This is a genomic window from Pseudomonas sp. Je.1.5.c (assembly GCF_051129895.1).
Lineage (GTDB): Bacteria > Pseudomonadota > Gammaproteobacteria > Pseudomonadales > Pseudomonadaceae > Aquipseudomonas > Aquipseudomonas urmiensis.
The window spans coordinates 224,578-338,642 of record NZ_JBCPSP010000002.1 but is presented as its reverse complement, the minus strand read 5'-3'; the positions used below and the strand labels follow the sequence as shown (position 1 = coordinate 338,642).

General features: G+C 63.3%; 96 protein-coding genes and 1 riboswitch (1 of these 97 running past the window's edge). Of the genes, 55 read left to right on the top strand and 41 right to left on the bottom strand.

What is annotated here, in order from left to right; all coding sequences use genetic code 11:
- Positions 1-143 precede the first annotated feature (143 nt).
- Both AAZU54_RS03445 and AAZU54_RS03440 read left to right on the top strand, forming a co-directional pair.
- Positions 144-611 carry a (2Fe-2S)-binding protein gene (locus AAZU54_RS03445; RefSeq protein ID WP_428624259.1) on the top strand — a complete coding sequence of 156 codons (468 nt, stop codon included), beginning with the start codon at positions 144-146 and terminating at the stop codon, positions 609-611.
- Positions 612-626: 15 nt separating this feature from the next.
- On the top strand, positions 627-4,184 hold the full coding sequence (locus AAZU54_RS03440) for a molybdopterin cofactor-binding domain-containing protein (protein WP_434726535.1): 3,558 nt from the start codon (positions 627-629) through the stop codon (positions 4,182-4,184).
- Between the two features lie 3 nt (positions 4,185-4,187).
- On the opposite strand, the gene AAZU54_RS03435 is transcribed toward AAZU54_RS03440, so the two are convergent.
- The gene (locus AAZU54_RS03435; RefSeq protein ID WP_186553602.1) at positions 4,188-4,826 is read right to left on the bottom strand and encodes a TetR family transcriptional regulator; all 639 of its coding nucleotides are present in this window, start codon (positions 4,824-4,826) and stop codon (positions 4,188-4,190) included.
- A 108-nt stretch (positions 4,827-4,934) separates the two neighbouring features.
- On the opposite strand from AAZU54_RS03435, the gene AAZU54_RS03430 reads away from it, so the two are divergent.
- Both AAZU54_RS03430 and AAZU54_RS03425 read left to right on the top strand, forming a co-directional pair.
- Positions 4,935-5,897: an XdhC family protein gene (locus AAZU54_RS03430; RefSeq protein WP_186553601.1), complete on the top strand. Its 963-nt coding sequence runs from the start codon at positions 4,935-4,937 to the stop codon at positions 5,895-5,897.
- A gap of 316 nt (positions 5,898-6,213) precedes the next feature.
- Positions 6,214-6,495 (top strand): DUF3077 domain-containing protein, encoded by a 282-nt coding sequence (locus AAZU54_RS03425; protein ID WP_186553600.1) that lies wholly within the window; start codon positions 6,214-6,216, stop codon positions 6,493-6,495.
- A gap of 131 nt (positions 6,496-6,626) precedes the next feature.
- Here AAZU54_RS03425 and AAZU54_RS03420 read toward each other — a convergent pair whose 3' ends face one another.
- Complete coding sequence (locus AAZU54_RS03420; protein ID WP_405128991.1) at positions 6,627-7,535, bottom strand: hypothetical protein; 909 nt, start codon at positions 7,533-7,535, stop codon at positions 6,627-6,629.
- A gap of 471 nt (positions 7,536-8,006) precedes the next feature.
- Here AAZU54_RS03420 and codB point away from each other — a divergent pair, with 471 nt between their 5' ends.
- From codB to AAZU54_RS03400, 4 genes are all read left to right on the top strand, one after another.
- Positions 8,007-9,266, top strand: a complete 1,260-nt coding sequence (codB, locus tag AAZU54_RS03415; protein WP_186553598.1) for a cytosine permease — start codon at positions 8,007-8,009, stop codon at positions 9,264-9,266.
- Positions 9,263-10,480, top strand: coding sequence for a PucR family transcriptional regulator (locus tag AAZU54_RS03410; RefSeq protein ID WP_434726534.1), 1,218 nt, complete (start codon positions 9,263-9,265; stop codon positions 10,478-10,480). Before codB ends, AAZU54_RS03410 begins: the two co-directional genes overlap by 4 nt.
- Before the next feature lie 4 nt (positions 10,481-10,484).
- Positions 10,485-11,726: a cytosine deaminase gene (gene codA, locus AAZU54_RS03405; protein WP_186553596.1), complete on the top strand. Its 1,242-nt coding sequence runs from the start codon at positions 10,485-10,487 to the stop codon at positions 11,724-11,726.
- 152 nt (positions 11,727-11,878) lie between these two features.
- Positions 11,879-12,616 carry a hypothetical protein gene (locus AAZU54_RS03400; RefSeq protein WP_434726533.1) on the top strand — a complete coding sequence of 246 codons (738 nt, stop codon included), beginning with the start codon at positions 11,879-11,881 and terminating at the stop codon, positions 12,614-12,616.
- 1 nt (position 12,617) lies between these two features.
- On the opposite strand, the gene AAZU54_RS03395 is transcribed toward AAZU54_RS03400, so the two are convergent.
- The 4 genes from AAZU54_RS03395 to AAZU54_RS03380 all read right to left on the bottom strand — a co-directional run bounded on the left by AAZU54_RS03395 (position 12,618) and on the right by AAZU54_RS03380 (position 16,038).
- Positions 12,618-13,157 carry a WYL domain-containing protein gene (locus AAZU54_RS03395; RefSeq protein WP_186553594.1) on the bottom strand — a complete coding sequence of 180 codons (540 nt, stop codon included), beginning with the start codon at positions 13,155-13,157 and terminating at the stop codon, positions 12,618-12,620.
- A gap of 93 nt (positions 13,158-13,250) precedes the next feature.
- A complete protein-coding gene (locus AAZU54_RS03390) occupies positions 13,251-13,694 on the bottom strand; it encodes a PaaI family thioesterase (protein WP_434726532.1) in 444 nt (147 codons plus the stop codon).
- 94 nt (positions 13,695-13,788) lie between these two features.
- A complete protein-coding gene (locus AAZU54_RS03385) occupies positions 13,789-14,790 on the bottom strand; it encodes a zinc-binding dehydrogenase (protein ID WP_434726531.1) in 1,002 nt (333 codons plus the stop codon).
- Positions 14,791-14,931: 141 nt separating this feature from the next.
- Positions 14,932-16,038: an alkene reductase gene (locus AAZU54_RS03380; protein ID WP_434726530.1), complete on the bottom strand. Its 1,107-nt coding sequence runs from the start codon at positions 16,036-16,038 to the stop codon at positions 14,932-14,934.
- A gap of 237 nt (positions 16,039-16,275) precedes the next feature.
- Here AAZU54_RS03380 and AAZU54_RS03375 point away from each other — a divergent pair, with 237 nt between their 5' ends.
- From AAZU54_RS03375 to AAZU54_RS03360, 4 genes are read left to right on the top strand one after another with little or no spacing between them, the layout of a single operon-like run.
- Positions 16,276-16,413, top strand: a complete 138-nt coding sequence (locus AAZU54_RS03375) for a hypothetical protein (RefSeq protein ID WP_434726529.1) — start codon at positions 16,276-16,278, stop codon at positions 16,411-16,413.
- 26 nt (positions 16,414-16,439) lie between these two features.
- Positions 16,440-17,600, top strand: coding sequence for an efflux RND transporter periplasmic adaptor subunit (locus AAZU54_RS03370; RefSeq protein ID WP_434726528.1), 1,161 nt, complete (start codon positions 16,440-16,442; stop codon positions 17,598-17,600).
- Positions 17,597-20,770: an efflux RND transporter permease subunit gene (locus tag AAZU54_RS03365; protein WP_434726527.1), complete on the top strand. Its 3,174-nt coding sequence runs from the start codon at positions 17,597-17,599 to the stop codon at positions 20,768-20,770. The genes AAZU54_RS03370 and AAZU54_RS03365 overlap by 4 nt, the downstream gene beginning before the upstream one ends.
- On the top strand, positions 20,767-22,149 hold the full coding sequence (locus AAZU54_RS03360) for an efflux transporter outer membrane subunit (protein ID WP_434726526.1): 1,383 nt from the start codon (positions 20,767-20,769) through the stop codon (positions 22,147-22,149). The genes AAZU54_RS03365 and AAZU54_RS03360 overlap by 4 nt, the downstream gene beginning before the upstream one ends.
- Positions 22,150-22,324: 175 nt before the next feature.
- Here AAZU54_RS03360 and AAZU54_RS03355 read toward each other — a convergent pair whose 3' ends face one another.
- From AAZU54_RS03355 to AAZU54_RS03330, 6 genes are all read right to left on the bottom strand, one after another.
- Complete coding sequence (locus AAZU54_RS03355) at positions 22,325-23,632, bottom strand: MFS transporter (protein WP_434726525.1); 1,308 nt, start codon at positions 23,630-23,632, stop codon at positions 22,325-22,327.
- Between the two features lie 64 nt (positions 23,633-23,696).
- Complete coding sequence (locus tag AAZU54_RS03350) at positions 23,697-24,677, bottom strand: transketolase family protein (RefSeq protein WP_404689613.1); 981 nt, start codon at positions 24,675-24,677, stop codon at positions 23,697-23,699.
- A 3-nt stretch (positions 24,678-24,680) separates the two neighbouring features.
- The gene (locus tag AAZU54_RS03345; protein WP_404689614.1) at positions 24,681-25,568 is read right to left on the bottom strand and encodes a transketolase; all 888 of its coding nucleotides are present in this window, start codon (positions 25,566-25,568) and stop codon (positions 24,681-24,683) included.
- Positions 25,569-25,616: 48 nt separating this feature from the next.
- The gene (locus tag AAZU54_RS03340) at positions 25,617-26,708 is read right to left on the bottom strand and encodes a glycerol dehydrogenase (protein ID WP_434726524.1); all 1,092 of its coding nucleotides are present in this window, start codon (positions 26,706-26,708) and stop codon (positions 25,617-25,619) included.
- A 143-nt stretch (positions 26,709-26,851) separates the two neighbouring features.
- Complete coding sequence (locus tag AAZU54_RS03335; RefSeq protein ID WP_404689616.1) at positions 26,852-27,544, bottom strand: SDR family NAD(P)-dependent oxidoreductase; 693 nt, start codon at positions 27,542-27,544, stop codon at positions 26,852-26,854.
- A 59-nt stretch (positions 27,545-27,603) separates the two neighbouring features.
- Positions 27,604-28,395 carry a shikimate dehydrogenase family protein gene (locus AAZU54_RS03330; RefSeq protein ID WP_434726523.1) on the bottom strand — a complete coding sequence of 264 codons (792 nt, stop codon included), beginning with the start codon at positions 28,393-28,395 and terminating at the stop codon, positions 27,604-27,606.
- 278 nt (positions 28,396-28,673) lie between these two features.
- Here AAZU54_RS03330 and AAZU54_RS03325 point away from each other — a divergent pair, with 278 nt between their 5' ends.
- The 8 genes from AAZU54_RS03325 (at position 28,674) to AAZU54_RS03290 (ending at position 38,705) form a co-directional block, all read left to right on the top strand.
- Positions 28,674-29,867 carry a glycerol dehydrogenase gene (locus AAZU54_RS03325; RefSeq protein ID WP_434726522.1) on the top strand — a complete coding sequence of 398 codons (1,194 nt, stop codon included), beginning with the start codon at positions 28,674-28,676 and terminating at the stop codon, positions 29,865-29,867.
- Positions 29,868-31,040 (top strand): iron-containing alcohol dehydrogenase, encoded by a 1,173-nt coding sequence (locus AAZU54_RS03320; RefSeq protein ID WP_434726521.1) that lies wholly within the window; start codon positions 29,868-29,870, stop codon positions 31,038-31,040.
- Positions 31,041-31,176: 136 nt separating this feature from the next.
- Positions 31,177-32,451 carry a carbohydrate porin gene (locus tag AAZU54_RS03315; protein WP_434726520.1) on the top strand — a complete coding sequence of 425 codons (1,275 nt, stop codon included), beginning with the start codon at positions 31,177-31,179 and terminating at the stop codon, positions 32,449-32,451.
- Positions 32,452-32,517: 66 nt separating this feature from the next.
- Positions 32,518-34,026: an aldehyde dehydrogenase gene (locus tag AAZU54_RS03310; RefSeq protein WP_434726519.1), complete on the top strand. Its 1,509-nt coding sequence runs from the start codon at positions 32,518-32,520 to the stop codon at positions 34,024-34,026.
- 32 nt (positions 34,027-34,058) lie between these two features.
- Complete coding sequence (locus AAZU54_RS03305) at positions 34,059-35,300, top strand: sugar ABC transporter substrate-binding protein (protein WP_404689622.1); 1,242 nt, start codon at positions 34,059-34,061, stop codon at positions 35,298-35,300.
- A 55-nt stretch (positions 35,301-35,355) separates the two neighbouring features.
- Positions 35,356-36,867 carry a sugar ABC transporter ATP-binding protein gene (locus AAZU54_RS03300; protein WP_434726518.1) on the top strand — a complete coding sequence of 504 codons (1,512 nt, stop codon included), beginning with the start codon at positions 35,356-35,358 and terminating at the stop codon, positions 36,865-36,867.
- Positions 36,860-37,906 (top strand): ABC transporter permease, encoded by a 1,047-nt coding sequence (locus AAZU54_RS03295; protein WP_404689624.1) that lies wholly within the window; start codon positions 36,860-36,862, stop codon positions 37,904-37,906. Before AAZU54_RS03300 ends, AAZU54_RS03295 begins: the two co-directional genes overlap by 8 nt.
- A gap of 121 nt (positions 37,907-38,027) precedes the next feature.
- Positions 38,028-38,705, top strand: coding sequence for a GntR family transcriptional regulator (locus tag AAZU54_RS03290; RefSeq protein ID WP_404689625.1), 678 nt, complete (start codon positions 38,028-38,030; stop codon positions 38,703-38,705).
- Between the two features lie 87 nt (positions 38,706-38,792).
- Here the strand turns inward: AAZU54_RS03290 and AAZU54_RS03285 are convergent, their stop codons facing one another.
- A complete protein-coding gene (locus tag AAZU54_RS03285) occupies positions 38,793-39,734 on the bottom strand; it encodes a TIGR03571 family LLM class oxidoreductase (RefSeq protein WP_434726517.1) in 942 nt (313 codons plus the stop codon).
- Positions 39,731-40,948, bottom strand: coding sequence for an MFS transporter (locus tag AAZU54_RS03280; RefSeq protein ID WP_434726516.1), 1,218 nt, complete (start codon positions 40,946-40,948; stop codon positions 39,731-39,733). The genes AAZU54_RS03285 and AAZU54_RS03280 overlap by 4 nt, the downstream gene beginning before the upstream one ends.
- Positions 40,949-41,051: 103 nt before the next feature.
- On the opposite strand from AAZU54_RS03280, the gene AAZU54_RS03275 reads away from it, so the two are divergent.
- From AAZU54_RS03275 to tenA, 3 genes are all read left to right on the top strand, one after another.
- Positions 41,052-41,969 (top strand): LysR family transcriptional regulator, encoded by a 918-nt coding sequence (locus AAZU54_RS03275; protein WP_428624261.1) that lies wholly within the window; start codon positions 41,052-41,054, stop codon positions 41,967-41,969.
- Between the two features lie 56 nt (positions 41,970-42,025).
- Positions 42,026-42,140: riboswitch (TPP riboswitch) on the top strand.
- Between the two features lie 78 nt (positions 42,141-42,218).
- A complete protein-coding gene (locus AAZU54_RS03270; protein WP_434726515.1) occupies positions 42,219-42,866 on the top strand; it encodes a TenA family protein in 648 nt (215 codons plus the stop codon).
- Between the two features lie 2 nt (positions 42,867-42,868).
- Positions 42,869-43,528 (top strand): thiaminase II, encoded by a 660-nt coding sequence (gene tenA / locus AAZU54_RS03265; protein WP_434726514.1) that lies wholly within the window; start codon positions 42,869-42,871, stop codon positions 43,526-43,528.
- A gap of 48 nt (positions 43,529-43,576) precedes the next feature.
- Here tenA and AAZU54_RS03260 read toward each other — a convergent pair whose 3' ends face one another.
- Positions 43,577-44,491 carry a LysR family transcriptional regulator gene (locus tag AAZU54_RS03260; RefSeq protein ID WP_186553590.1) on the bottom strand — a complete coding sequence of 305 codons (915 nt, stop codon included), beginning with the start codon at positions 44,489-44,491 and terminating at the stop codon, positions 43,577-43,579.
- A 251-nt stretch (positions 44,492-44,742) separates the two neighbouring features.
- On the opposite strand from AAZU54_RS03260, the gene AAZU54_RS03255 reads away from it, so the two are divergent.
- Genes AAZU54_RS03255 through AAZU54_RS03245 form a run of 3 tightly spaced genes read left to right on the top strand, consistent with a single transcriptional unit; the run spans position 44,743 to position 48,342 of the window.
- Positions 44,743-46,047, top strand: coding sequence for an MFS transporter (locus AAZU54_RS03255; protein WP_434726513.1), 1,305 nt, complete (start codon positions 44,743-44,745; stop codon positions 46,045-46,047).
- Between the two features lie 31 nt (positions 46,048-46,078).
- On the top strand, positions 46,079-47,320 hold the full coding sequence (locus AAZU54_RS03250; protein ID WP_312153967.1) for a Zn-dependent hydrolase: 1,242 nt from the start codon (positions 46,079-46,081) through the stop codon (positions 47,318-47,320).
- The gene (locus AAZU54_RS03245; RefSeq protein ID WP_434726512.1) at positions 47,320-48,342 is read left to right on the top strand and encodes a histone deacetylase family protein; all 1,023 of its coding nucleotides are present in this window, start codon (positions 47,320-47,322) and stop codon (positions 48,340-48,342) included. Before AAZU54_RS03250 ends, AAZU54_RS03245 begins: the two co-directional genes overlap by 1 nt.
- 122 nt (positions 48,343-48,464) lie before the next feature.
- On the opposite strand, the gene AAZU54_RS03240 is transcribed toward AAZU54_RS03245, so the two are convergent.
- A complete protein-coding gene (locus AAZU54_RS03240) occupies positions 48,465-49,889 on the bottom strand; it encodes a PLP-dependent aminotransferase family protein (RefSeq protein WP_434726511.1) in 1,425 nt (474 codons plus the stop codon).
- 473 nt (positions 49,890-50,362) lie between these two features.
- Here AAZU54_RS03240 and AAZU54_RS03235 point away from each other — a divergent pair, with 473 nt between their 5' ends.
- The gene (locus tag AAZU54_RS03235; protein WP_405128982.1) at positions 50,363-51,775 is read left to right on the top strand and encodes an amino acid permease; all 1,413 of its coding nucleotides are present in this window, start codon (positions 50,363-50,365) and stop codon (positions 51,773-51,775) included.
- 62 nt (positions 51,776-51,837) lie between these two features.
- Here AAZU54_RS03235 and AAZU54_RS03230 read toward each other — a convergent pair whose 3' ends face one another.
- Positions 51,838-52,308, bottom strand: a complete 471-nt coding sequence (locus tag AAZU54_RS03230) for a FecR domain-containing protein (RefSeq protein ID WP_186553582.1) — start codon at positions 52,306-52,308, stop codon at positions 51,838-51,840.
- Between the two features lie 182 nt (positions 52,309-52,490).
- Between AAZU54_RS03230 and tam the strand changes: the two genes are divergently transcribed.
- The gene (gene tam, locus AAZU54_RS03225; protein ID WP_312155118.1) at positions 52,491-53,267 is read left to right on the top strand and encodes a trans-aconitate 2-methyltransferase; all 777 of its coding nucleotides are present in this window, start codon (positions 52,491-52,493) and stop codon (positions 53,265-53,267) included.
- On the opposite strand, the gene AAZU54_RS03220 is transcribed toward tam, so the two are convergent.
- Positions 53,264-53,626, bottom strand: a complete 363-nt coding sequence (locus AAZU54_RS03220) for a DUF2784 domain-containing protein (RefSeq protein ID WP_186553580.1) — start codon at positions 53,624-53,626, stop codon at positions 53,264-53,266. The two genes, tam and AAZU54_RS03220, sit on opposite strands and share 4 nt — an antisense overlap.
- 261 nt (positions 53,627-53,887) lie before the next feature.
- Entirely contained in the window at positions 53,888-54,757 is an 870-nt protein-coding gene (locus AAZU54_RS03215; RefSeq protein ID WP_186553579.1) for a LysR substrate-binding domain-containing protein, read from the bottom strand.
- Between the two features lie 260 nt (positions 54,758-55,017).
- Between AAZU54_RS03215 and AAZU54_RS03210 the strand changes: the two genes are divergently transcribed.
- From AAZU54_RS03210 to AAZU54_RS03190, 5 genes are all read left to right on the top strand, one after another.
- On the top strand, positions 55,018-56,334 hold the full coding sequence (locus AAZU54_RS03210; protein WP_186553578.1) for an MFS transporter: 1,317 nt from the start codon (positions 55,018-55,020) through the stop codon (positions 56,332-56,334).
- Positions 56,335-56,348: 14 nt separating this feature from the next.
- Positions 56,349-57,740 (top strand): FAD-dependent oxidoreductase, encoded by a 1,392-nt coding sequence (locus AAZU54_RS03205; protein ID WP_434726510.1) that lies wholly within the window; start codon positions 56,349-56,351, stop codon positions 57,738-57,740.
- A 110-nt stretch (positions 57,741-57,850) separates the two neighbouring features.
- A complete protein-coding gene (locus AAZU54_RS03200; RefSeq protein WP_186553576.1) occupies positions 57,851-58,564 on the top strand; it encodes a YebC/PmpR family DNA-binding transcriptional regulator in 714 nt (237 codons plus the stop codon).
- Positions 58,565-58,674: 110 nt separating this feature from the next.
- Positions 58,675-59,619 (top strand): LysR family transcriptional regulator, encoded by a 945-nt coding sequence (locus AAZU54_RS03195; protein WP_186553575.1) that lies wholly within the window; start codon positions 58,675-58,677, stop codon positions 59,617-59,619.
- Between the two features lie 190 nt (positions 59,620-59,809).
- On the top strand, positions 59,810-61,222 hold the full coding sequence (locus tag AAZU54_RS03190) for a DOPA decarboxylase (RefSeq protein ID WP_186553574.1): 1,413 nt from the start codon (positions 59,810-59,812) through the stop codon (positions 61,220-61,222).
- Positions 61,223-61,257: 35 nt separating this feature from the next.
- Here the strand turns inward: AAZU54_RS03190 and AAZU54_RS03185 are convergent, their stop codons facing one another.
- Positions 61,258-62,631, bottom strand: a complete 1,374-nt coding sequence (locus AAZU54_RS03185; RefSeq protein ID WP_186553573.1) for an MFS transporter — start codon at positions 62,629-62,631, stop codon at positions 61,258-61,260.
- Between the two features lie 505 nt (positions 62,632-63,136).
- On the opposite strand from AAZU54_RS03185, the gene quiC reads away from it, so the two are divergent.
- Positions 63,137-65,044, top strand: a complete 1,908-nt coding sequence (gene quiC, locus AAZU54_RS03180; protein ID WP_186553572.1) for a 3-dehydroshikimate dehydratase QuiC — start codon at positions 63,137-63,139, stop codon at positions 65,042-65,044.
- A gap of 222 nt (positions 65,045-65,266) precedes the next feature.
- Positions 65,267-65,938: a TetR/AcrR family transcriptional regulator gene (locus AAZU54_RS03175; protein WP_186553571.1), complete on the top strand. Its 672-nt coding sequence runs from the start codon at positions 65,267-65,269 to the stop codon at positions 65,936-65,938.
- Positions 65,939-65,944: 6 nt separating this feature from the next.
- On the opposite strand, the gene AAZU54_RS03170 is transcribed toward AAZU54_RS03175, so the two are convergent.
- Positions 65,945-66,952, bottom strand: coding sequence for a GlxA family transcriptional regulator (locus tag AAZU54_RS03170; protein ID WP_186553570.1), 1,008 nt, complete (start codon positions 66,950-66,952; stop codon positions 65,945-65,947).
- Positions 66,953-67,214: 262 nt separating this feature from the next.
- Here AAZU54_RS03170 and AAZU54_RS03165 point away from each other — a divergent pair, with 262 nt between their 5' ends.
- Entirely contained in the window at positions 67,215-67,685 is a 471-nt protein-coding gene (locus tag AAZU54_RS03165) for an FAD/FMN-containing dehydrogenase (RefSeq protein ID WP_434726509.1), read from the top strand.
- A 12-nt stretch (positions 67,686-67,697) separates the two neighbouring features.
- Here the strand turns inward: AAZU54_RS03165 and AAZU54_RS03160 are convergent, their stop codons facing one another.
- The gene (locus AAZU54_RS03160; RefSeq protein WP_186553568.1) at positions 67,698-68,447 is read right to left on the bottom strand and encodes an SIR2 family NAD-dependent protein deacylase; all 750 of its coding nucleotides are present in this window, start codon (positions 68,445-68,447) and stop codon (positions 67,698-67,700) included.
- Between the two features lie 129 nt (positions 68,448-68,576).
- Here AAZU54_RS03160 and AAZU54_RS03155 point away from each other — a divergent pair, with 129 nt between their 5' ends.
- From AAZU54_RS03155 to AAZU54_RS03145, 3 genes are all read left to right on the top strand, one after another.
- Complete coding sequence (locus AAZU54_RS03155; protein WP_186553567.1) at positions 68,577-68,789, top strand: PLDc N-terminal domain-containing protein; 213 nt, start codon at positions 68,577-68,579, stop codon at positions 68,787-68,789.
- A gap of 69 nt (positions 68,790-68,858) precedes the next feature.
- On the top strand, positions 68,859-69,263 hold the full coding sequence (locus AAZU54_RS03150) for a RidA family protein (RefSeq protein WP_405128979.1): 405 nt from the start codon (positions 68,859-68,861) through the stop codon (positions 69,261-69,263).
- A 454-nt stretch (positions 69,264-69,717) separates the two neighbouring features.
- Positions 69,718-71,814, top strand: coding sequence for a sensor domain-containing protein (locus AAZU54_RS03145; protein WP_186553565.1), 2,097 nt, complete (start codon positions 69,718-69,720; stop codon positions 71,812-71,814).
- A gap of 45 nt (positions 71,815-71,859) precedes the next feature.
- On the opposite strand, the gene AAZU54_RS03140 is transcribed toward AAZU54_RS03145, so the two are convergent.
- Positions 71,860-72,684, bottom strand: coding sequence for an aldo/keto reductase (locus tag AAZU54_RS03140; RefSeq protein WP_186553564.1), 825 nt, complete (start codon positions 72,682-72,684; stop codon positions 71,860-71,862).
- 245 nt (positions 72,685-72,929) lie between these two features.
- Between AAZU54_RS03140 and AAZU54_RS03135 the strand changes: the two genes are divergently transcribed.
- A complete protein-coding gene (locus tag AAZU54_RS03135) occupies positions 72,930-73,814 on the top strand; it encodes a DMT family transporter (RefSeq protein ID WP_186553563.1) in 885 nt (294 codons plus the stop codon).
- Positions 73,815-73,831: 17 nt separating this feature from the next.
- On the opposite strand, the gene AAZU54_RS03130 is transcribed toward AAZU54_RS03135, so the two are convergent.
- Positions 73,832-74,740, bottom strand: coding sequence for a LysR family transcriptional regulator (locus AAZU54_RS03130; RefSeq protein WP_186553562.1), 909 nt, complete (start codon positions 74,738-74,740; stop codon positions 73,832-73,834).
- A 354-nt stretch (positions 74,741-75,094) separates the two neighbouring features.
- Here AAZU54_RS03130 and katG point away from each other — a divergent pair, with 354 nt between their 5' ends.
- Both katG and pssA read left to right on the top strand, forming a co-directional pair.
- On the top strand, positions 75,095-77,356 hold the full coding sequence (gene katG, locus AAZU54_RS03125; RefSeq protein ID WP_186553561.1) for a catalase/peroxidase HPI: 2,262 nt from the start codon (positions 75,095-75,097) through the stop codon (positions 77,354-77,356).
- A 352-nt stretch (positions 77,357-77,708) separates the two neighbouring features.
- Entirely contained in the window at positions 77,709-79,046 is a 1,338-nt protein-coding gene (gene pssA, locus AAZU54_RS03120) for a CDP-diacylglycerol--serine O-phosphatidyltransferase (protein WP_434726508.1), read from the top strand.
- Positions 79,047-79,081: 35 nt separating this feature from the next.
- Here pssA and AAZU54_RS03115 read toward each other — a convergent pair whose 3' ends face one another.
- From AAZU54_RS03115 to AAZU54_RS03105, 3 genes are all read right to left on the bottom strand, one after another.
- A complete protein-coding gene (locus AAZU54_RS03115) occupies positions 79,082-79,588 on the bottom strand; it encodes an HvfX family Cu-binding RiPP maturation protein (RefSeq protein WP_186553559.1) in 507 nt (168 codons plus the stop codon).
- A 120-nt stretch (positions 79,589-79,708) separates the two neighbouring features.
- Entirely contained in the window at positions 79,709-80,995 is a 1,287-nt protein-coding gene (locus AAZU54_RS03110) for a sensor histidine kinase (RefSeq protein WP_186553558.1), read from the bottom strand.
- Positions 80,992-81,732: a response regulator gene (locus tag AAZU54_RS03105; protein ID WP_186553557.1), complete on the bottom strand. Its 741-nt coding sequence runs from the start codon at positions 81,730-81,732 to the stop codon at positions 80,992-80,994. Before AAZU54_RS03105 ends, AAZU54_RS03110 begins: the two co-directional genes overlap by 4 nt.
- A gap of 221 nt (positions 81,733-81,953) precedes the next feature.
- Here AAZU54_RS03105 and AAZU54_RS03100 point away from each other — a divergent pair, with 221 nt between their 5' ends.
- Positions 81,954-82,229 (top strand): DUF2790 domain-containing protein, encoded by a 276-nt coding sequence (locus AAZU54_RS03100; RefSeq protein WP_186553556.1) that lies wholly within the window; start codon positions 81,954-81,956, stop codon positions 82,227-82,229.
- 10 nt (positions 82,230-82,239) lie between these two features.
- A complete protein-coding gene (locus AAZU54_RS03095) occupies positions 82,240-82,755 on the top strand; it encodes a thioredoxin family protein (RefSeq protein ID WP_434726536.1) in 516 nt (171 codons plus the stop codon).
- 80 nt (positions 82,756-82,835) lie between these two features.
- Here AAZU54_RS03095 and AAZU54_RS03090 read toward each other — a convergent pair whose 3' ends face one another.
- A complete protein-coding gene (locus AAZU54_RS03090) occupies positions 82,836-83,684 on the bottom strand; it encodes a shikimate dehydrogenase (RefSeq protein ID WP_186553554.1) in 849 nt (282 codons plus the stop codon).
- Positions 83,681-84,130: a type II 3-dehydroquinate dehydratase gene (aroQ, locus tag AAZU54_RS03085; RefSeq protein ID WP_186553553.1), complete on the bottom strand. Its 450-nt coding sequence runs from the start codon at positions 84,128-84,130 to the stop codon at positions 83,681-83,683. Before aroQ ends, AAZU54_RS03090 begins: the two co-directional genes overlap by 4 nt.
- A 298-nt stretch (positions 84,131-84,428) precedes the next feature.
- Here aroQ and AAZU54_RS03080 point away from each other — a divergent pair, with 298 nt between their 5' ends.
- On the top strand, positions 84,429-84,788 hold the full coding sequence (locus AAZU54_RS03080; RefSeq protein ID WP_312153274.1) for a glucose starvation-inducible protein B: 360 nt from the start codon (positions 84,429-84,431) through the stop codon (positions 84,786-84,788).
- A 168-nt stretch (positions 84,789-84,956) separates the two neighbouring features.
- Here AAZU54_RS03080 and AAZU54_RS03075 read toward each other — a convergent pair whose 3' ends face one another.
- Entirely contained in the window at positions 84,957-85,688 is a 732-nt protein-coding gene (locus AAZU54_RS03075) for a Crp/Fnr family transcriptional regulator (protein WP_186553552.1), read from the bottom strand.
- A gap of 66 nt (positions 85,689-85,754) precedes the next feature.
- Entirely contained in the window at positions 85,755-94,364 is an 8,610-nt protein-coding gene (locus AAZU54_RS03070) for a GH36-type glycosyl hydrolase domain-containing protein (protein ID WP_434726507.1), read from the bottom strand.
- A 148-nt stretch (positions 94,365-94,512) separates the two neighbouring features.
- Between AAZU54_RS03070 and AAZU54_RS03065 the strand changes: the two genes are divergently transcribed.
- Complete coding sequence (locus AAZU54_RS03065) at positions 94,513-95,277, top strand: sensor histidine kinase (protein WP_434726506.1); 765 nt, start codon at positions 94,513-94,515, stop codon at positions 95,275-95,277.
- A 251-nt stretch (positions 95,278-95,528) separates the two neighbouring features.
- On the opposite strand, the gene AAZU54_RS03060 is transcribed toward AAZU54_RS03065, so the two are convergent.
- Complete coding sequence (locus AAZU54_RS03060; protein ID WP_405128973.1) at positions 95,529-95,825, bottom strand: hypothetical protein; 297 nt, start codon at positions 95,823-95,825, stop codon at positions 95,529-95,531.
- A gap of 66 nt (positions 95,826-95,891) precedes the next feature.
- A complete protein-coding gene (locus AAZU54_RS03055) occupies positions 95,892-97,373 on the bottom strand; it encodes a toxin-antitoxin system YwqK family antitoxin (protein WP_434726505.1) in 1,482 nt (493 codons plus the stop codon).
- Between the two features lie 305 nt (positions 97,374-97,678).
- On the opposite strand from AAZU54_RS03055, the gene AAZU54_RS03050 reads away from it, so the two are divergent.
- The 3 genes from AAZU54_RS03050 (at position 97,679) to AAZU54_RS03040 (ending at position 101,914) form a co-directional block, all read left to right on the top strand.
- On the top strand, positions 97,679-98,344 hold the full coding sequence (locus AAZU54_RS03050) for an ABC transporter ATP-binding protein (RefSeq protein WP_434726504.1): 666 nt from the start codon (positions 97,679-97,681) through the stop codon (positions 98,342-98,344).
- Positions 98,344-100,797 carry an FtsX-like permease family protein gene (locus tag AAZU54_RS03045; RefSeq protein ID WP_434726503.1) on the top strand — a complete coding sequence of 818 codons (2,454 nt, stop codon included), beginning with the start codon at positions 98,344-98,346 and terminating at the stop codon, positions 100,795-100,797. The genes AAZU54_RS03050 and AAZU54_RS03045 overlap by 1 nt, the downstream gene beginning before the upstream one ends.
- A gap of 70 nt (positions 100,798-100,867) precedes the next feature.
- The gene (locus AAZU54_RS03040; RefSeq protein ID WP_434726502.1) at positions 100,868-101,914 is read left to right on the top strand and encodes a lipocalin-like domain-containing protein; all 1,047 of its coding nucleotides are present in this window, start codon (positions 100,868-100,870) and stop codon (positions 101,912-101,914) included.
- A 47-nt stretch (positions 101,915-101,961) separates the two neighbouring features.
- Here AAZU54_RS03040 and AAZU54_RS03035 read toward each other — a convergent pair whose 3' ends face one another.
- A complete protein-coding gene (locus AAZU54_RS03035; protein WP_405128999.1) occupies positions 101,962-103,572 on the bottom strand; it encodes a methyl-accepting chemotaxis protein in 1,611 nt (536 codons plus the stop codon).
- A gap of 246 nt (positions 103,573-103,818) precedes the next feature.
- Entirely contained in the window at positions 103,819-105,021 is a 1,203-nt protein-coding gene (locus tag AAZU54_RS03030; protein ID WP_434726501.1) for an NAD(P)/FAD-dependent oxidoreductase, read from the bottom strand.
- 278 nt (positions 105,022-105,299) lie between these two features.
- On the opposite strand from AAZU54_RS03030, the gene AAZU54_RS03025 reads away from it, so the two are divergent.
- Positions 105,300-105,842: an RrF2 family transcriptional regulator gene (locus AAZU54_RS03025; RefSeq protein ID WP_186553543.1), complete on the top strand. Its 543-nt coding sequence runs from the start codon at positions 105,300-105,302 to the stop codon at positions 105,840-105,842.
- A gap of 98 nt (positions 105,843-105,940) precedes the next feature.
- Here the strand turns inward: AAZU54_RS03025 and AAZU54_RS03020 are convergent, their stop codons facing one another.
- Positions 105,941-106,627: a GNAT family N-acetyltransferase gene (locus tag AAZU54_RS03020; protein ID WP_434726500.1), complete on the bottom strand. Its 687-nt coding sequence runs from the start codon at positions 106,625-106,627 to the stop codon at positions 105,941-105,943.
- 61 nt (positions 106,628-106,688) lie between these two features.
- A complete protein-coding gene (gene argC, locus AAZU54_RS03015) occupies positions 106,689-107,648 on the bottom strand; it encodes an N-acetyl-gamma-glutamyl-phosphate reductase (protein ID WP_434726499.1) in 960 nt (319 codons plus the stop codon).
- Between the two features lie 106 nt (positions 107,649-107,754).
- On the opposite strand from argC, the gene AAZU54_RS03010 reads away from it, so the two are divergent.
- Positions 107,755-108,636 (top strand): LysR family transcriptional regulator, encoded by an 882-nt coding sequence (locus AAZU54_RS03010; protein WP_434726498.1) that lies wholly within the window; start codon positions 107,755-107,757, stop codon positions 108,634-108,636.
- 29 nt (positions 108,637-108,665) lie between these two features.
- On the opposite strand, the gene AAZU54_RS03005 is transcribed toward AAZU54_RS03010, so the two are convergent.
- A complete protein-coding gene (locus tag AAZU54_RS03005) occupies positions 108,666-108,872 on the bottom strand; it encodes a 2-hydroxymuconate tautomerase family protein (protein ID WP_186553539.1) in 207 nt (68 codons plus the stop codon).
- 23 nt (positions 108,873-108,895) lie between these two features.
- The gene (locus tag AAZU54_RS03000; protein ID WP_186553538.1) at positions 108,896-109,630 is read right to left on the bottom strand and encodes an SDR family NAD(P)-dependent oxidoreductase; all 735 of its coding nucleotides are present in this window, start codon (positions 109,628-109,630) and stop codon (positions 108,896-108,898) included.
- A 124-nt stretch (positions 109,631-109,754) separates the two neighbouring features.
- Here AAZU54_RS03000 and AAZU54_RS02995 point away from each other — a divergent pair, with 124 nt between their 5' ends.
- The 4 genes from AAZU54_RS02995 (at position 109,755) to AAZU54_RS02980 (ending at position 112,902) form a co-directional block, all read left to right on the top strand.
- Positions 109,755-110,666 (top strand): LysR family transcriptional regulator, encoded by a 912-nt coding sequence (locus AAZU54_RS02995; protein ID WP_186553537.1) that lies wholly within the window; start codon positions 109,755-109,757, stop codon positions 110,664-110,666.
- 141 nt (positions 110,667-110,807) lie between these two features.
- Entirely contained in the window at positions 110,808-111,077 is a 270-nt protein-coding gene (locus tag AAZU54_RS02990; RefSeq protein WP_186553536.1) for a hypothetical protein, read from the top strand.
- A gap of 89 nt (positions 111,078-111,166) precedes the next feature.
- Positions 111,167-111,865 (top strand): MOSC domain-containing protein, encoded by a 699-nt coding sequence (locus tag AAZU54_RS02985; protein ID WP_434726497.1) that lies wholly within the window; start codon positions 111,167-111,169, stop codon positions 111,863-111,865.
- Between the two features lie 35 nt (positions 111,866-111,900).
- Positions 111,901-112,902, top strand: a complete 1,002-nt coding sequence (locus AAZU54_RS02980; RefSeq protein ID WP_186553534.1) for a 5'-nucleotidase — start codon at positions 111,901-111,903, stop codon at positions 112,900-112,902.
- Here AAZU54_RS02980 and AAZU54_RS02975 read toward each other — a convergent pair.
- On the bottom strand, positions 112,840-113,490 hold the full coding sequence (locus AAZU54_RS02975; protein ID WP_434726496.1) for a TIGR04211 family SH3 domain-containing protein: 651 nt from the start codon (positions 113,488-113,490) through the stop codon (positions 112,840-112,842). The genes AAZU54_RS02980 and AAZU54_RS02975 overlap by 63 nt on opposite strands.
- Before the next feature lie 218 nt (positions 113,491-113,708).
- On the bottom strand, positions 113,709-114,065 hold the 3' end of the coding sequence (ppnN, locus tag AAZU54_RS02970) for a nucleotide 5'-monophosphate nucleosidase PpnN (protein WP_186553532.1). The gene runs 1,017 nt beyond the window's last position; 357 of the gene's 1,374 nt are visible here — the last part of the coding sequence; the start codon falls outside the window, past its right edge — the gene reads right to left on this strand; its stop codon occupies positions 113,709-113,711.

Below are 114,065 nucleotides of genomic sequence, written 5' to 3'. Positions count from 1 at the left end.
CCCCCAGAATCATCCCTGGCCTGCTTCTTGCCTGATCATTTCATGTAGTGAGTACTTACCTAAACAAGCGCACCATTTGAGTTGTTTGGTAGCGCCCAGGTACTCGCCCTGAACGGCATGCAACCACCAGAGATGAGCCAACAATGCAAACAACCATCTCCCTGCGAATCAACGGTCAGCCCGTCGAAGTCAGCGCCATGGCCGACACCCCCTTGCTGCTGATCCTGCGCAACGACCTGTGCCTGAACGGCCCCAAGTACGGCTGCGGCCTAGGCGAATGCGGAGCCTGCACGGTGATCATCGACGGCGTCGCCGCACGCTCCTGCGTGATCCCGCTGTCCGGCGCCGCCAACCGCGACATCACCACCCTCGAAGGGCTGGGCAGCAAGGCCGCGCCGCATCCGGTACAGCAGGCGTTCATCGATGAGCAGGCGGCCCAATGCGGCTACTGCATGAACGGCATGATCATGACCGCCAAGGCCCTGCTTGACCGCATCCCCGATGCCAGCGACGAGCAGATCCGCAACGAGCTGTCCGGCAACCTCTGCCGTTGCGGCACCCACGTCGAAATCCTGCGCGCCGTGCGCCGCGCTGCCGGCCGCCTGGCCTGAGATCCGGAGCTGAACATGAACCACTCACAACACGTTCCCAGCCGCGAGCAACTGCTGGGCAAAAGCAACGTATTGCTGATCGTCGACCAGATCACGCCGCCCTCCGGGCCGGTGGCCAAGGGCGTGACGCCCACGCTCAAGGCGCGCGAGCTGGCGCTGTTTCTTGCGGTCAGTGACGACGGCATGGTCTACGCCTTCAACGGCCACGTCGACCTGGGCACTGGCATTCGCACCTCGCTGGCGCAAATCGTTGCCGAAGAGCTCGACCTGCGCATGGATCAGGTGCACATGGTACTGGGCGACACCGAGCGCGCTCCCAACCAGGGCGCGACCATCGCCAGCGCCACCTTGCAGATTTCCGCCGTGCCGCTGCGCAAGGCCGCGGCCACGGCGCGGCGCTTCCTCCTGCAACAGGCTGCCCAGCGCTTGGGCTGTGCGCCAGATGCGCTGCGCATGGAGGAGGGCGCAGTGATCAGCAGCGACGGCCGTAGCCTGCGTTTTGCCGAGCTGGTTCAGGGCGACAACCAGCAACTACCGATTGCCGAGGATGCGCCGCTCAAGGCGGTCGACGACTATCGCCTGGTCGGTCGCAGTGCGGCGCGGGTAGACATCCCTGGCAAAGCCACTGGCGAGCTGACCTACGTCCACGACATGCGCCTGCCCGACATGCTCCATGGCCGGGTGGTCCGCCCACCCTACGCCGGCCACGACAGCGGCGACTTTGTCGGCAACAGCTTGCTGGCGGTGGACCATGACTCCATCGCCCATCTCCCCGGAGTGATCGCGGTGGTGGTGATCCGCGACTTCGTCGGTGTCGTCGCCGAGCGTGAGGAGCAGGCGATTCGCGCCGCCCAAGCGCTGAAGATCAGCTGGAAACCGCACACTGGCAAGCTGCCGGATCTGAGCGATATCGCCCAGGCGATCCGCGACAACCCCCGCGTGCAGCGTACCGTGCTGGATCAGGGCGATGTCGACGGCGGCATCGCCAATGCCAGTCAGCGCCTGAGCCGCAGTTATCTGTGGCCCTATCAGCTGCATGGCTCGATTGGCCCGTCGTGCGCCTTGGCCGATTTTACCGAGGGGCAGATCCGCGTCTGGTCCGGCACGCAGAACCCGCACCTGCTGCGCGCAGACCTGGCTTGGTTGTTGGCGTGCGACGAACAGCGCATCGAGATCATCCGCATGGAAGCCGCTGGCTGCTATGGCCGCAACTGCGCTGACGATGTCTGCGCTGACGCGGTGCTGTTGTCCCGTGCGGTCGGCCGCCCGGTGCGGGTGCAGCTGACCCGTGAGCAGGAGCATGCCTGGGAGCCCAAGGGCACCGCACAGTTGATGGAAATCGACGGCGGCCTGAATGCCGATGGCACAGTGGCCGCCTACGATTTCCAGACCAGCTATCCCTCCAACGGCGCACCCACCTTGGCCTTGCTGCTGACCGGCGCGGTAGAACCGGTGCCGGCGCTGTTCGAGATGGGCGACCGGACCTCGATCCCGCCGTATGACTATGAGCACATGCGCGTGACCATCAACGACATGACGCCGCTGGTGCGCGCGTCGTGGATGCGCGGTGTGTCGGCGATGCCCAACAGCTTCGCCCACGAGTCATACATCGACGAGCTGGCTTTTGCCGCAGGCGTCGATCCGGTCGAGTACCGCCTCAAGCATCTGTCCGATCCGCGCGCCATCGACTTGGTCAAAGCCACCGCCGAACGGGCCGACTGGCAGCCGCGCAGCGAACCCATGCAAACCCCGGCCGAAGGTGATGTGTTGCGTGGTCGGGGCTTCGCTTACGCGCGCTACATCCACAGCAAGTTCCCAGGTTTTGGTGCTGCGTGGGCTGCTTGGGTGGCCGATGTTGCGGTTGACCGGCGCACCGGCGAGGTGGCCGTGACCCGCGTGGTGATCGGTCATGACGCCGGGATGATGGTCAACCCCGAAGGGGTGCGGCATCAGATTCACGGGAATGTGATCCAGTCGACCAGCCGCGTGCTCAAGGAACAGGTGAGCTTCGAGGAGTCCACAGTGGCGAGCAAGGAGTGGGGTGGCTACCCAATCCTGACCTTCCCCGAGGTGCCGGCGATCGATGTGATGATGCTGCCGCGCCAACATGAACCACCGATGGGCAGCGGTGAGTCGGCTTCGGTGCCGAGCGCGGCGGCCATCGCCAACGCGATCTTCGATGCCACGGGTATCCGCTTTCGCGAACTGCCGATCACCGCCGAACGGGTGCGCGCGGCGCTGAACGCTGAAAACCAGGCCCCTGAGCCGCCAGCGCAGCCCGCGAGCAAACGCTCGAAATGGTGGTTCGGCTCGCTCGCCGGGGTAATCGGCGCGGCGTTGGGCATGGCGGCCACGGCGTTGCCCTGGCGCGCCGAGATCGCCCCGGTAACGCCACCGGCCGCTGGTAGCTGGTCGGCCTCGATGCTCGAACGTGGGCGCCAAGTGGCGGCGGCCGGTGATTGTGCGGTGTGTCATACGGTCAGCGGTGGCAAGGTCAATGTCGGCGGCCTGGCGATGGATACGCCGTTCGGCACGCTGTACAGCACCAACATCACCCCCGACCCGGAAACCGGCATTGGTCGCTGGTCATTCGCCGCGTTCGAACGGGCCATGCGCGAGGGCATCAGCCGCGATGGCCGCCACCTGTATCCGGCGTTTCCCTACACCTCGTTTCGCACTATCACCGACGCAGACATGCAGGCGCTGTACGCCTACCTGATGTCGCAGACCCCGGTCCGCCAGGAGGCGCCGGCCAACCAGATGCGTTTCCCGTTCAACCAGCGCCCGCTGATGGCGGGTTGGAACGCGCTGTTTCTCAAGCGCGGCGAATACCAGCCCGACCCGCAGCGCAGCGCACAGTGGAATCGTGGTGCCTATCTGGTCGATGGTCTGGGGCACTGCACTGCCTGTCATTCGCCGCGCAACCTGATGGGCGCGGAAAAGGGCGGTTCCAGCTATTTGGCCGGCGGTATGGTCGATGGCTGGGAAGCGCCAGCGCTGAACGCGCTAGGCAAGTCTGCGACGCCGTGGAGCGAGAGTGAGTTGTTCACGTATCTGAGCACTGGCTTTTCCGATACGCACGGCGTTGCCGCAGGCCCCATGGGGCCGGTGGTCAGCGAGCTGGCCAGCTTGCCGCAGAGCGATGTGCGGGCGATCGCCCATTACCTGACATCCCTCGACGGCACACCGCAGCAGGTTGCAGCCAAGCCCGCGCCACAAGTCGATTCGCAGGTTTCGTTGAGTAACGGTGAGCGCCTATTCAAGGGCGCCTGCCTGGCCTGTCACAGCGATGGGCTTGGGCCGAAACTGTTCGGCGTCAGCCCGTCGATGGCAGTCAATAGCAACGTCCATAGCGCGCTGCCAGACAACCTGCTGCGCGTGGTGCTACATGGCATTGCCCATCCAGCAACCCCCGACCTGGGCTACATGCCAGGGTTCAAGGACAGCTTGTCGGACCGCCAGGTAGCCGACCTTGCCGCTTACCTGCGCCAGCGTTTTGCTGGCAGCCAGCCGGCCTGGGAGGGGCTGCAGGCCAAGAGTGCTCAGGTGCGTGCCAATCCTGGCAGCCACTGAAGCTCAGCGGCGCAGGCCGCGCAGGGCCAGGTCGCTGATGAACGCCAGCCAGTCGGACTTGGCCTGCTTGTCGGCCAGGTCCACGGCAAGGAAGGAGCTGAGGGTGTAGCGGTTGGAGTTATAGAAGTAGCACAGCGAGGCGATCATCAAGTAGGTGTGCTTGATGTCGATATCGGCGCGGAACAGGCCCTGGGCCTGGCCCGCCTCGATGATTGGCCGCAATACGCCGACCGCCTCGCCGGACAGCGCCTTGAGGTTCTGCGACTTCTTGGCGTGCTTGCCCTGATGAAGGTTTTCTGTGGCCAGGATGGTGACGAATTCCGGGTGGCGCACGTAGTAGTTCCAGATGAACGCCACCAGTTCGCGCAGGGCGTTTTCAGGGTCGCAGAGGTCCAGGCGCAGCTTGGCTTCGGCTTGGTTGAAGCTTGCGTAGATATGCTCCAGCACGCTGATGAACAGCTGCTCCTTGTTGCCGAAGTAGTAATAGATCATGCGGTCATTGGATTTGGCCAACGAGGAGATCTGCTCGATGCGCCCACCGGTGAAGCCTTCCTTGCTGAACACCTTCACCGCGGCCTGGAGGATGTTGTGTTTGGTGCGGTCGGCCTGCTGGGCGCGAACGCCGGTTTTGCGAGTCTGCATGGGGGATCACTGTGCGGCTGGCAAGAGCGCTAACACTGCCATAGACCCTAGGGCCTTTGCGCGGCTTTTTTAGCAGAACGGTTAACGATGCCAATGAGGTAAGCGAACATGCAGCATCTTGATCTGCAGGTCATCGACAAGGCCCTGCAATGGGCGCGGGCCGGCGAGACGATCTGGCTTTGCACGGTACTGTCCACCTATGGCTCGGCCCCACGCTCCCCGGGCGCGATGCTGGTCAGCAATGGTGGGCTGGAATCCGTGGGCTCGTTGTCGGGTGGCTGCGTCGAGGAGGAGTTTCTCGCAAGCCTTGGGCGCGGAGCCTTTACCCGCGCGGCGCAGGTGGTGCGCTATGGCGATGGGCAGGCGCAGAGCCGCCGTTTGCGTTTGCCGTGCGGCGGCGTGCTGGTGGTGTTGGTCGAACGTCGTGAGTCGAATGCTCGCTGGCTGGCGCATTTGCAGGCGCTGCGCAGTGCGCTCCTGGGCCAGCAGCGGGTAACGCGCAGGATCGCGCTGGCAAGCGGCAGCTTCGAGGTTTATGCCGACAGCAGCGTTGCCGTGCGCCTGGCCGAGGAAGTGGTCGAGATCGGCATCGGTCCGGCACTGCGCTTGCTGCTGGCTGGGTTATCTCCGGTGGCCGAGGCCTGCGCTGCTATCGCCCGCACGCTCGGTTGCGAGGTCATCGCCTGTGATCCGCGTGAAGAGATGGCGCATGTGCAGCTTGAAGGCGTGCAGATGCATCGCGTGCTGCCCTCGTTGTTCATTGCCGAGGGTGGCTGCCATGGCGCTACGGCCGTGGTCGCACTGACGCACGATCCGAAGATCGATGACTTGGCCTTGCTGGAGGCGGTCGATACCCAGGCGTTCTACATCGGCGCCATGGGGTCGCTGGCAACTTCCGCCAAGCGTGCTGAGCGCCTGCGGCGTATCGGTGGATTGACCGAGGCGCAGATCAGACGCTTGCACATGCCAATCGGCCTGGACCTGGGAAGCAAGTCGCCGGCAGAGATCGCGCTGGCGGTCATGGCGGACGTATTACGGGTGTATCGAGGAAAAGCGCGGGACGCTTTGTAGAACCGTTCTTGCCGGCAGTGATCTCAAGCAAGTCGGTAATTTGTAGGAAAGCGCGCTTTTCTTCCTCAATTCTTGTAGTCCAATTCCCAAGGGCGTCGTTTCCCTGCTCAGCCCATTGTGACGCCCCGGCGGCACGTCTAGTCTCGCCGTGCCTGTCGCGCTTCACTCCAGCATCCACCAGTCCCACGGGCAGAGATTCGCGTAGGGTTGCGTTGAATCGGTCTGGCAGGTGCTGGGGTGTTGCGCGAGAGGTCCTATCGATCATGGACAAGAGAAGGGCAGCACAATGGACGACCAAGCGCTGTTGAACCAGATTATGAAATTGAAGACCACAGGTGTGGCCACGTTTGCCTGCGATACGCCCAAGGGCAAAGTCGAGCTGTTGCGGGTGATGCCAGGGCTGGCAGCCGAAGAGGTGCTGCAGGACGTGGTGAAAATGTTGAGCTGTATGACCGAGCTCACCCGCCGCGCCATGGCCCGGCCGGACGATGTGGAAGTGTTGATGCGGTCGGGTTACTACCTCAATGGCATGGCCAAGGCGTTGGTAGAGGATCTGTTGCTGGGCTTGCATGGCGAGTCGGGAGCGACAGCGCATTAAGTTTTGCGGACATCGGCCGTAATCGGGGGACAAGTAGCAGCGGCGCACCGCCGCTGCTAATGATTTGCGCCATCACCGGGCTTGCATTGGTCCTGTTCTGCGAAAGCGCAGTGATTCGCCCGTTCGCCTCATTATCGAGCCGAGGTACCCAGCAATGCCTCGATCTCAGTCAAGCTCTTCTTCGCCGGCACACAGGTGATCGGTTCGAAACGATAGCCAAGCTTGTCGTCAGCGATAGCGATGGCAGCAGTATCGTTCGCAAGTGGGGCAATCATGGCACCACGCTTGTCCGAAAGGCCGCAGTAGGAAGCCGGCAACGTGAAGGCAGCGAAGGCAATTGCCTCGCGTGCTGGTTTTTCATACGTCGATTTGCGTGAGAGTTCGGCCATCGCAGTCAGCGCTATCAACGCACATAGGTAGATCGCCACCACCGCAGCCAAGTCAGGCAACGCGTCATATTTCTGTTTTTTGCGCATGCTGAAGTAGTCGCGCACCATAGAGCGCAGCATCAGGAACAACGAGCCGAACACCACCGCCCCCAGCGCTATCGCCACGCCCGCCGACCACAGTGACACAGTCATGATCACACTCAGCAGAAGTTGTGCGCCGACCAACTCGCGTGGTGGCAAGTGGGTCAGCTCGGCAATGACGTGATCGGCGAGAACCTTCGAGAGTGTCGCCACCCCGATCGCCAGCAGACCTGCCAGGGATTTCCACGGCAGGCGGTCGCGCAGTTTGCTGATCTCGAAGTAGCAGTACAGGAAGGCCATTCCAGACAACCAGGTCAAACCCAGCAGTGATCGGCCGAAGAGAGGGTTGAGCGGCATGCCCAGCTTGGCCAGGGCGCCAGTGGCGTAAAGAACGACAGCAAAGAAGCCGAAGATCATCATCACATGCCGCGTCAACGACCAGTCCTTGACGATCAGGTAGCGGCGATAGCACCAGACCCGTTTGCGTGGTGTGGCATAGACATTGGCGCTATAGCCCGATAACGCCGGGGCGATGATGAACAGGGTGACGCAGAGCAGTACCTCAAGCATTGCCTTTCCTTGTTTGATCTCTCTTGCCCGCCGGTCGAGCTGGCGACCGGCGCGGCGTCCATGGGTGCAGTGCGCACGTGGCGCGGGTTGCGATTGTGCAGGCCATGGCAGAGAGATGCATCCCTAAGGAAGGCATTTCGGAAGCGTCTGACGTGATGCAGAAGCTTGGTAGTGGGAAGTGTTAAGCAAAACGCCGATGGAAGGGGCTGAGCATGCGGTCCAGGGTAAATAGCGGTCAAGCCCAGCTCGGTTGCCTTCGTTTCTGAACTACTCAGCACGTCCCCAAACAGTGCAGGCATGCTTTAAAATGAGTCTCCAAGCACAATAATTTTGCCTTTAGTTGGTTTTAGCTATGCATGTTGCATATAAATCGATATTCGAATTGCTGACTTTTTCCACCTGCTCCTCGTGCCGCCTAAGCGGCCCACATATTGCTCTAGCTGCTGCCATCGACAACCCGGAGCCCCAGCCATGAGCGCGCCCAGCGAATTCCCCCTCTCAGAAGCCCCCCAATCAGCCCGCAAGGGCCTGCTACCGATTGCCATGGTGCTGTTCAGCTTCACCTTCTTCACCGGCACGATGTTCGCCGGCGGCAAGCTGGGCATGGCCTTCAACTTCGTCGACATGCTGTGGATCGCGACCATCGGCAACAGCTTGCTGGCGTTGTACGCCGCCACCTTGGCCTTCATCGCCTCGCGCAGCGGTTTGAACACGGTGCTGATGGGGCGCTTCTGCTTTGGCGAGGCAGGCAGCCGGCTTTCGGATTTTCTCCTGGGCTTTGCCGAACTGGGCTGGTACGCCTGGGGCACGGCGACGGTGGCGATCGTGCTGGTCAAGCTTCTTGGCCTGGCCGATGGTTTTACCATCCCGCTGATGGTGTTGTTTGGCCTGGGCTTTAGCATCACCGCAATCATCGGTTTCAAGGGCCTGGACCTGCTGTCGCGGGTGTCGGTGCCATTGATGTTCGTCTTGCTGGTGGTGTCGATGGTCATCGCTACCCGCGATGCCGGGGGCTTTGCCGGGCTGGCGGCGGTCATACCGCATGAGGCGATGAGCTTTTCCGCGGCGGTGACCATGGTCTTTGGGACCTTCGCCAGCGGCGCCACCCAGGCCACCAACTGGACGCGGCTGTCGCGCAGCGGGCGGGTGGCAGTGACTGCGAGTGTGGTGAGTTTTCTGCTGGGTAACGGGCTGATGGTGGTCGCGGGGGCCTGGTGTGCGATGGTCTACCAGCAGGCGGATATCGTCGAGGTGATGATCCTCCAGGGCCTGTCGTTCGCGGCGGTGGTGATGCTCTGCCTGAACCTGTGGACTATCCAGGGGCCGACCATCTACAACGTTTCGGCGGCGGCCTGCCATTTGCTGCGCAGCGAGCGTCGGCGCACGGCGACCCTGGTCGCGGCGGCGGTAGGCATCGTGCTGGCGATTGGCGGTATGTACGAGTTGCTGATCCCGTTCCTGGTGCTGTTGGGCTCGATCATTCCGCCTGTGGGCGGAGTGATCATGGCCGACTTCTGGTATCGCCACCGTGGTCAGTATCCGGCCTTGGCGTCGGTAAGCCTGCCGCGCTACAACCTCAAGGGCTTGTCAGCCTACGCGGTAGGCGCGTTGTTGGCCTATTGCTCGCCGTGGGTTGCGCCACTGGTGGGGATTGGCGCCTCGGCGCTGTGCTACATCCTGCTGCTTGAACTCAGTGGCCGGCGGCGCACCCTGGCGCAGGTCGAGCCGTGAGCCTGGCGCTGGAAGAGATCCTCTGTCTGCCTGGGCTGCAGGACATGGCTGTTCGCGCTGGGGCGCGCAACCTGCAGCGGCGCGTGCGCTGGCCTTATGTGGCAGAGAACGAGGGCATCGCCGAGTGGGTGATGGGCGGCGAGCTGGTGTTCGTCACCGGCATCAACCATCCGCGCGGCGAGGCCAATCTGTTGAGCCTGGTCGAAGACGGCGAGGCGGTTGGCATTGCCGGGATGGTGATCCTCACCGGCGGCACGTTCATCCAGGGTATTCCGACCGCGGTGATCGCGCGCGCCGAGCAGTTGGGCCTGCCGCTGATCGAGCAGCCCTATGCGCTGAAGATGGTGGTGGTCACTCATTTGATCGGTACGGCGCTGGTGCAGATGAGCCAGGTACGGCGCTCGCGCAACGATATCCTGGGCCAATTGCTGACTGGGGATTACCCAAGCCTGGCCATCGCCCGCCAGCGCGCAGCGCACCTGGAACTGGCGCTGGATAGGCCGCGGCGTTTGGTGGCGCTACGCCTGTCGGCGGTCGATGAGTTGTTCGAGCGCCATGGTCCGGCGCACGGTGAGCGTCTCTGGCAAAGCACCCGCCAAGCGCTGGAAGATCATCTTCACGCCTGGTGCCGTAATCGCCCAGGCGCGGTGATGGCGCAGTTGCCGGGCGATCTGTTGGTGCTGTTGTTGGCCGAGGATGGCGACCTGCGCATGGCCTTGGCCGAGTTGCATCGGCAGCTGCTGGAAGTGGCGGGGGAGATGGGCCTGTTCATGGGCCTGTCGAGCCTCGCCGAGGACTGCGCGCATTACCGCCAGGCCCTAAATCAGGCGCGCCAGGCCCTGGAGGTGGCGCAAAACCTGCGACCAGCCACGGGCCTGTGCGACTTCAGCGAGCTAGGTGTATTGCGCTTGCTGCAAGGCATCGTCGACCGCTCGCTGATCGACGACTTCGTCGGCCAGACCCTCGGCCCGTTGATCACGCCTGGGCGCAAAAACCCGTATTCGCTGGTGCACACCCTCGACGCGCTGCTCAAGGAAAACGGCAATGGCCTGAAGGCCGCGCAGCGTCTGGGTTTGCACCGCAACACCATCAACCAACGTATGCAACGTATCGAGCAATTGAGCGGGCAGTCGCTGGACGACCCGCTTTTCCGTATGAATGCTTCGGTCGCTATGCTGATATGGCGCATGACCGAAACCCAAGGCAAGGAGTAACCCCATGAACATCATCAACGCACGCCTGCGTGGCAAACCCGGCCTGTTTCGGATCGAACTCAACGGCGAGCGCATCGCCGCCATCGAGCCGCAAAACGCGGCGCTGGCGCTGAGCAATGCCGATGACCTGGACGCCCAGCAGAACCTGGTGGTAGCGCCGTTCATCGAGCCGCATATCCACCTCGACGCCACGCTCACCGCCGGCGAGCCGAATTGGAACATGAGCGGTACGTTGTTCGAGGGCATCGAGCGCTGGGCCGAGCGCAAAGAACTCAATACCCACGAAGACACCAAGACCCGCGCCACCAAGACCATCGGCATGCTGGTCGATCACGGCATCCAGCATGTGCGTACCCACGTCGACGTGACTGACCCCAAGCTGACGGCGCTTAAGGCGATGATCGAGGTGCGCGAAGAAGTTCGTCACCTGATCGATCTGCAGATCGTGGCTTTCCCGCAGGAGGGCATCGAGTCGTACGCCAATGGCCGGGCGCTGATGAGCGAGGCGGTGGCGATGGGTGCCGATGTGGTCGGTGGTATTCCGCACTTTGAGAACACCCGTGACCAGGGCGTGTCGTCGATCAAGTTTCTGATGGACCTGGCCGAGCGCAGCGGCTGCCTGGTGGATGTGCACTGCGACGAGACCGATGACCCGCAGTCGCGCTTTCTCGAAGTATTGGCCGAGGAAGCGCGGGTGCGTGGCATGGGCGCGCGGGTCACTGCCAGCCATACCACGGCCATGGGCTCCTACGACAATGCCTACTGCTCCAAGCTGTTCCGTCTGTTGAAGATGAGTGGGATCAACTTTGTTTCCTGTCCGACCGAGAGCATCCACCTGCAGGGGCGTTTCGATACCTATCCCAAGCGCCGTGGCCTGACCCGGGTGGCCGAAATCGACCGGGCGGGGATGAATGTGTGCTTTGGCCAGGACTCGATCGTCGACCCGTGGTATCCGCTGGGCAATGGCAACATCTTGCGCATTCTTGAGGCGGGGCTGCACATCTGCCACATGCTCGGTTATGAAGATTTGCAGCGTGGGCTGGACCTGATTACCGATAACAGTGCCCGCACCCTCAACCTGGGTGAGCGCTATGGCATCGAGGTGGGGCGGCCGGCGAATCTGCTGTTGTTGTCGGCGCCGGATGATTACGAGATGGTTCGCAGCCAAGGGCATGCGTTGGTGTCGGTGCGTGCTGGCAAGGTATTGATGCGCCGCACGCCAGCGCAGGTTCAGCGGTTTGCTTGAGGTGTAGAGGCTGGGGCTGCAAAGCAGCCCCAAAAATTTCACTCATCGGCGTTGCGCGGCTTCAATTCACAATTGCCCCACAGGCCGATCGGTGGCAGGCTTTGCCGGCGCTTTTGCATCACCCACACTGCGAACAATAAGGAACCGCCAAGGTGAGTTGGGAAAAAGTCGGGAAGTCCCTCGTGGGCCTGTTGGTCGTCGGCGCCTGCGCAGCAGGGCTGTATACCGCCTTCAAGGAAGAACCAACCCTGCAGGCACGCCTGACCTACGCCTACCTGACCTACCCGAGCCAGTTCAACGAGCGCATCAGCAAGGCCAATGACTTGCTCAAGTACGAGCGCCTGCATGAGCAGATGAGCGATATCAGCAAAGGCCTGCTCGGCCACCAGCAGCTCGACAAACTGGTCGACGTCGCCCAGGAACCCTACCTGCAGCTGTTCGCCAAGCCGTTCGAAGCAGGGCTGGTCGACCATCGCACCGGCTTGCAGATCGAGCTGGAAAATACCAGCGATAGGGCACTCAAGGACGTGCAGATCCGCCTGCCGGCCAAAGGCCTGGTGCAGGTGCGTGACGATGCCGGCAACGATGCGATTCCCCAGGCGGCGACCAATATCATCGACATTCCGAGCATCGCCGGGCGTGCGGCGTGCAAGGTGTGGATCTATTTTGATTCCGATTACTCGCAGATTCGCCAGGGTGGCCTGAGCATCCGCCATGCCGATGGGCTGGCACAGATCAGCACCTACCGCGAATACATAGGCTTGCCCGCAACGGTGGCCAAGTACAGCCAGCTGCTAATAGCACTGCTGGTGGTACTGACCCTGACAGTGCTTGGCCTGGGCTACACCTGCCTGCGCCGAGAGCGCAGCGCCTCGAGCGCGTCCAGATAACTCACTCGCCGTCGTGCAGCGCCAGGCTCTGGCGCAGTTGCGCAAGCATTGCCGTGCGTAGCTGCGCGGGCGCGTGCAGCTGAATCGCCCCGGCGTGGGCCAGCAGCCAGCCCAGCAAGGGGCGATTGTCTTCGACGGTAGCCTCAAGGTGAGCGCTGCCGTCTTCCTGATAGTCCAGGCGCATATCCGCAGAAAGCGGCTGTTGTTGCAGGCGCTGGGCCAGTGCCGGGTTGACCCAGGCGCGTAACGCCACCTGCTGTGGTCGGTCGATATCGTTCGGTTGCAGCAGCTGCGCCTCGCCCAGGCTCAAGCCCGGTTGCCAGTACCAACCGTAGGGCATGCCCTTGCTGTTGCAGTGCAAGGGGAACAACCCGGCCAGCTCATTCAGATCACGTTCCACCGTGCGCTTGCTGGTCGAGTGACCTATCTTGGCCAACGCCTGTTGCAATTGGGTGGAGCTCAAGCCCGGATGATGGTCGGGCAGCAGCTTGAGCAACTGCCACTGACGGGCGATGGTGTGGCGAGTGGGATTGCTGGGCAAAACACGGATCCTTGGCGCAGCGGGTGGCTCGCCTAGCTAGTGGCAATTGGCTATTGCTGCGCAGCATACCTTGGCACAGGATGGGATCCAAATTTAGTTAGCGCTTTCGCGCAAGGGTTGCCGGATGACTTCGTATATTGCAGTTCCTTTGACGACCAGCGTGCCTTGCTCATCCCAGAGCTCACCTCTGGCATAACGCCTATGTCCTCTGGACATGTATTGGGTACCGACGCCGACGAAGCGCCCAGGAGTGACAGGCACCCGCAGTTGGATATCCAGCCCAGTACAGCGGGCCACTTGGTTACTGGCGAGCATGGCGAAGACTGCCGGCCCCATGCATTCCTCGATCATCGCCGAGAGCATACCGGCGTGGATAAAGCCCTGTTCGTTGGTCAGGGATGACGTAGCCGTGAACAGCACCTCGGCCTGGCGCTTGACCTTGTGATACAAGATCAGCTGCCAGCCGAGCAGGCTGGCAGCGTGAGGCAACGAATGCTGGCCATCGGTGGTTCTGCAGAACAGCGTGTCCTTGTCCATCAGGTGATGCGCTCCATAGCCGGGGGCATCACCTAGCCTGCAATGGACAGTGGATCAGGTCTACTGGCAAAAATGCCAGGTGTGCAGCTAGGCCTTACCTGCTTGCAGGCCGGCTCAACTGCGCCACCCATTTGCCCACGCTATTGCCCTCTTTGAGCTGGCGCAGAGCCTGGGGCAGCTCAGCGAAGTCGAACAGCCGGCGTTGCGGGGTGAGCAGTTGGCCGTCGGCGACGTGTTGCAGCAACTGCTGCGCTGCGGCCCGCAGTGCCTGATGATCGAGTAGGCGGCCGTAGGCGTGAATGCTGTTCAGGGCGACTTCATGCAGTGAAATCGCGCTGCTGAAGGCGGGCAGTGGCGCGGTTTCCTGGCGGTCCTGAATGCATACCAAGTGGCCGTTGTAGCCGAGCAGAGGGGCGAGGCTGGCAGCGTGGGCGCCGCTGACGGTGTCGAACAGCGCATGCAGAGGGCGCTCGCCCAAGGCGCTTTGCAACTGTGCCTGCCACTGAGCGTTGTGGTAGTCGAACACATCGATCACCCCTAGGGCCTTGAGCGCTGCATGGTGCTGCGGGCCAGCCGTGGCCCATACGCGCAAGCCGCGTTGTACGGCCAGTTGCGCGAGGTAGAAACCCACCGCGCCACCGGCGCCGATCACCAGCACATCGGTTGCAGCGCCTTGGGGGACTTTGCCCAGCGCCTGCCAGGCAGTGATGGCGGGGCAGGGTACGGCGGCAGCGACGCTGTCATCAATAGTGGCTGGCAATTGCATGAGCAAGTAGGCGTCGACCAGGCAGTACTCGGCGAAGCTGCCATCGCGTGAGAGCGACTGGTGATAGGCGACGCGGGTGCCGCGCGGGATGTCTACGCCAGCGCCGACGGCTGCGACGACGCCAACCCCGTCAACCCCGGGCACGGTGCCCTGGTGCCAGTCGGGGTGGCCCCATTCGCAGATCTTCCAGTCCACCGGGTTGAGGCCGATGGCGCGGTTGGCCACCAGCACTTCGCCGGGGCCAGGTTGCGCCAAGGGTTTGCTGATCAGTTGCAGGCCATCGAGGCCAGCGCCTGGGGTCCAGCCCCAGGCTTGGTAGGTGTTGGACATGAGGGAGTCCTCGGGTTTAGGGCGTGTGGTTGTGTTGGGTAGTGCTGGCCTCTTCGCGGGCAAGCCCGCTCCCACAGGTACTGCACCCACCTGTGGGAGCGGGCTTGCCCGCGAAGAGGGCGGATCTGTCCCGAGTCACTATCAGGCTGTCTGCAACGTTGGGTAATCAGTCAGCCCTTGGGCATCACCCCCAAACAGGGTGGCGCGTTCATGCTCGGCCAGCGGCGCATGCTGGCGCAGGCGCTCGGGCAGGTCGGGGTTGGCCACGAACGGCCGGCCAAAACCGATCAAGTCAGCCCAGCCCGCTTGCAGCGCCTCACGCGCACGCTCGCCAGTGTATTTGCCGGCATACACCATCACCCCTGGGAACACCTCGCGCAGTTGTTGCTTAAAGGACACTGGCATGTCTGGCGCATCATCCCAATCAGCTTCGGCGATATGTAGGTAACCAATACCGATCTCGCCCAGCCGCTTGGCGGCAGCGGTGTACGTGGTGACCGGATCTGCATCGATACAGCCATTGAGGGTCGTCAGCGGCGCCAGGCGTACGCCGACCCGGCTGCGCTCGCCAGTGCCATCGACCAACGCGCGGGTCACTTGATCGAGAAAGCGCAGGCGGTTTTCCAGCGAACCGCCGTAGCCATCGGTGCGGTTGTTGGCCTCAGAGTCGAGGAACTGGTTGACCAGGTAGCCATTGGCGGCATGCAGCTCGACGCCATCGAAGCCAGCTGCCATGGCATTGCGCGCGGCCTGGCGATACTGCTCGACAATTTGCCCGATCTCCTCTTCAGCCAGTGCTCGCGGCTGCGATGCCTGGACAAAGCCTGGGCTGCCATCGGGGTTGTCGATGAACACATTGACCCCGACCGCCTGCACCGCCGAGGACGACACTGGCGCCTGGCCGCCGAGCAAGCTGCTGTGGCTCAAGCGACCGACATGCCACAGCTGGGCAAAGATCCGCCCGCCTGCGCCATGCACTGCTTCGGTAACCAGCCGCCAGCCGTCGATCTGCTGCTGGCTGTAGATGCCTGGCGTGCGCGCATAGCCCTTGCCCAATGGCGAGATCCAGGTGCCTTCGCTGACGATCAAACCGGCGCTGGCGCGCTGGGCGTAGTACTCGGCCATCAGCGCCGTGGGCACGTCACCCGGTTGCGCGGCGCGTGAGCGGGTCATCGGCGGCATAAGAATGCGGTTGGGCAACTGCAGGCCACCCAGTGGCAGGGGTTGGAACAGCGGGTCGTTGCGCATGGCGGTCTCCGGGGAAAGTCGATGGGGTGATTCTCGGTAGCAGCGCAGCAGGGAAACAGCCGCCGTGAGGACAATCACTTTTGCCGCCACGGCACGAGTGGGCGCGCGGTGTCGCTTATGCAGTTGCGCGAGCCATTCGTGCTCGGCGCACAAAATTGATTTCTGCGCGCCGCTATTTTTCTCCGGCAGCCATTTGCCAAGAATCCGCCTCACTTTCCGCTCACCGAGGCATCTTCCATGACCGTCATCAAGCACGCCCTGCTCCTGCTCGCCACCCTGGCCAACCTGTCGTCGGCCCTGGCTGTCCAGGCCGAAGAGTCGTCAGCGTTCGTCGAGCGCACGCAAACGCTCAGCGCCCGCGCCCTGAAAAACTGACGCTGTTCTGCATGGAATCCATCCACATGAAACTCTCCAGTGGCGCAGCCGCAACTTTCGCCTTGACCCTGGCCGCCGTGCTGGTCGGCTGCGGCCCGCAGGCCGAGCACAGCGCACCGGCCCTGCCAAGCGTAGTGATCAGCCAGCCCTTGAAATCCACCGTCAGTGACTGGGACAGCTTCACCGGCCGCTTCGAAGCCACCGATTCGGTCGAGGTGCGCTCGCGGGTCAGTGGCTACCTGGAAAAGGTAGCCTTTACCGATGGCGCGATCGTCAAGAAGGGCGACCTGCTGTTCGTCATCGACTCGCGCAGCTTTCAGGCTGCCGTCACCCAAGCGCAGGGCCAACTGGCCCAGGCCCGTTCGCGGTTGTCGCTGGCCGAGCAGGAGTATGCCCGGGCCAGGCTGCTGATCAATTCCAAGACCATCGCCCAGAGCCTTTACGACCAACGCCTGCAAGCGCGCGACGCGGCCAAGGCCGAACTGCTCAGCGCCGAAGGGGTGTTGGCCAATGCGCGCCTGGAGCTGGAGTTCACGCGCATCACTGCGCCCATGAGCGGGCGCATCAGCCGCAAGCTGATCAGCGAAGGCAACCTGGTCAATGGCGGCAGCAGTGGCGCGACCTTGCTGACCACCATCGTCTCGCTCGACCCGATCGATATCTATTTCGACATCGACGAGCAGAGCTACCTCAAGTACCGCCGCCAGTCCTCCGGCAACCTCACCGGCAGCCAGGTACGTATCGCCTTGCCGGATGAGGCCCAGCCCTCGCTGAGCGGGCGCATGGACTTCATCGACAACCGCCTCGACCCTTCCACCGGCACCCTGCGTCAGCGGGCGCGGGTGAGCAATCCCGAGCTGGCCTTGAGCCCGGGCCAGTTCGGCCGCGTGCAGTTTTCCGCACGCCCTGCCTATGAGGCGTTGCTGGTGCCGGACACTGCAGTCGGCGTGGATGCCACGCGCAAGGTGCTGCACGTGCTCAATGCGCAGAACCGGGTCGAGCTGCGCCCGGTGCAGCTGGGCAAGCTGCATGACGGCTTGCGCGAAGTGGTCAGCGGTTTGCAGGCGCAGGAGCGGGTCATCGTCGATGGCCTGCAGCGGGTACGCGCAGGTGACAGCGCCGTTGGCGAGCCGCGCAGCCTGAGCCGGGTGGCCAGTGCCAACCCAACGGGGGAGGCGCCGCTATGAACCTGGGACGCACGTCGATCGACCAGCCGGTGCTGGCCATCGTCCTTTCGGTGGTGATGCTGATCGTGGGTGGCTTGGCTTACCTGGTGTTGCCGACCTCCGAGTACCCCGACATCGCACCGCCGACGGTGGTGGTCCAGGCGACCTATCCGGGCGCCTCGGCGCAGACCGTGGCCCAGACCCTGGCGATCCCGTTGGAGCAGGAGGTCAACGGTGTCGAGGACATGCTCTACATGTACAGCCAGGCGACCTCCGATGGCAGCCTCAACCTGACCGTGACCTTCAAGAGCGGCACCGATGTCGACAAGGCCCAGGTGCTGGTGCAAAACCGCGTTGCCCTGGCCACGCCACGGCTTCCAGAACCGGTGCAGCGCAGCGGCGTTTCGGTGCGCAAGTCGTCGCCGACCCAGCTGTCGACCATCTTCATCTCTTCCCCCAAGGGCACCCACGATCAGCTGTACGTGTCGAACTTCGCCATTCGTACAGTGGCCGACACGCTCAAGCGTATCGATGGGGTAGGGGACATCAACCCGCTGGGCGCCCGCGAATATTCGATGCGCATCTGGCTGGATCCGGAGCGGGTCGCTGCGTTCAACCTGACCCCAGGTGACATCATTGCGGCGGTACGCGCACAAAACACTCAGGTGGCCGGTGGGGTGATCGCTCAACCTCCGGTAGCGTCCCAGGCGTTCCAGCCGAACTTGATCTTCGAAGGTCGTCTCAAAGAGCCGGCAGACTTTGACAACATCGTGCTCAAGTCGGGTGAGGCGGGACGTCTGGTGCGCCTCAAAGATGTTGCCCGCACTGAAATCGCCGGTCTTGCCTACGTCAACAACACCTACTACCTGCGCCATCCTGCGATTGGCTTGCAAGTGTTGCAGCGCCCCGGCGCCAACGCCCTGGCGACCATGCACGTGGTCGAGCAGACCATGGCGCAGCTGAGCCAGGAGTTCCCTGAAGGCATCGAGTACAGCATCGGTTACAACCCCACCGCGTTCATCGCCGACAGCATTGGCGAGTTGGGCAAGACCATCTATGAGGCGGTGATCCTGGTAGTGCTGGTGGTGCTGTTGTTCCTCCAAGGCTGGCGGCCATCGATCATCCCGATCCTGGCAATCCCGGTATCGCTGGTGGGCACTTTTGCGGTCATGGCCATGTTTGGCTATTCGATCAACAACCTTACCCTGTTCGGCCTGGTACTGGCGGTGGGGATCGTGGTCGACAACGCCATCGTCGTGGTGGAGAACGTCGAGCGGCATCTGGCCGAGGGCAAGGGCCCGCGTGAGGCGACTATCCTGACCATGCAGGAAATCGGCGGCGCGCTGGTGGCGATCACCCTGGTGCTGTGTGCGGTGTTCATCCCCACCGCGTTCATCCCGGGGATCTCCGGTGAGTTCTTCCGCCAGTTCGGGGTGACCATCGCGGTGGCCACGGCGATCTCGCTGTTCAACTCGCTGACCCTGTCGCCGGCATTGGCAGCGATGATCCTGCGTCGCCATGGCGGCCATGCGCCGCTGCGCCGTGGTGTGCTTGGCGTGCCGCAGCGCGCTGCCGAGGCGTTCAACCGTGGCTTTGCCCGGTTGTCTGATGGCTATGCCCGCAGTGTACGCGGCCTGGTGGCGAAGACGCCGTTGATGCTGGCGCTGTACGCGGCACTGATCGCCGCCACCGGCTACCTGCTGGTGAGCACGCCCAAGGGCTTCATCCCGGCGCAGGACCGAGGCTACCTGGTGGTGATCGTGCAACTGCCCGATGGCGCCTCGCTGGAGCGCACCAACGCCATTTCTCAACAGATCGAAGCGATTGCCCTGCAGGTGCCGGGTGTCGACCGGGTGCCGACCTTCTCCGGTTTCTCGATGGTCACCGGGACCAATTCGTCGAATTCGGCGGGCCTGGCGCCGGTGTTCGAGCCTTGGTCCCAGCGCAAGCTGCACGGGCTGACTGCAGACAAGATCGCCGTCGACCTGCGCGAGCGGCTCAAGGCCGTCAGTGGTGCCTCGGTGATTGTCGCCACGCCGCCGCCGGTACAAGGGCTGGGCAGCACCGGCGGGTTCTCCCTGCGTCTGCAAGACCGCGCTGGGCTGGGCAGCGAGGCGCTGGCCAAGGCCACCGTTGAGCTGATCGCTGCGGCCAACGCTACGCCGGGCATGACCGGGGTGTACTCGCCGTTCTCGGCCAGCACGCCGCAGGTGTTCGTCGAACTCGACCGCGAGCGCGCCGAGATGCTGGGGGTGCCGAGCAGCCAGATCAACCAGGCCATCGAGACCTACTTTGGCTCGACCTACATCAATGACTTCAACCTGGTCGGGCGTACCTATCGGGTCACTGCCCAGGCTGACTTGCCGTATCGGGTCAGCCCTGAGGACCTGGCGCGGGTCAAGGTGCGCAACGAGGCTGGGCAGATGGTGCCGTTGGCCAGCGTAACCCAACTGCACGAAGCCCTCGGCGTCGAGCGCTTCCCGCGTTACAACCTGTTCCCGACTGCTGAGATCAACGGCGACACCTTGCCGGGCCTGGGCTCGGACTACGCTATCCAGACCATGCAACGGTTGGCAGGCGAGCATCTGCCGGCGGGTATCAGCTATCAATGGACCGACCTCAGCTACCAGCAGACCACCGCTGGCAACATGGGCCTTTTGGTCTTCCCGCTGTGTGTGGTGTTCGTTTATCTGGTGTTGGCGGCGCAGTACGGCAGCTGGAGCCTGCCCCTGGCCATCCTGTTGATCGTGCCGATGTGTCTGTTGGCGGCGGCCGGTGGCGTGCGCCTGATGGGCCTGGATATCAACATCCTCACCCAGATCGGCTTCATCGTGCTGGTGGGCTTGGCAGCGAAGAACGCCATCCTCATCGTCGAAGTCGCCCGCCAGTTGGAGCAGCAAGGGCAGGCCATCGTTACCGCCGTGGTCGAGGCCTGTCGCTTGCGCTTGCGGCCAATCCTGATGACCTCGCTGGCGTTCATCCTCGGTGTGCTGCCGCTGGTGCTGTCTGAAGGCGCCGGTTCTGAAATGCGTCTGGCGGTGGGCTCGGCGGTGTTCTTCGGGATGATCGGCGTGACCTTGTTCGGCCTGCTGTTCACCCCAGTCTTCTATGTGCTGATTCGCCGCCTGGCCGGTGGCGAGCAGCGGCTTTCGGCGCAGCCTGCGGCTGCTGAACAGGACATCCAGCCATGAATACTCGTTTTCGTTTTCCCCTGCTGGCTTTCACTGCGGCGCTGCTTGGCGCCTGTGCCGCGCCGAGCTTGCCGCCGGACAGCGCCGCGCCGCCCGCGCAGTACATCAATGCCCCGTCCACGGCGCCGCTGACGATCAGCACACAGTGGTGGCGTGGCTACCATGACCCGCTACTCGACCGCTTGGTGCAGCGCGCTATGGACGACAACCTCGATGTGCAGATTGCCTTGGCGCGCATCGATGCGGCGCGCGCCTTGCGTCAGGTCAGCGCCTCGGCTGGTAGCCCGAATCTGGACCTCGGCGCCAGCGCGGCTCGCCAGCGCACCTCGGCCTACCAGACTGGTTTTAGCGACGCGGTGATCGATGAGCCGGTGTCGCTGGGGGTGGGCGCCAGTTGGGAACTCGACCTGTTTGGACGCATCCGCGAAGGTGTGCGGGCTGCCGATGCCGAAATGCTTGCCAGCGAGGAGCAGGCGCGCGCGGTGCGCGTCGCCTTGGTGGGCGATGTGGTCCAGGCCTATGCCCAGGCGCGTGGCTTGGAGCAACGCCTGGCCATCGTTCGACAGAGCGCGCAGAGCCAGGCTGAGACCTCGCAGTTGAGTGAGCAGTTGTATGCAGCCGGCAGCAGCCCGCAAGCTGATGTGCTGCGCGCGCGGGCCCAGGCTGATAGCACTGCGGCGCGGGTGCCGGCGTTGCAACTGGAGTGGCAGCGTGCTGTGCATCGGCTTTCGGTACTGCTGGCCATGCCCAGTGCCGAGTTGTATGGGCAGATGCAGCAAAGCCCGGTCAGCGTGCGCGAAGTGGCCGTGCAAGACGCCGGTACCCCGGCCGATCTGCTGCGCCAGCGACCGGATGTGAAAGCGGCGGAGGCCCGGCTAATTGCCGCCTATGCCCGAGTGGGCGTGGCCAAAGCCGAGCTGATGCCGCGCTTGAGCCTGTCGGCGGCAATAGGGTCTTTGATCAACGGCATGAGTGCTGCCAACCTGGCCAGTTCGACCTTCTGGCTGGCAGGGGTGAATGCCAGTGCGCCGTTGTTCGATGGCGGTCGGCGCAAAGCTCAGGTGGCGTTGCGGGATGCCGAGGCGCGCGAGGCGTTGCTGGCGTATCGGCGCACGGTACTGGTGGCAGTGGCGCAGGTGGAGTCGGCGTTGGCGGCGGCGCAGCGCAATGCTGAGCGTCAGGTGTTGCTCGCACGCTCAGCCGAGCAGGCGGGCTCGGCGCTGGAGCAGATTCGCCGGTCTTGGCAGGCAGGCGAGGCGCCATTGCTCGATGTGCTGGAGGCCCAGCGTAGTCAGCTCAGCGCACAGAGTGCGCTGGCAATGGTGCGCACCGCGCAGTGGCAGAACCAGGCATTGTTGGTAAGTGCGCTGGGTGGGTAAGGCTTCAGGACAGCGGTGAATGCTTCGCGGGCAAGCCCGCTCCTACAGGTGTCGCGTTGACTTCAGGCCAGTGTTGAGTCAGCACTCACTCAACGCAGATACTGCGAACGACTCGGACCCTGTGGGAGTGGGCTTGCCCGCGAAGAGGCCAGTAAGTACAGAGCAAACGGTTGCTTTAAACTTGATCGATCGGCACCCCGTGGTTGTTCTTCCACATCAGCACCACTCCACTGGCAATCACCGCCACCACAATCAGGTAGACATTGAACATCCAGCCGATTTGCTGCGAATACAACCAGGTGGTCAGGTATGAGGCGGTCCCGCCAAACACGGCCACCCCCAAGGAAATGCACACCCCAAACATCCGCGTGCGATAGCGCGTCGGAATCTGCTCGGAGATCGATGCCGGCTTGCAGCCGGTGATGAACGCCACCAGCATCAACCCGGCTGTCTGCGCCACCATCAGTGTCCATGGCTCGCTAGAAATCATCCCCCACAGCGGGAACAGCGTCGCGGCAATGCCCAGCAGCGAGATCAGCGCGCAGACCTTGCGCCCCCAGTGGTCCGACAGCCAGCCACACACCGGCAGGAAGGCCAGGTAGATCACCTGGGCAACGCAACTCATCATGAACGCACTGTGCGGATCCATGCCCTTGACGGTCATGGCGTAGATCGACGCCGAGGTCACCCAGGTGTAGTAGGTCAGGGTCGCTCCGGCTTCATAGAGGAACAAGCGCACGCCATGTTGCACGACCTGGCCGCGGCTCCAAGGCGCCTGCAGCGAATGGTGGCTGGCACTTGGGCTGTGCTCGCTCTCCATCATGTTGCGCCGTAGCCACAGGGCGACCACGGCCAGCACACCTCCTGTGGCGAACGGGATACGCCAGCCCCATTGCTGCATTTCTTCGACGCTGAGCACCGAGGTCAGCAGGGCCATGTAGAAGGTCGCCAGCAACGAGCCGCTGCCGACGGCGAAAAACACCGTGCTCGACCATAGCCCACGGCGTTTCGGCGGGGCAATTTCGGCGATATAGGCGTAGGAGGTGGTGGTCTCGCCGCCATGGGCGAAGCCCTGGATCAGCCGCGCACCCAGCAGCAAGGCCGAGGCCCAGCTGCCAATGGCTTCATAGGAGGGGATAAAGGCGATCAGCAGGCTGGCGCCGGCCATCAGCAGCATGGTGCTGAGCAGCACGGTGCGCCGGCCGAGGCGGTCGGCGAGGATGCCGAAGACGATGCCGCCCAAGGGGCGCAGCAAAAAGCCTGCGGCGAACACGGCAAGGGTGGCCAGTAGCGCGGAGGTGGGGTTGCTCTTGTCGAACAGGGCGGCGGCGATGTACACCGAGGCGACGGTGTAGAGGGTCCAGTCGAACCACTCCAGCAGGTTGCCGACGCCAGTGGCGAGCAAGGATTTGCGGCGCAGGTTGACAGCGCCTGGCGTGGCCTGGGCCACGCTGCCGGGCAGGGTCTCGGTCATATTGTTCATTGTTGGCTCCGAGCGAAAGGGGCGGGCAGCGCCAGGGCTGGCGCTGCCCGTACAGCGGCGGACGTCAGCTCGCCAGGTGCGCGAGCGCCACTTCCTCGATGCCAGCGGCGTCGAGCTTGTAGTGCTGGTAGAGGTGGGTCGGTGGTGCGATCAGGCTGTACTCGTCATAGATCCCATGGCGCTTGAGCTTGATCCCGACACCTTCGTCGGCCAGCACCTCGGCCACGGCCGCGCCCAGGCCGCCGAGCACGTTGTGCTCCTCGACCGTCATCATCCGCTTGCTGCGCGCGGCGGCCTGCAAGATCGCCTCACGGTCGATCGGCTTGATCGACGCCATGTCGATCACACCCACCGAACGGCCCTCGGCATTGAGCTTGCGCGCAGCGGCCAACGCCGGATGCACGGTGATGCCGCAGGCAATGATGGTCAGCTCTTCGCCCTGCACAAGCTCGGTGGCCTTGCCGAATTCGAAGCTGGCGCCGTTCTCGTAGATGATCGGGTCGCGGCCACGACCGATACGGAAGTACACCGGTTTGTCGTAGCTGGCCGAGGCCTTGATCGCTGCGGCCAGTTGCGGCCCGTCGGAGGGCGAAACCACCGCCAGGTCGGCGATCGAGCGCATGGTCGCGATGTCTTCGGTGGCGTGGTGCGAGGTGCCGTAGAAGCCCAGCGAGATCCCGGTGTGGTGGCCGATCAGGCGCACCGGCTGCGCCGAGTAGGCGACGTCCATGCGGATCTGTTCGCAGCACAGCAGGCCGAGGAACGAGGCGAAGGTCGCCACGAACGGCATCACCCCACAGGTGGCCAGGCCGGCGGCGGCGGTGACCATGTTCTGCTCGGAAATGCCGAACTGGATGTAGCGATCCGGGAACGCCGTGGCGAACTTGTTCAGGCCGTTGGAATACTGCAGGTCGGCGGAGCCTGCCATCACCGGATGACCCTCGCGGGTCAACTCGATCAGGGCATCGGATAGGTAGGAAAGCCCTGGGTTCATGGCGTTCAGGCCACGGTATTGCCAGGAGTTGGGGGACAGGGGGGCGCTCATGGTTCAGATCTCCTTGGCTTCGATTTCAGCGATGGCGCGTTTGGCGTCTTCAGGGTCCAGGTAACCCAGGTGCCAGCCCGGCTCGGTTTCCATGTAAGAAACCCCTTTGCCCTTGACGGTCTTGGCGATGATGCAGACCGGTTTGTCGCGGTTTTCGTCGGCCTTTACCTTGCGCAGGGTGGTGGTCACCTCGGTGATGTCGTGGCCGTCGATCACGTGCACCTCCCAGCCGAAGGCGCGCCATTTCTCATCCAGCGGCTCGACGCCGATGACATCGTCCACGCTGCCGTCGAGCTGGAAGCCGTTGCGATCGACAATCGCGATCAGTCGGCTGGCCTTGTGATGGGCTGCGCCCATGGCCGCTTCCCAGACCTGGCCTTCCTGCATTTCGCCGTCGCCGAGCATGACGAATACGTCATATTCATGGCCGGTGAAGCGCTGGGCCAGGCACATGCCCAAGCCGCCGGACAGGGCATGGCCGATGGAGCCGGACGAGAAGTCGATACCGGGTACTTTGCGCATATCAGGGTGATCGCCCAGAGGGCTACCCAGGCGTGTGTAGTCATCCAGCCATTGCTTGGGGAAGATGCCGAGGTCGGCCAGAATCGGAAATTGGCCGACGGCAGCATGGCCCTTGCCCATCAGGAAGCGGTCACGGCCAGCCCAGTTCGGCTCTTCTGGGCGCAAGTTCAGTACGTCGTAGTAAAGGGCGGAGAACAGCTCGGCGGCGGAGAACACCGAGGTGTAGTGGCCAGTCTTGGCGATCTCGATCAGGCGGATGGTTTCCAGACGGACGAATTTCGCCCGGTCGCGCAGGTGGGCGACGGTCTCGGCGCTGGGCACGAAATCGCTGGCTTTCCAGGCCTCGAGGGTTTTACGGGGTGTAGCCATCTCTACCTCCAAATGCAGGCATCGCAGGGTGGGTGTTGCCGGGGAAATTCAGCGGGTCAAAGATTCGAGCGCGCGCATGGCCTCGATCAGTTCATCACGGGTTAGGGGGTGGCCGTTGGCGCGCAGGAAATTGCGCGCGTGGGGCGCTTGCAGGGTCGGCTCGGCAACCTGCAGCAGGGTCGCTTGATCGAGCACATCGACGCCCAAATCGACCAAGTTGCAGGGCAGGCCGATGCGTCGGTAGAAGGCCAGCAGCTCAGCCATGAACGCCGCTTCGCGGTCCTCAAGCACCAGTTGCACCAGCAGGCCGTAGGCAACCTGCCAGCCGTGCACCTGGTCGCGCGCGCCAGGGATCTTCGACAGGCCGCGAGTCATTGCGTGGGCGATCGACAGGCCGCCACTCTCAAAGCCCAGGCCGCTCATCAGCAGCACGGCCTCGATCAGGCGTTCGAACGATTCGTTGACTTCGCCGCTGCCAGCCAGCGCCAGGCCGTCTTCAGCGTGCGCGCGCAGCACCTGGTAGCACTCGCGGGCCAGGGTTACGCCAGCCAGCGAAGGGCGGGCGCCGAACATATTGACGCCGCCAGCCTTAAGGCACTGTTCGGCTTCGAACTTCTTGGTCAGGGCATCGGCGATGCCCGCCAGCAGGAACGGGCGGGGGGCTTGGGCGATCAGGCGGGTATCGACCAGCACATAGCGTGGGCTGCTCAGCAGGTGGCCGACTTCGCTGAGCTGATGATGCTCGTCGTAGACGACGAAGTTCTTCGAGGTCGGCGCATCGTTGGAGGCCACGGTGGGCATGCTGATCAGGGCGGCGCCAGAGGAGTGAGCCAGGGCTTTGCCGGCGTCGATCGACTTGCCGCCACCGACTGCCAGGATCATGTCGAAGGCAAACCGTGCGGCGGACTGGCGCAGGGCGGCGATGCCCTGGGCGGTGATCTCACCATCGAAGGTGATGTAGTGCAGTTGGACGTCGGCGCGGGCGCAGGTGGCGTCCAGACGCTCCTTGACCAGGCCGATGACGAAACTGTCGATGACCACCACGGCGCTGCGGCCGCAATGGGCCAGGTATTGGCCTGCCTCATCAAGTACACCAGGGCCTTGCACGTAGCGCCCGGGCGATCCGAATACCAGATTCATACGGCACCTCTTTGTGACTGCTTGTTGTTGTTATGCGAGACCCGCGAGGATCTCGGTCATGTGTGATGCATCATATATCATGCGTTTTGGCCGTCAAGCGACTTCAGCTGGCAGTGACGGCCGTAGGTCAGTCCGGTGATGAATCAGGCGATCGAATAACCACCGTCGACGGCCAGGGTGGTGCCGGTGATGTAGCGAGCGTTGGCCGAGACCAGGAAGGCGATGGCGTTGGCCACGTCTTCAGGCTGGCCCCAGGCCTGCATTGGAATGCGTGACAGGATGCTGGCTGAGCGGCTCGGGTCTTCGTAGGCGCGGCGTGATAGCTGGGTCACAATCCAGCCTGGTGCCACGGCATTCGAGCGCACTCCGTCGCCCGCCCAGGCCACGGCCTGGCAGCGGGTGAGTTCAGCAATGGCCGCTTTGCTCGAGGCATAGGCCGGAGTCTTGGCTGAGCCGAAGATGCCCCACATCGAGGCGAAATTGACCACCGCACCGCGGGCCAGCTTGAGCGCGGGCAGGGCGGCGTTGCTGATGCGCATGACGGCGGTGAGGTTGACCTCGAGTACGCGGCTGAAACCGTCCAGTTGCCATTCACGGCTGTGGTCGATGACGCCGGCGGCATTGATCAGCGCATCGATACGTTCGAAACGGCTGAAGAAATCGTTGACGGCGGCGTCGCTGGTGACATCCAGCTCCTGATAGTGAATACCTGCAATCGATTGCTCAGGTTCGCCCAGGCCCAGGGTATGCACCTGGTAACCGTCGGCGAGCAGGCGCTGGGCAGTGGCCAGGCCGATGCCTGAGCCGCCACCGGTGATGATTGCGATCTTGGTCATGTAGTGCTCCGTTATAGAGGTTTTTGTGTAGGGGCAAGACAGCGGGTTTCGACCGGGCATTAGTGGCCGAACAGAAAATCAGCCAACAACTCAACCTGCCCGGTGAGCATGTGCACGCCCTTGTGAATCTGGCAGCCACGCACCTGAGCGGCCTCGAGCAACGCGCTGACATCAGGGTTCATCACCACTTCGCCGACCAGCGTGCCCGGATCGAGCGTTTCCACCGGCAGCGGCAACGGGTCATTGGCCTTCAGCCCCAAGGCGGTGGCATTGATCACCACATCGAAGCCACGCCCATCGGCGGCACCGGCTGCCACCTGACGACCAGGCACCAGGCCTTGCAGCTGGATCGCCAGCTCCTGGGCCTTGGCCGCGGAGCGATTGCTGATCACCAACTGCGCCAACGGCTCGGCCAGCAGGGCGTGGGCTATCCCCGTGGCGGCGCCACCGGCGCCAAGCAGCAGCACGCGTTTGCCGGCCAGGCTGTGGCCTTGGTTTTTCAGGCCACGGACAAACCCTTCGCCATCGAACATCCGCCCAGTGAAGCGCCCATCGGCTAAACGGCGGGCGACGTTGCACACCTTGAGCAACTGCGCTGTGCCCTGGAGTTCATCACACAGGTGAGCGACTTCGATCTTGTGCGGCACGGTGACGATCACCCCGGCGAGGTTCTCGATCCCGCGCAGGCCTTGCCAGGCTAAGGCCAGGTTGGCGGGTGAAACCTCCCAAGGCACCAGCACGCCGTCATGGCCCAGGCGTTCAAGCAGCGGGTTGAAGAAGGACGGCGTGCGCAAATGCTTGGCCGGGTAGGTCAGGTGGACCACGACTCGGGTGGTGCCGGTGATTGGCATGGCTGCTTCCTTTTGCGGACAGGTTCAGGGAATACACGTCTATTAATGCATCATATATCTTTTGTTTAGCATAGCGTCTCAAGCAAAAGTGTTTTGCCTTGAAGTCAAAGGATCGCGCTTGGCACGTAAAAAATAAATATGATATATCATGTTTTCACTTGGCCCCCAGCCGGTGAGCGTCCTGATAGCAAGAACAACAAAAGCCTAAGAAAAGGCGAGGATGAACCCATGCAAGCAGTGCGTTGTGCGTTGCCGCTCGAACGTGGCGGGAGGTGCGAATGACCCAGATCTTCGCCGCACCCGGCCGCTACATTCAGGGCTACAAAGAGCTTGAGCGCCTCTACCGGCACATCGCCTGGTTTGGCCAACGCTTTCTGATCATCACCAGCCAGGGCCGTCTGGATAGCCTCAAACAGACCCTGGCCATCAGCTTCGATCAACCCGACCTGAGCCTTCACTACGCCGTCTTCGATGGCGAAGTCACCCGCGCCGAGGTCCAGCGCTTGGTTGCGGTGCAGCACAGCCTGGGCTGCGATGGGGTGATTGGCGTGGGCGGCGGCAAGGTGCTCGACGCCGCCAAGGCAGTGGCACAGCAAGCGCGCCTGCCGCTGTGCATCGTGCCCACCGTGGTCTCCAACGACGCCCCGACCAGCGCCTTGTCGGTGCTGTATCACCCAGATGGCAGTTTCGATGACGTGCTGTTTCATGAGCGCAGCCCGGACGTAGTGGTGGTCGACACCTGGGTGATCGCGCAGGCGCCGGTGCGCTTGTTGGTTGCTGGCATCGGCGACGCCTTGGCTACCTATTACGAAGCGCGTACCTGCGTGCAAGGTGACAACGACAACTTCCTCGGCCTGGCCGGTGGCGGATTGCAGTCGAGCGAGGGCGGCGGCAAACCCACCCTCACCTCGATGGCGATTGCCCAGCTGTGCCACCAGGTACTCCAGGCCGACGCCGTGCAAGCGGTCATGGCCTGTTCCCGGCAGATCGTCACCAAGGCGCTCAATCGGGTGATCGAGGCCAATGCGTTGATGAGCGGCATCGGCTTTGAGAGCAACGGCGTGGCTACTGCCCATGCGGTGTATTGCGGATTCAGCGTGCTGGGTGCGCGCGCCACGGCCTACCACGGGGAGTACGTCGCCTTCGGCACCCTGGTGATGCTGCTTCTGGAAGGCGCACCGGCCAGCGAGTTGGATCAATTGCTGGGGCTGTGCCTGGCGATCGGCCTGCCGGTGTGTTTTGCCGATCTGGGCCTGGCCGACCTCAGCGAAGAGGAGTTGCAGCAAGTGGTCCAAATCGCCGCATCGCCGCAGCAGACCAGCCGGGTAGAGCCGTTCGAAGTCACCGCCTGGGAAATGCGCGCGGCGCTGATCGCCGCCAGCGACCTGGGCGAATTCTACAAAAAAGGCGGATCGATCCTGAGCACATCGGGTGCTCGGGATCTGCCATCGGCCATTAGCAGAGGTGAGTAGATGAAAGCATTTCAGGCAAGCCTGCCGGTCAAACTGGATTTTGAGGTCGGGGCGATCCGCCGCATGGGCGAAAAGGTAGCCCCCTATGGCAACAAGGTACTGCTGATGGTCGACCCGTTCCTGCAAGGCAGCGAGCTGGTCGCCCAGGTGCTGGGCAGTTTTGCCGAGCGCGGCATCAGCGCAGTGGAGTTCTACGACATTGTGCCCAACCCACGGCATACCACCATCGATCGTGCAGTGACGTTGGTGCGTGACAGTGGCTGCCAAGTGGTGGTGGCGATTGGCGGCGGCAGTGCGATCGACTCGGCCAAGGCGGTGGCTTTCGTCGCCGTGCATGGCGGCAGTTGCTGGGACTACACCGAGCGCCTCGGTGAGCCGGTGACCCGTCCGCAGACACGCGGCCTGCCGTTGCTGGTAGTGCCGACGACTTCCGGCACCGGCACCGAGGCAACGCCGTTTGCCGTCATCAACAACCCAGCGCTGGGCCTCAAGTGTGCCATCGTCAATCCGCACATCTATCCGGATGTGGCCTTGATCGATCCGCAGATTCTGGTTTCCAAGCCGCCGCGGCTAACCGCGCTGACCGCGGTCGATACCTTCTGCCATGCCCTTGAGGCCTATATCAGCATCCACGCCACGCCCTGGGTGGAGATGGTCGCGCTGGAGGCGATTCGCCTGTTCGCGGCCAATGCTCTGCGCTGTGTCGAACAGGGTGATGATCTGGAGGCGCGGGCGCGCATGGCCTTTGCCTCGACCTTGGGCGGCATGGCCATCGCTGGCGCTGGGGTTACCGTGTCGCACGCGCTCGGCCAGCCACTGGGGGCGATGACCGATGCCCCGCATGGCGGCACGGTAGCAGCCAGCACCGCGCAGGTGATCCGCTGGACCTTGCCGGTGGCCGCCGACAAGTTCGCCCGCGTGGCCGAAATTCTTGACCCCAGCACCCATACCCTGGCCGAGGGCCAGCGTGCCGCTCGGTTGCCGGAGATTGTCAGCGCTCACTTCGCTCGCCTGGGCGTGCGCGACACTTTCGGCAGCTATGGCCTCAAGCCCGAGCAGGTCGATGAGTTTGCCCAAGTGGTTTGGACCAGTTTCAACCAGGACCTGGCGTGCCACCCGAAACCGATTCGTGATCAGCGGGAGGTGGCCGAGATCGTCAGGCAGTGCCTCTAGATCGGATCGGCTGAACATTTCGCGTCGCGGCTAACGCCGCGACGCGTGCACCACTGCATTCAATACCACGCACCACCTTTGCACACTCGAACCGCTGAACAACAACCACAACAACCAGTTTCGGGAATTCAACGCAATGGCAAGATCCACCTTGATCGGGGTCGGGCTACTGGGCGCGTGCGCCTTGCCCCTGGCCCAGGCCGACAGCTATTCACCGGCCAACTTTCTCTTCGGCGACTGGCAAGGCCAGCGTACCCGCCTGCATGAGCAGGGCGTGGACCTGCAGTTCACCTATGTCAACGAGCTGGCCTACAACACCCAGGGCGGCGAGCAGCACAAGGGCACTTACAGCGATCAGCTGATGGCCGATGCGCGCTTCGACCTACAGCGCCTGCTGGGCTGGCAGGGCGCGGCGTTTCGCCTGACCCTGAGCAACCGCAATGGCGAGAGCCTGACCCAAGAGGCCAACACCGGTACGTTGTTGGCCGCCCAGGAAATCTACGGCTACGGCAGCGTCACCCGCTTGGTGCAGATGTATTACCAGCAGGCGCTGCTCGATGAACGCCTGCTGCTCAAAGTCGGGCGGCTGCCGATGAGCGGCGATGTGTTCCCGTTTTCCTGCAAGTTTCAGAACCTCACCTTTTGCGGCGCCGTTCCGGGCTACATCACCCCCAACTGGTTCACCTGGCCGGTCAGCCAATGGGGCGCCACCCTGGCTGCGCAGTTGGCCGATGACTGGTGGCTCAATACCGCGATTTATCAGGTCAACCCACGTTTTACCGAGAACAGCCAAGGGTTGAATTTCGCCAGCCCGTCAGGCACCAGCGGCTACCTGGCTGTAGGTGAGCTGGCCTGGAAGCCGAGCTTCAATGGCTTGCCGGGCAGCTATCGGCTCGGGCTGTGGCGCAACACGGGCGACTACGCCGATATCTACCGCGATGTCGACGGCCAGCCCATCGGCCTGACTGGCGCGCAAGCCAAGCAGCACGATCAGGCCAACGGCTATTACGCCATGGCCGAACAGCGCGTCTACCAGAGTACGCGCAACCCCGCGCGCGGCCTGACCCTGTTCGCCAACTTCATCCAGTCTGACCGGGATGTTTCCAGCATCGAACGGGTTTGGCATGTGGGCGCCTTCATCAGTGGGCCATTGGCCCAGCGCCCGCAGGACGAGATTGGCGTTGCCTTGGGCCGCCTGGAGGTCAACCCGCGTTCGGCCCGGCGTGTGCAGCAAGCCAGTGGGCAACCGCAGCGCGCCGATGTCGAGTACCCACTTGAGCTGTATTACGGCCTGAGCCTGAGCCCGGCGCTGACCCTCAGACCTAATGTGCAGTACGTACGCAACCCCGGCGGCTTCGAGCATGACCGCAGCGTGGTGGTCTGGGGCCTGAAAACCGAAGTGAGCTTCTAGGGCGATGCTGCCACACGGCGCCGTGTCGCTTTTTTAATGATGCATCATGTATGAATGGAGTGAATCATGAGCCTTGCCAATTTCGTTGACCTCACCAGCGTCCAGCAACGTGCCAGCCAGCTCACGCTGCTGGGCCAAGCATTTATCGACGGCCGCTTTGTCGATGCCCAGAGTGGCGAAACCTTCGCCAACATTTCGCCCCGCGATGGCCGGGTGCTCAACCAAGTCGCCTCGTGCCAGGCCGCAGACGTCGACCTTGCCGTCAAGGCCGCGCGGCGTGCTTTCGACAGCGGCGTCTGGGCGCAGCGCACCCCCAGGGAACGCAAGAAAGTCCTGCTGCGCTTTGCTGCACTGTTCGAGCAGCACATGGATGAGCTGGCGCTGCTGGAAACCCTCGACATGGGCAAACCGATCAGCGAAAGCGCAGGTTTCGACGTTCACGCTGTGCTCGATTGCCTGCAGTGGTACGCCGAAAGCTGCGACAAGCTCTACGACGAAGTCGCCCCCTCGGGCCCTGCAGCATTGGGCCTGGTGACCCGCGAAGCGATTGGCGTGGTGGCGGCGGTAACGCCGTGGAACTTCCCCATGCTGATGGCCATGTGGAAGGTCGCGCCGGCTCTGGCCATGGGCAACTCAGTGATCCTCAAGCCTGCCGAGCAGTCGCCGTTGACGGCCCTGCGCATCGCCCAGCTGGCCGCAGAGGCAGGCATTCCGGCGGGGGTGTTCAACGTCTTGCCCGGCTTTGGTCCCACCGCCGGCAAGGCCCTCGGTCTGCACATGGATGTCGACACCCTGGTATTCACCGGCTCCGGCGAAGTCGGCAAGTTGTTTCTGCAGTACTCCGGCCAGTCGAACATGAAGCGCGTCTGGCTCGAGTGTGGCGGCAAGACGCCGAACATCATCCTCAATGACTGCCGCGACCTGGAAAAAGCCGCGACCACCGCAGCGCGATCGATGTTCTTCAATCAGGGCGAAGTTTGCGTGGCGCCGTCGCGGCTGATCGTCGAGGCGGGTATCCGCGCCGAGTTCGTTGCCGAGGTGCTCAAGGTGGCCCGGGCAATCAATGTTGGCGACCCGCTGGACCCAACCACCGAGCTGGGCGCGATGGTCGATGCCAGTCAATTGCAGCGGGTACTGGGCTACATCGACAAGGGCGTGCAGGAGGGCGCCCAGCTGATCCTTGGCGGCGAGCGGGTCAAGCATGGCCTGGGCGCCGAGGGCTACTACATCCCGCCAACCATTTTCGACAACGTCAGCAATGACATGACCATCGCCCGCGAAGAGATCTTCGGCCCGGTGCTGTCGGTGATCACTGCCCGCGATCATCTCGAGGCCTTGCGCATCGCCAACGACACCCCCTATGGCCTGGCCGCCAGCCTGTGGACCGCCGATCTGTCCCGCGCCCACCAGATGGCCCGTGGCCTGCGTGCCGGCAGCGTGTGGGTCAATTGCTTCGACGGTGGCGACATCAGCATGCCGTTCGGTGGTTTCAAGCAATCGGGCAACGGCCGCGACCGCTCGCTGCACGCCCTGGACAAGTACTCCGAGCTCAAGTCCACCTGGATCGAGCTGTGAGCCTTCGCCCGGCAACTTTGGAGAACAATAAGATGAACAAAACCGTTGCCCGTACTTTTGCCACCCTGGCCATGACTGCGCTGCTGGCCGGCCCAGCCGCCGCCGAGGCGCGCCACCCGCTGTACCAACTGATCCCCAATACCGCGCTGTCGGGCCTGGTCGATCCGCAAATGGCTGATCGTAGCCAGGTCGACAAGGCCCTGCCGCTGAAACAGAAGGGCGAGCGCCTGCGTATCGGTTGGACCGAGATCACCCTCGGCAACCCGTGGTTCGTGTCGATGATCGACGACGCCCGTAGCCTGGCCGAACGCTATGGCTATGACATGCAGGTGCAGGTCGCCGACAGCGATGTCGCGCGCCAGAGCGCCCAGGTCGATAACTTCATCACCCTTGGCGTCGATGTGATCGTCATCGACCCCACCGACATCCTCGGCTCGGTGGCCGATGTCGAGCGGGCAGTGGCGGCAGGGATCCCGGTAATTACCGTCGGTACCGCGCCGGACGCCCGAGCGCCGGTGATCACCACCAGTACCGGTAACCCCTACGGCAGCGGTGTCGAGGCGGGGCGCTACGTGGTCGAGCACAGCGATCCGGCCAGCGAGATCAACGCGGCCATGGTCATCGGGGTGATGGGCAACTCCACTTCCGAGAGCCGTCTCAACGGCATGATCTCCGGGATCGTTCAGGCCCGCGCCGAACAGCGCAAGCTCGGCTTGTCCAGGGAGGATGCCCTGCTCAAGGGGTTCGAGCTGTTCCAGCAAGTCAAGGCCAAGGGCAGTTTTAGCTGGCCTGAAGGGGGCTTCAATGTGCTTGCCTGGGGGCGTGGCGATTGGACCGAGGAGGGCGGCCTGGCTGCCAGCGAAGACATCCTCAGTGCCCACGGCGAACGCCTCAACCTGATCCTGGCGGAGAACGACTTCATCGCCATCGGTGCGATCAACGCCGTCGACAACGCCGGCAAGGCGGGACAGGTGCGAGTCGCTGCCGCAGCTGGCAGCTTCAAGGTCGCGCTGGAGCTGATCAAGCAGGGCAAGCTGCTGGTCACCGCCAGCAACAGTGGTTCGCAAACTGGCGTGGCGGCTATCGAGCTGATCCATCAGATCCTCGATGGCCGGCTTGCCGCCAACAACTTGCCGTTGGCCTCGTACTTTCCGGTCGAGCTGATCACCCCGGCCAATGTCGAGCAGTTCATCCAGCTCGAACAGGCCCCGGCCAGTGTCGAGCGGTTGCCGGCGTTCCGTTCCATCGACCAGCTCAAGGCAGCCATGCGCTGACTCCCGCGGATGCGGCGCCTGCCCAGGCAGCGCGCCGCTTGCAGAGGCATGACCTATGAATGCAGCAAACACTACCGCGGTGCAACTGCGCGACATCCACAAGGCTTTCGGTGGCATCAGCGCGCTGAGTGGCGCCAGTTTCAGCGCCCAGGCCGGTGAGATTCACGCACTGATGGGCGAGAACGGCGCGGGTAAATCGACCTTGATGAAAATCCTCGCTGGCGCTTACCTGCGCGATGCCGGCGAGGTGCTGTTGCACCAGCAACCGGCGAGCATCGCCAAGCCGGCCGACGCCCTGCGCCTGGGGGTATCGGTGATCTACCAGGAGTTCGCCTTGGCGCCACACCTGTCAGTGGCCGAGAACATCTGCATCGATGACCTCGGCGCGCGCAAGGGCCTGGTGCAGTGGGCCACGCTGCGGGCCAAGGCGCGGCGCATTCTCGACGAGTTGGGTTTTGCCAATATCGACGAGCGCCGCGCAGTCGGCGCGTTGCCGGTAGCCCACCAGCAGGCGGTGGAAATCGCCAAGGCGCTGTCACGCAACGCGTCGGTGCTGGTGTTCGACGAGCCGACGGCGGTGCTCACCTCGCATGAGACCGAGCAGCTGTTTCGCATCCTCGATGAGCTGCGGCGCAAGGGCGTATGCATCATCTACGTCTCGCACCGCATGGACGAAATCTTCCGGATCTGTGACCGCGCCACGGTGCTCAAGGATGGCCGCACGGTGGGCACCTTGCCGCTGTCGGCCATCGATGAACGCGGCCTGGTGCAGATGATGATCGGTCGTGAGCTGAGCGATCTGTTTCCGCCGCGCAAGGCCAGTTTGGGTGAGGTGCGCTTGCAGGTCGAGGGCTTGTGCGCCGGGCCGCTGGTGCGCGATATCAGCTTCCAGGCGCGTGCCGGCGAAGTGTTGGGATTCAGCGGCTTGGTCGGCTCGGGCCGCACCGAAACCATGCGCGCATTGTTCGGCGCCGAGCGCAGCAGTGCCGGCAGCATCCGCCTGGATGGCCAGCTGCTGCGCAATCGCAACCCGCGTGAAGCCATCGGCCACGGCATTGGCTTGCTCCCCGAAGACCGCAAACAGCAAGGCGTGCTGCTGGAGATGTCGATCCGGATCAACGCCGCCTTGCGGCCTAATTCGCCCTACACCGGCCGCTGCGGCTGGATCGACGGCCGGCGCGAGCGCGCCGGGGTCGAGGCGCTGCGCAAGCAACTGCGGCTCAAGACCGGCTCGATCGAGCAGGCAGTGGGCGACCTGTCAGGCGGTAACCAGCAGAAGGTCGCGCTGATGAAGTGGGTCGATGCCGGCTGTCGGGTGTTGATTCTCGATGAGCCGACCCGTGGCGTCGATGTCGGCGCCAAGACCGAGATCTACCGGGTCATCAATGAACTGGCCGAAGCCGGGGTATTGATCATCCTGGTGTCTTCGGAAATGACTGAGCTGATCGGCATGTGCGACCGGGTGCTGGTGATGCGCGATGGCGCCATCGCTGGCGAGCTCGGCGGCAGTGCGATCGAAGAACACGCAATGATCTGTCTGGCGATGGGAGTCGAACACCGTGGATAACAACTTGAGCAAACTGGCCGCCGGCAACCTGCCGGGCGAGCCTGCCCAGCCGCAGGCCTGGGGGCGCTCGCTGCAGCGTCTGTTTTTGCAGCACAACGCCTTGGTCATGCTGCTGGTGCTGGTGGTGGTTGCCAGCAGCCTGTCGGCGGACTTCTTCACCTGGCAGAACCTGGGCAACCTGCTACGCCAATCGACGCCGTTGATGCTGGTGAGCATCGGCATGCTGATCGTCATCCTCACCGCCGGCATCGACTTGTCGGTGGCGTCGGTGGCGGCGGTCGGCGGTATCGTCGTGGCGATGAGCCTGAACCTGGTGCCGCTGGAGGGTGGCGCCGGGCTGTTTTTGGCGGTCGCCATCGCCGTGGCGGCTGGGGTGTTGATGGGCCTGGTGACGGGTAGCTTCGTCGCCTACTTTCGCATGGCGCCGTTCATTGCCACCCTGGCGATGATGACGGTGGCCCGGGGCCTGGCGTTCATACTCTCCAATGGCCAGCCGCAACGCCTCGCCGACAGCCAGAGCGCCGCTGGGCTGTTGCGCGACTTCGGTCGCCAGGCGGACGGCCTGTTCGGCGTGCCCTGGCCGGTATGGTTGGCGGTGCTGGTGATCGCAGTGTTCGCGCTTATCCTGCGTTACAACGCCTTTGGCCGGCTGATCATCGCCAGCGGCAGCAACGAAACCGCAGTGCGCCTGGCAGGGATCCCGGTGGAGCGCTACAAGCTTGCTGCCTATGCCATCTGCGGCGGGTTGAGTGCATTGGCCGGGGTGGTCATCGCCTCGCGCTCCGGGGTCGCCACGCCCAGTGCCGGCATGGCCCTCGAACTGGATGCCATTGCTGCCTGCGTGATTGGCGGGGCGCTGTTGTCCGGCGGCAAGGGCAGTTTGTTCTATACCGTGGTTGGAGTGCTGGTGCTGGGGCTGATCGGTAACATCATGAACCTGCTCAGTGTCCCGGCTTACCCACAGCAGATCATCAAAGGCGCGATCATCGTGGTGGCGGTGTTGCTGCAAGGTGTGGGCAGGCGCGACGCGCGCATCTGATACCAGAGGGCGTGCTGGCGGCGTATGAATGATGATGTATCATGCGTTTTCGCCATCTCGCCCAGCGGCGCCATCACTGGAAGCTGGCGCCGGGCCATTCACCAGACAAGAGAGAACCAGCGTGACAGTTCACAAGCCCCTGGATAAAGGCAACCTGAGCGAGCGGGTCTACAGCATCATCCGCACGGCATTGATGGACGGCCAGTACCAACCGGGTGACCGCCTGCGCATCAGTGCCTTGGCCGAGGAGTTCGGGGTGTCGATCACCCCGGTGCGCGAGGCGATTTTCCGCCTGGTCAGCGATCATGCCCTGGACATGAAGGCGGCCACCTCGATCTATGTGCCAGAGCTGACCGTTAGCCAATTGCGCGAGATCCAATTGATTCGCCACCTGCTCGAAGGCGAGGCGGCGGGGATGGCCGCCGAGCGTATTTCTGCCGCTGAGCTGGAGCATCTGGAGCAGGTGCAGGCGGCGTTTCAGGCGGCGGTCAGCGTCGATTACAAGAAGGCCTCGCTGCTTAACCGCGAGTTTCATTTTGGGCTGATTGCCGCAGCGCGCATGCCGGTGATCTTCAAGACCTTGGAGAACATGTGGGTGATGATGGGGCCGCTGCTCAGCACCTTCCACGCCGAAGTGCCCAAGGCGGAGTTGGCCAGCGCCAAGCACAAGCATTTCGAAGTGTTGGAGGCCTTGCGCAAGCGTGATTCAGCCAAGGCCAAGGCGGCTTTGCAAGCAGATATCGCCTGGGGCGAATTGATGTTGGAGTGGCTGGAGCGCAAGTCGCTGAGCCCGGCCTGAGCAGTACCGCCCTATCGCCTGGCACACGGGACCAAACCGCCGCTCCCAGGCGAACCCTGTGGGAGCGGGTTTGCCCGCGAGTGGGCTTCACTGGCCCTTGCTGGCGGACTCATGAAAATGCGGCAAGACAAACGCCGCCAGCTCCTCCAGTGTCTGATCCAGCGGCCGCCGATTGCGCCGCAGGTGCAGGCCAATATGCGCCACCCCCGCCTCCCGCATCGCCTCAAGCTCGGCAATCAGCCCATTGCGCCCAACCATCGCGCCGAAGCGGTGCCGCTGCAGCGGCGTGTGCGGGTTGTCGTCCAGATCCAGGTGCAGGAACGACACGTATGGCTTGGCCCCGGCCACTTCGCGCCACAACGCCGCACGCCGCACGTGCTCCTGCGGCGTGCCGGGGTAGGCCAACCAGCCATCCAGATGCTCGCCCACCCACGCCGGGCTCTGCTGGGCCAGCCCGGCCACCAGCAACGGCAGCGGTTGGGCAGGGCGCGGCAAGACTTCGATCTGTTCGGGCAACCCCGCCCCACGCCAGTCGCGTAGCAGCGCGATGTGCTCACGAAAGCGTTCGCCGCGGCTGTCGAAGTCGCGGCCAAACAGTGGGTATTCCACTGGCCGGTCGCCACTGGCCACGCCCAGCAACACGCGCGAGCCGCTGAGCAGGTCGACGCTGGCTGCGGCCTTGAGAGTCAGCAGCGGCTCACGGATCGGCAATACCACTGCCGCTGTGCCAAGCAGGATATTGCGGGTAACCCCAGCGAGAAACCCGAGGTAGGTAAACACCTCGAACACCTGCGCCGCATCGCCGAATTGCGGGTCGTACAGTGGCACGTCGCGTACCCACAGGGCGCGAAAACCTAGCCGGTCGGCGAGGGTCGCCAGCTGTGCATGCTGGGCCAGGTCCGGCACCCCGAACAGGCCGCCGACCTGCTGCCGGGCCTGATCGCGCGGAGTGCTCCAGTCATTGTCCAGCGGCAATTCCAGGCCGATGCTCAGGCCGCCAGCGCTGAGTTTTGCCAGGGCGCCGCTCACGCTTGCGCTCCTGCCTGTGCACCGGCGCCAACCGCTGGGCGCTTGCCGCGCCAGACCAGCCACGCCAGCGGCACGTGCACTAGTACCGCGGCGATCACGCCTGCCCAGGGGGTGAGGGCCAGTTGGCCGTGGGTCACCAGGTAGCTGCCGGCGGTCTCACCCAGGGTGATGCCCAAGTTGAACGCCGAGATGTTCAGCCCAGAGGCGAAATCCACCGCTTTAGGGGTGTAGCGCCCAGCGGTGTCGAGCATGCCGGCCTGAAAGCCCGGCGTCATGCCAAAAGCCAGAACGCCCCAGACGAACAGCAGTACCACCATGGCCACTGGCGACGACAACGAAAAGCCCAGCAACACCAGCACTGCCGCCAGCAAGACGAACAGCACGCGCAGCGCCCGTTGCCAGCCCAGGCGGTCGGCCAGCCGGCCGCCGGCGAGGTTGCCGATCAGCGTGGCGATGCCGAACACCACCAGCAGGCTGCTGGCCGTGGCCGAGGAGAAACCGGTGATGTCGGTGAGGATCGGCGTGATGAAGGTGAATGCGGCAAAGCTTGCGCCAAAGCCCAGAATGGTCACCAGCATCATCGACCAGATCGCCGGTTGGCCGAGCGCAGCCAACTGGGTGCGGATGCTCCCGGCTTCCCCGGTTTTCAGCGCCGGCAGCCAGAACAGGGTGGCGAGCAAGGCCAGTGCGCTGAGCGCGGCCACCGCGTAGAACGGCAGGCGCCAGCCCATGGCATTGCCCAGGAAGCTGCCCAGCGGCACCCCGATGACCATGGCCAGGGTCAGCCCGGCGAACATGATGGCGATGGCTTTGCTGGCCTGGCCCTTGGGTGCCAGGCTCGCCGCGACCGTGGCGCCAATGGCGAAGAAGCTGCCATGGGCGACGGCGGTGATCAGTCGCCCGATCAGCAGCGTCGAGTAGTCACTGGACAACGCTGAGAGCAGGTTGCCAGCCAGGAAGATTGCCACCAGGCCAGCCAACACCGGCTTGCGTGGCAAGCGCCCCAGCAGCAAGACGATGAACGGGGTGAACACCGCCAGCGCCAATGCGTACAGGCCGACCAGGCCGCCAGCGGTGGCCAGGGTCACGCCCAGGTCGTTGGAAATTGCCGGGAGAATGCCGACCACGATGAACTCGGCCACGCCAATGGCGAAGGCGGTCAGGGCCAGCACATACACCCCGGGGTGAATGCGTGTGGAGGAGGGGGTAGTCATGAAAAATGCTCGCAAGGTGAAAGATGCAGCACACGATACGAGGCTCACGGTTTGTGATGTAGACTCGTGCAATTCCAACCAGCTGTGAATTCAAATCATGCAAATCCGAGCCAAGGACATCAATCGCTCTGGCGAGATGGAAGTGTTTGCCGAAGTGGTCGCCTGCGGTACTTTCTCGGAAGCGGCGCGGCGCCTGGACATGACCCCATCGGCGGTGAGCAAGCTGATCGCTCGCCTTGAGCAGCGCCTGGGCGCACGTCTGCTGCTGCGCTCGACCCGGCGCCTGGAACTGACCGCCGAGGGTGAGCGCTTCCATGTCGAGAGCCTGCGTATTCTTGAGCAGATCGACAACGCCGAGCGCGATGTGGCCAATGCCGCCTGCCCCAGCGGGATCATCCATATCAACAGCAACCTGCCGTTTGGCCTGCATTGCCTGGTGCCGCTGGTGCCGGCGTTTCTGGAAGCTTATCCGCAGATCACCTTGAACATCGAGCTGACCGACACGGTGGTCGATCTGCTCGAACGGCGGGCCGATGTGGCGATCCGTTCGGGGCCGCTGAAGGCCTCACGGCTGGTGCAACGGCACTTGGGCCGTAGCCGTTTGTTGACCGTGGCCGCCCCGGACTACTTGGCGCGCCGGGGCACCCCGCGTACGCCACAGGAGCTGCTTGAGCACAATCGATTGGGCTTTGGCTTTCATCGGCACTCGCAGGCCTGGGTGTATCAGGGCGCCGATGGCCAGCGGGTCGAGGTTGAGCCGCAAGGGAATCTGCTGCTGCAAGACGGGGAGAGCATGCGCCAGCTGACCCTCGGCGGCGCAGGGATTGCCCGCCTGGCCAATTTCCATGTGGGGGCGGATATCGCGGCAGGGCGGCTGGTGCCGTTGCTGGAAGAATTCGACAGTGGCGAGGAAGATATCCTGCATGCGGTGTTCATTGGGCCTGGTCGGCAGTTGCCGCAGCGGGTGAGGGTGTTTATCGACTTTCTGGTCGAGCGCTTGGATGTGCGCTATTTCAGTTGAGTGTCTGCGCTAGCCATCCCGGCTGATGACAAGCCACCCCCCCTCCTGTATACCTATTCGCCACCAAGGGGAGCCCGGCAACGGGCTGAGAAACCGCTGAGATCACCAGCGCGGTGACCCTTCGAACCTGATCCGGATCATGCCGGCGAAGGGATGGGACTGCCGACCTGCCTTTTTGCCGGCCTCACTGCGAGGCCGCTTCATGCCACACCGCCACGGTCTCGCTGTCACCCTACAGAGGACAGCACCATGACCGAACGCTTCACCCAAACCCTGCGCCGCCAAAGCGAGCCGACCTGGTCTGCGGCGGTCGGCCACCGCTTCGTCAAAGAGCTGTGCGACGGCAGCGTGGCGGACCCTGTCATGGTCCGCTACCTGGTCCAGGATCACCGCTTTCTCGATAGCTTCCTGACCCTGCTGGGGGCCGCCATCGCCACGGCCGACACCTTCGAGGCACGCCTGCGCCTGGGGCGCTTCGCCGGCATGATCAGTAGCGACGAGAACACCTACTTCCTGCGCGCTTTCCAAGCCCTGGACGTCAGCCCGGCGCAGCGCGACGAGCCTGCCGACACCCTACCAACCGCAGGGTTCAAGGCGATCATGCGCGAAGCGGCGGCCACCCGTTCGTATGCCGCCGCCCTGGCGGTACTGAATGTCGCCGAGGGCCTGTACCTGGACTGGGCGATCAAGGCACCGCAACCGTTGCCGGCCAACTTTGTCCACGCCGAGTGGATCACCCTGCATGACAACCCGTTCTTCCGCGACTTCGCCGCCTTCCTGCAAGCAGAACTGGATCGGGTCGGGCCACAGCAGGCGGCACTGAGCAGCGACTTCTACCTGCGCACGGTGCAGCTGGAGCTGGCCTTCTTCGATGCCATCTACCCAGGGGAGGCGTGAGCATGGATATCTTCGATCGCCTCAAGGGCGCGTGCGCGGCCCAATGGTCCAGCTATGTCGATCATCCGTTCGTGCGGCAGATGGGTGAGGGCAGTCTGAGCGAGGAGGCCTTCCGTACTTACCTGGTGCAGGATTACCTGTTCCTCATCCAGTTTGCCCGCGCCTGGGCCCTGGCCGCGTACAAGAGCCGTTTGCCCAGCGACATCCGGGCAGCCCAGGCGGGGCTGGCGGCGATCCTCGATGAGACCGAACTGCACCTGCGCCTTTGCGCGCGCTGGGGGGTGTCCAAGGCCGATATCGAGGCCGCGCCTGAGCATCAGGCGACAGTGGCCTACACCCGCTATGTACTCGATTGCGGTGCGGCAGGTGACCTGCTGGAACTGCACGCGGCGCTGGCGCCTTGTGTGATTGGCTATGCAGAGATTGGCCGGGCGTTGTCCGAGCAGATTGGCGATTTGCGCGATCACCCCTATCGCGAATGGATCGGCGAGTATGCCGGGGAGGCTTACCAAGGGGTGGCGGCTGCGGCGCGCACGCATCTGGATGAACTGGCGGCGCGGAGCATGACCGAGCAGCGCTTTGTCGAGTTGGCGGCGATCTTTGGCCAGGCGTCGAAGCTGGAGGCAGATTTCTGGCAGATGGGGTTGGACGCCACGGTGTAAGGCTTTGGATTTTTGGGGCTGCACAGCGGCCCCCAGGATCTGAAGGCATCACTGCACCTGCAGGCACCCCTGCAATGCCTCGATAAACACCCGCTCCGCCCGACTCAAACGCTGCTCGCGATTCCACAGCAGGTGAATATCGACATCCGCAATCCCCTCATGCGGCGGCAATCGCCAGAGCAATCCAGCCTGCACATCAGGCGCCACCACGTGCTCGGGTAAACAGCCAATGCCAAACCCGGCAATCACCAGCCGGCGCACTTCCTCAAGGCTCGGCGATGACGCCACGATGCGTCCGCTGAACCCCTGCTGATCACGAAAAATGGTCAACGGCGAGAGCATGCCGCCAATCTGGTCGCTGGTGAAACTGACGAAATTTTCCCGCTGCAGATCGCCTTCCTGCTTGCCGAACAAGCCGTGGTGCTTGCCGCAGAAAAAGGCATAGCGCTGACGCAGGAACAAGCGCTGCTCCAGGCGTGGTTGCGGCCGGCGATTGAGGCTCAAGCCTGCGGTGGCGGTTTTCTCTTGCAGGGCGGCGACGATGTCCGAGCTGCGCATCACGTCGATCTCCAGGTCCACCCGTGGATGCTGGCGATGAAAGCCTGCGAGAAAATCGTCGAAGCGCTCCGAGCAGATCCGGCTGATCATCAATAGCCGCACTTTGCCGACCAACTCATCGGCCGGTTGCTCGAGCAGGCCGCCGATCTGCGACATCTGCCCATACACCTCGCCAGCCAGCTGGAACAGCTGCTCGCCCATTTCCGTCAGCACGAAGCGCGGCCCGCGGCGGGCGATCAGCTGGCGACCGAGCTGCTCCTCAAGGCGCTTGAGCGCCTGGCTGACGGCCGGCTGGGTCAGGTGCAGGCGCGCGGCGGCGCGGCTGATGGACAGTTCCTGGCCGATCACCCGGAAGGTGCGCAGCAGGTTCCAGTCGAGGCGATCGTTGAGCAGGCGGTCAGACATGGCGGGCTCGCGATAATAAATGGGCGTTATAGTTCGAATAATAAATAGAAAATTGACTAATCATAGCCCCCGGCCGAAAAATCACGTCAAGGCCAGTGCCCGTCATTGGCGGGCAAGCCGGCTCCCATGCCTGAATAGTCTGATCAGCGTGGGAGCGGGCTTGCCCCGCGATAGAGCCGCCATCCAAGCGCCCCCAGAGCGCCCCGTGACCCCTTACTCCTGCCAAAAAAACAAGCAAAGGAGCCTGACCCATGAAGCCATCCGCTTCGCCCCAACCGCGCCGGGCCGCGGCCGCCGCGTTTATCGGCACCATGATCGAGTGGTACGACTTCTACATCTACGCCACCGCCGCCGCACTGGTGTTCGGCGCCTTGTTCTTCCCCTCCGACAACAGCCTGTTCAGCACCATGGCCGCCTTTGGCACCTTCGCCGTGGGCTTCTTCGCCAGGCCCTTGGGCGGCATCGTCTTCGGCCATATCGGCGACCGCATCGGTCGCAAGAAATCCCTGGTCATTACCCTGCTGATGATGGGCGTGGTCACCGTGGGCATTGGCCTGCTGCCAACCTACGCGCAAATCGGCGCCGCCGCACCAGTGCTGCTGATTGTGCTGCGGGTGATCCAAGGCATCGCCGTTGGAGGCGAGTGGGGCGGTGCGGTGCTGATGGCCGGCGAGCATGCGCCCAAGGGCCGGCGTACGTTCTTCGCCTCGTTCGCCCAGCTGGGCAGCCCGGCGGGCTTGATCCTCTCGCTGCTGGCGTTTGGCGCGGTTACCCGCTTGCCCGAAGAAGAACTGATGAGCTGGGGCTGGCGCGTGCCGTTCCTGGCCAGTGCCTTGCTGCTGCTGGTTGGCCTGGCGATCCGCCTGGGGGTGAACGAGTCGCCAGAGTTTCTCGCCAGCCGCGAACAGGCCGAGAAGTCGCGCCGCAAGGAGCAGGCGCCAGTGCTGGAAGTGCTGCGTACCGCGTGGCGGCCTCTGCTGCTGTGCATTGGCGCCAATGCCCTGGGGATTGCCGGGGTGTATTTCACCAACACCTTCATGATCAGCTACACCACCCAGCAACTGCACCTGGAGCGCTCGCTGATCCTGGAATGCCTGTTCTTCGTTGCGGTCATCCAGTTCTGTGTCCAGCCGCTGGCAGCGTGGCTGTCGGAGAAGATCGGCGCTACCCGATTCCTGGCCCTGGTCGCCTTGCTGGCGATGGCCTCGCCGTATCCGATGTTCGTGCTGGTCAGCACCGGCCAGGGGCCGTTGATCGTGCTCGGTATCGCCTTGGCGGCGGCGTGCATGGCCTCGTTCTACGCAGTGATTGCCGGCTACGTCAGTGGCATGTTCGAGACCCGCGTGCGCTACACCGCGATCTCCATGGCTTATCAGGTCTGCGGCGCTATCGCCGGTGGCCTGACCCCGCTGATCGGCACCTGGCTGGCGCACAGTTTCACCGGCCAGTGGTGGCCGATGGCGGTGTTCTACACCCTGATCGCGACGATTTCCCTGGTCTGTGTGCTGGCCCTTGCCCGCCAATACAGCCGCAGCCAGCAGCTTGAGCTGGCCTGACCCACCCCCTGGATTGCTGGAGTAACCGCACATGTTGAAAAGCAACGGCGAGCGCCTGTGGGCGAGCCTGATGGCCATGGCCGAAGTCGGCGCCACCGCCCGTGGTGGTAGCTGCCGCCTGGCCTTGAGCGACGAAGACAAAGCCGGCCGCGAACTGTTCCAGGCCTGGTGCCGCGAGGCGGGCCTGAGCCTGTCGGTGGACGCCATCGGCAACCTGTTCGCCCGCCGCCCTGGTAGCGACCCCGAGGCCGCGCCGGTGATGATGGGTAGCCACCTGGATACCCAACCTGAGGGCGGCCGCTTCGATGGCGTCTACGGCGTGCTGGCCGGGCTTGAGGTGGTGCGCCGCCTCAATGACCTCGGCATCCGCACCCGCAAGCCCTTGGAGATCGCGGTCTGGACCAACGAGGAAGGCGCGCGCTTCACCCCGGCGATGTTCGGCTCGGCGGTGTTCACCGGCACCCTGGCGCTGGAACAAGCCCTGGCCATTCGCGATGCCAATGGCATCAGCGTCGCCGACGAACTGCAGCGCACCGGCTACGCCGGCCAACGCCCGCTGGGCGGCGCGGTCGATGCCTATTTCGAGGCGCACATCGAACAGGGGCCGATCCTTGAAGACAACGCCAAGAGCATCGGCGTGGTCAGCGGCGGCCAGGCCATTCGCTGGCTCGATGTCACCGTCGAGGGCATGGCCGCACATGCCGGCACCACGCCGATGAAGCTGCGCAAAGATGCCCTCTATGGCGCCGCACGAATGATCCAGGTGGTCGAGCAATTGGCGGCCGACTTCGCCCCTGAAGGCCTGACCACAGTCGGTGAACTGGCCATTGCCAAGTCCTCGCGCAACACCATTCCCGGCGTGGTCAAGTTCACCGTCGATTTGCGTCATCACCGCGATGAAGCCATCGAAGCCATGGAGCGCAGCCTTGGCCAGCAGCTACAGGCCATCGCCGCACAGCGCGGCCTGAACGTGCGTATCGAGCGCCACTGGGTCAGCCCCGCCACGCCGTTCGACGGCGCCTGTGTGGCAGCGGTACAGCACGCGGTCGATGGTCTGGGCTATGCCCAACAATCCATTGTTAGCGGCGCAGGCCATGACGCCATCCTGCTGGCCCGTTATTGCCCCACGGCGATGGTGTTCATTCCTTGCGTGGGCGGCCTGAGCCACAACGAAGCCGAAGATGTATTGCCCGACGATGCCCGCCAAGGCGTCGATGTACTGCTCAACGCCGTGCTGGCCCGCGCCGGTCAAGTCGAACCAGGAGAGTTCTGATGCGCTGCTATTTCCATCCCGAGCAACTGCTGCACCATCCGCGCAGCTACTACTCACGCGGCGCCATGCGCACCCCGCAGGAAGTCCCCGAGCGCGCCCAGCGCCTGTTGCAGGCAGCCAAGGACCTGGGTTTCGACATCCGCCAACCTGCAGATGCCGGCCTGGCGCCGTTGCAAGCGGTGCATGGCACGGCTTATCTGGCGTTTCTTGAAGAAGCTCATGCGCGCTGGAAAGAGGTGCCCGAGGATTGGGGCGATGAAGTCATGTCGAACATCTTCGTTCGCGAGCCCAACGCCCTGCGCGGCATCCTCGCCCAGGCCGGCCGTTATCTAGCCGACGGCAGCTGCCCGGTCGGCGAGCACACCTGGCGCTCGGCCTACTGGTCGGCGCAAAGCGCGGTAGCAGCGGCCCAGGCCCTGCTCGACGGCGAGCCAGCGGCCTATGCCCTGTGCCGTCCACCGGGGCATCACGCCCGCTACGATGCCGCGGGCGGTTTCTGCTACGTGAACAACGCCGCCGTCGCTGCGCAGGTGCTGCGCAGCCGCTACAGCCGTGTGGCGATTGTCGATACCGACATGCACCACGGCCAAGGCATTCAGGAGATCTTCTACGCGCGCAATGATGTGCTGTACGTCTCCACCCATGGCGACCCCACCAACTTCTACCCAGGCGTGGCCGGCTTTGCCGATGAGCGCGGCGCCGGTGCAGGGGAGGGCTACAACCTCAACCTGCCGATGCCGCATGGGGCCAGTGAAGCGGACTTCATGAGCCAGCTGGAGATTGCCCTGGATGCCGTGAGGGACTTTGCTGCCGAGGTGCTGGTGCTGTCGCTAGGCTTCGATATCTATGAACTCGACCCGCAGAGCAAGGTGGCCGTGACCCGTGAAGGGTTCGCCGCATTGGGCGAGCGTATCCGTGCGCTGCGGCTGCCGTGCCTGATCGTGCAGGAGGGGGGCTATCACCTGGAGAGCCTGGAGGCGAATGCGCAGGCGATCTTCGCTGACAAGCAAGATTGGCGTTAATTTGCGCTGCTAATGGCGACCTCATCGCGGGGCCCGTTCCTGCATGCCTTGCGCCGTTGCTGAAAGTCGGCGCAGGACCTGTAGGAGCGAGCTTGCCCCGCGATGAGAACAGCACTGAAAAACTACAGACCGCTCCTGCGCACATGCTTGACCAGCACCTTCTCCAGCAACTCCCACATCGCCGGATCGGTACTGAACGCCACGTTGAAGCGCATCCAGCCGGTCGCCTGGGCATCGACCATGAATAGCTGCCCAGGCCCGAGCATGATGCCTTGCTCCAGGGCATCGTCCAGCAGCGCGGCGCTGTCGGGCAGGGCGGGGTGGCGGGTCCAGACGTACATGCCTTCATCGGACTCGATGAACAACTCAAAGCCCAGCCGGTGCAGATGCCGGCCAACTTCCTGGTGCGCCTCGGCCAGGCGCTGGCGCAGGCGCTTGAGGTGCTTGCGCCAGCGCCCGTCGATGATCGCGGCATAGACCACGCGCTCCATCACCTGCGAGGTGGTCAGGCCCGAGCGCATCTTCAGGTGCAGCAACTGCTGCATCAGCTCGGGGTTGGCGACCAGGTAGCCGACCCGCACATTGGGCGAGATGCTTTTCGAGTAACTGCCCACGTAGACCACCTGTTGCAGGTGATCGAGGCTGGCCAGGCAGGGCTGCGGTTCGGCGACCATGTCGGCGTACAGGTTGTTTTCCACCAGGCGGAAACCGTGCTGGGAAGACAACTGCAACAGGCGGTGCAGCTGTGGCAATGGGGTGCGCGAGCAGGTCGGGCTGTGCAGGTGCGGCTGGGTGAAGAAGGCGGTTGGGCGGTGATGCGCCAGCAGTCGTTCGAGCTGGTCGAGGTCGTAGCCGGCCGGGGTTCGCGGCACGCCGATCAGGGTTGCGCCCTGAAAGCGCAGGATGCTCATCAGGTTGGGGTAGCCGGGGTCGTCCACCAGCACCACGTCACCTGGGCGCACCAGGGTGCGCACGGCCAGGTCCAGCGCCTGGCTGGCGCCATGGGTGAGCATCAGTTGCGCCGGGTTGGCGACGATCGACAGCTCCTGTTGCAGGTTCTGCGCGGTTAGTGCGCGCAGCTCCGGCAGGCCCATCGGGTCGCCGTAGCCGGACAACTCCAGGGGGCTGCCGGCGACCTGGCGCATGCCGCGGCGCAGGCCGTCTTCGTACATCCAGTCGTTGGGCAGCCAGCCGCAACCGGGCTTGAACGGCAATTGGCGGGTTTCGAAGATCTGTTGCAGGTACCACTCGGAGTTGAACGAGGGTCGAGTGGTGTCGGTTTCCTGATGCTGACTATCCAGCAACTCGCCTGCTGCGCGATTGACGAAGAACCCCGCGTTGCCGCGGCTGACCAGCAGCCCTTGGGCGACCAGACGGTCATAGGCTTCGACCACGGTAAAGGTGCTCACCGAGTAGGTCGCGGCAAAGGCGCGGATAGACGGGACCTTGGCGCCGGGCTTGAGGGTCTGGTTGTCGATCAGCTCGCGTAACCCGTCGATGATCTGGTTGACCAGCGGGGTGGAGGAGTCTGGATGTAGTACGAGCATTGGGCTGCCTTCAGGTGTGCATAACGCCAAGCGCCTGCAGGGTGTCGCGGGTGTATTGCATCGACGGCCTGTACAGTGCAGTGCGACTTTCATGCCACTGTGCATGGCTCTCTGTGTCCGACATTTTTACATTAGGTGTCTGAGATCGCCAGACACCTTTTGCAGTGCAGGCACACCAGCGTCATGAACAATCATAATTTTGCTGCTTTTTCGTCGAGGCCCGCCTCGCATCATCTTTTTGCCAAGTCGAATGGGCTGGAGTCTAGCCGCCGTTCGGCTTGCGCACGCGTGATCAACCGGTTCAGTTCGTCCGGGGGCCAGCCCTCGAACGCGTAAGCAGGCCGCCATGGATGGCCTGCGTGTGCCGTGTGCACACCTCCTGCCCGCATTAGCACTGATGTACAGGTGAAACCGCTAGCCATCGGGGTTTCACGGATTTCCTTGGATAAAAAGAAGCACGGGGTACACAACTGATGGACGCAACATCCACATCCACCGCATCCGCCAAAGGGGCGCCGGAGAGCAAGCTCAATGCTTCGCTCAAGTCGCGCCACCTGACGATGATGTCGATCGCCGGGGTTATCGGCGGCGCACTGTTCGTCGGCTCCGGCAGCGTGATCCACAGCGCCGGTCCCGCCGCTGTCCTGGCCTATCTGGCCGGCGGCATCCTGGTGGTACTGATCATGCGCATGCTCGGCGAGATGGCGACGTCCTCGCCGGACACCGGCTCGTTCTCGACCTATGCCGACCGCGCCATTGGTCGCTGGGCAGGTTTCACCATCGGCTGGTTGTATTGGTGGTACTGGGTCATCCTGATGGCCTGGGAAGCTTATGTGGCGGGCAAGATCCTGCATGGTTTCTTCCCGAGTGTGAGCGTCAACGTGTTCGTCCTGGCCACCACCTTGGTGCTGATCACGGTCAACTTCTTCAACGTCAAGCACTACGGTGAGTTCGAGTTCTGGTTCGCCTTGATCAAGGTGATCGCGATCGTCTGCTTCCTGATCGTCTGCGGCGCGGCAGTGCTGAACATCTGGCAGTTCGGTGAAGTGCGCGGCATGAGCCACCTGACCGCCGAAGGCTTCATGCCCAATGGCATCACCACGGTGATTGGTGCGTTGCTGGGTGTGATGTTCGCCTTCCTCGGTGCGGAAATCGTCACCATCGCCGCCTCCGAGTCCAAGGACCCAGCCGGGCAGATCGTCAAGGCCACCAACTCGGTGGTATGGCGTGTGTGCCTGTTCTACGTAGGTTCGATCTTCCTGATCGTCTGCCTGGTACCGTGGAACGACCCGCACCTGGGGGAGTCGGGTTATGGCGCCTACCGCCGGACCCTGGAGCTGCTGGGCGTGCCTTACGCTGAGCTGCTGATGAACTTCGTGGTGCTGACCTCGGTGAGCAGCTGCTTGATCTCCGGTCACTACACGGCCTCGCGCATGCTGTTCTCCCTGGCCCAGCGTGGCGATGCGCCGTCGTTCTTCAAGATCACCCGCGCCGGTACCGGTGTGCCGGTCTTTGCCATCATTGGCTCGTGCGCAGTGGCGGTCGTCTGTGCGCTGATCAACTTCAGCGAGACCCTGCGTCCGAAAGACGTGCTGGAAACGCTGATGAACACCACCGGCATGATCGCCTTGCTGGTGTACCTGGTGATTGCCTTCTCGCAGCTGCGCATGCGCCGCAAGCTGATTGCCGAAGGCAAGGAGATCCGCCTGCAGATGTGGCTGTTCCCGTGGCTGACCTACCTGGTGATCGCCTTCATCGTTGCCGCCTTGGTGACCATGGCGTTCATGCCTGACTACCAGATCCTGGTGATCTCCACCGGTATCGCCGCTGCGGTGGTGGTGGCGATGGGTGTGGTGCATCAGATGCGCACCGCCAACAAGCACTAAGCGACTCGTTGGTTGACGTCGGCCGGTTCCCGCAAGGGGCCGGCCGCGTTTGTTTGTGGGCGCTAATTGTGAGGGTGTTCAGGGCCTGCCTGGTCGAAGCGCAGTTGCTGGCCGGCGTTCAGGTGCAGGCGTTGGCCAGCGCTGTCGAGTTCGGCGCTTCCGTTGAGCAGGGTGATGTGTGAACGCTTGGCATCGCGCTCAAGCTTCAGGTTAGCGTCTTGGGTGGCGAGGGTGCCGTGCTCGGTGACGAGCATGAAAGGTCGGCTATCGGTCGCAGAAACGTGCAGTGACAGGCTGCCTTGCAACAGTGTCACGCGGCGTTGCACCGGGTCGAATTCGACGTCTACCGCGCTGTCCGCTGCCAGGTGCAACAGGCTGCCATCTTCCAGCTGGCGGGTCAGTTGCTGGTCGTTGCTGGTACGCAGGTCGGCCAGTTCGAAGGGTTGGTTCATCCATGGCGAGCCGAGCAGGGCGGCGGCGCCGATCAGGGCGAGGATGGCCAGGGGCAGGGCTAGGCGTTGCTTGCTGATCATGGTGGGCGGTGATCCTGGTTATTTTTTGCAATGACCTGAGAGCGGCGCTGGCAGTTCCGGCCTGATCGCGGGGCAAGCCCGCTCCCACGCAGTCGGCTAGGAGGCAGGGCTAACGTGGGCTGCCCCGCGAAGCGGGCGTATATGGCTTATGCTAGACGCATTGTCCGCCTAAGGAGTTCGCCATGGCCTGGTCCGCCAACCAATATTCCCTGTTCGAAGACGAACGTACCCGCGCCGTGCGCGACTTGCTGGCCGCAGTCCCTCCTTGTTCGGTTCACCATGCCACTGATTTGGGCTGCGGGCCGGGCAATTCCACCGAAGTGTTGTTGCAGCGCTACCCCGATGCCCAGGTCCTGGCGCTGGACAGTGATCCAGACATGATCGCCAAGGCCAAGGAGCGCCCACGCCTGGGCGTGCCGCGAGTGCGCTGCGAGATCGGCGACATCGCCAATTGGACTGCCCACAAACCTCAAGAGCTGATTCTCGCCAACGCATCGTTGCAGTGGGTGCCAAGCCACGGCACGCTCTATCCGCACCTGATCGAGCAGCTAAGCCAAGGTGGCAGCTTGGCCGTGCAGACCCCGGACAACCTCGACGAACCGGCCCATCGCCAGTTGCGCGAGATCGCCAGCCGTGGCCCGTGGGCGGACAAGTTCGCCGACTTCGCGCTGCCGCCGCGGCACAACGCCGGCTTCTACTACGACTTGCTGAGCCCGCTGTGCGCGCGGGTGGATGTCTGGCGCACCACCTATCACCACCCGCTGGCAGGCGGTGCAGAAGCGGTGGTGGAGTGGTTCAAGGGCTCGGCCTTGCGTCCGTACCTGGCGCGGTTGGACGAGGCTGAACAGAAGGACTTCTTGCAGTTGTACCTACAGGCCATGCAAAAGGACTATCCGCCAGCGACCGATGGCAAGGTGCTGCTGGCGTTCCCGCGTTTGTTCGTGGTCGCTACCCGCTAGCGGCGCCAGCGCCAGATCACGTAGCCGTACACGCCGAGGTTGAGCAGCAGGACGATCAGGCCGAGGCCGATCTGAATTTGTGGTGTCAGTCCGGCGGGGTAGATCAGTGGCCAGATGTAGTGCTCGATGAAGCCGCCCTGGTAGCCGGCGTCGCCTGCGGCGGCGCGCATGCGGTTTTCCCAGTCGGTCAGTGGGCATTCCAGGTGCAGACATTCCACGGCCAGGCCCCAGGCTACGGCGGGCAGGTGGATCAGCAGGGCAGCGCGCCATTTGAGCACCAGCAGGCCGCCGAACAACACCAGCAGGATGAAGGCAAGATGCAGCAGGACCAAGGTGTCAGCGCTTAAGCGATAGAGCATGATATGGGGTCTTGGTGGGCGAGTGGATCCCTAGCATAGGCTGTTTGCTAGAGCGCCTGTACCGGCCTCTTCGCGGGCAAGCCCGCTCCCACAGGGATTGGCGTTGTGGCAGCGGGCTGTGTTGGGGCAGTCATGGCCTGTTTGCGGGCAAGCCCGCTGTCACAGGGGTTGGTGTTGTGGCAGCGGGCAGTGTTGGGTCAGTCATGCCTCTTCGCGGGCTTGTCGGGGCGCCGAGCCGCCGCGAAGGGGCCGGTAGGCTCATCACAAATCTTCCTGAACCATCTGCAGGAAAGTCGCCACCACCCGCCGCGTACGCTGTTCACTCAAGCACACCAGCGTTTCGGTCAGATGCCGCTGACAATCAATGATCGGCAACGCGCACACCCGCGCATCCGCGCCAAACTCCGCCGCCGAAACCACGCCCACGCCAATCCCCACCACCACCGCCTCGCGCGCTGCCTCGCGGCCTTCTACCTGGATCGCCGGGCGGATACGCAAGCCTGCTCGCTGCATTTCCTCTTCCAGCGTCTGGCGAGTCACCGAGCCGGGCTCGCGTAGCACCAGCGGTGTGTCATCCAGGTCAGCCAGGTTGATCGCGCCACGGCTGGCCCACGGATGGTTGTGCGAAACGAACGCCACCATCGGGTCGCGGCGCATCGGCACGCAGTACAAGCGCTCGTCGTCGACATCGCGACCGAGCAGGGCGAGATCGGCCTGGTAGCTGAACAATCGGGCCAGGGATTCGTCAGTGTTACCCGTCTCGATCTTTACCTGGATCCCCGGATAACGCTGGCAGAAACGAGCAATCTGCGGCAGCACGTGCACAGGTGCATCCACCGCCAGCACCAGGCTGCCGGTGTGAAGGGCGCGAGAGTCCTGCAGCAACTCGACCGCCTCGGCCTCGCAGGCGAACAACCGTTGCGTCACGCCCAGCAAACGTTCGCCCAGGTCAGTCAGTTGTACCGAACGCTTGTTGCGGTGAAACAGCAGCACGCCGAAGCGCTCCTCCAGTTTACGCACTTGATCGGAGACCGCCGGTTGGGTCAGGAACAGTTTTTCCGCAGCGCGGGTAAAGCTGCCGTGCTCGGCGACTGCGTGAAAGGCCTTGAGTTGAGCCTGGGAAACCGACATACCGCCTCCAGTAACAAGCTGAGCTTATGTGTGAAATACGATAAATCGATTTTTGTTATCAGTCAGCACCTGTTTCCATACCCTTCAACCTCAAGGCGCTGCCACAAGCAGCCCTGAGCGGCCATGGCAGCACGCGGTCACGCCAGACTGCTGCGCCATCTGACCCATGACGGGCCACCGTCATGCAGTGCGCAACACAACAACAAGACAGGCGTTTTTTCACATTCTGCCGGCACACTTGAGCAAGAGGTCAGACTCACATGAATCAATCCCTAGCGGCGATCAAACGCTGGCGTGTCCAGATTTTCGCCATTACCTGGCTGGCCTACGCCGCCTTCTACTTCACCCGCAAGGCCTTCTCGGTGGCCAAGCTTGGCATTGGTGAAGACCCAAGCTTCATGCTCGACAAGGCCGCGATGGCCAACCTCGACGCAATCTACCTGGCCGCCTACGCGGTGGGGCAGTTCACCTGGGGCATGCTCGCCGACCGCTTCGGCCCGCGCGTGGTGGTGCTCGGCGGGCTGCTGATTTCGGCGGCGGCGGCGGTGGTGATGGGCAGCTACGCGACCTTCCCGATCTTCGCCACCTGCATGCTGATCCAAGGCCTGGCGCAGTCCACCGGCTGGGCGGGGCTGTGCAAGAACATCGGTAGTTTCTTCCCGTCTTCCCAGCGCGGCCGGGTGCTCGGGCTGTGGAGCTCGTGCTACGCCTTCGGCGGCCTGGTGGCCTCGCCATTCGCCGGTTGGTGGGCGTATACCCTGGTTGGTAGCTGGCATGCGGCGTTCTTCTCCAGTGCCGCGGTGGTGGCTGCAGTGGCGCTGCTGTTCTTCATCTTCCAGCGCAACAAACCTGAGGATGTCGGCTTGCCTGCGGTGGAGCCAGAGCCGCAAAGCATGTCGCCGGGCTCGAACCTGTGCAGCGTGTGGGCGCCGCTGCGCGAGATCCTGCGCAACCGCACCGTACTGACCCTGGGCCTGGCGTATTTCTTGTTGAAGCCTGCGCGCTACGCCATTTTGCTCTGGGGGCCGGTGATCGTCTTCGAACAGATGCCGTCGGTGGGCAAGGTCGGCGCGGCGATCATTCCCACCGCCTTTGAGCTGGCCGGGTTGCTGGGGCCGATCATGATCGGCCTGGCCTCGGACAAACTGTTCGGCGCCCGGCGCATGCCGGCCTGCGTGATCAGCCTGTTGCTGCTGACTATCACCCTGGCGGCGTTCATGGCGGCGATGACCAGTGGCAGCGTGGTGTTGGTGGTGGCCTTGCTGTTCGTCATGGGCCTGACCCTGTATGGGCCAGACTCGATGATCAGCGGCGCCGCCGCCATCGATTTTGGCAGCGCCAAGGCCGGCGCCACCGCCGCAGGTTTCGTCAATGGCTGCGGCTCGGTCGGGGCGGTGCTCGGCGGTCTGCTGCCGGGGTATTTTGACAGCGTCACGGTGTTCATTGTCTTCGCCGGCTGCGCATTGTTCTCCGCCCTGGTCCTGCTGCCGCACTGGAACAGCCGCCCGGCCAGCGCCGAACAGGCCAGCGACGTGGCACCCAATACCAGCATGGCGATCAAGCCACTGCGTACTTAAAGGAAAGCGAGTAGATGAGACCGTTCTGGCTGCAACAGGCCCTTGAGCAGGAAAGCGAGGCGCTGTGTCCGCCGCTGACAGACGATCAGCGTTGCGATGTGTGCATTGTCGGCGGCGGTTATACCGGGCTGTGGACTGCGCTGATGATCAAGGAGCAGGCGCCGCAACTGGATGTGCTGCTGATCGAGGCCGGCATCTGCGGCGCCGGCGCCAGTGGTCGCAATGGCGGCTGCGCGCTGTCCTGGTCGGCCAAGTACTTCACCCTGGCGCGGTTGTTCGGCACGGCCGAGGCGGTGCGCCTGGTGCAGGAGTCCGAGCGCAGTATCGCCGCCATCGGCGAGTATTGCGCGGCCAATGGCATCCAGTGCGACTTCCGCATGGACGGCACCCTCTACACCGCCAGCAACCTGGCGCAGATGGGCAGCACCGATGCGGTGATCGCTGCGCTGACGCAGCAGGGCATCAACTCGTTCCAGCGCCTGGCAGTGGAGCAGGTGCAGCGCTTGGCTGGCTCGACGCGTCACCTGGAGGGCTGGTACTCGCCAGCCGCGGCCACCGTTCAGCCGGGGCGCTTGGTGCGCGGCTTGCGCCGGGTCGCGCTGCAGCGCGGTGTGCGGATATTTGAAGGTACCGCCATGACTGGCCTGGAACATGGCGCACCGGTGCAGGTGCGCACCCAGCGCGGGACGATCAAGGCCGACCGGGTAGTGCTAGGCATGAACGCCTGGATGGCCCGGGCATTTGCTCAGTTCGAGCGCAGCGTGGCGATTGTTTCCAGCGACATGGTAATCACCGAGCCGTGCCCTGAACTGTTGCGTGAGATTGGCCTGGACAGCGGGATCAGCGTGCTCGACTCGCGGATCTTCGTGCACTACTACCACAACACCAGCGATGGCCGGCTGATGCTTGGCAAGGGTGGCAATACCTTCGCCTATGGCGGGCGCATGCTGCCGGTGTTCGACCAGCCGTCGCCTTACCTGCCATTGCTGCGCGAAAGCCTCAGCGAGTTCTTCCCGGCCCTGGCCGAGGTGCCACTGGCGGCCAGCTGGAACGGGCCGTCGGATCGCTCGGTGACCGGCTTGCCGTTCTTTGGCCGGTTGGATGGGCAAGGCAACGTGTTTTATGGCTTTGGCTACTCCGGCAGCGGCGTTGGCCCCTGTCACATGGGCGGGCAGATCTTGTCGTCGCTGGCGTTGGGGCTGGACAACCCGTGGACCCGCTCACCGCTGGTCAAGGGTCCGCTGGGTTTGTTCCCGCCCGAACCCATCCGCTACCTGGGCTCGCTGATGGTGCGCAACGCCATCCGCCGCAAAGAGCGCGCCGAGGACCGTGGCCTGCGCCCGCGCCATCTGGATGTGCGCCTGGCGCGATTTGCCGCAGCGGCGGGTAAGGCTGATAAAGCCTGATGGCGCTGGCACAACAAGCTCTTGTCGCCCATCGCTGCGAGGGCGTATAAACTGCACCCACTTTGGCCGGTCGCTTCCTGAACCGGCCGCCTGAAACAAAGAGAGTCGACATGGGCGCACAGTGGAAAGCCAAACATAAAGAAGCCGCAGCCAACGCCAAAGGCAAGATCATGGGCAAGCTGGCCAAGGAAATTCAGATCGCGGCCAAGTCGGGCGCTGATCCAGACATGAACCCGCGCCTGCGCCTGGCAGTGGAGCAGGCCAAGAAAGCCTCGATGACCCGCGAGACCCTGGAACGGGCCATTCGCAAGGGTGCAGGCCTGGATGGCGATGCGGTGCAGTACACCGCAGTCACCTACGAAGGCTTTGCCCCGCATCAGGTGCCGCTGATCGTCGAGTGCCTGACCGACAACGTCAACCGCACCGTTGCCCAGATCCGCGTGCTGTTCCGTAAAGGCCAGTTGGGTGCCAGCGGTTCGGTGGCCTGGGACTTCAACCATGTCGGCCTGATCGAGGCGACCCCGGTCAACCCTGATTCGGATCCGGAAATGGCCGCTATCGAAGCCGGTGCCCAGGACTTCGAGGAAGGCGAAGAAGAGGGCTCGACCCTGTTCATCACCGACACCACCGACCTGGATGCCGTGCAAAAGGCCCTGCCTGAGCAAGGCTTCACCGTGACCTCGGCGAAGATCGGCTACACGCCGAAGAACCCGGTCAGCGCCGCTAGCCTGAGTGCTGAGGCGCTGGAAGAGGTCGAAGCGTTCCTGGCGGCGATCGACGAGAACGAAGACGTGCAGAACGTCTATGTCGGCCTGACTGACTGATCTGTGCTCGGGTCCGCGTTGCGGCCCAATCGCGGGACAAGCCCGCTCCTACAGTAGGAGCGGGCTTATCCCGCGATTGAACTTTTGCGAACACCGCCCAGAGCTGCTTCATGAACCCCACCTTCGCCTCCCTCAGCCTGGCCCACCTGCGCACCCTCGATTGCCTGCTGCAGCTGAAAAACCTCAGCCACGCCGCCGAGCGCCTGGGCTGTAGCCAATCGGCCCTGAGCCGCCAACTCGCCCATCTGCGCGAAGCCTTCGATGACCCCCTGCTGGTACGCCAGGGGCGTGGTTACGTGCTCAGCGAATACGCCCAGGCACTGGTCGAGCCACTGCGCCAGGTGCTTGAAGAGCTCAACGCCTTGCGCCAGCCGGTCACTTTCGACCCGGCCCGCTGCGAGCGGCGCTTCTGCCTGGCCGCCTCGGACTACGTCGCCGAGCACATGCTGCCGCTGCTGGTGGCGGCGCTGGAGCGCGAGGCGCCGGGCGTGTCGCTGGAGTACCGGACCTGGCAGGCCGGGCAATACGCCTTGCTCGCCAGTGGTGAGATCGACCTGGCGACGACCTTGTTCGACGAGTCGCCGGCCAACCTGCATGGGCGCCTGTTGGGCGAAGACCGGGCGGTGTGCCTGATGCGTCACGACCATCCACTGGCGGCGCAGCAGGTGCTCGATCAAGACGCTTACCTGAGCTTCAAGCATGTGCGCATTTCCGGCGGCGGTGACAAGGACAGCTTCATCGACCGGCACCTGCGTGGCCAAGGCTTGCAGCGGCGGATCAGCCTGGAGGTGCCGTTCTTTTCCGCCACCGTGCAGGTGATCGCCAACAGCCAGGCACTGGCCACCGTGCCCGAACATATTGCCCGGCAGCTGTGCCGGTTGCATGAACTGGCCTGGCGGCCGCTGGGTTTTGTTGACCACACCCAGCGCTACTGGGTGGTCTGGCATCAGCGCCTGCAGGCGTCGGCCGAGCACCGCTGGCTACGTAACCGGGTGTTCGAGTTGTGGCGTCAGTCGCAGTTCGGGGTACAGGGCGGGCATGCGCCTTTGCCATAGGAGCTATGCGCGAAGTGGGGTTCTTGCTGTGCGGCCAGGGGCCTAGACTGGGCTGAGTGTGGCGTCAGTGAAGGCCCTATCGCGGGGCACGCCCGCTGCTACAGGATGTGCGCAATGTCTGTAGAAGCAGGCTTGCCCGCGATAGGGCCGGCACTGACAACGCTAATTCAGCCTGCCAAGGAGACCGCGCGTGACCCCGGAACAATTTCGCCAGTATGGCCACCAACTGATCGACCTGATTGCCGACTACCGCCAAACCGTTGGCGAACGCCCAGTCATGGCCCAGGTCGAGCCCGGCTACCTCAAGGCCGCTTTGCCGAGCGCGGCGCCGCAACAGGGCGAGCCGTTCGAAGCGATCCTGGATGACGTCAACCAACTGCTCATGCCCGGCCTGTCGCATTGGCAGCACCCGGACTTCTATGGCTACTTCCCCTCCAACGGCACCCTGTCGTCAGTACTCGGCGACTTCCTCAGCACCGGTCTTGGCGTGCTGGGCCTGTCCTGGCAATCGAGCCCTGCGTTGAGCGAGCTGGAGGAGACCACCCTCGACTGGCTGCGCCAGCTGCTGGGCCTGTCGAACCAGTGGAGCGGGGTGATCCAGGACACTGCCTCGACCAGCACCCTGGTGGCGTTGATCTGCGCCCGCGAGCGCGCCAGCGATTTCGCCCTGACCCGCGGTGGCCTGCAGGCCCAGGCCAAACCACTGATCATCTACGTCAGCGCCCATGCGCACAGCTCGGTGGATAAAGCGGCGCTGCTAGCAGGCTTTGGTCGCGAGAATATCCGCCTGATCCCCACCGACGAGCGCTTCGCCATGCTGCCCGAGGCGCTCAGCGCGGCCATCGAGCAAGACGTTGCCGACGGTAACCAGCCGTGCGCCGTAGTCGCGACCACTGGCACCACGACCACCACCGCGCTCGATCCGCTGGCCGCGATTGGTGCCATTACCCAAGCCCACAGCTTGTGGCTGCACGTGGATTCGGCGATGGCCGGCTCGGCAATGATCCTGCCGGAGTGCCGCTGGATGTGGGACGGCATCGAGCTGGCCGATTCGGTGGTGGTCAACGCCCACAAGTGGCTGGGTGTAGCGTTCGACTGCTCGATCTACTACGTGCGTGATCCGCAGCACCTGATCCGGGTGATGAGCACCAACCCGAGCTACCTGCAATCGGCGGTCGACGGTGAAGTGAAGAACCTGCGCGATTGGGGTATCCCGTTGGGGCGGCGGTTCCGTGCCTTGAAACTGTGGTTCATGCTGCGCAGTGAAGGCGTCGAGGCCTTGCAGCAGCGCCTGCGCCGTGATCTGGACAATGCCCGTTGGCTGGCCGAGCAGGTGCAGCAGGCGCCCGAGTGGGAAGTGTTGGCGCCGGTGCAATTGCAGACGCTGTGCATTCGCCATCGGCCTAGTGGGTTGGAGCAGCAGGCACTGGATGCGCATACCCGGGCCTGGGCAGAGCGGCTCAATGCTTCGGGGCAGGCTTATGTGACACCTGCGACGCTGGAAGGGCAGTGGATGGTACGGGTGTCGGTGGGAGCGTTGCCGACCGAGCGGGGGGATGTGGAGCGGTTGTGGGCCAACTTGCAGGACGTTGTTCGTGGCTAAAAGTGCTGGGGCCGCAAAGCGGCCCCAATACTCGGTTAGTGGGTTGCTACGTTCAGGCTGCTCTTGCGGCTAGCCTCATATACGGCTTTCTCCATTGGCTTGGCCTCGGGGTTGCCCAGGTCCTCCATCGCCAGTCGATGGGTCTCCGGCGCCAGGTACGCAGCAAAGGCGCAGATGCAGGTGATAAAGAACGCCAGGCTACCGACCACCAGCCAGATGTTGTCCGAACCCGGTGGCGCGATGGCGGCGAACAGCGCTGGCAGCATGGCGGTGAGCATGGTGCCGACGTTCTGCGCAATGGCCATGGCCGATACCCGGTAGCGGGTATGGAACAGCTCTGGGTAGAAGCTTGGGAACACCGCGTTGTAACCCTGGTAGACCATGCCCCACATCAGGATCGAGGCGGCGAATGCCAATGGCACGTTCTGGATGCTGATCGCATACAGATAGACGAACGCCAGCAGACCCGAGCCCAGGCACCCGGCAATCATGGTCGGGCGGCGGCCGATCTTGTCCGATAGGTTGCCAATGAACGGAATCACCAAGACCGCGACGATATTGCCCACCACCGGAATCCACAGGTACACGCTCTTGTCGAAGCCGATGCCATAGGCCGGCTGTACCGCATAGGCTGCGCCAAAGATGGTGGCAACTACCGGGATCACGTTCATCAGGGCCATGAACATCACCAGCACCATGTGCTTCCAGCTGTGGCGGAAGGCTTCGCTGATCGGCGACTTGGCCACCTTGTCCTGCTTCTCTTCCTGGACGAATGCGGGGGTCTCGTGCACTTCCTTACGGATGATGAAACCGGCCACCAGCACCAGTGCGCTCATCAGGAACGGAATCCGCCAGCCCCATTCGTTGAAGGCTTCGCTAGGCATGAAATAGGCCAGTGGCAGGAATACCGCCGCCGCCATCACCTGGCCGGCTTGCACGCCCTGCAGGGTGTAGCTGGCGTAGTAGCCACGTCGACCGAACGGCGCATGCTCCATGATCATCGAACTGGCCCCGGAGATTTCTCCAGCGACGGCAAAGCCCTGCACCAGGCGCAGCAGCACCAGGATGATCGGCGCCAGGATGCCAATGTCGTGGTAAGTCGGCAGCAGGCCCACGGCCATGGTCGACAGGCCCATGAGGAACATGCACAACAGCAAGACGTTTTTGCGCCCGCGGGTATCACCCCAGTGACCCAGCACGAAGGCGCCCACCGGGCGCGCCAGGTAGCCGACGCCGTAGGTCGCCAGCGAGGCGATGATGGCCATTTTCGGGTCGACTGAGGGGAAGAAGATCTGCGGGAAAATCAGCGCCGCAGCCTGGGCGTAGATGAAGAAGTCGTAGTACTCGAGAGCCGAGCCTATCCACCCGCTGGCAGTCGCTTTCTTGGCTTGGGAGCTAGAGTGAGCCATCGTTGTCTCCGTTGTTCTTGTAAGTCTGCAGACGGTGCCACGCGCACGGCCGAAGGCCGCGGTGAAGCACTGTGCGATCAGTATTGGGAGTGGTTTCAGCGCAAGGCGCACGATCGCAAACGAGGTCTGCGTAGACAGGACGAACGAGCAGGTGCGGATCGCAGGGCGAGGGAGGTGTGCATAGGTCGTTACCCGATTTATTGAACTTATTATGTTGTGACGCTGGGCTGGTCAAGACAGGATCCGCCGAACGTTCGGCAGGGCAGGGAGCGCCGGTGGATCGCCTGTGCTGCGATTCATGGTTGCCCAGTGCTGGGCGCCGATCAATTCGCAAAATTCGCTTTTGTTCGGTAATCGAACAAAAACTAACTGTTCCGTACAAAATGAATTGCTGAGCCGACTTTACCTGCGAATAATCGATCGTGCCAGGAACCCGCCGCGGTTTTCGGCTTTGTCGTATTCGCGCAGTTGTCCTGGCTGCGCTCCAATAACAAGGAACTCCAGCATGCAGCGTTCGATTGCCACCGTGTCCTTGAGCGGCACCCTGCCGGAAAAGCTCGAAGCCATCGCCGCAGCCGGCTTTGACGGCGTCGAGATCTTCGAAAACGATCTGCTTTACTACGCCGGCAGCCCGCGCGAGATTCGCCAGATGTGTGCCGACCTGGGTATCGCCATCACCCTGTTTCAGCCGTTTCGCGACTTCGAAGGCTGCCGCCGGGACCGGCTACAGAAAAACCTCGACCGCGCCGAACGCAAGTTCGACCTGATGCAGGAGCTGGGTACCGACCTGGTGCTGGTGTGCAGCAACGTCCAGGCCGATGCCCTGGGCGATGAACAGCTGCTGGTAGATGACTTGCGCCTGCTGGCCGAACACGCAGGCGCCCGAGGTTTGCGCATTGGCTACGAAGCCTTGGCCTGGGGCCGTCACGTCAACACCTATCAGCAGGTGTGGAACCTGGTCCGCCAGGCTGATCATCCGGCGCTTGGGGTGATCCTGGACAGTTTCCACACCTTGTCGCTCAAGGGCGACCCTCGCGCGATCGGCGACATTCCTGGCGACAAGATCTTCTTCGTGCAGATGGCCGATGCGCCGATCCTGGCCATGGACGTGCTGGAGTGGAGCCGGCATTTCCGCTGCTTCCCGGGGCAAGGTGAAATGGACCTGGCGGGGTTCCTTGCGCCAATCCTGGCGACGGGTTATCGCGGGCCGTTGTCGCTGGAGATCTTCAACGATGGCTTCCGCGCCGCGCCGACCCGGCAGAACGCCGCCGATGGCCTGCGCTCACTGCTCTATCTGGAAGAAAAGACCCGTCTGCAATTGCAACGCGAGGCGCGAGCGGTAGAGCCCGATGTGCTGTTCGCCCCGCCGGCGGCCAGTGCCTATGATGGCGTTGAGTTCCTCGAATTTGCCGTCGACGAAGCGGTTGGTGCGCGTCTGGGCGGCTGGCTCAAGCGCCTGGGCTTTGCCGAGGCCGGGGCGCACCGCAGCAAGGGCGTGCGCTTGCTGCGCCAGGGCGATATAAACATCGTGCTCAATGCCGAGCCTTATTCGTTCGCGCATAACTTCTTCGAAGCCCACGGCCCTTCGCTGTGTGCCACTGCGTTACGGGTCAAGGATGGCCAAGCTGCGTTGCAGCGTGCCACCGCCTACCGGGGCCAGCCGTTCCGTGGCCTGGTCGGTCCTAACGAGCGAGAGATCCCCGCTGTCAGGGCGCCGGATGGCAGCCTGATCTACCTGGTGGAGCAGGCCGGGGCGGGGCAGACCATCTATGACAGTGATTTTCGTCTTGATGCTGGCAATGAGGCCACCGGTGGTCTGCAGCGTATCGATCACATGGCCCTGGCGTTGCCAGCCGAGTCGCTGGACAGCTGGGTGCTGTTCTACAAGAGCCTGTTCGACTTCGCCGCCGATGACGAGGTGGTGCTGCCCGACCCCTATGGCCTGGTCAAGAGCCGGGCGTTGCGCAGCCAGTGCGGCAGCCTGCGTTTGCCGCTGAACATTTCCGAGAACCGCAACACCGCCATCGCCCACGCACTGTCGAATTATCGTGGCTCAGGCGTGCACCACATCGCCTTCGATTGTGCGGACATCTTCCGCGAAGTAGCGCGCGCCAAAGAAGCAGGGGTGCCGTTGCTGGAGATCCCGCTGAACTACTACGACGACCTGGCCGCACGCTTTGATTTCGACGATGAGTTTCTCAGTGAGCTGGCGTACTACAACGTGCTGTACGACCGTGATGCCCAGGGCGGCGAGTTCTTCCACGTTTACACCGAGCCGTTCGAGGAGCGCTTCTTCTTCGAGATCATCCAGCGCAAGGGGGGATACGCAGGATACGGCGCGGCCAACGTCGCGGTACGCTTGGCGGCGATGGCCAAGGCGCGCAGCGGGGCGGCGCGTAGACTGGTGCTTTAAGGCCCGATGCGCGTTGGCTCGTTCGCGGGCAAGCCCGCTCCCACAGGGACCGAGTCGGTCACACAGCTTGCGCTGTGCAGGGACATGTGTGCGGGCTTGTCCGCGAAGAGGTCGGCACTGGCACTCTAAGATCCTGACCACTCGACCAACAGCGCGCTTCCCTGCTAGGTCCCACTCACGGATAATCCCTGGCTTATTCCAATAAACAGCCTGTGAGTGGGTATGAGTGATTCTGTAGTCAGCCTCGGCCAGCCTGCCATCGAAGGGGGGCGCAAGGCGCGCAAGAACAACCCTGAGAAGACCCGCGAGGACATCCTCCAGGCCGCCATCAGTGAGTTCGTCCAGCAGGGCCTGGCCGGCGCCCGGGTCGACGCCATCGCCGAGCGCACCGCCACCTCCAAGCGCATGATCTACTACTACTTCGGCAGCAAGGAGCAGCTGTACGTCGAGTGCCTGGTCAAGCTCTATGGAGACATTCGCAAAACCGAGCAGAACCTCGACATGGAGGCATTGCCGGCCGAGCAAGCGATCCGCCGCCTGGTCGAATTCACCTTCGATCACCATGATCGCAACGTCGATTTCGTGCGCATCGTCTGCACCGAGAACATTCACTACGGCGAATACGTCAAGCAAACCCCGGCCATTCGCGAAATGAGCAGCCTGGTCTTGCAGGCGTTGGCCAGGACCTTGCAACGGGGTGTCGAGGAAGGGGTGTTCCGTGCGGGCATCGAGGTCATCGACCTGCACATGCTGATGAGCTCGTTCTGCTTCTATCGGGTTTCCAACCGCCATACCTTCAGCGATATCTTCCAGATCGACCTGTCCGATGAACAGGTCAAGCAGCGCCACAAGCAGATGATCTGCGAAGCGGTGATCAACTACATCCGCGCCTGATCGCCGTCACTCGCCCAGCCGTTGCTCGCGCGACGGCGGGTAGCCGAAGTACGCCGCATAGCACTTGCTGAAGTGCGATACCGAGACAAAGCCACAGGCCACTGCCACTTCCATCACCGACAGGTCGGAGTACTGCAGCAAGCGCCGGCTCTTGGTGATGCGCAGCTCCATGTAGTAGCGCCGTGGCGAGGTGCCTAGCTGAGCCTGGAACAGGCGGTCGATCTGCCGCCGCGAGCGGCCGCTGTAGGCGGCGAGCTGGTCCAGGCTGAGGGTCTCTTCCAGGTTGTTTTCCATCAGCTCGACGATGGTCCGCAGGTGCAGGCTCATCGACTTCTTAGCCCCTGGCCCGACCTGGCGATAACGAGCGCCGGAGAACGACAGGATCTCCTCGACGCCTTCGGCCAGGGCGTCACCGTACAAGCGCCGTACCAGGCCAAGCATCAGCTCCATGGCGCCGTTGGGGCTGGCGGCGGTGAGGCGGTCGCGGTCCAAGGTGAAGCTTGCCGGGGTGATGCGTGTTTGCGGGCTGCGCTCGGCAAGGCTGGCGCGTTGTTCGGGGTGGATGCTGCAGCCATAGTCGGCCAGCACCCCGGCGCGGCCGAGGAACCAGGCGCCATTCCACAGCCCGCCCATGGCTAAGCCGTGCGCTGCGCAGTCATTGAGCAGACGGTCGAGTTCTGGATATTTGAGTGGGGTGCGCAGGCCGCCACAGATGACCAGTAGATCCAACGCTTTGAGCTCGGCAGGGTCGAGGTCGCTGGCGATCAGTTCCAGGCCCAGGTCACTGAGCACTCGCTCGCCATCCAGCGACAGCGGGGTAAAGCTGAAACTGTCGGCGCGCAGCAGGTTGGCGGTGACCAGCACGTCCATCGCCACGGTGAAACTGGCCATGGAGAAGTGTTCGAGCAAGACGAAATCGACCCGATATGGCTTGTGCGCCTCGCCTGTGGCGGACTTGAGCCGCAGCATGTTGCTGGTGCTGGTCTTCTTGCTGAAATGGCGTGGTGTGGGCACTGCGGACTCCGCTTCCTGGCTGGCTCGGGTGAGTGTGCTTGGGGGGCGGGGGAAAGACAACTGTGCCGGTGGCAGGGTGGTATTGGAGGTCGTGTTCAGGCAAGTCCTGGGCTTGGCAGTGCCGGCCCCTTAGCGGGTAAACCCGCGCAATCTCAACAGCAACGCGATCCCTGTAGGAGCGGGCTTGCCTGCGAACAGGCCGGCACTGCCAATATCCATTTTGTGCTTTATGCTGCCCCTCCCAAGCACCCGAGAACCCGCAATGAAATACGCCATCGCACTGCTGTTCGCCCTGCTACCGGTCCTGGCCCAGGCCTTGGAGACCGGCGACAAGCTCGCCCCCTGGACGCTGCCCGATCAACACGATCAGGCCTATAGCCTCGGCCCCAGCACGCGCATTTTGCTGGTAGCGCGCGATATGGACGGTGCCAAGCTGGTCAAGGCGGCCCTGGCCGAGCAGCTCCAGGGCTACCTTGAAGCCCGGGGCGCGGTGTTCGTGGCCGACATTCAACGTATGCCGGCGATCATCAGCAAGCTGTTCGCCATCCCGGCCATGCGCGACTACAGCTACCGCGTGCTGCTCGACCGCGATGGCCAGGTGGCCAGCCGCTATCCAGGCAAAGAGGGCCAGGTACTGTGGTTGCAGCTGGACAACGCCAGCCTGGTGGCGCAACAGGAGTACGCAGACGCCAACGCACTGAAGGCCGCCATAGATCAGGCCAAGCGACCTTGAGGTCGTTTGCACTTAGCCGAATGCTTCTCTAAGCAGCTGCGGCAACAGCTCGCCCGCCTTGCCAGCGAGGGCAAACTCCCTGGCATGGCCAGCCCCTGTCACTTGCGGATTGATATGCACCACCCTGGCCCCGGCCTCAAGCGCCACGCCGGGGATCATCGCCGCCGGTTGCACCACGCCTGAGGTGCCGATCGACAGCAACAGGTCGCAATCGGCTGCCGCCAGAAATGCTTGGCTTAGCGCCTGCTCTGGCAGGTTCTCGCCAAACCACACCACCCCTGGTCGCAGCGGGCCGCCACAGGCGCTGCACAGCGGCGGCTCGATGCGCTTGCCGTCGCCAGCGCCCTCGGGCAGCTCCAGTACCGCGCCCGCTGGTCGCGCACAGTCAAAGCAACGCGCTGCATCCAACTGCCCGTGCAGGTGCAGGACATCCGCGCTGCCAGCGCGCTCATGCAGGTCATCGACATTCTGCGTGACCAAGGTCAGCTTCGGCACTCGCTGAGCGAGTTCGGCGATCGCCAAGTGCGCGGGGTTGGGCTGGGCCTGGGCAATGCCGGCCCGGCGCATCTCGTACCAACCCCAGATCAGCGCTGGATCGCGGCGAAAACCTTCGGCACTGGCCAACTCGGCCGGATCGAAACGCTCCCACAGGCCGGTGAGCTTGTCGCGAAAAGTGGCGATGCCGCTTTCGGCAGATACCCCGGCGCCGGTAAACACCACGATATGCCGGGCGCTGGCGAGCAGGCGAGGGTTGAAACGCATGCAAAGTCTCCAAGGTGCAGGGCAGAGCGGCTGTCCACTCTGCCAGCGTGCGGCGTGCTGGACAACATCCGAATGAACCCTTGACGCTGGCTGCTACCCAACCCAGTACACGCTCACAGGAGAACGCTCATGGAAATCGGAACGCTCTGGATCATCGTCGCCGCCTTTGTGATCCTGATGGAGATCTGGGCCATTTGGCACATCATCGGCAGCGAGCGACGCGCCGAACGCAAGATGTTGTGGATTGTCTTTGTGGTTTATGCACCGATTCCCGGGTTGCTGTTCTGGGCCTGGCGCGGGCCGCGGGCGGTCAAGGGCAGGGCGGTACTGGAGGAAAAGTAGCATGGGCTTGACCTCGACTTTACTTGAGGTCTGATACTCGGTTGCTCTTTTCATCGATGGGGCGACCTTATGAGCAGTGCATTGCAACTGTCCAATCCCGAAGGGCTGTACGACCCCAGCGCCAATGCCTATTCGCATGTCGCTGAAGTTCAGGCCGGTAGCCGTTTGTTGTTCATCGCCGGGCAAGGTGGGGAGGATGCCCAGGGCAATCTCTCGCCGCTGTTCGCCGAGCAGGCACGCCAGGCCCTGGCCAATTTGCGCCTGGCGTTGGCGTCCAAGGGCGCTGGGCTTGCACAGGTGTGCAAGCTGACGTTGTTGATTGTCGAGCATGATCAGCAGCGCCTGCGCCAGTGGGTGGCCGAGGCTGATCGGGCCTGGGGTACGCAGATGAAACCCACCTGCACGTTGATTCCGGTGCCGCGCTTGGCGCTGGATGGGATGTTGGTGGAAATCGACGCGGTGGCTGCGGTTTGATCGCGGGGTGTCAATACTGATGTCATCGCGGGGCAAGCCCGCTCCCACGTGGACCTTCAGCGTCATCGCGGGGCAAGCCCACGTTGAAATACTGCGTGGGAGCGGGCTTGCCCCGCGATGACGTCAGCCCGAGCGACAGCTGACCTGGGCAGTGACGCCCACAACTGGTTGCTGCGTTGCTATCGCCAAGATCGCCTGGCTATGGCATTTTGCAGCGCGGTGCTGGCAGACCTGCCACGCCCGGTCCAGTCCATAAGCTTGGAGGACGATACCGACCTGATCAATTACTGGGTACCCACTCAAACCCACTGATACCTGCCACAGCGCCCGCCGAAAATGTGACGCAGTTCACAAAATGGTTGGTTGCACGGCATAATGCCAGCACGTCTTATTCAAGGCCCGGCCGCTCTGGCCGGGGATTCATTCGTGCGTGTCGCAGGTTCAGGGAAAACCCATGTCGCTAGTTGCCAGTTCCGACATCATGTACCGGCTGTTGATCCAGAGCGTGGTGGACTATGCCATCTACATGCTCACCCCCGATGGCGTGGTCGCCAATTGGAATCCGGGGGCGCAGCGAGCCAAGGGCTACAGCGCCGATGAGGTCGTGGGCAAGCACTATTCCCTGTTCTATGAAGATGAAGACCGCGCAGCCGGGCTGCCCGAACAGAACCTGGAACAAGCGCGGCGCACTGGCCGTTTCGAAGAGCAGGGCTGGCGGGTGTGCAAGGATGGCAGTGCGTTTCGTGCCCATGTGGTAATCGATGCGGTGCGTGATGAACAAGGCCAACTGCTCGGCTTTGCCAAGGTCACCCGCGACATCTCCGAGCGCCACCGCTACGAGCTTGAGCTGCTTGAGGCCAAGGTCTTGGCTGAACAGTACAGCCAGGAAATGGCCAACTTGTCGCGCTTTCTTGATTCGGTGATTGCCAACATCCCTGCCAGCGTCATCGTCCAGGACTTGGACAGCCAGCGCATCCTGCTGGCCAACCAGCAGGCCGAGCGCCTGTTCGGCAGCCAGGGCGCGAGCATGATTGGCCGCCTGCCGGGCGAATGCCTATTGCCCGGCGCTGCCGAGTATCTGCAACTGCAGCTGGCCAACGGTGCCCGCAGCACCAAGGGTTATGCTGCCGAAACACGGGTAGAGACGGCTCGCGGTCCGCGCACCTTGCGTAGCCGCGCCTTGCTCAGCCAAAAGCGTGAGGGCCAGGCCGACTACGTCATGTTCGTCGCTGAAGACGCCACCGAAGAGTTGGCCGCGCATGCGCAGATCCACCACATGGCCCATCATGACGCTCTGACCGGCCTGCCCAACCGCACCCTGTTCAACGAGCGGCTCAAGCAGGCGCTGCTGCGCGGCGAAGACACCGGCAAGTTGACCGCCGCGCTGTGCCTGGACCTGGACAACTTCAAGAACATCAACGACTCCCTCGGCCATGCCTTTGGCGACAAGCTACTGCGCGCCCTGGGCAAACGCCTGCGCCGGGAGCTGCGCGAACATGACACCTTGGCCCGACTGGGCGGCGATGAATTTGCCGTGATTCTGGCTGGCCTGGACACCGCCGAATCTGCCTGCAACACCGCCCGGCGCTTGATCGAAGCCATGTGCCCGCCGTTCCAGATCGAAGGGCATCAGTTTTCGGTGGGGGTGAGCATCGGTATCGCCATCGCCCCGGACGATCACGACCAGGCCGAACAACTGCTCGGCTACGCCGACATGGCCCTGTACGAAGCCAAGCGCAATGGGCGCAATCGCTTCGAGTGCTTCCACCTTGAGCTGGACGTGGCTGCCCGCCAGCGCCGCTTGGTCGAAACCGACTTGCGCACGGCCTTGCACCTGGGCCAGTTGCAATTGCATTACCAGCCCGTGGTGGATCAACAAAGCCACGAGGTGACCGGCTACGAAGCGTTGCTGAGATGGGAGCACCCGGGCCGGGGCATGATCATGCCGATGGACTTCATCCCGATTGCCGAAGAGACTGGGCTGATCCATGAAATCGGCGCCCGTGCGCTCAACCTGGCGTGCCAGGAGGCGGCCACCTGGGGCACTGAACAAGTGGTCTCGGTCAACCTGTCACCGGTGCAGTTCAAAAATGCCAACCTGGTGCATATCGTCGCCCTGGCGTTGTCCGATTCCGGTTTGTCGCCGCTGCGCCTGGAGCTGGAGATCACCGAATCGGTGCTGCTGGGTAACAGTGAGGAAAACGTGCGCACCCTGCGGGCGCTGAAGGACTTGGGCGTGTCGATTTCCCTGGACGACTTTGGCACTGGCTACTCGTCGCTGGGCTATCTGCGCTCGTTCCCGTTCGATCGGATCAAGATCGACAAGTCGTTCGTCCATGACATGTGCGACAGCCGCGAGGCGATGTCGATCATCCGCGCCATTACTGAGCTCTCCAACAGCCTGATGATCAAGACCACGGCTGAAGGTGTGGAGTCAGCTGAACAGATGGAGCGCTTGCGCGCCGAGGGTTGCTCGCACTTCCAGGGCTACCTGTATGGTCGGCCAGCGCCTGCCTGCGAGCGCTTGAAGAGCGTGGCGTTGCTGCGCTGAAGTGCGCTAGGGCCGCTGCGCAACCCATCGCAGCGGCTCCTGGGCTCAACTGTTCCAGTCTGGAGCAAACTCAGGGTTGACCACCCGTTGATCCTTCGGCAAGGCGGCGATCAGCGCCCGGTCCTGATCATCCAACTGCACCTGCAACGCCGCCAGGTTGGACAATTGATTGTGCTCACTGCTGGCCTTGGGAATCACCGCCACGCCGTCCTGGTCAAGCAGCCATTTCAACGCAACCTGGCTGGGCAGTGCGCCGTGTTTGGCGGCGATGTCGCGGATGACCTGCTGTTCGGCGACCCGGCCACGGGCGAGCGGGGTATAGGCCGTCAGCGCCATGCCGTGCTGGCGGGCGTAGTCGAGCAATGGCTGCTGGTCGAGCAGGGCGTGGTACTCCACCTGAATCGCCGACAGCGGTGCGCCCAGCTCTTCGGCCACTTGGCGTAGTAGGCCCAGCGGGAAGTTGGCCACGCCGATGCAACGTGCCTTGCCTTCGTCTCGCAGCGCCACCAGGGTGTCGATACTGCGCGCCAGGTCCCAGTCCTTACCGGGCCAGTGGATATGAAACAGGTCCACCTGCTCGGTGCCTAGGGCGCGCAGGCTGTCCTCCAGCGATTGGCGCATCGCCGTCGGTGTCAGGCGATCCCACCAGACTTTGGTGGTGAGGTGGATCTGCTCACGCGCGACAGGGCTATCACGCAGCGCCTGGCCTACCGCAGCTTCGTTGTCGTACGCCGTCGCGGTATCGATGTGCCGATAACCAAGCTCCAGCGCCTGGTGCACGGCGCGGGTGCACTCGGCGCCAGTCATCGGCCAAGTGCCCAGGCCAATGGCGGGCATGTCCAGGCCATGCTGGGAGGTGAGCCTATGCATGAAAACTCCTTGTTCAAGTGGTAGAGGCCAGGCCCATGGTGGTGCATCGGTACCGGGCAGACCATGCAGGGTTGAGCAAAAGTGGTCGATCAGCGAACGCAAATTGTCCGCAAGGGTGCTGTGACGGCATCGCGGCTATCGCAAGCTGACTCATCTCTTCTAGAATCCGTCATTACATCCGTGCTGCCCAAAGGCGGCGCAGGTCCCCGGGCGCGGCAACCGCCGACGCCACCTTCGAGAACGCCATGAGTTCGAGTACACCGCTGTCTGGAGTCAATCAGCCTCTGCGAGGGATCGCGCTGGTCGTCGTCGCCACGCTTCTATTTGCCAGCCACGACGCCCTGTCCAAGTTCCTCGGCGGTCTTTATCCGATCATCATGGTGGTCTGGGCACGCTACCTGGTGCACACCCTGTTGATGGCCGGGATCTTCCTGCCCAGGGCCGGCATGGCGGTACTGCGTACCCATCGCCCGGTGCTACAGACTCTGCGCGCCTTGAGCCTGCTGAGCACCAGCCTGCTGTTCACTGCCGGCCTGCAATACCTACCGTTGGCTGAGGCAACGGCAGTCAACTTCCTCGCTCCGGTGCTGGTGACTGCCTTGTCGGTGCCGCTGCTCAAGGAACGGGTCACGCTCGGCCAGTGGTTGGCGGTGGTGATGGGTTTCGTGGGTGTGCTGGTGGTGGTGCATCCGGGCGGGGCGATGTTCACCCCGGCGATCCTGTTCCCGTTCGGTTCGGCGTTGGGCTTCTGCTTCTATCAGGTGCTGACGCGTAAACTGGCGGTGTACGACAGCCCGACCACCAGCAACTTCTACGCAGGCCTGTGCAATACCCTGGTGATGACGGCGCTGGTGCCGTTTTTCTGGCAGACGCCGCAATGGCATCACGCTCTGTTGATGCTGGCCCTGGGCGGCTTTGGCATGACTGCGCACTTGCTCCTGACCCAGGCGTTTCGCTTTGCCGCGCCGGCATTGCTGGCGCCGTTCAGTTACTGCCAAATCGTCTTCGCCGGCCTGTTGGGCCTGCTGATCTTCGGCCAGGCGCCAGACACCACCAGCCTGGTGGGCATCGCCATCATCTGCCTGAGCGGGCTGGGCGCGGCGTGGATGCAGCGCGGTAAAAAGGCCTGATCTCAAGGGCTTGCAGTTCAGTTGCCCGAGGCCATGAACTGCAGGATCTGCTCGCGCAACCAGCGTTCGGCAGGGTCGTTGTCATGGGCGCTGCTCCAGGCCATCGACAGCTCGGCTTCGCTGATGGCAAAAGGCGCCGGGTCGGCGCGCAGGCTACCGTCGTCCGCCAGGGCGCGGGCAGCATAGTCCGGCACTGTGGCAATTAATTCAGTATTGCGCAGCAGGGCGCGCAGGCTCCCGAACTGTGGCACGGCCAGCACCACTTTGCGGCAGCGGCCAATGCGTGCCAGGTCCATGTCGATATTGCCGCTCATGTCACCTGAGAACGACACCATCACGTGCGGTCTGGCGCAGTATTCGTCGAGGCTCAACGGCCCTGGGCGGGTATCTGCGCGCAATACTCTCACACCGATGTCACGGAGCTTGCGGCGCTTGGCGTTGGCCGGCAGGTCGGTGGTGTAGCTGACGCCAACCGAGATTTCCCCTGAGGCCAGCAGCCCAGGCATCAACAGGAAGTTGGCCCGGCGCACTACCACGCTAATCTGTGGCGCTTCTTCGCGCAGGGCCTGGAGCAGATCAGGGAACAGGCCGAACTCGGCATCGTCCGACAAACCGAGGCGAAACACATTGCAGCTGGTGGCAGGCTCGAACGCCTTGGCGCGGCTGATGGCAGCTGAAATCACATCCATTGCCGGCGCCAGTTCGGCGAAGATCTGCAGCGCCCGTGCCGTGGGCTCCATTGCACGAGCATTGCGGATTAGCAATGGATCGTCGAACAGATCGCGCAGGCGGGCCAGAGCGGCGCTCACGGTAGGCTGGGAGATGAACAGCTTTTCTGCGACGCGGGTCAGATTGCGTTCGAGCATCAAGGCTTCGAACACGACCAGCAAGTTCATGTCGACGCGACGCAGGTCATTGCGGTTCATAAGGCAAGGGCTCTCGGTCGGGAGGTGTGGCGTCATATTCAAGCATGTCCGCCGCCTTGCTGCTTGTATCGATGTGCGCTGACAGAGTCAGGCTATTGGCAGCCAATACGGACTCTATTAGAAGTCTTGCGAGGCTCGACTAGTCTTGTCCCTGGCCCTGTGAAAAGCCTGCGCGGGCGGCGTGGCAGCACCTGAGTGCAAGACACTGCGCTGCACGTGATGACACGCTCGCACGCCCGTATCGGCGAAGACCTACCCACCTGATGAGGGGTAGGCATGAGCCTTCGTGCTCGGCTGATCAAACCTGGCATAGACCGGAAATCTGGATAGAACCCGACCCAAAGGTAACCGCAGATGTCGAACGAATCGAAATGCCCGTTCCATCAAACCGCAGGTGGCGGCACCAGTAACCGTGACTGGTGGCCTGACCAGCTCAACTTGAACATTCTTCACCAGCATTCGAGCAAGTCCGATCCGATGGACCCGGATTTCGACTATGCCAAGGCGTTCAAGAGCCTGGATTTCCAAGCCCTGAAACAAGACCTGACTGCCTTGATGACCGATTCCCAGGACTGGTGGCCGGCCGACTTCGGCCACTACGGTCCGCTGTTCATCCGCATGGCCTGGCACAGTGCCGGCACCTACCGCATCGGTGATGGGCGCGGTGGCGCAGGCTCCGGTCAGCAGCGCTATGCGCCACTCAATAGTTGGCCAGACAACGTCAGTCTGGATAAGGCGCGGCGTTTACTGTGGCCAATCAAGCAGAAATATGGCGAAAAGATATCCTGGGCAGATCTGATCGTGCTTACCGGCAACGTCGCGCTTGAGTCGATGGGCTTCAAGACCTTTGGCTTTTCGGGTGGCCGCGCCGATGTGTGGGAGCCGGATCAAGATGTCTACTGGGGCTCGGAGAAAGTCTGGCTGGGCGGCGACACCCGCTACGGCAAGGCCCAGGCGCCCGGCCAGGGTGATCTGGTGGCCGAGCCTGCCAAGCATGGAGAAGAACAGAGCCGCACCTTGCAGGGCGAGCGCAACCTGGAAAACCCGCTGGCCGCCGTGCAGATGGGCCTGATCTATGTGAACCCGGAAGGTCCGGAAGGCAATCCCGACCCCATCGCCTCGGGCAAGGATATCCGCGAAACCTTCGGCCGCATGGCGATGAACGACGAAGAAACCGTCGCCCTGATCGCAGGCGGCCACGCCTTTGGCAAGACTCACGGCGCTGGCCCTGCCGATAATGTCGGTCCGGAACCTGAAGCTGCACCCCTGGAGCAGCAAGGGTTTGGCTGGCATAACACGTTCGGCACCGGCAAGGGTGGCGACACCATCACCAGCGGCCTGGAGGTGACCTGGACCTCGACCCCGACCAAATGGAGCAACGAATACCTGGAGAACTTGTTCCGCTTCGACTGGGAGCTGACCAAAAGCCCGGCGGGTGCCAACCAGTGGCGGCCGAAAAACGGTGATGGGGCAGGGCAGATTCCCGATGCCCATGACCCCAGCAAGCGCCATGCTCCGTCGATGCTCACCTCGGACCTGGCGCTGCGCTTCGACCCGATCTACGAGCCCATCGCTCGGCGGTTCAAGGACAACCCTGATCAGTTGGCGGACGCCTTTGCCCGCGCCTGGTACAAGCTGATCCACCGCGACATGGGCCCATTGGCGCGCTACCTGGGGCCGGAAATGCCCCAGGAAGAGCTGCTGTGGCAAGATCCACTGCCGCCAGCGCCGGCAGCGGTGATCAGCGAGCAGGACATCGCTGATTTGAAAGCCAAGGTGCTCGCTTGCGGCCTGAGCATCGGCGAGCTGGTAGCTACCGCGTGGGCGTCGGCTTCGACCTTCCGTGGCTCGGATAAACGCGGCGGCGCCAATGGTGCCCGGTTGCGTCTGGCACCGCAGAAATTCTGGGCGGCCAACCAGCCTGAACAGCTGGACAAGGTACTGACCACCTTGGAGAAAATTCGCAGTGAGTTCAGCGTGGGCGGCAAGCAGGTGTCGCTGGCCGACCTGATCGTTCTGGCCGGTACTGCGGCGGTGGAGAAGGCTGCCAAGGATGCCGGACACACGGTCAGCGTGCCATTCCATCCTGGTCGCGTCGATGCTTCGCAGGAGCAGACCGATGTCGAGTCGTTCGGGGTGCTGGAGCCGCTCGCCGATGGCTTCCGCAATTTCTCCAAGGGTGCCTATAGCGTCAAGGCTGAGCGGCTGCTGCTGGACAAGGCGCAATTGCTGACCCTGACCGCACCAGAACTCACTGTGCTGATCGGCGGCCTGCGCGTGTTGGGCGCCAACCACGCTGGCAGCAAGCACGGCGTGTTCACCGACAAGCCTGGGCAACTGACCAACGACTTCTTCCGCAACTTGTTGGACATGAGCGTGGAGTGGAAGCCGACCGCGGACGATAACCAAACCTTCGAAGGCAAGGATCGCAAGACCGGGCAGAGCAAGTGGACCGGCAGCCGGGTGGACCTGGTGTTTGGCTCGCATGCCCAGTTGCGTGCGCTGAGTGAGGTGTATGCCAGCACCGGCGCCGAGGCTAAGTTCGTCAAAGACTTTGTCGCGGCGTGGGTCAAGGTGATGGAGTTGGACCGCTTTGACCTAGCGCCCAGACCATAACCTGGTCCAGGGCCAATCCGCTGCCAAGGTGTGGTGCCTGAACCGGCCTCTTCGGGCAAGCCCGTTCCCACAGTGTTTGAGTCGTCACAAAATGTGTGAGCGGCACGGCACCTGTAGGAGCGGGCTTGCCCGCGAAGAGGCCGGCTCAGGCACCACACGCTTCAATGTAGAGACGCTTGCCGCCGTTCGATAGCTGTACGATCTTCCTGTAAAAGCCAAGGCATTGTCGGTTCGCAGGGCAGGGAGAAACTCGAGCCTGCTGGCATTGTTGCTATGATGGGGCGTGGCCGGGCCTGTCAGTACACCCAGCACCTGTGCACGGGTGAGCCGTGCCCATCACTCCCGACTTGAGGTGAACCGCTTGATCCGCAGATCCGTGGCAGTACCGCACAAAGGCTTTGCCCTGGCACCGCAAGCCATCGAGGTGGTGCCTGATGCCGCCACCTACCGCTCCTGCTTGCTCGAACGTATTGCCAACGCGACCCAGCGTATCGTCATCGTCGCCCTGTACTTGCAGGAAGATGAGGCCGGTCAGGAGATTCTGGATGCGCTGTACCAGGCCAAGGCGGCGCGGCCGTCACTGCACATTGTCATCGTCGTCGATTGGTTCCGGGCCCGTCGTGGCCTGCTAGGGGCGGGCCGCCAGCCGGGTAATGCTGCCTGGTATCAAGCGCAGCGCGAGCACCATGGCTTGGATGTGATCATTCATGGCGTGCCAGTGCAAACCCGCGAGCTGTTCGGTGTGCTGCACCTCAAGGGCAGCATCATCGATGATTGCGTGATCTACACCGGCGCCAGCCTTAATAACGTCTACCTGCACCGTTTCGAGCGTTATCGCCTCGACCGCTATCACCTGTTCGACTGTCCGGCGCTGGCCGATGCCATGGTCGAACTGGTGCGCGATGTGCTGGCCAGTACCGCCACACCCCGCCTGGACCTGCCAGCGGCGCCATCGACCCGTAGTCTGCGCGGGGACATCCGCCGATTGCGCACACGCTTGCGGCGCATGGCCTACCCATTGCCAGACAGCCCTGCGATCGATGGCCTGCGGGTCATTCCACTGTTGGGCATCGGCCGCGGCAACCCGCTCAACCACGCCATCTGCTCGCTGCTGGCGGCGGCGCGCGCGCAGATCATCATCAGTACCCCGTACTTCAATCCACCCCGCGTGGTGATGAGCGAAATCGACCGGGCCTTGGCCCGCGGCATTGGCGTCGAGATCATCGTCGGTCATCGTACCGCCAATGATTTCTACGTCGAGCCGGGTAAGCCGTTCAGTGCTAGTGGGGTGTTGCCCTACCTGTACGAAGACAACCTGCGGGCCTTCGCCCGACGTCGTCAGGCGGCCATCGACAGCGGCCAGTTGGTGTTGCGCATCTGGAATGATCCGGGGCATACCTTTCACGCCAAAGGCTTGTGGATCGACCAACGTTATAGCCTGCTCACGGGTAATAACCTCAACCCACGCGGATTTAACCTGGACCTCGAAAATGGTTTGTTGATCGACGACCCACATGGGCAGTGGCTGATACCTCGCGAGGCTGAGCTGCAGGGGATCAGGCAGCATGCGCCTGTACTGCGTTCGGCCAGCGAGTTGGGCGAGCCCGGCGAGCATCCGCAGCAGGTGCGCAAGTTCCTCAAGAGGCTGCGCTTGAGCCGTCTGGAGCCGTTGATCAAACGCGTGCTGTAGAAACGCCGACGGCCCCGTAGCAGGGGCCGCGATGTTTACCGAGCGTTGCGCGGGCAGTAACCGAGCTTATGCCACAGCCAATGGTCCAGGCTCAGCCAGCCCGCGCCCTTGAGCGCCAGCGGCAGCAAGGCGACCAGATAGATAAGCGGAAGCTTGAAGTTGCCATAACCCTGGTCAGTGATCGCATAGCCCCGGGCCAGTTCCGCCAGCCCCGACCATTCTGCCGGCCAATGCACTGCCGCGGTGGCCACCACTGTCACGCCGATCAATACCAACGAAGCGAAACGGGTGCCTAGCCCGAGCAGCAGCAACAGTGGGCAGATCAGCTCCGCCCACATCGACAACTGCCAATTCAGACTGGCGGGTAGCAGGTTGAAAGGCAGGGGAAAGTTGGATTGGATATCGGCAAACCAGTTGCTGCCATTGAATTTTTCCAGGCCTGATTCAAAAAACTCCCAGGCCAGGAAAAGTCGCAGAGGCAGATCTGCGCTCCAGTCGCCGAAGCGGTTGAGCGCGGGCAGGGCACGGGTCAGGCTGGTCATTGGGGGTGGCTCCGGTCAGCGAAAAGACTGACTCGGAGTTTGCGCGGGTGGGGTATCTGCAATGTGTCGAGGCGCTGCAGTTATGTATCGCAGTGTAGGTATGCGCTTGTAAGCCAGCGGTCAACGCAATTCGATCTGGGCGCAGAGCCCGCCATTTTCGCGGTTACTCAACGTCAATGTACCGCCCATGGCCTGCACCAGTTGCTGTGCAATGGCCAAGCCCAAACCCGTGCCGCCGGTGCCACGATTGCGCGAGCCTTCTACCCGGTAGAACGGTTTGAGTACTTCGTTGAGCTCCTCGGCAGGAATGCCTGGGCCTTCATCGAGTACCCGAATCACCGTGGCATTGGCGTGTTGAGTGACCTCCAACTGAGCGGCGCCGGCAAATTTCAAGGCGTTGTCCAGCAGATTGACCAGGACTCGGCGCAGGGCGTGCGGGCGGGTTTGCAAGGTCGTCTCGGTGCTGCCCAGGCGCTCAACCTTGGCCCCGCTGTCCTGATAGTCGAACACCACGCTGTCGAGAAAGGCATCGAGGTCGATCCGGCACGGCGCTTCGGTGCCCACGTCCATGCTGCGGGCGTAGGCGACGCCTTCGCGTACCAGGTGCTCCATGGCGCTCAGGTCGCTCCACAGCTTGTCTTTCTCGACCCCGTCGTCCATCACTTCAACCCGCAGCTTCATCCGTGTGATGGGCGTCTGCAAATCATGGGAGATTGCCGCCAGCAGCTGCATGCGCTCCTTGAGGTAGGCAGCGATGCGCGCTTGCAGGGCATTGAAGGCTGCGGCGGCGTACCTGACTTCGCGCGGCCCGCTTTCATCCAATTGCGGCCCGGGCGTGTTCGGATCGAGATTGTCCACGGCCTGGGACAACCGGGTCAGCGGGCCAATCGCCAGACGCACCGCCAGCCAGGTGCACAGCAGCAACACTGCCAGCTGGATCAGCAACACTACTGGCAACCAGCTGGCCACCGGAACGGTGGCAGGGGTGACGTCGATGGTCAGCGGCGCGCCGTCAGCCAGGCGCAGATGTGCCTGGAAGTGCGTGAGCGGGCCGGGGATTTCCAGAAACGTCAGGCGGTAGTCCTTGCCGATGGCCTTGACGATCGACTCGGCCGCCATCGGCGGGTCTTCGCTGGGCATGGCCGATCCGGTTTGGCCAGAGTCGAGCCTATAGCGGTAGGTGCGCCGCTCCAGTCGCGGTAGCCAGGCCGGGCGCTCGGCAGCCGGGAGGCGATCGAGGATGGCGACTGAGGTGGCGACGTCCAGCTCAAGGTTGCTGAGCATCATCGAACGGCTGCTGATGTAGCGCTCGTACGCCTGTAAACCGAATGACAGGCCGTAGGCCAATACCAGCCCGGTGAAAAATATCAGTGCCAGGCGCGAGGCGAGGGTACGCGGCCACTTCATGAGGGCGACTCAAGCAATTGCACCGCTAGCGAGAACACGTAGCCTTCGCTGCGCACGGTCTTGATGCAGGTCGGCTCTCGCGCATCGTCACCCAGCCGCTGGCGCAGGCGGCTGACCAACAGGTCGATGGAGCGGTCGAAGATGTCCGCCTCGCGGCCTTGGGTCAGGTTGAGCAACTGTTCGCGGCTGAGCACTCGCTGCGGATGGTCGAGAAATACCCGCAACAGGCGGTATTCGGCGCCACTGAGGGCCACCAGGGTGCCTTGGTCATCAAGCAGGTGACGCGCCGTGGTGTCCAGGCGCCACGGGCCGAAACGCAACATGCGGCTGCTTTCGCTGATGGTCAGGTTCGGCGGCAGCATGCGCGTGCGACGCAGCACGGCATTGATCCGCGCCAGTAGCTCGCGGGCGGAAAACGGTTTGGTCAGGTAGTCGTCGGCGCCCATTTCCAGGCCGATGATGCGGTCGGTCTCGTCGTCGCGGGCGGTGAGCATCAATACCGGCACGTTGCGATGCTTGCCCGCGCGCAACTCGCGGCACAGCAACAGGCCGTCATCGCCGGGCATCATGATGTCGAGCACGATCAGGTCCACTGCATCGGCCTCAAGGAAGGCGCGCATCTGCCGGCCGTCGGCGGCGATGCTGGTGCGCAGACCATTTTTCTTCAGGTAATTGCCGACCAACTCACGGATTTCGCGGTCGTCGTCGACGATCAGGATGTGATCGACGTGTTCCATCGTGCGGGCCCTGCCTTAGTTTGAGTAAGCCAAGTGTACTGGGCGTTGGCGCGCTTGCCTGCCGAGGATTGTATTGCAGTGTATCTGGCTTGCTGCTGGATACAGGTGCATGCACGTCTCGCGCTTGACCGACACATCCGCGATACCTTGCAGGCGTGAAATGGTTCTCGACTGAAGGGGAAGCACCTCCCCATCAGCAAACCGCATGTAGGAGAGATGCCATGAACTTCAAGACTCTGATTAATGCCAGCTTGGTCGCACTGCTCGGTTTTACGGCCATCAGCGCTCAAGCAAACACCCAGCAGATGGACGATAGCAGCGTGATGCAGTATCGCTATGGTGACCGGCTCGATGTGAAGAAAGTCCTGTCGGTCATGGATGACCAGAGCAATGCCTGCGGGGTAGTCAACACACGTATGGTCTACCTCGACTCTCACGGTCAGCAGCAAACCCTGCAGTACCGCACCTATGCCAGCGGCGGCTGCCATGAAAGTTAATCCAGGCGTGCTGCTCAAAGCCGGTGCGGTGGTGCTGGCCTTGACCGGCCTGGGGCTGGCGGGTCATCTGCTGGCCAAGGACAGCAACGGGGCGATGCCATCGTTGAGTGGCGCCAGCCAATGGCTCAATTCGCCGCCGCTGGATGCACCAGCGCTCAAGGGCAAGGTGGTGCTGGTCGACTTCTGGACCTGGGACTGTATCAACTGCCAGCGCAGCCTGCCCTATGTCAACGACTGGGCCAGGCGCTACGCCGCCCAGGGCTTGGTGGTGATCGGTGTGCACACGCCTGAGTACGACTACGAGCATGATGTCGGCACGTTGCGCGAGAAGCTCGCCAAATTAGGCATCGGCTACCCGGTCGCGGTGGACAACAGCTATCAGGTGTGGAATGCCTGGGGCAACCAGTTCTGGCCGGCGCATTACTTTGTCGACCGGCAAGGTCAGGTACGCCATGCGCATTTCGGCGAAGGCGACTATGCGGGGCAGGAGAAGGTGATACAGGCGTTGCTCGATGAGAAAAACTGACGCTTCAGTTACCGGCCATTCGCGGGACGGTTGCACGCTCGGCAAACCGAGGGCGTGGACCTATCCCGCGACATGGCGCGTCAGGCAAAGCTGGCGAAATGCGCCTGCATCCGGTCGGCATTGGCCACTTGGCCGCTGAACAGCTCAAAGGCTTTCACTGCCTGGAAGACCGCCATGTTGCCGCCGTCCAGGGTACGGCAACCCAGCGCTCGCGCGTGGCGCAGCAGGGCGGTTTCCAGTGGGAAGTAGATGATCTCCGCTACCCACAGCCGCGCATGCAGCAGTTCCACCGGCAGCGGCGTTCCGGGTAGTTTGGCCATGCCCACCGGTGTGGTATTGACCAGCCCATCGGCCATCGCCAGCGCAGTGGGCAGATCTGTACCAAGGCGGGCCCGGCCTGCGCCGAAATGCTGATTGAGGTTATCTACCAGCGCCTGGCCGCGCGCCGCATCAACCTCGAACAGCACCAGATGCTCGACCCCTTCACCCAATAAGGCATGCGCCACAGCAGCCCCAGCGCCGCCAGCACCCATCTGCACCACGTGGGCGCGTGGCACGTCGGGCAAACCACGCCGCAAGCCTTCAGCGAAGCCCAGGCAATCGGTGTTATGGCCGATTCGCTTGCCATCTTTGAGCACCACCGTGTTGACCGCGCCGATACCGCGCGCTTCATCGGACAACTCATCGAGCAGTGGCAAAATCGCCTGCTTGAATGGGTAGGTGATGTTCAGCCCGGTGAAGCCGGTACGCTGCGCGGCATCGAGCAGACCGGGCAGGGCGCTGTCGTCCAGGCCAAGCTGGTCTGCATCGATCAACCGGTACAGGTAACGTAATGACTGCGCATCACCTTCGCGCTCGTGCAGCGCTGGCGTGCGTGAGGCCTGGATACCCCGGCCGATCAAACCGGCAAGAACACTCTGCTGGCTCATGCCGCGCGCTCCCCGAGCAGCTCTGCGAAGTGTGCCAGGGCCAGGCGATAGCCCTGGCTGCCAAGGCCGCAGATCACCCCGACCGCAATCGAGGAGACGAACGAGATATGGCGGAACGGTTCGCGCTTGTGCACGTTGGACAAATGCACTTCGATCACGGGCAGTTCACAGGCCACCAAGGCATCACGAATGGCCACCGAGGTATGGGTCCAGGCACCGGGGTTGATCAGGATGCCATTGCAGCGACCGCGGGCGGCATGGATCCAGTCGATCAGTTCGCCTTCATGATTGGTCTGGCGAAATTCGATTTCCATATCCAGCTGGCGAGCGGTGTCGGCGCAGCCGTTGGCAAGGTCGGCAAGGGTCTCGCGGCCATACTGCTCGGGTTCTCGGGTGCCGAGTAGATTGAGGTTAGGGCCGTTGAGCACGAGGATTCGGGGCGTCATGGCGGGCATCGCTTTGTTGTTGTTGGATGTCTCGATATTTGTACTATCTAGTTAATTCGTCAATCTTGAAAATGCATCTGCTGTTTAAAATGGGCGATTATCGAACCCCCGAAAGGGTTTGAATCATCGGCACATCCTGATGACCTGCGCTCTCGATACTCGCGCGCAAAAGTCCCGGCACCGCGGCATTTGCGGCCTTTCGTCTGCGCACGCAAAGATAAATAGGATTACCCGGATCGACGCCGAGTCTCAGCTGTACACACAGGTTTATCTGTGTTCCTGAACGAGGTACACCATCATGGCTGGTAATCAAGGCAACAAAGGTGGCGACATGGGCAAAGGCGCCCAGGGCAATCAAGGTGACTGGGCCAAGGATCAGGACAAGGCCTCTCAAGCGGGCCGTCAAGGTGGCCAGATGTCCGAAGGGGGTGCGGGTAACGATCCTCAACGTCAGTCGGACATGGGCAAGCAGGGCGGTAAACAGAGCGGTGGCGACTGGTCGAAGGACGCTGACCGTCCAGCTGACGCAGGGCGTCAGGGGGGCCAAGGTTCGGGTGGCGGTATGGCCGATGATCCAAACCAAGGTACTCAACGTGAGCGCGATGCTGGCCAGCAAGGCAATGCTGACCGCAACATGGATAAAGATGAGGAACGTTGATCTTCAGTTCTGCGACCGGGGCCGTTTTGCGTCTCGGTCGCAGAGTGACGTGTTAGCCGCAGGCCCTTTGCCGGGCTAGCTCGTTCCTGCGGGGTAAATATCGGATGCAGTCCATGTATCCGGTAAGGGCCACGCAGGTGCGGGCTATCCCGCCAAGGGGCTTTCACGTCAAGGCGGGTCGGTTATTGCACGCTGCGGCAGATAGGGCAGTAGGCGCTCGGTTTCTTTCCTCACCACCTCGTAGCACTCGCAGCTCAGCGCTTCGAGCCGGGCACGGTCCACTACTTTGATATGGCCGCGGCTGTATTCGATGATGCCCAGACGCTGCAGTTTTCCCGCAGCATCGGTTACTCCTTCACGGCGCACCCCCAGCATGTTGGCAATCAATTCCTGGGTCATGCGTACCTGATCACTCTGCAGGCGATCCAGCGACAGCAGCAACCAGCGGCACAGTTGCTGGTCGATGGAGTGATGACGATTGCACACCGCGGTCTGCGCCATCTGGGTAATCAGTGCCTGGGTATAACGCAACATCAACAGCAGCAGTTCGCCGTGACGGTTGAATTCGTCCTTCAGGCGCTGCCCGGGCAAGCGGTAGGCGTGGCCGGCGCTTTGAACGATCGCGCGGCTGGGCGTGCTTTCTCCACCCATGAACACCGCGATGCCCACCAGGCCTTCGTTACCCACCACAGAAATTTCCGCTGAGGCGCCATTTTCCATCACGTACAACAATGAAACGATCGAGTCTGTGGGAAAGTAGACATGGCGCAGGGCATCGCCCGACTCGTACAGCGACTTGCCCAACGGCAACGTCACGAGCTCAAGATCGCCCTCCAGGCGTTCGAAAGTCGGCGTGGACAGGGCAGCCAGCAGGTGGTTGTGCTGCGGCATGGGGAGCATGATCGGCCACCGTTCAAGGTGCGAAGGTTGGTTGAGCAAGATTAGCCCAACGCAGGTCAGCAGGCATTACAGATCAAGAGGCTGGGTCGATGGCTGGCACTGGACAATCACTTGATGCAGCCCTGCATCATCCACCAAGTGCAGCGTGTTGACGGCCAGCGGCTGGCCATCAAGGCTCAAGCTCAGTTCAGCGCCGCTAACGTTGTTGCGCACCTCGATGCGATAGTCGGTGGCGCCGAAGCGGTAATGCACTGTGTAGCCCGGCCAGTCGGCAGGCAGCAGGGGACGGATGTGCAAGGTATCGCCCGTGCGCTGCAGGCCGAGCAGGCTTTCCACAAGCAAACGGTACATCCAGCCGGCAGAGCCGGTGTACCAACTCCAGCCGCCGCGGCCGGCATGTGGCGCTACCGCGTAGACATCGGCCGCCATGACATACGGCTCGACCTTGTAGGTATCGATCTGTGCAATGCTACCTTGACCCACTGGGTTGATCAGGCGCAGCAGCTCCCAGGCCTTGGCTCTGTCGCGCAACTGGGCAAACGCCATGCTGGCCCAGATGGCGGCGTGGGTATATTGCCCGCCGTTCTCGCGTACCCCAGGCACATAGCCCTTGATATAGCCGGGGTCCAGGCTGCCTTGGTCGAACGGCGGGTCGAGCAACTGCACTAAACCCAGGTCGCGGCGCACCAGCAGTTGATCAACGGCGCGCATGGCAGTGCGCGCACGTTCAGCCGAGGCCACGCCGCTGAGTACTGCCCAGCTTTGTGGCAGCGAATCGATGCGGCACTCCTGATTGGTCGCCGAGCCCAACAGTTGGCCATCATCGAACCAGGCACGGCGATACCAACCGCCATCCCAGGCGTGTGCTTCAAGGTTGCTGCTCAGGGCAGCGGCCTGCTTGGCACAGTGCTCGGCGAAATGCCGGTCACCCTGGCGCTGGGCAATCCGGGCGAAGGCTTGCAGCACATGATGGCCGAAGAAGCCCAACCAGACACTTTCTCCCAGGCCTTGTTCGCCAACCCGGTTCATGCCGTCGTTCCAGTCGCCGCTGCCCATTAGCGGCAAGCCGTGGGCGCCACACTGCAGGGCTTGGCCGAGGGCGCGCTGGCAGTGTTGGTAGAGGCTTTCGACCAAGGCGGATCGAGCCGGCAAGTCGTAATAGGACTCTTCACCGGGGTTGAGCGGGCGGCCCTCGATGTAGCCCACCGCTTCGTCCAGCACGCTGCGGTCGCCCGTCACCTCGACGTAGCGGCTGGTGGCCAGGGGCAGCCACAGCAGGTCATCGGAGCAGCGTGTGCGCACCCCACGTTGCAGCGGTGGGTGCCACCAGTGTTGGACATCGCCTTCGACGTACTGATGGGCCGCGCAGGTCAGCAGGTGCTGGCGCGCAGCGGCGGGGGCGGCCTGCAGCATGGCCATGCTGTCCTGCAATTGGTCGCGAAAGCCGATAGCGCCGCCCGACTGATAAAAGCCGCTGCGCGCCCAGAAGCGGCAGGCGATCACCTGGTACATCAGCCAGCCGTTGACCAGTACATCGAGCGCAGGCTCTGGTGTCTTCACCTGTAACGTGCCCAAGGTCTGGCGCCAATAGGCTTGCACCTTGTCCAGCTCAGCCATGGCGGTGCGCAGGCCGCGGTACTGCAATACCCGCTGGGTGGCAGCGGTTGCGTCCGCCTCTGCGCCGAGGCGAAACACCAGTTCGCGGCTTTCGCCGGCTTGCAGTTCCACGCTGACCTGTAGTGCCGCACAAGGGTCCAGCGCGCCGCCGATGCGCCCTGACAAGCGCGCTTGACGCAGCCCGGCAGGTGCTCGCAGATGGCCGTTGCGGCCGAGAAATTCGCTGCGATCACAGGTGATGCTGAGGTAGGGCAGGTCGCAATCCAGATACGCCACATGCCGGCAAAACTCGATCGAAAACGCATTGCGGGCAAACAGCGCGCCACTGACCGGATCGGTTTCGCTGACCACGTGCATGGCTGACTTGCTGGGCAGATCGCCCAGCACCCATTCGACAAAACAGGTGACGGTAAGCCGCCGCGGCCGGTCGGCGTCGTTATGCAGTTTGAGGTGGGAGAATTTGACCGCGGCATCCAGGCCAACATACACCCACAATTCGCTGCGCAGGTCTTGCTCGACGTACTCGAACACACTGTAGCCAAAGCCATGGCGGGTGCGGTAACTGCCGGGGCCGGGGCTGGGCTGGGGGGTGGCTGACCAGACTTTGCCGCTGTCTTCGTCACGCACGTACAAAGCCTCGCCGCTTGGGTCGCTGACCGGATCGTTGTGCCAAGGCGTAAGCCGGTATTCATGGGCGTTCTCGCGCCAGGTGTAGGCGCTGCCGGATTCCGAGATCACGCTACCCAATTGTGGGTTCGCCAGGATGTTGACCCACGGCGCCGGGGTAGGCCGATCGGGCAATATGGGGATGATGTATTCGCGACCATCGCTGCTGAAACCACCATAGCTATTCGCTAGCAGCAGCGGCGCAGGGTTTGCGCGGCTTGGGCGGCTATCGGGCTGTTGCCTAGGCGCCGAAGTGGCCACCAGATCTGCGGGGGCAGTTGGCGCCCGCCGACGGTGCATCTGTTCTGCCAAGCTGCCATGACTGTCACTGAGTACCAGTCGCGCCACCGACAGCAGCAAGGTGCGGTCTTCATCGCTGAGCTGCTGCGCCGGGCGCACGAAGATCCCCCCCGAGCGTTCGAGCAGGGCCGCCTCGCTGCCGGAGGCGACCACGCCCATGATCAAGTCTTGCAGTTGTTGGCGGTAGCCTGCCTGGTCTTCATTCCAGATCACCAAGTCCAACGCCAGGCCCTTCTGCCGCCAATAGGCGTGGGCGTGGACCATCTGCTTGACCAGCTGGATGTTGGCAGGATCGGCAATCTGTACCAGCACGATCGGCAGGTCCCCGGAGATACCCTGGCCCCACAGCCCAGACTGATTGCGCCGGTTGCTGGCTACTAACGCGCTGTTGGCGCGCAGCGTGGCGTGGGCGTAGATCACCGAGGCGGCCATTTGTTCGAACAGGCGGGCATCGGCCAGCGAGCCGTTGAGCTGGCGCAGCAGCACTTGGCTGTGCGGCCAGGCCAGGTCGAAGACCCGGTCGGCCAAGTGCCGGTCGCGGTACTTGGTGATCAATTGCAGGCAGGCTTCGCGGCTATTGGCGAGCCCTGTGGCGAGGTCGAGAGTGGCGCTTTGGCTGGGCCCCAGGGAAATCCGGCAGCGAATCGCGACGATTGGGTCAAGCACCGCGCCGGCGCTGCCAGACAGCTGCTCGACATCCGCCTGCAAGGCGGCCGGGGCGATCAGCGAGCGGCCACGGCCAATGAAACGGGCGCGGTCGGTTTCATATGAGATCGCTGTAATATCAGCGCCGTGCACCGCCAACACGTGGCACATCCAGGGGACGGCCTCCTGTTGCGAGCGTGGTCGACGGCTACAGACGATGGCCTGCAGCGGGCGGATCAGCTCGGTCTGGACGAACAACTTGCTGAAGGCTGGGTGCAGTGCATCGCTGATCGCCGGCGCCAGCACCACTTCTGCATAGCTGGTCAGCTCCAGGATGCGCCGTACTGACGCATGATTGGTCAGGTGCAGGCGACGCAATTCGAGGTCGTCTTCAGGCGAAACGGCCATTTCGGTATGGCAGTCGAAATCCATTTCGCGCAGGCGAAACTCGGCTCGACCATCGCTGAAGATCGCTTCCTGACTGTGTGGCTTGTGCAGGGTGGGCTGAAACGTCGTGGACCAGAAGCTCTGGGTGTCGACATCTCGCAGGTAGCAGAAGCTGCCCAGGCTATCGTGGCTGATATCTTCGCGCCAACGGGTGACGGCCAGCTCATTGCAGCGGCTGTAGCCACTGCCGGCGGTGTTGACCATGACATGGTAGCGACCGTTGGACAGCAGTTGCACGGCGGGGTAGCGCCGGTTCGGGTCGCTGAATACGCGCAGGCGCGACTCGCTGGCACTACCGGTGTCATCCAGGGCGGGTGCTTGTGAAGTGTGCAGGTACTGCGCAGCGGTTTTCGGCACGCGCTCCTGTAACAGCAGCATGCTGGCCAAAAACTGCGGATCGCTGGCAAAGCGCCGCTGCATGGGCTGGTCCAACAGCAGCGAGGTCAGAGCAAGCAAACTCATGCCCTGGTGGTGGGCCATGAACGAGCGAATCACCACCGCCTCCTGCCCCGGTGGCAGTCGCGCCGGGGTAAAGTCGACCGCCTCGAACAGTCCGAAGCGGCCGGCCAGGCCGGTTTGCGACAGGTGCATCAAGTTGCGGCAAGCGGCCGCCGGCGCCACCATCAGGGCCAGGGCACTGGCGTATGGGGCAACTACCCGCTCTTCGCCCAGCCCACGTTTGAGGCCCAAGCCAGGAACGCCGAAAGCGCGATATTGATAGTTCAGATGGCTATCCAGTGCATTGTAGGCCGACTCCGATACTCCCCAGGGCAGGCCCAACTGCTTGCCGTGATCGATCTGCCGGGTGACCGCCGCCTGGCAGCTCTGGTCGAGCAGGGTGCCTGGGTAGTTGGGCATCACCAGCATGGGCATCAGGTACTCGAACATCGAGCCTGACCAGGACAGCAGCACTGGCACCCCGGCATTGCTGGTCAACAGGCGGCCTAAGGCCAACCAGCTATCTTGGGGGACTTGGCCCTGGGCGATGGCGACGAAATTGGTTAGGCGCATTTCTGAGGCCAGCAGGTCATAGAACCCCGCGTCCGGGCGGTGCTCAGTGGCGTTGTAGCCAATCGTGAACAGGTCGCGTTGGTGGTCGTAGAGAAAGCGCAAATCCATGTTTGCCAAGGCATCGATGCGCCTGGCTAGCTGCCCAGCCTGGGTCATGCGTGCGCGGGCCAGGGCTTTCACGCTGGCCACGCCAGGCTGTTCGGCAACTGGCCAATGGGCGACGGGCAAGTCTGCCAGCTGGCGCCAGCTGCCTGGCCGCGACAACGGCGGGTCATGGCTTTGCGGCAAGGCAACGCATTGCAGCTCGCTCATCACATCAAGGCATTGCGCCTGCAGCGTCGCCAACCAGAAGCTGCAGTCGCTGGCGTCGCCGGTTTCAAGCCTGGCGGCGGCGAATTGGCTGACGCGTTGCAGCAGCTGAGCCTGTTGCGCCGGCGTCGATTGCAGGTGCAACTGCAAGGCTTGCTCGCGCAGCACGTTGACTTCATCCGTCGCGCGGCCAGCGCTGGCCAAGGTGCTGCTGAGCACGTCGAGGGTATCCACCAGGCCTTGGCTCAGACGCCGCTCCAGCAACGGCGCGTCAGCCAAGGCCAATAGGCCTGCACGCAAGGTCAGCAGCAGCCCTGCGAGGTTGCCGCTGTCCACCGTGGAGATATACAGCGGTGCCAGTGGGCGTAAGGTCTGGGTGTCGTACCAGTTGTAGAAGTGACCCTTGTAGCGCTCCAGGCGCTCCATGCTGTCAAGCATCAGTGACAGCCGCTCAAGCAGGCGCCCCGCGCTGAGGTAGCCAAAATCGTGAGCTGCCATGTGCGCAAGCAATGCCATGCCCAGATTGGTCGGTGAAGTGCGGTGAGCGATGCTGGCGTAGGGCGCTTGCTGGATGTTGTCAGGCACCAGCCAGTTGTCTTCGCTGCCGACATGCTGGTCGAAGAACGCCCACGTGCTGCGGGCCAGGCGATGCAGAAATCGTAGCTCATCGGCCGATGGGCTGAACGCACTACGAGTAGGGCTGCGGCTGAGCCACCAGGCCAGCGCCGGGCCAAGCAGCCACAAGCTGAGGATCGGTGTGGCGACCAGCAGCGCCTGTGGGTTCGCCAGCAGGGCGACGGCCAGCAGCACAGCGATGGCCGGAGAGATCCACTGGTCCTGGTAGAGTGCGCGCAGGCTGTTGACGCTGACCCGTGCATCCTCCCGGGAGGGGTTCCATTGCAGCAAGCGGCGTTTGCTGACCAGCAGGCGCCACAGGGTGCGCACGATCGCATCCAGGCTGTAATAGGCTTCGAAGGGCAGCCATGCCAGGCCCAGCACGCAACGTATGAAATGCGCTCGCGAGGCACGCAATGCGGCTTGCAGGTGCTGCCCCAGCGGCACATCGGTAGTTTTGCCCAGCACTTCCAGCAGGGTGTCGAGCAGCGGCCGGGTCAGCAGCAACGCCAGCACCGCCAGGGTCCACAGGGCTGGCGCCGAGGAGGCCAGCCAACCCCACAGCAACACACTGACGAAGGCCGCAGGCTCCAAGCTGCGGCGCAGGTTGTCGGCGATTTTCCAGCGCGACAGTGCACTCAGCGCAGCGCGCCTGGGCCACGGCAGCAGCCAAGGCAACAACTGCCAGTCGCCGCGGATCCAGCGATGGCGGCGTTTGACGTCAGTGCTGTAATGCGGCGGATACTCTTCGTACAGTTGCACATCGCTGAGCAGGCCCGAATGGGCATAGCAGCCTTCGATCAGGTCGTGGCTGAGCACCCGGTTGTCGGCAAAGCAGCCCTCCAGTGCTTGTTCGAAGGCGTCCACGGCATAGATTCCTTTGCCGATGAACGAGCCACTGAGAAACAGGTCCTGATAGACATCGGAAACCGCCTGGGTGTAAGGATCGACACCAGCGTCGCTGCCGAACAATCGGGCATAGGCCGAACGCGACGCGCTGGGCAGGCTGATACCGACCCGGGGCTGCAAGATGGCGTAGCCTGAGCGGATACGCCGGCTGTGGCGCTCGAAACGGGGATGGTTGAGGGGGTGTTGCAGGGTGGCGATGAACTGCCTGGCGGCATTGCGCGGCAGTTGGGTGTCGGTGTCCAGGGTAATCACATAGCGCACGTCGCACAGTTTGGCGATATCGCCGACGATCAGGACAAAGTGTTCGCGCCCCTGGCCGCGCAACAAGGCATTGAGCGCCATCAGCTTGCCACGCTTGCGCTCGTAACCCATCCACAGTCGCTCGCTGGCATTCCACACCCGGGGGCGATGCAGGAGCAGGAAGCGCTCGCTGCCAGTACTGGGATACTTGCGGTTCAAGGCGTCGATGGCTGCACTGGCTGACGCCAGCAGGCCGGCGTCTTCGGGCAAGTTCTGCTGCTGGCCATCGAGAAAGTCCGTCAGCAGCGCAAAGTGCAGGTGCTCGTCGCGATTGGCCAGAAATCGAACTTCCAGGCCCTCGAGCAACTCTTGCACATCGTCTTCATTGGCCAGCAGGCTAGGGATCACCACTAGCGTTCGAGCCTGCGCCGGTATCCCGTCTTTGTAATCCAGTCGCGGCAGGAAGGACGGTTTGACGGTCAGCGTGACCAGCCAGTTGACTAGTCCGATGGCCAGGCGACTGGTCATCAGCAGGATGGGCATGGCCAGCAAGGCCAGCACCCAAGTGGGCCAGCCGTCCTGATCAATGGCCTGCAGGAATACCCAGGCCAACAGCCCTGAGAGCAGCGCCGAGGGCACCAGGTAAAACGCCAGCGGCGCCCGGTGCAGCAGCCGTTGCCAGCGCTCGGCAAGTGCTACCCGGGCAGCGACGCGCTGTTCCAACAGCGCACGCCCAGGACCGAGTAGATAGAAACCGACATGATCGGTTGGATCGTCGGCGCTGGCGTCTGGCACATGCGACAGGTCGATGGCCGTCTGCGCCACAGCTGCTTCGCTGGAGGAGCTATGGCGGGCGAGCTGCTCGATGACATGTCGGTAATGGTCCCGGCTGGCAAAGTCCATGGCGCTGTACACTGCGGCGCGATCCTGGCTGAGAATGCGTTCAACCAGGCTTAGTTGCTCGACGAACGCCCGCCAGTCAGTGGTCGACAGCAAGCGCAGGCTGCCGATACTGTTGCTGATCGAGACCTGATCCATGGCTTGCTGTTGGGCATCGAGTTGTACCTGGCGCTCGATGCTCAATGCCGACTCGCTGAGCATCTGTTCAATCCAGGCCAGCGGCTGGGTCAGGGTGGCGCTCTGCCCATGCAGACGCCTGGCTAACTCGGCGACAAACGCTGCGCTCAACACCGGCCCGGATCGAACCATGTCGGCTACCACCAGCACCACACTCTTGGTGTCGCGCTCAGCCATCTCGCTGAGGCGATCAGCCCAGCTGTTGGCCAGGTCACGGTCGGCCCAATTGGCCATGACCCTGGCTGCGACCCTGCGCAGATTCTCGATCAGTGCCAGGCGCAGCATGATCGGGATTGCCCACAGCTCACCCAGGGTCAAGGGCGTGATGGTCTGATAAGCCTCGACAAAGCCGCTCAGGCTTTCCTTGTCGAACCGGCCATCACCGTGGGAGATGGTTTGCAGGGCAATGTCATAGACCCGCGGTAGACCGCTGGATGCACCGTTATCCAGACGCGGTAGCTGGCGGCTGTAGCCGGGTGGCAGGTGGCTTTTGGCTATGCGGATGTGCGCTTCGACCAGGTAGAAATTGTCCAGCAGCCACTGCGCGGCCGGCATGTCCCGCCGTGACGCCGGCAATGTGCTGGCCAGCGCGGCGCAACTGCTGGAGAGGGTTCGCTCGTTGTCACTCAGGCGCACAAGCAAGGCATCATCGGCCGGCAATTGGCTCACACGGTGCTGCTTGGCCAGGACGCAGCCGTGGTCGGCCATCTGCTCGGCGCTAAACAGCTCCGAGCGCAGCAGACTTTCAGAGCTGAACACGCGAGGCACCGCGCGCCAACGCTGCAAGGCGAACGGCATGCGCTGGAGCAGACGGGTTGCGCGAAGCCAGGGATTAGCCATGGAGTCCTTGCTGACACAGGTTCAATCGCTCGTGGCCATTGTGCTGCTGAGCTCCTGCGGGGTCTGTTCGGTAGCGAACAGACCCGCATGCTTATAGCGCTCAACCTAGAGCTGTACTCACTGGCCACTGTTGGCCGCGGAGCTGCTCATGGTCGTTTCACGCCAAGTGCCCTGCGTTATCGATGCCGGGTTGCTATCCAGCGAGCGCGCCGTGCAGGACAAGCACGCCGATGCTGCTCAGCGCGCCTTGCTGGCCGAACAGATGTTGGGCATCGTCGCTCATGATCTGCGTAATCCACTGCTGGCGATCAAGATGGCCACCGAGATTCTGGCGCGTCAGCCGCAGGACGCGCGCACGTGCCAATTACTCGAGCACATCACTCACTCGGCCGAGCGCGCCGAGCGGCTTGTGGCCGATTTGCTGGATTATCGGCAGGTTCGAGTTGGCCGAGGCATTGTGATCCAGCCCGTAGTAGCGGACTTGCAACTGGCTGTGGCGCACTGCGTGGATGAACTGAGGTTGGCGTATCCCCACGCCAATCTGCTGCACCTGTGCTTGGGCCAGGGGCGGGTGGCATTCGATCCTGATCGGTTCTGTCAGTTGATCGGCAATCTGGTTTCCAATGCCTTGGCTTATGGCAACTCGCAAGCACCGGTGACAGTCACTTCGCAGGTCGGTGTCGACAGGGCCAGTATCGTCGTGCACAACCAGGGCACGCCCATTGTGCAAGAACACCTCAATGACCTGTTCGAACCCATGATCCGTGGGCACGGCTGCAACCTGGCACAGCGCAGTGTCGGGCTTGGCCTGTTCATCGTTCGGCAGATAGCCAGGGCTCATCAGGGCGAGGTGACGGTGCAGTCTTCTTGGCGTGACGGGACTGCCTTCACTTTCAGCTTTCCACGTTGCTGACGCCGCTCAATGGATGAATCGGACTTTCCTGATTGCCCTTGGCGCGGTGAGGCAACATCCTCCATCGCCTGTCAGCCGATACCGCGGGTCTTCAAGCCTGCGGCATCCCAGGCAGCACTCTACAGTTATCTAAACACCTGGTTGTTTCAATGGTAGCTGCGTGCGGGTGGCCCTCCGGCCAGCCGGGTAACTGACCTCATAGCCCGGTCTAGCAGGCTCGTACGTAGCCGCCGCCTATCCTCAGCGCTGCATCATTTGCACTTGGCCATCACCACCTGGCAAGTGCGTGGCTCGCCGCCTGAGCGACCGGCATAGCGGATGCAGCTGTCCATGGACTTTTTCCGCGCCATGCTCAAGGTATCACCGAAGGCAAGGCCACCTTCACCGCTGGTGGGCACTGCCTTGGCGAAGCAACTAGAGCCGACGTTGGCAGTGGCATACCGGGTGGCTGTGTGCTTGCTCGAGCAGCCAGCACTGAGCGCCAGGCTGCCCAGTAGCACGGGCGCGAGCCACCATGACAAGCGAGACAATGTTGCAGAGCGGGTCATGGTGGGTTCCTGTCTGAGCGCCAAGAGGCGCAGCGGGTGATGGTTTCTTCAGTCTAGCCCCATTGCTTACAGGCAGTCCTGCTCGAACTCCTCGAGCATGTCGGCGCGAATCAAGGCATCCGGGTCTTCAGCGTGTACAGCATCTACCTTGCGTTGTACGCAGCTGTCCTGATCATTGCTGGCGGCAGCGACAGGCGCGGCAGCGGCTTGGGCGCTGGCGGGTACGTTGCTGGCCTGCATCGGCTGGCCAGGGGCGGGGATATCCACCAACTGCTCGTAGCGGGTGGCGAAACCTGCGTTGTAGCGACTCGGCTTACTGAAATCAGGGTCGGCTTGGACCGGGCTCCCCCAAAACTCGTTGCCGTCGAACAGACCCATCTTGCCAGGGTATTGATTGCGCTGATCGGGCGGCAGGCTCACCAGGATCTGATTGACTGAGCCTGCGTTCCAGAAGATCACTGCCTGCAGTTCGCCGTTATCACTGAACAGGCGCTCCTGGCCATGTTTGAGTACGTCCTGTTGCGTTGGCTCGTAACTGTCGCGACCAATGCCCTGGAACTGGCTTTCCTGGCGCCCGCCCACCCACACCGTGGCAGTTGCGCTAAGCAGCTGGCCATTGCGCCATTGCAGTTGGCGAATCAGATTGCCTTGGTCATCCCAGTATTGCTCCTCGCCATCATTGCTCAGATCGCTGGCGATGAAGCGGTTGACGTCTTCCTTGAGTGCCACCCGGCTGACGTGATGGACATGCTGGCCGCTGTAGTTGTATTCATCGACGGTGCGAGTACGCAGCTTGTCATGCTCGAATACGCTCAACTCCGTGACGTTGCCGCGTGCGTCGATGCGCTTCTGCACGCCGTGCATTACACCATTGTCGTAGTTTTCTTCACGGGCCACGTAGAAGCGACTGCCGTCGATGCTGTATTCCTTCTGCGGCCCGTGCTGCTTGCCGTCCAGGTAGGTACGGTGCTGGGTGCCACGGTTGTCGAAACCGCTTTGCAGGCCGTTGTCCCATTCCAGCTCGGCGATCAGTTGGTCCCCCTGGTTGTCCCAGGCGCGCTCGCGGCCCTGTTTCTTGCCTGCGCTGTAGTGCACCTCGAGCACGCGCTCGCCGTTCTGCGGGTTGAACTGCTCTTGTACGCCGTCCTGCAGGCCGTTTTTCCAGTGGCCGACGGCAGTTTTCTTGCCGGTCTTGGCATCGAACTTCTCTTCTTTGCCGTCGCGCTTTCCTGCTTTGAACTCGCCGCTGGCGATCAAGGTGCCGGCGTTGTCCGAGCAGCGCATTTCGCCGTCAGGCAAACCCTTCTTGAAATCGGCTGCACAGGTGCCGACATTGAACAACCCCAGTACCGAGATCGGGTAGTTGAGTACCCGTCCAGTAAACGGATCTTCGGCGTGGATCTTGTACAGCAGACCCTGTATTTCATGGGTCTGACGGGCATCGATCTCTTCGCTGAAGCATCCGGCGAGGTTGAGGCAGGCCAGGGTGATCGCACTCAGTGCGAGGCAGCGGCGGGCGTTGGAAGACACCAGAATCTCCTTATTCACGGGCCGGCACCTGCCGGTCTAGAAAGCGTGAAGAACGCGCAGTGTAGGCAAATGAGCGCAGTGATTCCAATTTGATATTGCCAGCTGCCGAGGCCGCCGCTGCAGCGCGGGGCTGCGGCCCACCTTGGGCGTGCAAAGGTTGGCAGGGCTGCTATGCCTATTGGTTGAAGCATTCGTGGTGAGCGTGCTCAGCCGGACTGAACCACGTGCGCAGCAGGCATCCACGTGCGGCCTCCGTCACCCCGCAGATGGGGTGCTGGCCCGGTGCCGATCCTCCTCCTGCCTTGCCAAAGGAATTGCCATAGATGCTGGTTGTCGCGCAGCTCCGCAAGTCGTTCAGCACTACCCAAGGCGAGTTGGCGGTGCTCCAGGGTGTCGATTTGCGCCTGGCACATGGCAGCAGCCTGGCCCTGATGGGAGAGTCGGGCAGCGGCAAAAGCACCTTGCTGCATCTGGTCGCCGGCCTTGATCGCGCTGACAGCGGCCAGATCCTGATTGACGGTGAACCGCTCGCGGGGCGCTCCGAGGCGGCCATGGCCCGTTGGCGGCGTGAGGGGATCGGGCTGGTGTTTCAACAGTACAACCTGATCAGCAGCCTGGATGTGGCCGCCAATCTTGCCTTCCAAGCGCGCCTGGCCGGGCGCCATGATGGCGCTTGGGCGGGGTATCTGGCCGAGCGCCTGGGGCTGCTTGAAGTGTTGCAACGCTATCCGGAACAGCTGTCGGGTGGCCAGCAGCAGCGGGTTGCGATCGGTCGGGCACTGGCGGCACGCCCGGCGCTGGTGTTAGCCGACGAACCCACCGGCAGCCTGGATGAGGCCAGCAGTGACCAAGTGCTGCGGTTGATGCTGCAACTGGTCAGCGAGGCGGGCAGCAGTTTGCTGATGGTGACCCATAGCCAGCGCCTGGCCGAACAGCTGCAACAGCGCTGTGTGCTTCACGCCGGCCGGGTCCAGGTCGGCCAAGGATAATGGGCAGCTTGGCGATTGCCCTGCAGGCACTGCTCAGCCACTGGCGACGGCATTGGTTGCAGTGTTTCAGCATCTTGACCGGACTATGGCTGGCCACGGCGCTGTGGACCGGCGTGCAGGCGCTCAATAGCCAGGCACGTGCCGATTATGCCCGTGCCAGCGCCGTATTGGCCGGGCCTGCGCAGGCACAGCTGGTGCCGCGTAGGGGCGAGCGTCTTGAACAGTCCCTCTACGTGCAACTGAGGCAGTTAGGTTGGCAGGTTACGCCAGTGCTGGAAGGGCGCTTGCGCCTGGCGGCTGACATGCCCCTGAGCGTTCGCCTGATCGGGATCGAACCGTTGAGCTTGCCTGCTGCGACGGTGGTTGCCGGCGTCCAGGCCGAGGCATTCGACCTCGCGGCGTTCATCGATCAACCAGGGCAAGCCTGGGTGAGCCCCGATACCCTGCGTCAACTGGGTATGCAGGCTGGGCAGCAAGCGCAGACCCGCGATGGCCGGCGGTTACCGCCATTCGTCCTTAAGCCGGAGCTGGCCCCGGGCGTGGTGATCGTCGACATTGGCCACGCTCAAACGCTGCTGCAAGCGCCAGGACAGCTGTCACGCTTGCTGTTAAGCACTGCCCCGGCGCCTTTACCCCCAGCAATCGCTGATCAGGTGACGCTGCAAGCGGCCAGCGACGATGGCGACCTGCAGCGTCTTACCGACAGCTTCCACCTCAACCTCACCGCCCTTGGCCTGCTGGCTTTCGTGGTCGGACTGTTCATCGCCCATGCTGCTATCGGCTTGGCCCTGGAGCAGCGCCGGAGTTTGATCCGTACCCTGCGGGCGTGTGGCATCAGCCTGCGCACCGTGCTGACCGGGTTGGCTTTGGAGCTGGGCGGGTTTGCAGTGCTTGGCGGGCTGGCCGGGGTGGTCAGTGGCTACCTGTTGGCCGGGCTGCTGCTGCCCGACTTTGCTGCCAGCGTGCGCGGCTTGTATGGCGCGCAAGTGGCCGGACAGCTGAACCTGTCGCCGCAGTGGTGGTTGGCAGGTGTTGCAGTAAGCGTGCTGGGGGCGCTACTGGCGGGGGTTGGCAGTGTGCTGCGCGCCGCTCGCTTGCCGCTGTTGGCCTTGGCACAACCCCAGGCCTGGCGTCTGGCACAACGAGCAGGGTTGCGGCGACAGGCCATTGTTGCGGGGTTTTTGGGTGTGCTTGCGTTGGGCTGCTGGCAATGGGGCAACAGCCTGCCCAGCGCCTTTGCGCTGCTGGCCGCATTACTGCTGGCCGCCGCGCTGTTGTTACCGGCCCTGCTGGAAGCGGCGCTCGGCGCCTTGGCGCGGGTCTGCCGACGACCGTTGCCGCAGTGGTTCATCGCTGACAGCCGCCAGCAACTGCCGGCATTGAGCTTGGCCCTGATGGCGTTGTTGCTGGCCCTGGCTGCCAGCGTGGGTGTCGGCAGCATGACTGAAGGCTTTCGCCGAACCTTTACCGGCTGGCTGGATCAGCGGCTGTCGGCGGACCTCTACCTGACCCCCCGCGACACCGCGCAAGCGCTGCAGATCAGCGCCTGGCTGGCGCAGCAGCCAGCGGTCAGCGCGGTGTTACCCAGCTGGCGCCTGGAGTGGCGGCTGGGGCAGTGGCCGGCCCAGTTTCAAGGGATCATCGATCATGGCTACTACCGCACGCACTGGCCATTGTTGGCGCAAAGCCCACAAGCCTGGGAGCAGCTGGCGCAGGGCGCGGCGGTGATGCTGAGCGAGCAACTGGCGCGGCGCCTGGGGCTGGGGCTGGGCGATCGCTTGCCATTGCCCGGCCAGACCCTGACGGTAGTCGGCATCTACGCTGACTATGGCAATCCCAAGGGGCATGTGTTGATCAACGCCGATGCGTTACGCAAGCACTGGCCGCAGGCGACGCTTGGCAGCCTTGGCGTGAGTGTGACGCCTGAGCAGCTCACGCCGCTCAAGCACGCCTTGCAACAGCGTTTCGCCCTGGACGATAGCCGGGTGGTCGAGCAGGCCAGCTTGAAAGCGTGGTCGACTGAAATCTTCACCCGCACCTTTGCCGCCACCGCTGCGCTCAATAGCCTGACGCTGGGGGTGGCAGGCGTGGCGTTGTTCATCAGCCTGCTGACGTTGGGTCAGACCCGCCTCAGCCAGTTGGCACCGCTCTGGGCATTGGGCGTGTCGCGCGGGCGGCTGGTCTGGCTGTCGCTGGGGCAGACCTTGCTGCTCAGCAGCGTGACCGTGCTGCTGGCAATGCCCCTGGGGCTGCTGCTTGCCTGGTGCCTGGTGGCGGTGGTCAACGTGCAGGCATTTGGCTGGCGGCTGCCGTTGCATGTGTTCCCAGGGCAGTTGCTGCAGCTGGCCATGCTAGGTGTGCTGACCAGTTTCCTGGCCAGTGCCTGGCCGCTCTGGCAGCTCGCCCGTCGCCAGCCGAGTGACCTGTTGAGGCAGTTTGCCAATGAAGGCTAGGACGTGGACGAGAAGTCGCCGACTGGCGATCAGGCAAGGGGAAAACAGCCGAGCAAGCACAGGCGCCTGGTTGTTGCTCGGCAGCTTGCTGCTCGGCGGCTGCGAGCCGCCTGCGCCTGAGCCCAAGAGTTTTGCTGGCCTGGGCCAACAGGCGGGCGCCTATCGACCAGTGACGCCCAACCCAGAGCTGGTGTTCCCGCGCGACCATGGCGCACACGACGGCTTTCGCATCGAGTGGTGGTACATCACGGCCAACCTGCAAGATGCCCAGGGCCGCGATTGGGGGGCGCAGTGGACGCTGTTTCGCTCGGCACTGCGCCCTGGCCCGGAAACCGCCAACTGGGTCAGCCCCAACCTGTGGATGGGCCACGCCGCGTTGACCGGCCCCGGCAGCCATCAGGTCAGCGAGACCTTGGCGCGTGGCGGCGTTGGGCAGGCCGGCGTCCAGGCGCAGCCGTTTCGCGCCTGGATCGATGATTGGTCGTTGCAGGGCACCGACGGCATCGACCAGCTCGATATGCGCGCCAGCGGCAAGGGCTTTCGCTACCAACTGAAACTGGTCAGTGGCGGGCCGTTGGTGCTGCATGGGGTAAAAGGCTACAGCGAGAAGTCGGGCAAAGGCCAGGCGTCCTACTACTACAGCCAGCCCTTTTACCGGGTCAGTGGTGAGGTTGAGCGTGAGGGGCAACGGGTTGTCGTCACCGGCCAGGCGTGGTTGGACCGGGAGTGGAGCAGCCAGCCGCTGGCGCCTGGGCAGTCGGGCTGGGACTGGTTCTCGCTGCACCTGGCCAACGGCGCCAAGCTGATGCTGTTCCAGGTCCGCGAAGCGCAGGGCCAACCCTATCGAGCCGGGACCTGGATCAGCGCCCAAGGCGAGGCGCAGCCCTTGCTTGGCGAGCAGATCGAGCTCCAACCGTTGGCATTCACCCTGCAGGACAATGGCAAGCGCCTGCCGACCCGTTGGCGCATACGCTTACCTGCTCAGGGGTTGGATGTGCAGGTGGAGGCGTTGCACAGCAAGGCTTGGATGACCACCCGCTTCCCGTACTGGGAAGGGCCAGTACGGGTGAGTGGGGGTGTGCAGGGCAAGGGATATCTGGAGATGACCGGATATTGATCAGGTGCGGGTCGAAGATCTGCGCACTATCATTCGCCCCAGCCGTTTCAGACCTTGAACTGTGCCACCATCCCGTTCAGATCCACTGCCAGGCGCGACAAATCCTGTGCTGCGGCGCTGGTCTGGTTAGCCCCGGCAGAGGTCTGCATGGCCAGGTCGCGGATGTTCACCAGATTGCGATCGACCTCCCGCGCCACCTGCGCCTGCTCTTCCGAGGCACTGGCAATCACCAGATTGCGCTGGTTGATCGAGGCGATCGCCTCGGCAATCACTTCCAACGCCTGGCCAGCCGACTGCGCCACCTCCAGCGTGCCGTTGGCCCGGCCGCGGCTGTTGTGCATGGCGTTGACCGCCCGCTCGGTGCCGTTCTGGATGCCGGCGATCATCTGCTCGATCTCGGCGGTGGACTGTTGAGTGCGATGGGCCAGCGCGCGCACCTCGTCGGCGACCACGGCAAAACCACGGCCGGCCTCACCGGCACGCGCCGCTTCGATCGCCGCGTTGAGCGCCAGCAGGTTGGTCTGCCCGGCAATCGAGCCGATTACATCCAGCACCCGGCTGATCTCGTTGGCGTTGTTGGCCAGCAGTTCGATCTCCTCGGAGGTGCCGCTGACATCATCGACCAGTAGCTGAATCGAACTGAGCGCCTGATTGACCTGGTCGCGACCGTCACGGGTGGTCTGGTCAGCGCCTTTGGAGGCGTCGGCGGTGCTCACCGCGTTGTTGGCCACTTCCTCGACCGCCGCCGTCATCTGGTTGACGGCGGTGGCCGCCTGGTCGATCTCCGCGCTCTGCTGATGCAGGCCGCGGCTGGTGTCTTCGGTGACGGTGTGCAGCTCTTCGGAGGCCGAGGCCAGTTGGTCGGAAGAGGCGGAGATCTTGCGCAGCGTGTCGCGCAGGCTGTCTTGCATCCGGCTCAGGGCGCCGAGCAACAGCGCCGGCTCATCGCGTCCGCGCAGTTGAATGTCCTGGGTCAGGTCACCGGTGGCCACCCGTTCGGCGACTGCCACGGCCGCGGCCAACGGCACGACGATGCTGCGGGTGAGCAGGGTGGCAATGGCTGCCAGGGCGATGACGATGATCAGCAGCGAGACGATGATGACCGTGAAGGCTTCATCGGCCACATCACTGCTGCGCTGCGATGCAATCTCGGCGCCTTTGCCGTTGTAAGCGATCAGCGCGTTCATGGCCTTCATCATCGCATCGGCGTGTTGCGTCAGCGGGCCACTGATCTGCGCCTTGGCTTGGCTGAGGTCACCGGCAGACAGCGCTTGCAGTACCTGCATTTGCTGATCGATGTAGTGCTGGTGGGCGCTATTGAAGGTGTCGAACAGGGCGCGGTCATCGGCAGCGATAATGGTGTCTTCGTACTCCTTCAGGCTGCCTTGCAGTTGCTCGTTGATCCCGTCGAGCAGGGCCAGGCTGCGCTGGCGTTCGTTGGCGTCATCATCCAGTGCGGCGCGCAGGGTGACCGCGCGGGCGCGGCCAAGGTTGGTGCTGATATCGCTCAGGGCGATGACGGCAGGCATCCAGGTGACGCGGATCTCGTCGGTAGCCTTGTCCATCTGGCGGGTTTCGTACAGCGAGAGAAGGCCCATGATCAGGACCAGGGCCGCCAACAGCGTGAATACGCTGGCTGCCCGATTGCCGATCTTCATATTCCGTAACATGGAATGCTCCTTGACGTTGGCGTGCAGGCGTCAAGAGCATGGGGCAGAGCCGGCTCACCGGTAGGGTGCCAGGCTCTCGATGCGCTGCGAGATGTGTGGTTGATCCTCACCTTTCATGAATCGTTTTTTCTTTAAATGATGCCATAGTGCCATCATTGTTGACCAGTCATTCAATGTAACGACACGTATAAGCAAGCCCGTCATGATCTGACGGGCTTGTTGTGTTGAGTACGCTTAGACGATGGCGATCGCCGGGTCTGCAGCCGCCAGGGCGGTAGCGCGATCAGCCGCTGGCGGGTAGATCCATACCGAGTTGATCTGGCGCTTGAAGTCTTTGCCTTCCTGCCCTTGCAGCTTCAGTTCACGTTCCCAGCCTTCGCTGAAGGCCGCGCCCCAGCCGCCCAGGTCCAGGCAGGTCACGTATTTGGGCTGGCGGTAGATCACAGGCGCTACTGCCAACAGATCGGCCGCGGCGTTGTTGCCGCAGTGGCGGCCCATCGGGATGGCATGCTGGCAGGTCATCAGGGCATGGTTGCCCAGCTCATCCACCGCAGCCCAGGCCACGTCACCGGTCGCGTAGATGTGCTGCTGGCCGATCACCTTGAGGTGGTCGTCGACGCGCAGGCGGCCAAAGCTGTCGCGCTCGCCGCTCACTTGAGCAGTCAACGGGCTGGCCTTGACGCCCACGGTCCAGATCACCGTCTTGCTGGCGATGTACTCGCCGTTGTCCAGGGTCACGCCACCGGCGTCGACCGCTACCACCGAGCTGCCAGGCAACCATTGGACACCGGCTTGCTCGCATGCGGCGACGATCGCTGGGGTGATACCTGCGCCCAACGCCGCACCGACCTTGGCACCACGATCGACCACGATCACCTGCAGCTTGGCATCGCTGCCGAGGATGGCACGCAGCCGCGCCGGCATTTCGGTTGCGGTCTCGATGCCGGTGAAGCCACCCCCACAGACCACCACGGTATTGCGCGCTGGCGAGGCGGGCAGGGCAGCCAGGCCGGTCAGGTGCTGCTCAAGGCGCACCGCCGACTCCATCTGGTCGACATCGAAGGTGTGTTCGGCCAGGCCCGCCACCGCAGGGCGCGCCACTTGGCTGCCGGCCGCGAGGATCAGGCGGTCGTAGCGGATTTCGCGCTGTTCGCCGTGGCCATCACGATAGCCGACCAGGCGTTCGCTGGCGTCAATGCGCTCGGCGTTGCCCTGGATGAAGTTGACCCCCACTACGTCGAACAGGGCCGCCAGCGGCGCTTTCATCGCCTGCACGTCGGGCTCGTAGAAACGCGGGCGGATGCGCAGTTCGGCCTGAGGCGCGAGCACGCTGATGCTCAAGTCGCCACGCTTGGCCTGGTCGAACAGACGGGCGGCACTCAAGGCGCTCCAGACTCCGGCAAAGCCGGCACCGATGATCAGGATGTTGGATTTCATACAGATGCTCCGCGAGGTTCAGATGTAGGGGAAAGGGGCTTCGACCGCGTCTGTGTGCTTGTCGAATAACTACGACTCTATTGGTCGTAGTTAAATTCGACAAGTGTTTTTTTACAGCGGGGCCTGATGCGGCGGCGGGGAAATCCTTTCGAGGCTCCATGAATGTTGGGTTTCAGCTGAATATTGATTGGGCAGGCAGGCGACCAGTGGCGCAGGCAAGCTTTGCGTGCTGCTGAGGAACGGCGTACTATTTGCGACAAAGTTGGTCGGAGATTGCTATGTCGCTTTACAGTGCCGGCGTTGAATACGGCATCCATTGCCTGCTGTTCCTGGTGGACGAGCGCGGTGACAGCCGTGAATCCAGCGTTCGCGACCTGGCTGAGTTGCAGGGTGTGCCCCAGGAGTACCTGGCCAAGGTCTTTACCAAGCTGGCACGCGCCGGCCTGGTGGCGGCCACCGAAGGTGTGCGCGGTGGCTTTCGTCTGGCGCGGCCGTCAGATGAGATCACTGTGCTGGATATCGTCAACGCCATCGACGGGCCTAAGAAGATCTTCGACTGTCGGGAGATTCGCGAGCGCTGCGCGGTGTTCGAGGGTTCGGCGCCAGGCTGGGCGACCGAGGGCACCTGTGCGATTCATGCGGTGATGCTTGGTGCGCAAAAGCGCATGGAGGAGGCACTGGCCCAGCAGACCATTCTTGACCTGGCGCGGCGCTTTGGGCGTAAGGCTCCGGCGGAGTTTGGGCAGAAGGTCAATGACTGGATGGGCGAGCGACGCGAAGGCAAGGCTAGTGCCTCGGATATCCCGCTGACTCCGGTCTGAGTAGGTTGTCAGTGCCGGCCTCATCGCGGGGCAAGCCCGCTCGCACGCAGTGCTACCCATAAATGCGTGGCAACGGGTTTACCCGCGAAGAGGGCACATCAATGCACGGTCTTACGCTGCCTGACACACGCTTGCGCCTGCTCTGCCAACTGATCCAGCCGCTCATCGCGCGACTGCTCGGCCTCGATCATCGCGTCTTCGCCTTGCTGCTTGAGCAAGTACGCATGAATCTGGCGCACCTCCAGTGTCTGGTAGATCGGCGCAATATCCAGCCTGCCGACCAACGCTCCACTGGCCTGGCCGGTACTGCTCATCAATACCTGCGGTCCGCTGGCCGCCACTACCTGCATGCCCATCTGCTCGAACCACGGCACACAGCCTGCGAACGCATTGAGCTCGACGCACGCGTAACGTGATTGCAGGTCAGCCAGCAAACCGCGGGCAATGCCCTGGCGGCGATGGCTGGGCAGTACCGCGAGAAACGCCAGCACGCAGGCTTGCGGGTTGTCCTGGGCGGGCAGGGCGAGGGCGAAGCCGAGCAGTTGGTCTGGCGCCTCGGCATCCAGGGCGAGCAGTAGCTGCACCGCCAGGCCGCGGGTGCCGTCCATCGCTTGCAGGTACTGGTGCACTTCCAGGCCGACGCCGTATTGATACAGCGGGTACAGCGGATTGTCCGTGCTGATGGCGACACTGCTCATCTCACCGACGTGGTCGATCACCAGTTGGCGGATCTGGTTCTGGAAGGATTCGGGCGGCACGCTGTCGAGGCGGCGGAGGATGAACATCGCGGGTAAGGCTCCGGCTGGCAGAAACACCCCGCGCCAGGTGTGGCACGGGGTGAACATTCTACCCGGTTTTGCCGAAACGGCCTCGTTCCTCGAGCGCGGCGAGCATCAGGTCAAGGTTCTGCACCGCAGCGCCCGAGGCGCCCTTGCCGAGGTTGTCGAACACCGCAGTGAGCACGACCTGGCCGTGTTCAGGGTTGGCGAACAGTGCCAGGCGCAGATCGTTGGTATCGTTCAGCGCTTCGGGGTCGAGCGCAGCGGCAGGGCCGTGCTGGTGCAGGGGCATCACCTGCACGTGACGGGCGCCCTGGTAGTGCTGCTCCAGGCAGGCTTGCAGGTGCTCGGCGCTGACCTTGCCGGGAAGCAGGCGCAGCTGCACGGCAATGCTCAGCACGATGCCCTGGCGATAGTCGCCATAACCCGGCAGGAACACCGGGCGCGCGCTGAGCCCTGCGTGGTGCTCGATCTCCGGGACGTGCTTGTGGGCCAGCTCCAGGCCGTACAGCTGCAGGGTCGGTAGCTTGCCCTCGCGGTGCTGCTCGTGACGCTCTACTGCCGCGCGACCACCGCCTGAATAGCCTGAGATGGCCTGGACCGTGAATGGATAATCTGCAGGCAGCAGCCCGGCCTGGATCAACGGCCGCAGCAGGGCGATCGCGCCGGTTGGGTAGCAACCGGGGTTGCTCACGCGCTTGGCCTGGGCGATGCGTTCAGGTTGCTGCGCATCCAGTTCGGGCAGGCCGTAGACCCAGCCCGGCGTGGTGCGGTGCGCCGAGCTTGCATCGATAACCCGCACCTGCGGATTGTCGATTGCGCCAACAGCTTCGATGGCGGCGGCGTCGGGCAGGCACAGCAGGGCGATGTCGGCGCTGTTGATCGCTTGGCTGCGCCGTTGCCGGTCTTTGCGCTCGGCCTCGGGCAAGGTCAGCAGGCGCAGGTCGTTGCGCCCTTGCAGGCGGGCATGGATTTGCAGGCCGGTGGTGCCTTGGTCACCGTCGATGAAAACCAGGGGTTGGGTCATGTTCAGAATCCGTGGGAAAGGGCGATGGGCGTATCCTCGCTTGTGGCTGGACGAAAGAAAATTTGAATATCATGATGCTGATATTCATTAATTCTGAATGATAGCCATGCGTGAAATCAGCCTCGACCGTCTACGCACCCTGGTGGTAATTGCCGATCTCGGCTCGTTCGCCCAAGCCGCCCGCCGGCTCAACCTGGCGCCACCGACCATCAGCCTGCACGTCGCTGAACTTGAGGCGCGCGTCGGTGCGCCGTTGCTCACGCGCACCCGTGGTCAGGTGCGGCCGACTGCAGTCGGTGAGACCTTGCTGGAGCGCGCCCGACGCCTGCTGGCCGATGCCGACCTGGCGCTGGATGAGGTGCGTCGGCAGGTCGAGGGCCTGACCGGGCGGGTGCGCCTGGGCGCCTCGACCGGGGCCATCGCCCATTTGCTGCCGCAGGCACTGCAGGTGTTGCGGATCGAGCATCCTGGAATCGATGTACAGGTACAGGTGCTGACCTCTGGGGCGTCCTTGGCACGGTTGCGCGAGGGCAGCCTGGATATCGGCCTGGTCGCCTTGCCTCAGCTCGCCGGCCGTGGCGTGCGGATCACGCCGTGGCGACGCGACCCGATCATGGCCTACGTACCCAGCGACTGGCACCCGCCTGCACGGGTTACACCGGCGTGGCTGGCGCAGCGGGCGTTGATTCTCAATGACAGCGGTACCCAGCTGTCGCGGGTCACCTCGGAGTGGTTTGCCGCGGCGGGCTTGTACCCAGAGGCGCGGATCGAGCTGAATTTCAACGATGCGATCAAGAGCCTGGTGGCGGCGGGGTATGGCGCGACCCTGTTGCCGCAGGAAGGGGAGGCCGCCGAGTTGGATCGGCGGGTAACGCGCAGGCCTGTGCGGCCGGGGTTGTGGCGCCAGCTTGGGATAGCCTGCCGCGAGGGTGAGGTGGAGCGCGCCACGGGGTATGTGTTGCAGGCTTTGCAGCGGCTGCGCCAGTAAGATTGTGGCGCAGCCGCGCGGCGCCAAACTCAACCTCGCTCGCGCTGGCGCAGCGCCGTGACCGTCTCCCCGGCAACCCCCCAATTATCGGTAGGTACCTCCTCAATAACCACAAAAGTGCTCGCAGGCGGCTTGTTCAAAACCTGTTGCAACAGCAGCGTCGTACCTTCGATCAATTGGCGCTTGTGTTCGGCGGTCACGCCTTCATCGGTGATGCGGATATGCACATAAGGCATGGTGATTCTCCTCAACCTTGTGTTCAGTGCCAGGTGCCGGCAGTACTGCCGCCATCGACCGGCAGAATGACGCCGCTGACAAAGCGTGCATCGCTCAGGTACAGCACTGCATCCACCACGTCCTGCGCGGTACCGGTCCGGCCGCTGGGCGACAGGCCGCCAAGCTCCTCAATGGTGTCGCCATGCATCGGCGTGGCGATGATCCCCGGTGCGACCGCATTGACCTGCACGCCGCTGCCCGCCAACTCCAGGGCCAGGCCTTTGACCGCCTGGTTCAGGCCGCCCTTGATCAACACCGGCAGCAGGGCCGGAACCCGGGTGTCGGGCTGTAGGGCAATCGAGGCGGTGATGGCGATGATCTGCCCGTGGCCTTGCTCGGCCATGATCCGGGCTGCTGCCTGCGCTGGGTAGAAGAAGCCCTTGAGGTTGGTGCCGATCAGCGCGTCGAGGTCGCTCTCGGTGTACTCGGCAATTGGCTTGGCAATGAAGATCCCGGCGTTGTTGATCAGGATGTCGATCTGGCCGAAGGCTTGTCGTGCGCTGTCGAACAGGCGCTGGGCGGTGGCTGGCAGGGCGATGTCACCGGCGACTGTGACAAAGCGCGCTGGATGGCCAAGGCGCGCGGCGGCCTCGTCCAGTCGCGCTTGGGTGCGGGCATTGCCGACCACGTTATCGCCGCGTTCGAGGAAGGCCTGGGCGAGGGCGAAGCCCAGGCCGCTGGATGCGCCGGTGATGATGACGGTGGCTGGGGTGTTCATGTGGGCAATCTCCAAGTCAATGAGCCGGGGCTCGGTGTGGAGATGACTTTAAACAGCAATGCCGGCTTGAAAAATGAGCCGTATGGCATTTCAATCTATACATCATGTAATTAATTGAGCTGTGATGACCCGTCATTTCGATGATCTGCAACTGGGTAGCCTGGAGTTGTTCTGTCTAGCCGCCGACAGCGGCAGCTTCACGGCCGCCGCCACTGAAGCGGGGGTGACGCCGGCAGCGGTGAGCCGCAGTGTGGCCCGCTTGGAGGAGCGACTGGGCGTGCGCCTGTTCGTGCGTACCACCCGCCAGATGCGTTTGTCCGAGGCCGGGCAGGCCTATTACCAGCAGTGTCGCCAAGCGCTTGGGCAACTGCTGGAGGCCGAGCGCCAGGTGGCGGGTGGTCAGCTTGAGCCCAGTGGCCGCCTGCGCGTCAGTGCGCCGACGCCTTACGCCCATCACCGCCTGCTGCCGCTGCTGCCGGGGTTTGCTCAGCGCTACCCCCAGGTGCAGGTGGACATTCACGTCAGCAACCGCAACGTCGACTTGGTCGAGGAGGGTTTTGACCTGGCCATACGCGGGCGCGAGCCTGCCGATTCCAGGCTGGTCGCGCGGCGCCTTGAGCAGGCCGAGTTGGTGGTTGTCGGCACGCCAGGCTATCTGGCCAGGGCAGGCGTGCCGCAAGTGCCGGAAGATCTGCGCGAGCACGACTGCATTCAGTTCGAGATCCCCAGCTCCGGTCGCCGGGCGAGCTGGAGCTTTCGCCGCGATGGGCAGGCGTTCGAACTGGAAACCTCAGGCCAGTGCACCTGCCTGGGGGATTTTCTCGCCACCACCACCCTGGTGCGCCACGGCGCCGGGCTGATGCAGGCGTATCGCTTCACCGTGCAGGAGGCGCTCGACAGCGGCGAGTTGCAGGAGGTGCTAGCTGAGTTCGGCGGCACCTGGCGACCGTTCATGCTGATCTACCCGCATGCCCGCCATATGCCCTCGCGGCTGCGCGTGTTCATCGATTATCTGCTTGCCCAGAGCCGCGACTAACTACGCACTGCCGTCTGGCCGAAGGCCATTGCTGGCAAGCGCTGCACGACTATGCTTTTCGCTGTGCCTGAGGGGCCGCAGCGCGCCCCAGGTAGTCAGCAGTACGCCAGTAGTCCCGGTTTTTCCCCAGGAGACCTCTCCATGAAATCCATGACACTGTTTGTGATTGCATCTGTTCTGAGTGTTGCCGCGGTTGCCCAGGATGGCCCGGCGGAAAACTGCGAGGCCAAGATCAAGGATCTGGAATCCATCCACTCCGCCGACGGCGCGGCGCTGCATGGCGGCAAGGTCGATGAGTTTCGCGCCCTGCTCAAACAGGCCAAGGAAGCCCAGATGGCTGGCGACATGCAGAAGTGCCAGGCCTCGGCCGACCGCGCCAAGACCATCTACAACACCGCGCGCGGCAAGTAGCGCTAATGCCGCTGCAGCGTCGCTGGGCATTTCGGCGGCGCTGCAGTCTCCTGTAAGCTCGCCCTTTGCCGACTTCCACGAGACTGCGCATGAACCCGGCCAAGCCCATCCTCGACAGCCTGCTCACCGGCGTTGCCGTGCCGTTTAGCCGCCCCGGCTCACGCAGCGGTATCGACAAACAGCCGCGCCAGGGCCGGTTGAAAGTGACCTCGCTCGGCATCGAAGGCGATGAGCAAGGCGACTTACGGGTGCATGGCGGGGTCGAAAAAGCCATTCATCATTACCCACGCGATCACTATCCAGACTGGCTGGCCGAGCTGGGTGAACATGCACTGTTGAAACAGCCGGGGGCGTTTGGCGAAAACTTCAGCAGCGTCGGTTGGCGCGAGGCGGATGTCTGCCTGGGGGATCGCATTCGCGTAGGCACGGCCTTGTTGGAAATCTCCCAAGGGCGCATGCCGTGCTGGAAACTCAATGATCGATTCGACGTCGCGCAGATGGCCTTGCGGGTGCAGCAGAGTGGGCGGACCGGCTGGTACTACCGGGTGTTGGAGGAGGGTGAGGTCGAGGCGGGAGATGAACTGCACTTGGTCGAGCGACCCTATGCCGACTGGTCGGTCGCGCGGCTATCGGCGGTGTTGTTCGACAAGCGCCTGGAGACCGAGCTGCTCAGCCAATGCCTGGCATTGCCGCTGGTGCCGTCCTGGCGCAAGACCTTGCAGCGGCGCCTGGAACAGCGTCAGGTCGAAGACTGGGGCTCGCGCCTGGAGGGCCAGCCGCGTGTCTGAACGGCTGTGCACGCTCATCGCAAAAGGAATGCCCCATGGCTTATGAAATTGACGACCGCCTGGTGATTGGCGTGGCCTCGAGCGCGGTGTTCGACCTCAGTGCCTGCGATGCGGTGTTTCGCCACGAAGGCGAGGCGCAGTATCGCCTGTACCAGCAGCAGAACATGCACGTGCCGCTGGCGCGCGGCATTGCCTATCCGTTCATCAAGCGTCTGTTGGCGCTCAATGACCTGTGCGCCGACCCGCAAGACCCGCTGGTAGAGGTGGTGCTTTTGTCGCAGAACGACCCCGATACCGGGCTGCGGGTCATGAAGACCATCGAGCATTACGGCTTGAACATGACCCGCGCCATCTTCATGCAGGGGCGTTCGCCTTACGAGTACATTCCGGCGTTGAACATTGCCTTGTTCCTGTCCGCCGACAAACAGCATGTGGACGCCGCGATCCAGGCCGGCTATCCGGCCGGGCAGGTGCTCGATTCGCAGTTCGATGACGATGAAAGCGATGACGGCCTGCGCATCGCTTTCGACTTCGATGGCGTGCTGGCTGGCGATGAATCAGAAGCGGTGATGCAGCGCGATGGCCTGCTGGGCTTTCATGCCCATGAAGTGACCAACGTCACCCAGCCGCATAACCCAGGGCCGCTCAAGGAGTTTTTCGTGCGTATTGCGCGGATCCAGGCGGCCGAGGAGCAGTACAAGCTGGAGCACCCCGGTTACGCCAATCGTCTGCGCGTGTCGATCGTCACCGCGCGCAACGCACCGTCGCACGAGCGTGCGCTCAATACCCTCAAGAGCTGGGGCGTGATGGCCAACGATGCGTTCTTCCTCGGCGGCATCGAGAAGCGCCGGGTGTTGCAGGTGCTCAAGCCGCATATCTTTTTCGACGACCAGTCGGGTCATCTGAGCGGCACACGCACTGTAGTGCCTTCGGTCCATGTGCCGTTCGGGGTGACTAACCAGCCGCTCGCGGCCTCAGAACCAGCGGTCGTTGCGCTTGCGGCCGCGGGTCAGGGCCGGCAGGATCAGGCCCAGTAGCAGGCCGGCGCCGGCAATGCTGCCGCCGTAGACCATGTAGCGCATCATCACTTGCTTGTTCTCGTCACCCAGGCGCGCCTGGGTGTCGCGCAGGCTCGACTGGGCCTGGTCGAGCTGCTTGTTGAGGCCTTTGTTGCGCTTTTCCAGCTCATCGATCAGCGCCTTGCGCGAATCCAACGTTTCCTGCATGCCTTGAACGCGGGCTTTCCAGCTGTCATCGATGGTCTTGAGCTGTTCGGACAGCTGCGCCACTTCGCTATCGAGCTGTGGCAAGCGCTCAGCTTGGCCAGGAACGGCTTGCAGGTCGCTGTTTAGAATCCACACCAGATCGCCGCTCTGGCCGCGCACCTGGCTGTACTCGCCCTGGCTGCCGATCAAGGTGACCTTTTGCCCCGCCTTGAGGGTGCCGACGATGCGATGGCCGTTGGTCGGGCCACTGCGCACGTAGGTGCTCAGGCTGTCGCTGACCCAGCGCGCATCACTGCTCGGTTGTTCGGCATGCACAGGAGCGGCGAGGGCGATAAGGGCGGCAATCAGGCTGCCACGCAGGGCAGGGAGGGCAGGCGGGGTTGGGCGGGATTCAGGCATGTTGGTCTTCGCTGAAACTGGACAGAAGCAGGCCCGGTGAATGGACCCATGAACCGGTCGGTGAATTGACCGTCAGCGAAAGACCGTTTTTTTCAAGGCAGGTTCACTGCTCAGCGTAGGAAATGTCAGCAGAGTGTTGCGGAATCGTACAAGCACGGCGGGCTGGCCTCATCGCGGGACACGTCGCAGCGATGAGGCCAGTGAAGGCGCTACAACTATCAGGTCACGACCTGATAGCAAGGCACATAAGCCGCCCCACCCGGCAACTTCATCCGGTGCTGATCAACGAACGCCTGCAGCAGCCGTCCGAGCGGATCGAGCACCGCACTGTCACCGCGAATCTGATAGGGCCCATGCTCCTCGATCAGGCGGATGCCGTTGTCCTTGACGTTACCGGCAACGATCCCGGAGAACGCCCGGCGCAAGTTGGCCGCCAGCTCATGCGCCGGCAGCTCACGGCGCAGGGCCAGGTTGGCCATGTTCTCGTGGGTTGGATCGAACGGACGCTGGAAGCCTTCTTCGATCTTCAACAGCCAGTTGAAGTGGAATGCATCGTTACGCTCACGGCGGAACTG

Coding starts and splice junctions, on each gene's coding strand:
- AAZU54_RS03445 (WP_428624259.1), top strand. CDS start 144: ATGCAAACAACCATCTCCCTGCGAATCAACGGTCAGCCCGTCGAAGTC.
- AAZU54_RS03440 (WP_434726535.1), top strand. CDS start 627: ATGAACCACTCACAACACGTTCCCAGCCGCGAGCAACTGCTGGGCAAA.
- AAZU54_RS03435 (WP_186553602.1), bottom strand. CDS start 4,826: ATGCAGACTCGCAAAACCGGCGTTCGCGCCCAGCAGGCCGACCGCACC.
- AAZU54_RS03430 (WP_186553601.1), top strand. CDS start 4,935: ATGCAGCATCTTGATCTGCAGGTCATCGACAAGGCCCTGCAATGGGCG.
- AAZU54_RS03425 (WP_186553600.1), top strand. CDS start 6,214: ATGAAATTGAAGACCACAGGTGTGGCCACGTTTGCCTGCGATACGCCC.
- AAZU54_RS03420 (WP_405128991.1), bottom strand. CDS start 7,535: ATGCTTGAGGTACTGCTCTGCGTCACCCTGTTCATCATCGCCCCGGCG.
- codB (WP_186553598.1), top strand. CDS start 8,007: ATGAGCGCGCCCAGCGAATTCCCCCTCTCAGAAGCCCCCCAATCAGCC.
- codA (WP_186553596.1), top strand. CDS start 10,485: ATGAACATCATCAACGCACGCCTGCGTGGCAAACCCGGCCTGTTTCGG.
- AAZU54_RS03390 (WP_434726532.1), bottom strand. CDS start 13,694: ATGGACAAGGACACGCTGTTCTGCAGAACCACCGATGGCCAGCATTCG.
- AAZU54_RS03385 (WP_434726531.1), bottom strand. CDS start 14,790: ATGTCCAACACCTACCAAGCCTGGGGCTGGACCCCAGGCGCTGGCCTC.
- AAZU54_RS03380 (WP_434726530.1), bottom strand. CDS start 16,038: ATGCGCAACGACCCGCTGTTCCAACCCCTGCCACTGGGTGGCCTGCAG.
- AAZU54_RS03375 (WP_434726529.1), top strand. CDS start 16,276: ATGACCGTCATCAAGCACGCCCTGCTCCTGCTCGCCACCCTGGCCAAC.
- AAZU54_RS03370 (WP_434726528.1), top strand. CDS start 16,440: ATGAAACTCTCCAGTGGCGCAGCCGCAACTTTCGCCTTGACCCTGGCC.
- AAZU54_RS03365 (WP_434726527.1), top strand. CDS start 17,597: ATGAACCTGGGACGCACGTCGATCGACCAGCCGGTGCTGGCCATCGTC.
- AAZU54_RS03360 (WP_434726526.1), top strand. CDS start 20,767: ATGAATACTCGTTTTCGTTTTCCCCTGCTGGCTTTCACTGCGGCGCTG.
- AAZU54_RS03355 (WP_434726525.1), bottom strand. CDS start 23,632: ATGAACAATATGACCGAGACCCTGCCCGGCAGCGTGGCCCAGGCCACG.
- AAZU54_RS03350 (WP_404689613.1), bottom strand. CDS start 24,677: ATGAGCGCCCCCCTGTCCCCCAACTCCTGGCAATACCGTGGCCTGAAC.
- AAZU54_RS03345 (WP_404689614.1), bottom strand. CDS start 25,568: ATGGCTACACCCCGTAAAACCCTCGAGGCCTGGAAAGCCAGCGATTTC.
- AAZU54_RS03340 (WP_434726524.1), bottom strand. CDS start 26,708: ATGAATCTGGTATTCGGATCGCCCGGGCGCTACGTGCAAGGCCCTGGT.
- AAZU54_RS03335 (WP_404689616.1), bottom strand. CDS start 27,544: ATGACCAAGATCGCAATCATCACCGGTGGCGGCTCAGGCATCGGCCTG.
- AAZU54_RS03330 (WP_434726523.1), bottom strand. CDS start 28,395: ATGCCAATCACCGGCACCACCCGAGTCGTGGTCCACCTGACCTACCCG.
- AAZU54_RS03325 (WP_434726522.1), top strand. CDS start 28,674: ATGACCCAGATCTTCGCCGCACCCGGCCGCTACATTCAGGGCTACAAA.
- AAZU54_RS03320 (WP_434726521.1), top strand. CDS start 29,868: ATGAAAGCATTTCAGGCAAGCCTGCCGGTCAAACTGGATTTTGAGGTC.
- AAZU54_RS03315 (WP_434726520.1), top strand. CDS start 31,177: ATGGCAAGATCCACCTTGATCGGGGTCGGGCTACTGGGCGCGTGCGCC.
- AAZU54_RS03310 (WP_434726519.1), top strand. CDS start 32,518: ATGAGCCTTGCCAATTTCGTTGACCTCACCAGCGTCCAGCAACGTGCC.
- AAZU54_RS03305 (WP_404689622.1), top strand. CDS start 34,059: ATGAACAAAACCGTTGCCCGTACTTTTGCCACCCTGGCCATGACTGCG.
- AAZU54_RS03300 (WP_434726518.1), top strand. CDS start 35,356: ATGAATGCAGCAAACACTACCGCGGTGCAACTGCGCGACATCCACAAG.
- AAZU54_RS03280 (WP_434726516.1), bottom strand. CDS start 40,948: ATGACTACCCCCTCCTCCACACGCATTCACCCCGGGGTGTATGTGCTG.
- AAZU54_RS03270 (WP_434726515.1), top strand. CDS start 42,219: ATGACCGAACGCTTCACCCAAACCCTGCGCCGCCAAAGCGAGCCGACC.
- tenA (WP_434726514.1), top strand. CDS start 42,869: ATGGATATCTTCGATCGCCTCAAGGGCGCGTGCGCGGCCCAATGGTCC.
- AAZU54_RS03260 (WP_186553590.1), bottom strand. CDS start 44,491: ATGTCTGACCGCCTGCTCAACGATCGCCTCGACTGGAACCTGCTGCGC.
- AAZU54_RS03255 (WP_434726513.1), top strand. CDS start 44,743: ATGAAGCCATCCGCTTCGCCCCAACCGCGCCGGGCCGCGGCCGCCGCG.
- AAZU54_RS03250 (WP_312153967.1), top strand. CDS start 46,079: ATGTTGAAAAGCAACGGCGAGCGCCTGTGGGCGAGCCTGATGGCCATG.
- AAZU54_RS03245 (WP_434726512.1), top strand. CDS start 47,320: ATGCGCTGCTATTTCCATCCCGAGCAACTGCTGCACCATCCGCGCAGC.
- AAZU54_RS03240 (WP_434726511.1), bottom strand. CDS start 49,889: ATGCTCGTACTACATCCAGACTCCTCCACCCCGCTGGTCAACCAGATC.
- AAZU54_RS03235 (WP_405128982.1), top strand. CDS start 50,363: ATGGACGCAACATCCACATCCACCGCATCCGCCAAAGGGGCGCCGGAG.
- AAZU54_RS03230 (WP_186553582.1), bottom strand. CDS start 52,308: ATGATCAGCAAGCAACGCCTAGCCCTGCCCCTGGCCATCCTCGCCCTG.
- tam (WP_312155118.1), top strand. CDS start 52,491: ATGGCCTGGTCCGCCAACCAATATTCCCTGTTCGAAGACGAACGTACC.
- AAZU54_RS03220 (WP_186553580.1), bottom strand. CDS start 53,626: ATGCTCTATCGCTTAAGCGCTGACACCTTGGTCCTGCTGCATCTTGCC.
- AAZU54_RS03215 (WP_186553579.1), bottom strand. CDS start 54,757: ATGTCGGTTTCCCAGGCTCAACTCAAGGCCTTTCACGCAGTCGCCGAG.
- AAZU54_RS03210 (WP_186553578.1), top strand. CDS start 55,018: ATGAATCAATCCCTAGCGGCGATCAAACGCTGGCGTGTCCAGATTTTC.
- AAZU54_RS03205 (WP_434726510.1), top strand. CDS start 56,349: ATGAGACCGTTCTGGCTGCAACAGGCCCTTGAGCAGGAAAGCGAGGCG.
- AAZU54_RS03200 (WP_186553576.1), top strand. CDS start 57,851: ATGGGCGCACAGTGGAAAGCCAAACATAAAGAAGCCGCAGCCAACGCC.
- AAZU54_RS03195 (WP_186553575.1), top strand. CDS start 58,675: ATGAACCCCACCTTCGCCTCCCTCAGCCTGGCCCACCTGCGCACCCTC.
- AAZU54_RS03185 (WP_186553573.1), bottom strand. CDS start 62,631: ATGGCTCACTCTAGCTCCCAAGCCAAGAAAGCGACTGCCAGCGGGTGG.
- quiC (WP_186553572.1), top strand. CDS start 63,137: ATGCAGCGTTCGATTGCCACCGTGTCCTTGAGCGGCACCCTGCCGGAA.
- AAZU54_RS03175 (WP_186553571.1), top strand. CDS start 65,267: ATGAGTGATTCTGTAGTCAGCCTCGGCCAGCCTGCCATCGAAGGGGGG.
- AAZU54_RS03165 (WP_434726509.1), top strand. CDS start 67,215: ATGAAATACGCCATCGCACTGCTGTTCGCCCTGCTACCGGTCCTGGCC.
- AAZU54_RS03160 (WP_186553568.1), bottom strand. CDS start 68,447: ATGCGTTTCAACCCTCGCCTGCTCGCCAGCGCCCGGCATATCGTGGTG.
- AAZU54_RS03155 (WP_186553567.1), top strand. CDS start 68,577: ATGGAAATCGGAACGCTCTGGATCATCGTCGCCGCCTTTGTGATCCTG.
- AAZU54_RS03150 (WP_405128979.1), top strand. CDS start 68,859: ATGAGCAGTGCATTGCAACTGTCCAATCCCGAAGGGCTGTACGACCCC.
- AAZU54_RS03145 (WP_186553565.1), top strand. CDS start 69,718: ATGTCGCTAGTTGCCAGTTCCGACATCATGTACCGGCTGTTGATCCAG.
- AAZU54_RS03140 (WP_186553564.1), bottom strand. CDS start 72,684: ATGCATAGGCTCACCTCCCAGCATGGCCTGGACATGCCCGCCATTGGC.
- AAZU54_RS03135 (WP_186553563.1), top strand. CDS start 72,930: ATGAGTTCGAGTACACCGCTGTCTGGAGTCAATCAGCCTCTGCGAGGG.
- AAZU54_RS03130 (WP_186553562.1), bottom strand. CDS start 74,740: ATGAACCGCAATGACCTGCGTCGCGTCGACATGAACTTGCTGGTCGTG.
- katG (WP_186553561.1), top strand. CDS start 75,095: ATGTCGAACGAATCGAAATGCCCGTTCCATCAAACCGCAGGTGGCGGC.
- AAZU54_RS03115 (WP_186553559.1), bottom strand. CDS start 79,588: ATGACCAGCCTGACCCGTGCCCTGCCCGCGCTCAACCGCTTCGGCGAC.
- AAZU54_RS03110 (WP_186553558.1), bottom strand. CDS start 80,995: ATGAAGTGGCCGCGTACCCTCGCCTCGCGCCTGGCACTGATATTTTTC.
- AAZU54_RS03105 (WP_186553557.1), bottom strand. CDS start 81,732: ATGGAACACGTCGATCACATCCTGATCGTCGACGACGACCGCGAAATC.
- AAZU54_RS03100 (WP_186553556.1), top strand. CDS start 81,954: ATGAACTTCAAGACTCTGATTAATGCCAGCTTGGTCGCACTGCTCGGT.
- AAZU54_RS03090 (WP_186553554.1), bottom strand. CDS start 83,684: ATGAGCCAGCAGAGTGTTCTTGCCGGTTTGATCGGCCGGGGTATCCAG.
- aroQ (WP_186553553.1), bottom strand. CDS start 84,130: ATGACGCCCCGAATCCTCGTGCTCAACGGCCCTAACCTCAATCTACTC.
- AAZU54_RS03080 (WP_312153274.1), top strand. CDS start 84,429: ATGGCTGGTAATCAAGGCAACAAAGGTGGCGACATGGGCAAAGGCGCC.
- AAZU54_RS03075 (WP_186553552.1), bottom strand. CDS start 85,688: ATGCTCCCCATGCCGCAGCACAACCACCTGCTGGCTGCCCTGTCCACG.
- AAZU54_RS03070 (WP_434726507.1), bottom strand. CDS start 94,364: ATGGCTAATCCCTGGCTTCGCGCAACCCGTCTGCTCCAGCGCATGCCG.
- AAZU54_RS03065 (WP_434726506.1), top strand. CDS start 94,513: ATGGTCGTTTCACGCCAAGTGCCCTGCGTTATCGATGCCGGGTTGCTA.
- AAZU54_RS03060 (WP_405128973.1), bottom strand. CDS start 95,825: ATGACCCGCTCTGCAACATTGTCTCGCTTGTCATGGTGGCTCGCGCCC.
- AAZU54_RS03050 (WP_434726504.1), top strand. CDS start 97,679: ATGCTGGTTGTCGCGCAGCTCCGCAAGTCGTTCAGCACTACCCAAGGC.
- AAZU54_RS03045 (WP_434726503.1), top strand. CDS start 98,344: ATGGGCAGCTTGGCGATTGCCCTGCAGGCACTGCTCAGCCACTGGCGA.
- AAZU54_RS03035 (WP_405128999.1), bottom strand. CDS start 103,572: ATGAAGATCGGCAATCGGGCAGCCAGCGTATTCACGCTGTTGGCGGCC.
- AAZU54_RS03030 (WP_434726501.1), bottom strand. CDS start 105,021: ATGAAATCCAACATCCTGATCATCGGTGCCGGCTTTGCCGGAGTCTGG.
- AAZU54_RS03025 (WP_186553543.1), top strand. CDS start 105,300: ATGTCGCTTTACAGTGCCGGCGTTGAATACGGCATCCATTGCCTGCTG.
- AAZU54_RS03020 (WP_434726500.1), bottom strand. CDS start 106,627: ATGTTCATCCTCCGCCGCCTCGACAGCGTGCCGCCCGAATCCTTCCAG.
- argC (WP_434726499.1), bottom strand. CDS start 107,648: ATGACCCAACCCCTGGTTTTCATCGACGGTGACCAAGGCACCACCGGC.
- AAZU54_RS03010 (WP_434726498.1), top strand. CDS start 107,755: ATGCGTGAAATCAGCCTCGACCGTCTACGCACCCTGGTGGTAATTGCC.
- AAZU54_RS03005 (WP_186553539.1), bottom strand. CDS start 108,872: ATGCCTTATGTGCATATCCGCATCACCGATGAAGGCGTGACCGCCGAA.
- AAZU54_RS03000 (WP_186553538.1), bottom strand. CDS start 109,630: ATGAACACCCCAGCCACCGTCATCATCACCGGCGCATCCAGCGGCCTG.
- AAZU54_RS02995 (WP_186553537.1), top strand. CDS start 109,755: ATGACCCGTCATTTCGATGATCTGCAACTGGGTAGCCTGGAGTTGTTC.
- AAZU54_RS02990 (WP_186553536.1), top strand. CDS start 110,808: ATGAAATCCATGACACTGTTTGTGATTGCATCTGTTCTGAGTGTTGCC.
- AAZU54_RS02985 (WP_434726497.1), top strand. CDS start 111,167: ATGAACCCGGCCAAGCCCATCCTCGACAGCCTGCTCACCGGCGTTGCC.
- AAZU54_RS02980 (WP_186553534.1), top strand. CDS start 111,901: ATGGCTTATGAAATTGACGACCGCCTGGTGATTGGCGTGGCCTCGAGC.
- AAZU54_RS02975 (WP_434726496.1), bottom strand. CDS start 113,490: ATGCCTGAATCCCGCCCAACCCCGCCTGCCCTCCCTGCCCTGCGTGGC.